The organism is Streptosporangium sp. NPDC002721, assembly GCF_042888905.1.
Classification (GTDB): domain Bacteria; phylum Actinomycetota; class Actinomycetes; order Streptosporangiales; family Streptosporangiaceae; genus Streptosporangium.
The window spans coordinates 229,838-343,197 of the sequence record NZ_JBIAQI010000009.1; the positions used below are offsets into that span (position 1 = coordinate 229,838).

Consider the following 113,360-nt stretch of genomic DNA (forward strand, 5'->3'; position numbering starts at 1 on the left):
CCCAGTGATACAGCACCGACTGGACCTGGGCGAGGGCGGGGTTGTCCCCGAAACTGACCGCCTCGCGATCGTCGCCCCAGGTGCCGGGGTCGACGAGGACGGCGACGAGCTGGAGCAGCGGGGCGACGATCAGTAGCGTGCCGGAGGCGATGCGCCGGAAGTCGGCGGAGTCCTTGAACATGGTTCTCCCTGCCTGTGGGGGGGCGTGGCGGTCTGTCGGCCAGGTCCGTCAGCCAGGAAGTTAGGGGTAGGACCCCGGTCGGGTCGTCCGCCGCCGGGTTGATCTGGGATCCCCCTACTGGGGTAAGAAGTTCTCACCACGGGCGATCAGGGATGTGGGATGCGCGCCTCGTGATGGTCCGACCGCCCTGCGTGAACAAACGACCGGAAAGACGCGTGATGTTGCACGAAAAGCTGAATTCGATCTACGACAGCGTTCTGCGCCGCAACCCGGGGGAGGTCGAGTTCCACCAGGCCGTACGCGAGGTGCTGGAGAGCATCGGGCCGGTCCTCGGCAAGCACCCCGAGTACGCCGAGTCCAAAATCATCGAGCGGATCTGCGAGCCGGAGCGGCAGATCATCTTCCGGGTGCCGTGGGAGGACGACCAGGGGGAGGTGCACATCAACCGTGGCTTCCGGGTCGAGTTCAACAGCGCCCTCGGCCCCTACAAGGGCGGGCTGCGCTTCCACCCCTCGGTCTACCTGGGCATCGTCAAGTTCCTCGGCTTCGAGCAGATCTTCAAGAACAGCCTGACCGGCCTGCCGATCGGCGGCGGCAAGGGAGGCTCGGACTTCGACCCCAAGGGCCGCTCCCAGCGCGAGGTCATGCGCTTCTGCCAGAGCTTCATGACCGAGCTCTACCGGCACATCGGCGAGTACACCGACGTCCCCGCCGGGGACACCGGCGTCGGCCAGCGCGAGGTCGGCTACCTGTTCGGCCAGTACAAGCGCATCACCAACCGGTACGAATCCGGGGTGATCACCGGCAAGGGGCTCAGCTACGGCGGCGCCCAGGTCCGCACCGAGGCGACCGGCTACGGCTGCGCGTTCTTCGTCGACGAGATGCTGAAGGCACGCGGCACCTCCTTCGAGGGCAAGCGCGTCGTCGTCTCCGGCTCGGGAAACGTCGCCGTCTACGCGATCGAGAAGATGCAGCAGCTCGGCGGCGTCGTGGTCGCCTGCTCCGACTCCTCGGGGTACGTCGTCGACGAGAAGGGCATCGACCTCGACCTGCTCAAGCAGATCAAGCAGGTCGAGCGCCTCCGGATGGACGTCTACGCCAAGCGCCGCGGCGGCGAGGTGTCCTTCGTACCGGGGCGGAGCATCTGGGAGGTGCCGTGTGAGGTGGCGATGCCGTCGGCCACCCAGAACGAGATCACCGGCAAGGACGCCGAGGCCCTGGTGCGCGGCGGATGCGTCGCGGTCGGCGAGGGCGCCAACATGCCGACCACGCCCGAGGGCATCCGGATCTTCCAGGAGGCGGGTGTCGCCTTCGGCCCCGGCAAGGCCGCCAACGCGGGCGGCGTGGCCACCAGCGCGCTGGAGATGCAGCAGAACGCCAGCCGCGACTCGTGGACCTTCGAGTTCTCCGAGCACCGCCTCCAGGAGATCATGAAGGACATCCACGGCCGCTGCCTGCAGAGCGCCGCCGAGTACGGCATGCCGGGCAACTACGTGGCCGGTGCCAACATCGACGGCTTCAAGCGCGTCGCCGACGCGATGCTCTCCCTCGGCCTGATCTGAGGCCGGTCTGATCTGAGGTCGGTTTGATCCGAGGCCGGTCTGATCTGAGGTCGGTTTGATCCGAGGCCGGTCTGATCTGAGGTCGGTTTGATCCGAGGTCGGTCTGATCTGGAACGCCCGCCGATGACCGCCAAAGGCGCCGGTCATCGGCACACCCCGTGGACGGCCGGACCTTTGGGCCCCTGTACCGCGTCAACCGGGGGAGAGCGTGCGGACGATCCGCTCTCCCGGCATCAGGAGTGACGCCCCCGGGACCTAGCACTCGCCCATCGCGGCACGCGTCTGGGACGGTGACATGGGCGGGACGGGCAGGGGGTGGGCCGCTTCGGCGCGCAGGCCGTCGAGGGTGAGGGCGAGGTGCCGTCGCCAGACGCCGGGAGCGACGCGGAACGTCGCGCGTACGGTCGCCGCGACCCCCCAGATGACGAACGCCATGTCGTCGAGCGCGACGTCGTCTCGCAGGTCGCCCGCCTCCTGGGCGCGTTCGATGATCCGGCGCATCAGCGCGTACCCCGTGCCGGTGTCGGACGTGGCGCCGCGTACGGCGAGGTCGTTGTAGCCGAGGTCGGCGGCCTGCAGCCCGCACACGCCGGTGATGAACGCGACGAACCCCTCCCAGGCGTCGTCCGCCGCGAGCGAGCTCGTGGCCAGGTCGGCGACCGTCGCCACCCGGTCCTCGAACACCGCCGCCACCAGCTCGGCGCGGGTCGGGAAGCGGTTGTACAGCGTCCCGATGCTCACCCCCGCCGTGCGGGCGATCTCTTCCAGCGGCACGTCGAGCCCCCGGTCGGCGAAGAGCCGCCTGGCCGCCAGGAGGAGACGCTCGCGGTTGTGGAGGGCGTCCTTGCGCATACGGGAATCCTCGCTTAAGTTGAGGCGCATCTCAACTTGAGGGAGGTCTCAACTTATGTCACGGACCATCGTGATCACCGGCGGCACGAACGGCATCGGCAAGGCCCTCGCCCGGCACCACGCCGAGCGGGGCGACCTGGTGATCGCCGTGGGCAGCGGTGAGGCGGGCGGCGAGCGCCTGCGCCGGGACGTGCCCTCGGCGCGCTTCGTCCGGGCCGACCTCAGCTCCGTCCGGCAGACCCGCGACCTGATCGAGCGGCTCCGCGACGACCACCCGGTGATCGACGCTCTGGTGCTCGGCGCCTTCAGGTACAACCGGGAAAGGGTCGAGACCGAGGAGGGGTTCGAGCACACCTTCGCCCTGTACGTGATCAACCGCTGGCTGATGGCCGAGGGGCTGCGCGAGCCGCTGGAGCGGGCGCCGGCGCCCGTGATCGTCGACCTGTGCGGCGTCGGGGGCATCCGCGCGGGACGGATCCGCTGGGACGACCCGCAACTGACCAGGGGCTATCGGCCCTTCAGGGCGACGATGCAGGGCGCCAGGGGCAGGGAACTGCTGGCCTCGACCTACGCCGCCGAACGGACGAGCTACGTTCTCTACAACCCGATGTTCGTGGCGACCGGACTGTTCGAACCCTTCCGGCAGCCGGTACGCGGTCTCGTGCGGGTGACGTCGGCGCTGTTCGCCCAGCCGGTGGCCAGGGCCGTGCCGCCGATCGCCGCGCTCATTGACAGCCCTCCGGCCGGACCGCTCACCGCCTGCCGGAGGGGCAGGCCCATCGCGTTCGCCGTCGACCGTGACCAGGCTTTGAGGTTCGAGAAGCTCGTCCGTGCGACGGTGGCGCCGTTCTCCGGATGACCGTCTCCGGCCCGTCGTTTCCGGCTGATCGGCGGTGCGTTCGGCCGGAGGAGGGGGGTCCCGGCAGGCCCCGCGCTCAGGGCCTGCCGGCCGGACGTGCGCTCAGCCCACGCCGGGGACGACGGGGGTCCTCTCCTTGAAGTCGTAGCCGTTCTTCACGGCGTTCTGCCGCAGGCTGTCGAAGGAGTTCTTGCTGGCCTGAAGGTCGGCCTCGGTGGCGGTGCCGTTCTTCAGCTTGCCTGTCAGGTTGCTGAAGCTGTCGGTGACCGCCTTGACGCCCTTGCACATCGTCGGGTTGGCCAGGGCGAAACGCCTGGCGACCTTCAGTTCGTGCAGGGTGAAAAGCCCGGCCACGGCGGCCTTCGCGAAAGTCCGCTTTCGCTTTTCCGCTCCGGCCTTGAATCCACCGCTCTGCAGCGGTTTGTAGATGTAGCGATAAAAGGCTCCCAATGCGAGACCCGCGTGCAGCGCGAAGCGGGTCTTGGCGAACCTCTTGGTGTTGGCGCCGACCGGGCACTCCTCCGCGGTGTACTCCTCCGCGTCCGTCGAGAGGTCGGCCCCGGGCGGTGCGCCCGCGGCGGGCGGAACGGCCGCGGGCGGCGCTGTCGTGGCCACGACGGCCTCGGGCCTCACCGTGGTCGGCCTGTCGCCGCCGCAGCCACCGATCAGTGTCACGGCCAGCAGTGCCGCTGCCGGGACGGCAACGGATCGGGCACTCCGTACAGGCATCTTCCCCCCTGGATGACGGTTACGGCGTCGCCTTTCGCCCCCTTTGTACCCTTTGTGATTGCTTCGACACTTTGTGTGAAGCGAGGGTCTTCGAGGTCCGTCCCGCCGGAGATGCGCGGGGGTGTTCGCCCGGACAGGTGTGACCGCCGAGGTGGCCCGCGTACCGCGCCTCGCGGGGCAGGGCCCTGATCGCAAGTAATCGCTTGTTTACTTCTGGTCGTTTTGGACGCGAAAAAACAAGGTGCAGATTCACTTTTTTCGACTAACCTCTCCAATGCCCTTATGTCGCTCTTAATGCGGACATTGCCCTCTTTGGCACTCCGTAGGCGGCGTATTTGGCATCCCCTCGTACGAAAGGCGACTGGTGCGGTACCGTCTTGCCCCCATTGCGGTGGCTGCTATGTTTTCCCTCCCGTTCATTTCCCTTTCCGCTCCCGTTCAGGCTCAGGTCAAGCCGTGCCACGGCCACGGCACGGACAGCGCGGTCCAGACTCCCGTCGTGATCGACCGTGCGGCGGCGTGTCCGGGCACCGGGCCCGCGCTCGCCATCCACTACCCGCACAGCGTCGACGGGACGCTCCTGTTCCAGGACAAGCCCCCGCTGGAGGAGGCGAGCGAGCACGACGACGTCAGGTTCGTCGTCGGCACCGGCGCTTCCCAGCCGTACATCACCTACGGCGGGCAGCGCTACAACCTCAACAACGTCCACTTCCACGGCCACGCCGAGCACAGGTTCGCCGGACAGCCCTTCGCCCCGCTCGAGGCCCACTTCGTCCACGAGCGGGCGACCGGGCCGAAGGGCTACGTGGTCTTCTCGGTCCTCGTCGACGCCAGGACCTTCCACGGCCTGTCCCAGCACGACCGCCTGATCAAGTCGCCCCCCGCTCTCGGCGAGTCCAGGAGCCTCCACGGCGTCGACCTCAGGGCCCTGCTGCCCGAGAGCCACGCCACCTACCGCTACACCGGCTCCCTCACGACGCCGGACGAGACCGGCACCTACTTCCAGCCGGTCAACTGGGTCGTCTTCAACCAGCACGCGAAGGCGCATCAGAACAACATCCAGTCCTACAGGTCCCTGTGGGGCCCGGAGGGCAACCACCGCGAACTCCAGGAGAACAACCCGGAGCCCAACTTCTACTCGTACCACTGACGGCACGCCGTTCCGGGTCCGCCCGGTTCCGCGGCCGTGAAACGACCACGCCGACCGAGGTGCGCCTCGGTCGGCGTCGTCGTTCGGGGGCATGTGCCGCCCGGGTCGCCGGCCCCCGGGGCCCCAATCTTTTACCCTCCGCACCCCATAAGGGATGCGTCAAAACGGGCATAAGTTGTGTATATTTTCCGTTACTCACTCTCATCCGAAGGAGGATTTATCGTGACGGCGTTCCCCCGCGTACTGTTCGACGAGGCACACAGCGAGTCCTGGACCATCCGGCGGGATGTGGCCGAGACGATGAATCCCGGCCACCCCGACGACAGCAGCTACGCCCGCGCGGCCGGGCTGCTGCGCGGGCTGGGGCACTCCGTGGACGCGCACGTCGAGGGCCCGCTCACCCCGGGGCTGCTGAGCGCGCGGGACGTGCTGGTGATCGCGCACCCCTCCGCTGATCGCTGGGAGCACACCACCGGGCTGGGCAGCCCGGTCCTGCCCGTCGAGGAGCTCGACGCGATCGAGGAGTACGTCCGCGACGGCGGCGGGCTGGTCGTGATGGCCGAGTACGAGCAGGACAAGTACGGCAGCAACCTCACCGAGCTGCTCGCGCGCTTCGGCGTGGGCGTCGAGCACACCCTCGTCCGGGACCCCGGGAGCGCCCACAACGGCGTGGCCTCCTGGGTCCTGGGCACTCCTCGGAACACTTCGACGAACGGGCAGGACCTGCTCGCCGGGGCCCGGCGCGCCTGCTTCTACCGGTCGGGAGTGCTCACCGCCCCCGACGACGCGACCGTCCTGTTCACCACCTCGCCCACCGCGACCCCCGCGAACCGCCCGCTGGCGGTGGCCGTACGGCACGGCGAGGGCCGCGTCGTGGTGGTCGCCGACTCCGACCTGTTCGGCGACGACTCGATCGGCGACTACGACCACGCCGCGCTCTGGGGCAACCTCGTCACCTGGGCCGCCCGCGTCCCGGCCCCGGCCGCCGCGGCCGTCGGGGAGTCCGAGGCCCGTGCCGCGTTCCAGGGGCTCAAGGAGGCCGTCGAGGCGCTCAAGCCGCTGCAGGTCAAGGACGGCTCGGTCCCGCAGGAGAGTGACAGGCCGAGGGCCGCCGAGCTGGTCTCCGTGATCGCCGGGCACGTCGAGCGGCTCGCGCCGCGCTTCCCGCACGACGCCGCCTACCTGGCCGCCGTCGTCGCCGACCTCCGCAAGTGGGCCGACCAGGGATTGGGCGTCCCCGACTTCCTCGACGCGCTCGACGCCTTCCACCCCGACACCCAGCGGGTGGACGGGCTGGAGCACCTGGTCGTCTTCCCGATGTACACCCAGAACGGCACCACCTTCCGCCACATCGAGGCCGTGTGGATCCGGACGATCTGGCCCGGGTGGCTGGCCGAGCTGGAGCGGAACGGCTACGACAACCCGATGTTCGTGCCGATCGCCTTCGAGGACTTCACCTCCGGCTACGACACCAACTCCGCGGTGCTCTTCCCCGAGACCGTCGCGGTCCGCGAGACCCCGGCCCGCTTCACCTGGGGCGGGATCTTCGCCGACCGGGAGGCCGCGAGGTTCCGCGCGGTGAGCGGGGCCGCCGCGGCCACGCTGAAGCTCGCGCTGCCGCCGGACGCGGCCAGGCTGATCGCGTCGCAGGAGCTGGCCCAGGACACCTTCGTGCTCTGGGACCTGATCCACGACCGCACCCACAGCCACGGCGACCTGCCGTTCGACCCCTTCATGATCAAGCAGCGCATGCCGTACTGGCTCTACTCCCTGGAGGAGCTCCGCTGCGACCTCACCGCGTTCGGGGAGGCCGTGAAGCTGGAGAAGGAGGGTGTGCCGCACGCCCGCTACGTGCAGCTGGCGATCCTGTTCGACCGGCTGTTCCGCTTCCCGATCACCGGTGACCGGGTCCGCAACTACGACGGGCTGGGTGGACAGCTGCTCTTCTCGTACCTCCACCGCAACGACGTCGTCCGGTGGACCGACAACCGGCTGAGCGTCGACTGGGAGCGGCTCGCCGGGGGCGTCGCGGACCTGCGGGGCGAGGTCGAGAAGCTCTACCGCGACGGTATCGACCGCTCCAAGCTCGCCCACTGGCTCGCCGCCCACCAGCTGGTCGCCGCCTACGTCGAGCCCAACCCGGCCTCGGTGTGGGCGCGCGGGGTCGGCGCCCTGCCCGTCGAGGGGTTCCCCAAGGCGGTGGTGGACGCGGTGCTGCCCGACGAGTTCCCCCTGAGCATGTTCTACGAGGCCCTGCGCCGTAAGCTCGGCGACGTCGTCGACTCCACGAAGGGCATCCGAGCATGATCATTCTTGTCACCGGCGCGGGCGGGCCCGCGGGCCGGGCCGTCGCCCGCAGGTTCACCGGCCAGGGCCACACGGTGATCGGTGTCGACAAGAGCGGCGCCGAGGGGTCCCTCGCGGTCGACCTGCTCGACGCCGCCGCCGTCGCGAGGCTCGCGGAGGACGTGCGGGCCGAGCACGGCAGGGTGGACGGGATCGTGCACCTGGTCGGCGGCTGGCGCGGGTCCAAGACCTTCGCCGAGACGTCGCTTGACGACTGGGCGCTCCTGCACGACCTGCTGGTCCGTACGCTCCAGCACGTCACGCTCGCCTTCGAGCCGCTGCTCAAGGCGAGCGAGCGCGGCCGGTTCGCCATCGTCTCCGCGAAGGCGGCCGAGCGTCCCACCCAGGGCAACGCGGCGTACGGCACCGCCAAGGCCGCCTCCGAGGCGTGGACCCTCGCCTTCGCCGACGCCCTGGAGGGCACCTCCGCCACCGCGAACATCCTGGTCGTCAAGGCGCTCGTGCACGAGGACATGCGCGCGGCGAGCCCCGAGCGGACGTTTCCCGGTTTCACCGACGTCGACGACCTCGCCGAGGCGATCGACGGCCTGTGGAGCACCGACGCCAACGGCACCCGGATCGACCTCACCGCCACACAGGACCTCACCGCCGCACAGGAGGGGAAGAACGCGTGACGGACGCCATCCGCAGGCACGACCCGCTGGTGAAGGGCTTCGCCAGCGACAACTACGCCGGGGTCCACCCGGAGATCCTCCAGGCGATCGCGCTCGCCAACGGGGGCCACCAGACCTCCTACGGCGACGACGTCTACACCGAGGCGCTGCAGGAGGTCTTCAGAAGGCACTTCGGCCCCACCGCGCGGGCGTGGCCGATGTTCAACGGCACCGGCGCCAACGTGGTCGCGCTGCGCTCGATGACCGCACACTGGGAGGCGGTGGTCTGCGCGGAGTCGGCGCACATCCACACCGACGAGGGCGGCGCCCCCGAGCGGTCGGCCGGGCTCAAGCTGCTGCCGGTCGCCACCCCGGACGGCAAGCTCACGCCCGAGCTGATCGACAGGCAGGCGTGGGGCTTCGGCGACGAGCACCGGGCCCAGCCCAAGGTGGTGTCGATCACCCAGACCACCGAGCTGGGCACGCTCTACACCCCGGAGGAGATCCGGGCGATCTGTGAGCACGCCCACGAGCTCGGCATGGTCGTCCACCTCGACGGCGCCCGCGCGACCAACGCCGCCGCCGCGCTGGACGTGCCGCTGCGCGCGTTCACCACCGACGCCGGCGTGGACGTGCTGTCCTTCGGCGGTACCAAGGCCGGTCTGATGTTCGGCGAGGCCGTCGTGGTGCTCAACCCCGACGCCGTGCGCGGCCTGCGCTACCTGCGCAAGAGCGCGATGCAGCTCGCCTCCAAGATGCGGTTCGTCTCGGTGCAGTTCGAGGCGCTGCTCGCGGGCGACCTGTGGCTGCGCAACGCCCGCAACGCCAACGCGATGGCCCGGCGGCTCGCCGACGCCGTGCGGGACGTGCCCGGGGTGGAGATCCCGCGCCCGGTGCAGGCGAACGCGGTCTTCGCGATCCTGCCCGGGGACGCCACCGAGCGCCTGCAGAAGCGCTTCCGCTTCTACACCTGGAACGAGGCCACCGGCGAGGTCCGCTGGATGACCGCGTTCGACACCACCGAGGCCGACGTGGACGCCTTTGCCGCCGCCGTGGCGCAGGAGCTACACTCACCGGCATGAGCAAGCGCAGTCCGGGTCTGTGGCGGGCCGCCGAGAGGCGGATCCGCTAGCCAGTCCCGACTGCGCACCAAACGGCCGCCGTTCACCGGCGGCCGTTCTCGCTTCTCCGGCGCGTTCCGGAGGCGTTGCCGGTACGACCGGCGGGCGGCGGTCCTCTTCCCACCAGGAGTGACCATGACAAAGCGCGCCTTCTCCGCGTTCAAACCGACCGGCCGCCTCACGCTGGGCAACCTCCTCGGCGCGATCATGCCCGCCGTGCGCCTCCAGGACGAGGCAGACTGCGTCTACGCCGTCGCGGACCTGCACGCCCTGACGATCAGGCACGACCCGGAGCTGTTGCGGGCCCGCACCCGCGAGGCCGCGACCCTGCTGCTCGCCTGCGGCCTGGACCGCTCTCTCGTCTACGTCCAGTCGCGGGTGCCCGCGCACACCGGGCTGGCCTACCTGCTGGAGAGCACGGCCCACTTCGGCGAGATGCGGCGCATGATCCAGTTCAGGGAGAAGTCGGCCCGGCAGGAGGAGGTGCGGCTCTCGCTGCTCACCTATCCCGCCCTGATGGCCGCCGACATCCTGCTGCACCGGGTGGACGTCGTGCCCGTGGGGGAGGACCAGCGCCAGCACGTGGAGCTGACCCGGGACCTGGCCCTGCGGTTCAACCGCCTGTACGGCGAGGTCTTCACCGTGCCCGAGGCCGTGCGCCCGCGGGTCGCCGCCCGGGTGATGGACCTGAGCGCGCCCACCTCCAAGATGGGCAAGTCGGACGGCTCGGCCGCCGGGACGATCTATCTGCTCGACCCGCCCGCCGACCTCCGGCGCAAGGTCATGCGCGCGGTGACCGACTCCGGCACCGAGGTCGCCCACGACCCGGCCGGCAAGCCCGGCGTCTCCAACCTGCTCGACGTGCTCGCGGCCTGCTCGGACCGGCCGGTGGAGTCGCTCTCGTACGGGTCGTACGGCGCGCTCAAGCGGGACGTGGCCGAGGCGGTGGTGGAGACGCTGCGGCCCGTCCAGGAGCGCTACGCCGAGTTGTCGGCCGACCAGGCCGAGCTGTCGCGGCTCCTGGAGGGCGGGGCGGCGCTGGCCGCCGAGCGCACCGCGGGACTGCTGGCCGAGGCGCGGGAGGCCATCGGCCTGCCGTGAGGCCCGCCGGGAATCGCCGCGGAGGGCCCGTCGTGAAGGGAGGGCCCGTCATGACGGAAAGGCTGTCGTGAAGGGAGGGCCCGTCGTGAAGGCGCGCCGGGCCCGGCCTCAGTTCTTGTGACCCGTCTCGTGCTCGTACGCGGTCAGCTGCTGTTCGAGGGCCTTCATCAGCTCGAAGACCTGGCTCGGGGGAATGCGGATCCGGCTGACGATCCGGGTCGGCACGCTCACGAAGTGCTGCCCGGAGGAGGGGTCGTTGGCCAGCTGGGGCGGCCTGGTGATCACCGCGAAATCCAGGACAAAACCATCCTGGGTGTGCCATACAGAGGCGAAGTTGGCGTATTGCCCCATTTCCACCTCGGCGGAGATGCTCACCTCCAGGCGGTTCTCCGGCTCGTCGTTCACCATTCTCTTTCCTCCGGCCAGGTTGGCTCCATGCTGCCCTGACCGGAAACCGGCCACACAGGGACGCGCCGACGCTATTAAAGGATTGAAGGCAGCCGCTGGGCGCCGCGCTGCCGCAACATGTCGGTCATCAACTCGATCTCGCCCGTCTGACCGTCGACGATGTGCTGTGCCATGGTGGCCACCTCTTCGCGGTCGGACAGTTTCAGCAGACCCCTGCCCATCTGCACGCCGCCCTCGTGATGGCGGATCATGAGCTGCAGGAAGAGGATCTCCTGGTCCTTGCCTGTGGCCTCGCGGAGCTTTTTGAGCTCGTCCTCACTTGCCATACCGGGCATCGCGGCGGGCGCGCCCGGTGTTACAGCGTGACCGCCGCCGCCGTGGCCGGACATCCACGCCATGACGGGGCGCCCGCTCGACTGGTTGAGGCCCCACTGCTGCAGCCAGCCGGTGAAGATGCCGCGCTGGGCCGTCTGCGTGACGATGATGTCGTAGGCCAGCCGCCGGAGCGCGTCGTCCTCGCTTCCGTCCCTGGCGATGAAGGACATCTCGACGGCCTGGGCGTGATGGACGGCCATGTCGCGGGCGAAGCCCGCCTCCGGCGAGGCGTCGGTCGGGGTGGCCGTCCTGCCCACCACCAGCAGCGACACGACCGCCGCGACCAGGCATCCGAGCAGCACGCCGACCGCCACGCCACGCCTGGGCCTCGCGCCGTCTTTACCGGGGGTCTCCATTACCCGTCCAGAGTACCCACTGTCGTGAATCGTCGCTGTATCAGACGTTCTCATCCCCTTATTCTCCACATACGCCGGTAGGGCATAGGGTGACCCGGAGTTGTTTGTGGCTGGAGGGTTGATGACCAAGGAAAAGGCGCAGGCGAGGCGTGAGCACCTCACCCGTATGCGTGAGGAGCAGAAGCGCAAGGAGCGCAGGGCCGCGTTCCTGATGTGGGGTGCCGGAGGTGCCGTCGTCGTTCTGCTCGTCGGGGTCGTCGCCTTCTACATGGTGAACGAGCGTGCAACGACGTCGCTGGACAACGTCGTCACCGCGAAGTACGCGGGCAGCCAGCACACCCAGGGCAAGGTGGCCTACAAGGAGAACCCGCCGATGGGCGGTGAGCACAGCCCGGCCTGGCAGAACTGCGGCATCTACGATCAGCCGATCAACAACGAGAACGCCGTCCACGCCATGGAGCACGGCGCCGTGTGGATCACCTACCGGCCGGACCTGCCCAAGGCCGAGGTGGACACGCTCAGGGAGCTGGCCTCCAAGGACTACATGCTCCTGAGCCCGTACCCGGGCCTGCCCTCCAAGGTCGTGGCCAGCTCCTGGAACAACCAGCTCAAGCTGGACAGCGCGAGCGACGGGCGCCTGCCCAGGTTCATCACCAAGTACAAGAACGGCCCGGACACCCCCGAGCTCGGCGCGTCCTGCAGCGGCGGCGTGGGCACCACCACCGCCGAGGCGCCCATCCCGGACGTCGCGCCCAGCCAGAACCCGTCGACGGCTCCCAGCGACGCCCCGGCCACCGACGCCCCCGCCACGGACGCCCCGGCCAGCCCGGCTCCCAGCGGCACCCCGGCTCCCTGATCCTCCCGAGCCTCCCGATCCGGCCGGTGCCCGGCGCCGGTGACGCCGTCCCGACGAGGCGTCCCGGCGGCTAGGCCCGCAGGACCCGTTCCAGGGGCACCGCCTCCAGCCCGTGAGCCTCGGCCACGGGCCGGTTGGTCAGGTGCCCCTCGTGCGTGTTCAGGCCCAGCGCCAGCGCCGGGTCGCTCCGCAGGGCCTCCCGCCAGCCCAGGTGGGCGATCGAGAGGGCGTAGGGGACGGTCACGTTGGTCAGCGCGTACGTCGAGGTGTGCGGCACCGCGCCCGGCATGTTGGCCACGCAGTAGAACACCGAGTCGTGCACCCGGTACGTCGGGTCGGCGTGGGTCGTGGGCCGGGAGTCCTCGAAGCAGCCGCCCTGGTCGATGGAGATGTCCACCAGGACCGACCCCGGCCTCATCCGCGAGACCAGCCGGTTGTCGACCAGCTTGGGAGCCCTCGCTCCCGGTATCAGCACCGCGCCGATGACCAGGTCGGCGTTCAGTACCGCCCGCTCGATCTCGTACGTGGTGGAGGCGATGGTCTTGCAGTGGCCCTTGTAGATCACGTCCGCCTGGCGGAGCCTGTCGATGTCGCGGTCCAGCAGCAGCACCTCCGCCTGCATGCCCAGCGCGATGACCGCGGCGTTCATGCCGGAGACCCCGGCGCCGATCACGACCACGCTGGCCGCGTGCACGCCCGACACCCCGCCCATCAGCACCCCGCGCCCGCCGCCCTGGCGCATCAGGTGGTACGCCCCCACCTGGGGGGCGAGCCGCCCGGCCACCTCAGACATGGGGGCGAGCAGGGGCAGGAAGCCGTTCGCGTTCTGCACGGTCTCGTAGGCGATGCCGGTGACCCCGGCGTCGAGCAGGGCGCGGGTGCACGCGGGGGAGGCGGCCAGATGCAGGTAGGTGAAGAGCACCTGGCCCTCGCGCATCCGGTGGTACTCCTCGGCGACCGGCTCCTTGACCTTCAGGACCAGCTCGCCCGCGGCCCACACGTCGTCGGCCGAGTCGAGGATGGTCGCACCGGCGCTCTGGAAGTCGGCGTCGGGAATGGAAGACCCCGTTCCGGCGTCTTTCTCGACGAAGACCTCATGGCCGTGCCGGACGAACTCGTGGGCCCCGCCGGGGGTCAGAGCCACGCGATACTCGTGGTTCTTGACCTCACGGGGAACGGAGATCTTCACGGCTCCTCCAAGGGTGGGCACGTGTCCTCTTCTTCACTGTGCGTTCCCCGAAAGGGAGCAGTCACGCGCGGGGCGGCAGGAATGGGGTCGGGGTTGATGACATTCCGTCAGCGGTCGTCGACGTTCGGTCTCCCGGGAGCCGTCGTGACGTGCGGGGTTACCGGCTCCCCGCGCCGATCGGTAGGCTCGCCGCGAACAGGCGCGAGGAATACGGGGATATGACGATGGGGATGCACGCGGGGCAGGGTGGGCCGCCCGTACCGCAGGGACCTCCAGCCGGGCCTGACGACCCCTCTGGGGAGCCGTGGTCCTCGTCCGGCTCGTACGACGCCTTCACCCCGCCGGGCCGCTCGGGCGCCTCGCCCGGCCGCCACGCCCGCGACGCGGGCCGGCCCGGCGACGCCTCCCTCGCGGGTTCCACCGGCTCCGGTGACCTCGACGAACCGGGTCGCGGCGACCGGGGTTCCGGCGGTCCCGGCCCCGGCCCTGGCGCCGATTCCGGTCCTGGCCCCGATCTCGGTCCAGGCCCCGGTGGCTCCACCTTCGACGCCTTCGGCGGTTCCGGCTCCGTTCCTCGTCCCGGTCCTGTTCCCGGTCCTGGAGGGTCCGGTTTCGATGCCTTCGGTGGTCGGGGGGCCGGGTCCGGCGGTTCTGATTTCGATGCTTTTGGCACTAAAAGTTCTAGCTTTGATGCTTTTGGCGCCGGTAATGCGAAGCCCGGCGATCCCGGTTTTGACGACCTGGGTCCCGGCGGTACGAGGTTCGGCGATCCGGCCTTCGGGGATGCCGCTTCCGGCGGGCGGGGCCCCGGCGATCCGGGCGGCCATGACCTGGGCGGCCATGACCTGGGGGGCCACGGTCCGGGGAGCCCGTTCTCCGAGGGGCCGGGCGGTCCCGAGGGCGACACCCTGGCCCTCCCGGAGGGGCAGGCGTCCACCGGCCGGGTGCCCGGCGAGCCGGGGGCGGGCATACCGGGGGCGCCAGGCGTGCCGGGAGCGGACGTGCCGGGAGCACCGATCGCACCAGCAGCACCGGGAGCACCGGGAGCGGGCGTGCCCGGCGCTCCCGGGACGGGCGAGCGACGGGCCGGAGAGGCGCCGGGGGAGCCCAGGGCGAGCCGGGTCACCACCGCGATCCTGGTGACCGTCCTGGTCATCGTCGTGTTGATCACCGGTGTGCTCGGCACCATCGCGGTGCTCATGACCCGCAACCCCGACATGCCGCTCGGCGCCACGCCGCCCAAGCGGCTGGCGGTCCCCCTCCACTTCGCCCCGGTGACCGAGGCGAAGCCCGGAGCCTGCACGGTTCCGGACACCTATCCCGACGACACCGGGCAGACCTGCTACTCGGTCGCCGCCGGGGTGAACGTGAACGCCGTACGGAAGATCGAGGCGATCCAGGAGAAGAGCGGCGCCTACTCGGTCAGGATCGCGTTCGCGCCCGCCTTCCGCGAGCAGATCAACGACCTGACCGCGGAAGTGGTCGACCAGGACGACCCGGTCAGGCAGCAGATCGCGATCGTCGTGGGAGACAAGGTGGTGGCGGCCCCCCGGGTCGCCCAGGCGATCACCGACGACAGCCTGAGCATCGCCGGAGCCTTCACCAAGGAGCAGGCGGACGCGATGGTCGTCAGGCTGCTCGGCTCCGGGGCCGTCGTCCCGCAGCCCACGAACGGCACGCAGCCGAGCTCGTCGGTCTTCACCCCGCCGGACCCGGCGAGCCAGCCCGCGAACCCCCCGGCGAGCCAGCCCGCGAGCCAGCCCGCCACCCCCCCGGCCAACCAGCCCGTGTCCCCTCCGGCCACCACCGGTGACCCCGCCGCCAACCCGGCCGCCTCGACCACCGCCGGAACCGGCGCGAACCGCCCGGCGGACACCACCGGGGACACCTCCGGGACCGCGTCCGGCGCGGGCACCGACCGCCGGTTCTCCAGCTGCAAGGCCGCGCAGGCGAACGGGAACGGCCCCTACACCCGGGGTGTCCACAAGGAGTACGAGTGGTACATCGACGGGGACGGCGACGGCGTCGCCTGCGAGCGGGAGGACGCCGGCTGACGCCGGGCGAGGCCGGGTCATCCGTCCAGGGCGATGCCCTCCAGGGCGATGTCATGGGGGCGGATGGGCACCCGGGGCAGCCGCAGGCCGGTCGCGGCCCGTACGGCGGCGGCCACCGCGGGGGTGGAGGAGAGCGTGGGAGGCTCGCCCGCGCCGCGCAGGCCGTAGGGGGCGTTCGGGTCGGGATTCTCCATGATCGACAACCGCATGGGCGGCATGTCGAGGATGGTGGGGATCAGGTAGTCGGTGAACGACGGGTTGAGCACCAGCCCGTCGCGAACCTGGATCTCCTCCATCAGCGCCAGCCCCAGCCCCTGCGCGCTGCCGCCGTGGATCTGCCCCTCCAGCGCCAGCGGGTTCATGATCCGTCCCACGTCCTGGACGGCCGCCAGCTCCACCACCTTGACCAGCCCCAGCTCCACGTCCACGTCCACCACGGCCCGGTGGACGCACAGGGCGAGCTGGGTGTGCGAGTCGCCCTGCCCGGTGACCGGGTCCATGGGGAAGGTGGGCCGGTGCCGGTACTCCCTCGTCTCCTCCACCGCCCCGGCCCGCTCCAGCGCCTCCACCAGCGACGACCCGTCGCTCGTCAGCTTCCCCAGCCGTTCCCGCACGGCCTCGCAGGCGGCCTTGACCGCGCCGCCGGTGACGTACGACTGGCGGGACGCCGACGAGGAACCGGCCGATCCGACCGACGTGTCCGCCTGGGCGACCGTCACCGCGTCGATCCCCAGCTCGGTCCTGGCGATCTGCTCCTGGATCATCAGCAGGCCCTGTCCCACCTCGGCCGCCGCCGTGTGCACCAGGACGTGCGGTTCGCCGCCGATCAGCTCCACCCGCACCCTGGCGGTCGAGTGGTCGTCGAAGCCCTCGGAGAAGCAGATGTTCTTGATGCCCACGCCGTACCCGACACCGCGCCGCACCCCCTCGCCGTGGGTGGTCTGCGAGACGCCGCCCGGCATGCCCAGCAGATCCGGAACGTCCCGGGCGTCCGGCGCGGCGGGCAGCGGCATCGCGGCGAGCTCCCTGAGCATCTCGGCCAGCGGCGCGGGCGAGTCGATCACCTGCCCGGTGGCCAGCACCGACCCCTGGGAGACCGCGTTGCGGATCCTGACCTCGACCGGGGAGATCCCGCACGCCTCGGCCAGCCTGTCCATCTGCGACTCGTACGCGTAACAGGCCTGGACCGCGCCGAAGCCGCGCATCGCGCCGCAGGGCGGGTTGTTGGTGTAGACGCCGTAGGCGTCGATCCACACGTTGTCCACCTCGTACGGCCCCACCCCCAGGGAGGCCGCGTTGCCGACCACGGCGAGTGAGGAGGAGCAGTAGGCGCCGCCGTCCAGCAGGATCTCCGCCCTGACGTAGAGCAGCCTGCCGTCGCGGGTGGCGCCGTGCTCGTAGCGCATCCGGGCCGGATGGCGGTGGACGTGGCCGTAGAAGGACTCCTCGCGGTTGTAGACGATCTTCACGGGGCGGCCGGTGCGGAGGGCCAGCATGCACGCGTGGACCTGCATGGACAGGTCCTCGCGGGCGCCGAACGCCCCGCCCACCCCGGCCAGCGAGAGCCGTACCCTCTCCTCGGGCAGCCCCAGGCACGGCGCGATCTGCTCCCGGTCGGCGTGCAGCCACTGCGTGGCGACGTACAGGTCCACCCCGCCGTCCTCGGCCGGTACGGCGAGCCCCGACTCCGGACCGAGGAAGGCCTGGTCCTGCATGCCGACCTCGTACTCGCCGGTGACGACCACGGGGGCCTCGAACGTGGAGCCGACCCGGACCGGCTGGTGGCGCAGCACGTTGCCGCTCTCGTGGACCGAGGGGCAGGAGGCGTCGAAGGCGGCCCGGCGCGCGTCGGTGACGGCCTCGCGGACCTCGTACTCCACGACAATGGCCGCGGCCGCCCGCCTGGCGCGCTCGGGGTGGTCGGCCGCGACCAGCGCGACCGGTTCGCCCTGGTAGCGGACCTGGTCAATGGCGAGCACCGGCTGGTCCCTGTGGTCCAGGCCGTAGAACTTCGCGCCCGGCACGTCCTCGTGGGTGAGGACCGCGTACACGCCGGGCATGGCCAGCGCGGGACCGATGTCGATCGAGCGGATCCACGCGGACGGGTGCGGGCTGCGGAGGGTGACCCCCCAGATCATGTCCGCCAGGTACAGGTCGGAGGAGTAGGCGAACTCGCCCGTCACCTTCAGCGTCCCGTCGGGACGCAGCACGCTCTCGCCGACGCCGCGCTGCCGCCGTGTTTCGATGCCGCTCATTCCAGCAGTACATCAGGCGGGTCCGGGGGAGGACATGGCAGGCACGACGGAACGCGGGGGGTGACCGTTGGCGACTCTTGCGGTTGTGTCCGGCACCGCCCGCCCGCCGGGTGTGCTCCCTCTAGAGGATCATCGCCTGGCTCGGGGGCAGGACGGGCTTCCCGCCGGAGGCCAGCACGAGCGCCTCCTCGATCGTCGCCTGCTCCTCCACCTCCTCGTTCCCCATCGTCCTGGCGGACGAGAGGGAACGTGCCAGGTAGTCCGAGGCGCGCCCCGGCTCACCGAGGAGCCGGTAGGAGCGGGCCAGGCCGAGCAGCAGGTACGGTTCGGCGACGCTCAGCCGCTCGCCGCGCGCGCAGTCGAGGGCGGCCTCGAAGGAGGCCCTGGCCGACACGGCGTCCCCCAGGCCGAGATGGGTGTCGCCGATCCTGTTGTGCACGGACGTCTCCTGGTACTGGTTGCCGTCCTCGCGGCACATGGTCAGTGCCTCGTCCAGCACCTCCAGCGCCCGCTCGAACCGGCGCAGGCCGCTGTACCCCGCACCGATCATGGTGAGCGCGTAGTACTCGCCCGACCTGTGCCCGATCGCGTTCGCGATCCTCCGCTGCTCCCGGGCGCAGTCGATGGCCTCCTCGTAGCGGTCGAGTTCGAGGTAGTTCATGGCGAGGTTGCCCAGAGCCCTCTGCTCGCCGTGCGCGTCGGGGAGCCGGCGGCACAGGTCCAGCTGGCACCGGAAGTGGTGCACGGCCTCCGCCGGGCGGTTGACCATGTTCAGCGCGAGACCCACGACGCAGTGCGCGTGCGCCTCGAGGGCGTGGTCGTCCAGCCGCCGGCCGATGGCGAGGAGCCGCGGGCCCGTCGCGAGGAGAGGGGCGCGAAGACCGGCGTGGTGCAGGTGCCAGAACAGCGCGAAGACCAGGGCGGCACCGAGCCGGGCGGTCCGCTCCCGGGCAGCGGCCATCGCCTGGAAGGCGGCGGGCAGGAGGTTGGCCTGTTCCCGGTCCAGCCAGGCGCGGGCCTCCTCGTACGAGGCCAGCGGGAGGGGCGCCGCGCTGAGGTCGACGTCCGTCCGCGCCGGGCGCGGGTAGCGGCCCAGCTCCATGGCCAGGCGGGCGGTCCCGACGTACGAGCTCAGCGCCCGGTCCAGCGCGGCGTCGCGGTCGGCCTCGGAGTCCTCCCGCGCGGCCTGTTCCTTGGCGAACAGCCGCACCAGGTCGTGCAGCCGGTATCTTCCCGGCTCGTCCATCTCCGCGAGGTGCGCGTCGACCAGCCGTTCCATCGCCTGCTCCGCCGTCTCCGCGGGGACGTCCAGCAGCGCGCCGACGACGTGCGCGGTGACGTCGTCCGTCTGCAGCACGCCGAGCGCGCGCAGCGCGCGGGCGGCCGTCCGGTCGGGGAGGTGGTCGCTGCCGGCGAGCATGTCGTAGCTCACCGCCAGGCTGGAGCGCACCGCGAGGTCGCCCGCCGCCAGCTCCCGTAATCGCCCGCGCTCGTCGGCCAGCCGGTCCACCAGATCGTTCACGGTCCAGCGCGGCCGGTTCGCCAGCCGGGCCCCCGCGATGCCGACGGCCAGCGGCAGCCCTCCGCAGAGATCGATCAGGCGCTTCGTCGCCCGGGTGTCCTGGGCCACCCGCTCGGCTCCGATCAGCTTGGCGAGCATCGCGGAGGACTCGGTCGGCCGCATCCCGGAGATCGGCACGCGGGCGCAGTCGTCGAGCAGGGTGAAGCTCTCCCGGCTGGTCGTCAGGATCGCGTTGCCCATCGGCACCGACAGCAGCGGACGGATCTGGGCCAGGTCGGCGGCGTCGTCCAGCACGACGAGCATCTCGCGGCCGTCGAGCTCGCCGCGCCACAGGGCGGCGGCCTCGTCGACGTCGGCGGGGATGGCCTGCGGGGGCGTGCCGAGGTCGCGCAGGAACCTGCCGAGCACCTCGGCCGGTTCGAGCCGCTTCATGCCCGGTGTCGCCCCGCGCAGGTTCACGTACAGCTGCCCGTCGGGAAAACGGTCGCGGACCATGTGCGCGATCCGGACGGCCAGGGTCGACTTGCCCGATCCGGGGGCTCCGGTGATCGCGACGACGTGGTGCGGCGGGCCGCCGTCCCAGGGGGAGAGCAGCCCCCTCAACCGCACCAGCTCGCCCGTGCGCCCGACGAAACCGGCGGGATCGCGCGGCAGCTGGCGGGCCATCTTCGTTCCCGGGATCGTACGGCGCCGCGAGCTCCCCGGGTTCGTGAGGTTTTCCACGTCCTCGGGGTCGCCGGGGGTCTCCGGGTTCGCTGAGCTCTCCGGGACCTCGGGGGTTCCCGGGGCCCGGGAGCTCTCCGGTGGCTCCGGTGTCTTTGGTGTCTTGGGGGGCTCGGAGCGCTCGGGGGAGGGAGCCGAGGGAAGGTCGAGCAGCGGGTCGGCGCGCAGGATCAGCTCGTGGCACCTGCGGAGGCTCTCGTGCGGCTGGATGCCGAACTCCTCCGCGAGCAGGCGCCGGGTCTCCTGATAGACCCCCAGGGCCTCCACCTGCCGGCCACAGCGGTAGAGCGCGATCATGTACAGCTCGCGGAGCCGCTCACGCAGCGGGTGTTCCGCGGTCAGGAGCACCAGCCGGGCGGCGGCCTCCTGGGGGCGCCCGAGCAGGAGCAGCAGGTCCGTGTGCAGCTCCAGCGCGGTCAGGCGCAGCTCGCTCAGCCTGTGCCGCTCGAACTCGGCGAACGGGCCGGGAACGCCGCTCAGGCAGGTGCCCCGCCACAACCCCACGGCCCTGTTCACAAGGCGCAGGGCCCTCTCGTACGCGTTCTCCGCGTACGCCTTCCGCGCCGTTTCGAGACACTGCTCGAACACCAGGGCGTCGACCTGCTCAGGCGTGAGCCGCAACGAATACCCGCCCGAGACGGAGACCAGCACCCTTGAGGACCCGTGCGAATCCCGGTCGGGGTCCAGGGTCCTGCGCAGCCCGGACACGTAGGTGTAGACGCTCTGTTCGGCCGTCTTGGGCGGGCGCTCCCCCCACACCCCGTCGATCAGCTTCTCCTTGGTGACGACCTGCCCGGCGTTGATCGCCAGGACGCAGAGGACGGCCTGCCGTCTGGGCTCCCCCAGATCGAACCTCCGCGATCCCCTCCGGCCGGTCACGGTTCCCAGAATGTCGATGCCGAGCCTTCCCGCCGGAAGGTTCTCCTCGGCGGGGGCGGTGGCGTGTGTCTCGTCCATCAGACCTCCACGCGGTCGGGCATGGCGCGGCGAAGCTGTGGATAAGACACTATCCGACGAGTTTGTGACGCAGGATTCCCCGCGGATCACCTACACGATTCCCGCTTTGGCGATGCGGACTCCCGTCTGGAGCCTGCTCTGCGTCCCGAGCCGTTCCATCGCGTTGGCCATGTGGCGGCGCACGGTGCGGGAGGTCAGTCCGAGCCGGCGGCCGATCATCTCGTCCGTGATGCCCTCCGCGGCCATTCTGAGAACGATCTTCTCCTGCTCCGTGAGCGAGACCGGCGCCTTCCACCCGCGGGGCCGCGACTCGGCGCGTGACCAGACGTGCTCGAACAGGTCTCCCAGCAACGAGACCAGCACGGGGGCGCGCACCACGGCCATCCGGGACGCGTGGCCCGTCATGGCGAGGTGACCGTCGATCACCAGGAATCTCTCGGAGATCAGCGGGTCGACCCTCAACTCCACGGATTCGGGAAAACCGGCCGTCTCGTACGGCGAGTCGACCACGATCCTCGTCCGCACCTCCGGCGGGACGACGGCAGAGCCGAAAATTCGAAGAAATGTGGTGTTTTTACGTGGTTCAGGAAGAACCATATCTATTGTCCGCTTGGCGGACGAGCAGAGGGTTTCGGCGTCGTGGCGGACCCGGGGCCGCTCTCCCGTGGAGGGAGGGCCTTGCAGGGAGTGGGTCACATGCCCGCTCGCGAACCGTACCGGACCTGAAACGTCCGTGTTCCCGGCGGGCGCCGTCGGCGATCCGCGCCGCGACGGGTCCCCCGGATGGTCCCCGCCGCGGAGAAGATGCTCTGCGCCGGAAGGGGGATCTTCTGCGCCGGAAAGGAGGAATCCTGCGCCGGGAGGTAGGTCTCCTGCGCCGAGAGGAGGGCGTTCCGCGCCGGGAAGAAGGTCTCCCGCCCGGGGGAGGGGTGGGAGGGCCGTGCGCGCGGGCGATCGGCCGTCACCGTTGCGTGCGCGCGAGGGGGAGTCGCCCATCGATGTCGGTCCCTCCGTCCTGTCGTCCGGGCCGGTGGCGGCGGGGAGACGCTCGGAAAGGGCCTTTTACCGGGCCGGGCCCGGAGAGACGAAGCCCCGTCACCGGTCTCCACCGGCGGCTTTCCGGAATTCTCACCGCCCACTGTCGCAGGCGGGCCTAGAGATCATCTAGAGATGCCCGCGGGGGTTCGGGGGCGGGGGCGTACGCCGGCGCGGGGGGCCGAAACCCGGGAAGAGGCGGGCGGCCGGGGGTGCGCGGGCTAGTCGCATTCGTGGTTTTCCCGAAGAGGGATCGCGTTTCCCGCCCCCCGCGGATGGGCCGCATTACCGGTTTTTCGCGGACCGGCGTGGCCGAATGCTTTCTTTGTGTCCACGACAAATCAGCCGCCCGCCTTCTGAGAATCCGGCTGACCGCTTTAGGACATTGACTTGATGACGGGTTATTTCAATATATTTTCAGAGTAATAACTGGTTCGGAAAGCGGAGGCGGCCGGTGAAACGGGGCCCGTACGCCGACCGGCCTGCGGACCGGTCGGCGATGGAGATCGGACGGAAGGGCATGACACCGACGAGAGAGGCCGGGTGACCGTCACCGGCGCCCCGATCCGGGCCGTGTGGCCCGTGAGCCGTGACCTGCGATGAAGTCGTACATATGTAACGCGGATCATACACGTGTGTTCTTCCGGCCGGGATCCCCCGTGAAGAACAACGATCTTCGCGGAAGGGTTCGGACCCCGGCTCAGCCGTGATCGGCGGCACCGGCCTTCAGGAGCGCGGACGCCCCGGTGTTCGGTGATTCCGTCTCGCTGGGGCGTGCATGGCGGACGCCTGCACGCTCACACCGGTGCGAGGGCACCGGTTCCGCCGGGTGGAGCGGCTCGCTGGCTGAAAGCTCTCCACGGGAGGCGGGGCTCGTTTCGTTCCTTGTCCTTGGGGCGGGCTGATCCTTCGCTCAGCCCGCGTGTCCCCAGCCCAGCTCGGCCAGGGCGTTGATCGTCTGCAAAGAATACTTACCGGTGTCCTTCGGGGGGGCAGACGAATCAACACTCTCGGTCGTAGCATTGCCAGTGACGGCAAAAGTGGCCGTAAATAGCAAGGCGAGGGCAGACAAGGCAAGACGTCGGCGCACGGGGAGACTCCTGTCGTAGGTTCTGCTGCTCAAATGATATCTTTCAAGGGGTAACGTGACTGGTCAAGACTTGGTGGGGCAGCGCATCAAAACCGTCCGCCGGCAACGTGGTCTTTCTCAGGCGCAGCTCGCTCATCCAGAACTGTCGGACAGTTACGTCTCTCTGATCGAGAGTGGCAAGCGTACTCCGACCCCCGCGGTGCTGGAGCTTCTCGCCGAAAAGCTCGACTGTTCCCTGACCTATCTGATCAACGGCGTCACGGCCGAGCAGATGCAGGAGATCGAGCTCGCACAGAGATACGCGCAGATGGCCCTCGACAACGGTGAGATCGTCGAGGCGCGCACCCGCTACGCCGAGCTCCTCGCCGACAGCGGCCTGGCGGGCCTGCCCCAGCTGCGGCGGGACGTCGAATACGGCCTGGCCCTCGCGACCGAGGCCTGTGGCGATCTGGACCAGGCGATCGTCCTGCTCAACGGGCTGCGCGAGAACGACACCGCGGCCACGGACCCCGAGCGGCACATCGCGGTCGCCGTCGCGCTCTCGCGCTGCTACCGCGAGAAGGGGGACCTGGCCCGGGCGATGCAGGTCCCCGAGCAGATCCTCACCGGCGCGGTCCGGCCCGTCTGGACCGAGGGCCTCATGAGGCTGGGCATGCAGCTCCTCGCCGCCTACATCGACCGTGGCGACCTGCTGAGAGCCCGCCAGTTCTCCGCGGAGCTGATCGCCGCCGCCGAGCTCCTCGCCAGCCCGCTGGCGCTCACCCTGGCCCACTGGGAAGCCGCGATCGTCGCCATCGAGAAGGGGCACGCCGACGAGGCGGTCACGCACGCCGAGCGCGCCCTGGCCATCCAGTCCGAGCACGGCGACCCGTGGCGGCTGGCCCGGCTGCGCAACGACTACGCCCAGGTCATGCTGATCGCCCGGCCCATGGAGGCCAGGACCTGGCGCGACGTCCTGCTGAAGGTGGAGAAGGAGCTGGCGGAGAGCTCCACCAGCTCGATCGACAAGATGCGCTGCGCGATGAACCTCGTCCGGGTGGAGCTGCTGCTCGCCAGGCCCGACCGGGCCGAGGAGCACATGCGCTTCGTCTGCGACCTGCTCGACGGCATGCCCAAGGCCCTGCAGGCGGAGGCCCGCCTGCTGCACGGCGAGACCCTCGCGGCGCTGGGCATGCAGGCGGACGCCTCGCGGGAGCTGCTCATCGGGGCCGAATGCCTGGAGCAGGCGCCGGAGACCCGCTTCACCGCCCACGCCTGGCTGACCGCGGCCCGGGTCCTGGAGCGGATCGACGAGCCCGACCGCAGCGTCGACGCCTACAAGCGGGCGATGGCCTGCGTCGGGCTGTAGATCGGGACGGCGAGGGCGACCCGCGCGAGACCGTAGATCGGACAGGGGGGTCGAGACCGCGTGGTCACGTCGGTAGCCTTGAGGTTGCCATGAAGACTTCCCCTGTCGCGGTCGCCCTCGCGCTTCTCGTCGCCCTCGTCCTCGGTACGGCATTCGCCTCGCCCGCCCTCGCGCATGACCGGCTCAAGAGCAGCAACCCGGCCAAGGGCGCGAAGGTAGAGACCCTGGAGGAGGTGAAGCTGACGTTCAGCGCCACGGTGCGCTTCCCGAAGGTCGTCGTCCACGCCGGTGACGAGTCCTTCCAGGACGGCAAGGCCGCCGTCGACGGCCCCGTGGTCACCCAGAAGGTCAAGGCGGGCCTTCCTCCGGGCAGTTACGTCATCGCCTACCGCGTGGTGTCCTCCGACGGTCACCCGATCGAGGGGGAGATCCCCTTCACCCTGCTCGGCTCCGCCGAGCCCTCCCCGTCGGAGACCTCGGCGTCGTCGGAATCCCCGGCGTCCCCGGACCCCGCCGCGAGCACGGCCACCGCGGAAAGCCCCGCCGCGAGCACGCCGGTCGCCACGCTCGGCCCGGCCGCCGCAGCCGGGGAGTCCGGCGAGGGCGGCTCCTCGGGGGGCGTGCCCGGCTGGATGTGGATCGTCGTCGGCGGCCTGACCGGCGTCGGCATCGGCCTGTTCTTCAGCATGCGCGGCAGGAAGCAGCCATGAGCAAGACCGCGCGGGCCGCGCAGGCGGCACAGGTCGAGGCGCCGGGGAACGGCCGGGTCGTGAGGCTCGCCCTGGCCGGCACCGGGGCGGCCGTCGTCGCCCTGGTGGTCGCCATGATCGCCAGCGGTGCTGCGAGCCCGCGCATCATCCCCGGTCTGCCCGACCAGGGCGCGTTCACCCGCTGGGGACTCCCGCTGGCCAAGCTGGCGATGGACGCCGCGGGCGTGATCACCGTCGGCACGCTCCTGGCCGCCGCGATCCTCCTCCCCAGCGACAAGGGCCTGCTCGGCAAGTCCGCCCTCGACTACGTCAAGGCCGCCTCCTGGACCGCCCTCGCCTGGGCCGGGGCCGCCGCGGCCACGATGGTGTTCAGCCTCTCGGAGGCGCTCGGGCTGCCGGTGGCCGAGGTGCTCGGCGGCGACGAGCTCACCAGCTTCGCCAGCCAGGTCTCCCAGGGCATCTCGCTGACCCTGGTCATCCTGTTCTCGGTCGCGATCGCGCTCTTCGCCCGGGGGGCGATCACCGCCGGCGCGGCCGGCGGCCTGCTGGTCCTCGCCCTGGCCACCATGCTCCCGCCCGCGCTGACCGGCCACTCCTCCTCCTCGCCCAACCACGACCTGGCGACCACCGGCGTCGCCGTCCACCTGGTCGTCCTCGCCCTGTGGGTGGGCGGCCTCGGCGTGCTCTGCGCGCACGCGCTGCGCCGCCGGCCGCACCTGGAGATCGCCGCCGCCCGCTTCTCGGCCCTGGCGCTGTGGTGCTTCGTCGGGGTGGGGCTGTCCGGCCTCTTCAGCGTCATGGCCAGGCTCAGCGCGCTCTCCGAGCTGTTCACCTCCGCCTACGGCCTGCTGCTGGTGGCCAAGACCGTCGCGTTCGCGCTGCTCGGCGCCGTCGGCTGGTGGCACCGCAGGCGGACCCTGCCGCTGCTCGCGGCGGGCGGGTCCGGGACGTTCGTCCGCTTCGCCGCCGGCGAGGTCGTCGTCATGTTCGCGGCCGTCGGGCTGGCCGTCGCGCTGTCGCGCACCGCGCCGCCCCCGGCGGTCCTGCCCGTCGACCGGGCCTTCGAGGTGCTCGGCTACACCATGCCGCCAGAGATCTCGCTGGCCAACCTGGTCTCGCTGTGGTGGTTCGACCTGTTCTCCGGCACGCTCGTCGCCCTGCTGGCCGGCCTCTACCTCGCGGGTGTCGTACGGCTCGCCCGGCGGGGCGACTCCTGGTCCAAGGGCCGCACGGCCGCCTGGTTCACCGGCGTGCTGATCCTGCTGATCGCCACCCAGAGCGGTGTCGCCCGCTACGCCAAGGTGCTGTTCAGCGCGCACATGGCCGAGCACATGACGCTGTCGATGATGGTGCCGATCTTCCTCGTCCTCGGCGCGCCCGTCACCCTGGCGCTGCGCGCCCTGCGGCCCGCCGCCCGCAGGGGCGACCGGGGCCCCAGGGAGTGGCTGACGACGATCCTGCACAGCAGGTTCGTCCGCGTCATCGCCCATCCGGGGATCGCCACCGCGATCTTCATCGTCTCCACCTACGCCCTGTACTTCACGCCGCTGTTCGCCGCCGCGATGGAGGAGCACCTCGGCCACATCGTGATGACGGTGCACTTCCTGCTCAGCGGGTGCCTGTTCTTCTGGGTGATCATCGGTGTCGATCCCGCCCCCTACCGGCTGCCGCACGTGGCCCGGCTCATCCTGCTGTTCGTGACCATGCCCTTCCACGCGTTCTTCGGCATCGCGCTGATGAGCATGACCACCGTGCTGGCCTCCGACTGGTACGACCAGCTCGGCCGCACCTGGGGCGCGTCCGGGGTCGAGGACCAGCAGACCGGCGGCGCCATCGCCTGGGGGTTCGGCGAGATCCCGACCCTCATCGTGCTCCTCGCGCTGGCCTTCCAGTGGTGGCGCCACGACGATCGCGGGGCCCGCCGAGCCGACCGCCGCGCCGACGCCGTCGCGGCCCGCGACGGGGGGAGCGGCGACGCCCAGCTCGACGCCTACAATGACTACCTGGCCAAACTCAACAGGCGAGACGGCGCGGAGTAGCCGGACAGCTACGCCCTTCTATCTTCGAGCCCCCTCACGGACACCTCCCGGTAGCCTGTATTTCAGGGGGCTCGTGCTCACCGCAGCGGGTGCAGCGCTTTTTCGACCGCGCGCCACGCCCAGTCACACATCCGGTCGGGGGGCCGGTGGCTGCAATGTGCATCAGGAAGGTTGAGCCTGTGTCCAAAGAAGTGCGCGTACGCGAGGGCCGGAGCCTGGCCCAGGCGCTTGAAGAGCATCTCACCGAATGGGCCGAGCGCACCGGGATCGCCGTCGAGATCTGGGCGCTGCCCGCCCAGGACGTCCCGTCCGTGGTCGCCAGAGCCGTGCTGGCCACGCTCGGGGAGGCGCTGTCCAACGTCGAGCGGCACAGCGGCGCCCGGGTCGTCTCCGTCGCCGTCACCTTCGGGAGGGGCGGCCTGCGCATGACGGTGAGTGACAACGGCATCGGCTTCTTCGGGGAGGCGGGGGGCCGGGGCGTCGCCGCCATGCGCGCCCACCTCGAACGGCTCGGTGGCACGCTGGGCGTCAACGGCGTCCCCGGCGAGGGGACCACCGTCACCGGAGCGGTGTCCTGCCAGGACTAGCCGGGATCAGCGGCCCGTCGGCAGGACGTCGCGGTCTTCCCAGGTCATGAGCGTGATCGCGGAGCGGGCCGGGGCTCAGGGAAGGGTCAGGATCTCGTGGCCGGTCTCGGTCACCAGGATGGTGTGCTCGAACTGGGCGGTCCGCATGCGGTCCTTGGTGACGGCGGTCCAGCCGTCGGACCAGATGTCGTAGTCGATGGTGCCGAGCGTCAGCATCGGCTCGATCGTGAACGTCATGCCCGGCTCCAGCGTGACCGCCAGTGACGGGTCGTCGTAGTGGGGGACGATCAGGCCCGAGTGGAACGTGGTGCCGATGCCGTGGCCGGTGAAGTCGCGGACCACGCCGTAGCCGAACCGCTTGGCGTAGGCCTCGATCACACGACCGGCCACGTTGAGCTGGCGGCCGGGGGCGATGGCCTTGATGGCCCGGTTGGTGGCCTCGCGGGTGCGCTCGACCAGCAGGCGCGACTCCTCGTCGACGTCGCCGACCAGGAAGGTCGCGTCGGTGTCGCCGTGCACGCCGCCGATGAAGGCGGTGATGTCGACGTTGACGATGTCGCCGTCGCGCAGCACGGTGTCGTCCGGGATGCCGTGGCAGATCACCTCGTTGATCGAGGTGCACAGCGACTTGGGGTATCCGCGGTAGCCGAGCGTGCTGGGATAGGCGCCGTGGTCGCAGAGGAACTCGTGGCCGATCCGGTCGAGCTCGTCGGTGGTGACGCCGGGGGCCACGTGCCTGCCGACCTCCTCGAGCGCCTGGGCCGCCAGCCTGCCCGCGACCCGCATCCGTTCGATGATCTCAGGGGTCTTGACGTCGGCCTCCCCGGTCTTCGGGGACTTCTTCCCGACGTACTCCGGCCGCTGGATGTGAGAGGGCACCTTGCGGATGGGAGAGATCCGCCCGGGCTGGAGCAGTGTGGTCATGGTCCCCCAGTCTAGTTGTGCTTCTCACTGGGCAGTATTGCCGCATGAGTGATCAATGGTGGTTCTGCCTGACGCACATGGCCGTCGAACCCGACGACGGATGCCCGAACAAGGACCGGATGGGCCCCTACCCGTCCCGGGAGGCCGCGTCGGCCGCGCTGAAGACCGCGGCCGACCGGAACGAGGAGTGGAGGAAGAACGACCGCGCCTGGGACGGGGACGACTGAGGTCACCTGCCGGTCACCGGCCGGCCGCGAGCCGGTGCCGACCGGTGCCGGTCGTCCACGACGGTGTACGCGTGGACGGGGAAGGTCGTTAGCCGTCCACGACGGTGTGCGTGCTGACCGGGAGGGTCGCTAGCCGTCCACGACGGCGTACGCGCGGACCGGGAAGGTGCCCAGGCCGGCCAGCAGCGGTGGCGCGGCGTGGAGGCGGAACCCGCTGCCGGGCAGCGCGGCCAGCCCCGTCATGTGCTCCACGATCGGGATGCCCGCCCCGAGCAGCAGCGTGTGCGCGGGCCGCTCGCCGCGGGGCGGGGTGTCGTCGATGTTGAGGCTGTCGATGCCGACGAGCGCGGGCCCCCGCTCCGCGAGCCAGCGGGCCGCCTCCGGTTCGAGGTAGGGGTGGCCGTGGAAGTACTTCTCGGTGCCGAAGTGCCGGTCCCAGCCGGTGTGCAGGAGCACGGCCCGGCCGCGCACGTCCAGCCCGGCGAACCGGTCGAGCCCCACCGAGGACGCCCCCTCGGCCCGTACGACCAGGCCGGGAAGGTCGGCGAGCGACTCCAGCGGCACCTCCGACAGGTCGGGTCCCTGCGGGTAGCGGTGGTAGGGAGTGTCGAGGTAGGTGCCGGTGTTGGCGACCAGCTCGACGCTGCCGATGTGGAACTCCGTGCCCGGGGCGTAGACCTCCCGCGAGGCCTCCCGGCTCAGGTGCACGCCCAGGCGGGGTCCGGGGACGCCGGGGTAGGTGGTCATCCCCTCGGTGATGCGGTGGCTCAGCTCGACCAGCCGGGTCACGGTGCGCTCACCTCCTTGCGCCTGGCGCGGGCCCCGGCCATCCTGGCGATCGCGACGAGGCCGATCACGCCCCAGACGACGTTGAGGATCGCCGAGGGCCAGGCCGCGAGGTAGGCCGTGTTGACCATCAGGGCGACCGCCCCGGTGAGGTTGATCACCTGGTAGGGCAGGCCGTCGCCGGACATTCTGGACATTGACACCATGGCGTACCCGTACAGCATGAGGGCGGCGCCGGCCCAGCCGAGCAGGTTGACGAAGAGGGACACCGGATCACGCGTCCGACGGGGAGAAGCTCATGCCCCCATGATTTCCACTCCTCTCACTGAAGGGCAAATAAAGTTTTCTTAATATCCACGTAAGCTGAGCTGCATGGATATCGATCCCCGGCGGCTTCGGGTGCTCCACGAGGTCGCCCGTCGCGGCGGTGTCATGCGCGCGGCGGAGGCGCTCCACCTGACGGCCTCGGCGGTCTCGCAGCAGCTCGCGCTCCTGGAGCGGGAGGTCGGGCTCTCCCTCATCGACAGGTCGCAGCGCCGGGTCGCCCTCACCCCCGCGGGCCGGGTCCTCGCCGGATACGCCGAGCGCGTCGAGGAGGAGCTGGGCGAGGCGAGGCGGGAGCTGATCCGCTTCACCGAGCGGCTGGCCGGGCCGGTGGCGATCGCCGCCTTCCCCACGGTCATCCGGCACCTGCTGGTGCCCGCGCTGGGCAGGCTGGCCGAGCGCCACCCCCAGATCACACCGCGAATCCAGGAGCTGTACGGGGCGCCCGCGCTGCGGGAGCTCCGTCTCGGCGGGGTCGACCTCGCCCTCACCGAGCAGGACGCCGACAAGAGCGACACGACCGTCGCGGCGCAGCAGTCCATCGCCTCCCACTCCCTCTACGTGGACGAGTACCGCATCGTGGCCCCGCCGGGCTGGGCGGAGGTCCCGCGGGAGGTCGCGGACCTGGCGGGGGTGCCCTGGATCGCCGGGCCGCCCGACCAGGCATGCGGCCACGCCCTGGAGCGGCTCGCCGCCCTGCACGGGTTCACCCCGCGCCGGGTGCACATGATCCAGGAGTTCCCGCCCACGCTCGCCCTGGTCGCGGCGGGGCACGGGGTGGCGATCGTGCCGTCGCTGGCCCTGCTCGACGTCCCGGAGGGAGAGGTCGTCGTCACCGGCATCACCAACGTGGGCGCCAGGAAGCTGGACGCGGTGACCCGCCTCAGCCGTACCCGCTCGGGTGAGCCCGACCCGGTGCAGGCCGTGGTCATCGCGGCGCTCAGGGAGGCGGCCGAGGAGCTGTCGGGACGGATCGGAGCGCGCTGGAACGCCTCATAGCCGCACCGGGCCGTCGGTTGCCCGGTCAGGTAGACGACCCGGCGTACCGGGTCGGTTGCCCGGTCAGGCCGGTGACCCGGTGAGATCCGGTCGGTGAGTGGCCGGTCGGTGGTTCGAGGGTCTGGTCGGCGAGTGGCGGGTGGGTGGCGGGCCGGTGGTTCGAGGGGCCGGTCGATGAGTGGCCGGCGAGGGAGGCGAGGGCCTAGTCGGTGACCTGGGGGCCGCTGATCCGGTCCAGGAGCCTGGCCAGGCGGTCACGCAGGCCGGGACGGCGGCCGATCTCGCCCGCGGCCATGCTCACCAGGTGCTGGGCCCCGTCGAAGGAGAACGGAGCCCGCTGCGGGACGGTCAGCGCGTCGTGGGCCAGACCCTTCAGGTCCGGGTCGCCGCCGTCCAGGGCCAGGATCGTGGTGCCGGTCCTGCGTGCGTCGCTCACCCGTTCCAGCAGCGCCTCGGGGGCGCGTTCCTCGGCCACCACGAACAGCGTCTCGCCCCGCCGGGCCCGCTCGATCCGCTCCAGCCCTACCCGCAGGTGCGCGGGCGCCCCGGGAGCCGGGGCCCAGCGGACCAGCGTCGGGGAGAGCTGGGGCATCCCGGAGAACCTGGCCTCGTCGCTCAGGTGCGCGGTCAGGTGCCAGGGCTCCTCGCGGGGCGTGCCGACCAGCAGCAGCCCGCCGGGGGAGCGCGTCGCGCGCAGGGCGAGGCCCAGCTCGCGGGTCCGTTCCACCCAGCCGGTCGAGGCCAGGACCTCGCGCAGCAGCGTCACCGATCCAGCGTCCATCGCACCATCGTGCCTCAGACACCCCGCGCCGATCAGGGAAACACGGCCCTGAGATGATCTGGACAGGCGATATGGTCGACGGAGTCCGGCCCTGAGCGACCGGGGACGATGAGGAGCGGCGAGTGAGCACTGACATTCCGGACGTGAGCAAGGTCTCGATCGGGATCCTGGGCGGGACCGGCGACCAGGGCAAGGGCCTGGCCCGGCGGTTCGCCCTCGCCGGGCACACCGTGCTGATCGGCTCGCGGAGCGCGGAACGGGCTCAGGCGGTGGCGGAGAGCGTCGGCGGATCGGTGCGCGGCGCCGACAACGCGACCGTGGCGGCCGAGGCCGACGTGGTGATCGTGGCCATCCCCTGGGACGGGCACCGCTCGACGCTGGAGTCCCTCCGTTCCGAGCTGGCCGGGAAGATCGTCGTCGACTGCGTCAACCCGCTCGGCTTCGACAAGCAGGGCGCCTACGCGCTGCCGGTCGAGGAGGGCAGCGCCGCCCAGCAGGCGGCCGCCGTCCTGCCCGACAGCCGGGTGGTCGCCGCCTTCCACCACGTCTCGGCCGTCCTGCTGCTGGATCCCGAGGTCGCGGAGATCACCCTGGACGTGCTCGTGGCGGGTGACGACCGCGAGGCCACCGACACCGTCCAGGCGCTGGCTGCCCGCATCCCCGGCGTGCGCGGCGTGTACGCGGGCCGCCTGCGCAACGCCCACCAGGTCGAGGCGCTGACCGCCAACCTCATCTCGATCAACCGCCGCTACAAGGCCCACGCGGGCCTGCGCGTCACCGACATCTAGCGTTCGGCGGGGCCCTCGGCCGCGTCGCCGCGCCGCCTCGCCGATGGTCTTTTGAGCGGATCCGGCCCTGGAAGCAGGCCAATCTTGCCGGATTGGATCTGACAAACAGCTCGTTAAACGGACATCCTTGTCGTATGACTGATTTTCGTCCGGAGACCCGCACCGTCCACCTGCCCCAACCGCCTCTGAACGGCAGCCACCCCATCACGGTGCCGCTCTACCAGACCTCCGGGTTCGTCTTCGACGACCCGGCCGTTTTCGCCGACGGGATGGGCCGCCCGGACGGGGCCTTCGTCTACGGGCGGCTGTCGAACCCGACGGTCCGCTCCCTGGAGGAGGCCGTCGCCGGCCTGGAGGGCGGCGTCGGCGCCGTGGCGACCGGCTCCGGGATGGGCGCCATCAACTCCGTACTGTTCGGGCTGCTGGAGCCCGGCGACCACCTGATCGCGCAGAAGCCGCTCTACGGCGGCACCGCCTCGACGATCAACGACCTGGCGGCGCGGTTCGGGATCTCGGTCTCCTACGTCCCCGAGGACGACCCGGCGGCGCTGCGCGCGGCCGTACGGCCGGAGACGAAGCTCGTCTACCTGGAGACCATCGCCAACCCGGTGACCCAGGTCGCCGACCTGCCGGGCATGTGCGCCGCGGCCCGCGAGGCCGGGCTGGTCTCGGTGGTCGACAACACCTTCGCCTCCCCGATCCTGTGCAGGCCGATCGAGCACGGCGCCGACATCGTGGTGCACTCCACGACCAAGTACCTGAGCGGGCACACCGACGTGCTCGGCGGGATCGCCGTCTTCGCCTCCGAGGAGCTGTACCGCAAGGTGTGGTCCTTCAGCACCAAGCTGGGCGCCACCGCGGACCCGTTCGCAGCCTGGCTCACCCTGCGCGGCATCCAGACCCTGCCGTTGCGGATGGAGCGTCACTGCTCCAACACCCGCGAGCTGGCCACCCGCCTGGACGCCCACCCCGCCGTCTCCGTCGTGCACTGGCCCGGACTGCCCTCGCACCCCTCGTACGACCTGGCGGCCAAGCTCCTGCCCGACTTCGGGGGGGTCTTCTCCTTCGACCTGGCCGGCGGGCGGGAGGCGGGGGAGCGGTTCATGAGCTCGGTGAAACTGGCCCTGCTGGCCCCGTCCCTCGGCGGTGTCGAGACGCTCATCCTGCACCCCGCGACCACCTCCCACCGCTCCCTGACGGCCGAGGAGCTCGCCCGGCACGGGATCGGTGAGGGAACCGTGCGGGTGGCGGTCGGCATCGAGCACGTCGAGGACCTGTGGGCCGACTTCGAGCAGGCGCTCGCCTGACGCCGTCGCGAGCGCGGCCCGGGGTTGTCTCCTACACTGCGGCGCGGGGCCGCCCGCGAGGCCGGACGGCCGCCTCCGGACGATTTCCGGATCGCCTCCGGATCACTTCCGGGTCGTTTACTGGGGAGGGAGCACGCGTGAGCGTGTCGATCGAGGACGTGGAGCGGGCCGCCGGGCGCATCGCAGGGCACGTCCTGCGCACACCGGTGGTCGAGGTGTCGCCGGGGCTGTTCCTGAAACTGGAGGGGCTGCAGCGCTCGGGGTCGTTCAAGGCGCGCGGGGGCTTCAACCGCGCCCTGGCCTCGGAGGCGATCCCCGAGGCCGGGCTGATCGCGGCGAGCGGGGGCAACCACGGCTTGGCGGTGGCGTACGTGGCGCGCGATCTCGGCGTCCGGGCGGAGATCTTCGTGCCGACGGTGGCCAGCCCGGTGAAGGTCGCCGGGCTGCGCGCGCTGGGCGCGCGGGTGACCCAGGTCGGAGCCGTCTACGCCGACGCGTACGAGGCCTCGGTCAAGCGCGCGGCCGAGACCGGTGCCCTGGACGTCCACGCCTACGACCAGGCCGAGGTGGTGGCGGGGCAGGGCACGCTCGGCCTGGAGGTCCTGGAGCAGACCGGGGGAGTCGACACGGTCGTCGTCGCGGTCGGCGGGGGCGGGCTCGTGGCCGGGATCACCGTCGCCCTCGGCGGCCGGGCCCGCGTGGTCGCCGTCGAGCCCGAGCTCATCCCGACCCTGCACCGGGCCCTGGAGGCGGGCGGACCGGTCGGCGTCGAGGTCTCGGGCGTGGGGGCCGACGCGCTGGGCGCCAGCCGGGCGGGCGAGCTCGCCTACGAGATCACGAGCGCGGCGGGGGTACGGAGCCTCCTGGTCCCCGACGAGGCCATCGTCGAGGCGCGGCGCGAGCTGTGGCGGGAGCACAGGATCGCCGCCGAGCACGCGGGCGCCGCGGCGTACGCGGCCCTGCTGTCCGGCGTGTACGTCCCGGCCCCCGGCGAGCGGGTGGCCGTCGTCGTGTGCGGCGCCAACACCGACCCCGCCACGCTCGCCTGACTTTTGATACAGGCCGCCCCGGTGCCGCCAGGTTCTCCTGGAGCGGCACCGGGGGGCCGGCCGGTTCAGCGGTAGCTGTGCTCGGCGGTGGGGAAGGCGCCGGTCGACACCTCGTCGGCGAAGCTGCGCACGGCCCTGTCCATCTCGTGGGCGAGGTCGAAGTACTTCTTGACGAACTTGGCGGGGCTGGCGGTCAGGCCCATCAGGTCCTGCCAGACGAGGACCTGCGCGTCGGTGCCGGGCCCGGCGCCGATGCCGATGGTGGGGATCGACAGGGACGCGGTGACCCGCTCGGCCAGGTCGGTGGGGACGCACTCCAGGACCACCGAGAACGCGCCGGCGTACTCCAGGTCCTTGGCGTCGGCCATCAGCTCGTCGCCCGACTGGCCGCGGCCCTGCACGCGGTAGCCGCCGAGCGCGTTGACCGACTGGGGGGTGAGGCCCAGGTGGGCCATCACCGGGATGCCGGCCGAGACCAGGGCCTCGACCTGGGGGAGCACCCGCCGCCCGCCCTCGAGCTTGACCGCGTGGGCCCCGGCCTCCTTCATGAAGCGGGCGGCCGTCTCCAGGGCCTGCTGGGGAGAGGACTGGTAGGAACCGAACGGCAGGTCGGCCACGACCATCGCGCGGGAGGAGCCGCGGACCACGGCCGCCGTCAGGGGCATGAGATCGTCCACCGACACGGGAAGCGTCGAGTCGTACCCGTACACGACCATGGCGGCCGAGTCGCCGACGAGCAGCACGGGGATGCCGGCCTCGTCGAAGACCCTGGCGGTCATCGCGTCGTACGCGGTGACCATCGGCCAGCGCTCGCCGCGCTCCTTGGCGGCGGCGACGTCGCGCACGGTGATCCTTCGTCCAGCCTGGCCGCCGTAGAGAGAGGTCGGCCGGTTGGTGACGGAAGAGGACATGGGACCTCCAGTGAAAGTCTCGAGGCGCCCCTGTGGCGTCCCCGGACGGTTTCGATGATTGCACGCGTACGACAGGTTCAACAGACCCGATCGGCGTGGTAATCCAATGGGTGGGTACGGGTGGTATGTCACGCATTCATCCCTTTAGTCCACCCGGCACGTGCCCTCGGTCCGGTGACGGAACGTGAGCGGCCGGTACGTCCGGGCGGTGGACGGCAGGCGGGGCCTCGGGCGGTAATCCGGTGGCGGGAGTGCTACGGGTGTACGGCACAATGCTCGCGGAGGTAAGTAATCACAATGGCTTTGGAACCTTACCGTCGCCTGCTCGCGATCCCGGGTGTGCGGTCGTTGCTGCTGGTGGGACTGGTCGCCCGCATCCCCTCGACCGCGATCGCCATCACGCTGACGATGCACGTCGTCGACCCCAGCGGCCTTAAGCTCGGCTTCGCCGCGGCCGGTCTGGTGACCATGGCGAGCACGGTGGGGATGGCGGTCGGCTCGCCGCTGGCCGGGAGGTTCGTCGACAGCCACGGCCTGCGCCCGGTGCTGGTGGTCACCACGCTCGCCCAGCTCGCCTTCTGGTCCACCGCGTGGGCGATGCCGTTCCCCGTGCTGCTCGCGGCCTCGGTGCCCGCGGGCCTGCTCAGCCTCCCGGTGTTCAGCGTGATCAGGCAGTGCCTCACGGCGCTGGTCCCGGTCGAGCAGCGCAGGATGGGCTTCTCCCTCGACTCCATGATCGTGGAACTGTCCTACATGGCCGGTCCCGCCCTGGCGGTCGCGGGGGTGACCCTCCTGGGCAGCGTGCCCACCATGGGCGTCGTCGCGGTCGGCCTGGTCGCCTCGGGGGTGGCCCTGATCGTGCTGAACCCGCCCGTCCGCTCGGACGAGGAGCTCCAGGAGCCGGTGGTGAAGGTCCCGCGGCGCCGGTGGCTCACCCCGGGCATGCTCGGGCTGCTCGGCACGGTCGTCGCCGCGACCTTCATCCTGGCCGCCACCGAGCTGTCCCTGGTCGCGACGATGACGCGGGACGGCGACACCGGGTGGGTCGGGCTGGCGATCGGCCTGTGGTGCGCCTACTCGCTGATCGGCGGTTTCGTGTACGGCATGCTGCCCCGTGGGGTGTCGCCGCTGATCCTGATCGGTGCCATGGGTGTGCTCACCATTCCCGTCGGGCTGGTCGGCGGCGACTGGCACTGGCTGGTCCTGGCCCTGCTGCCGGCCGGGGTGCTGTGCGCCCCCGCGCTCTCCTCCACGATCGAGACCGTGACCCGCTGGGTGCCCGCCGGGGCCCGTGGCGAGGCGATGGGCCTGCACGGCACGGCGCTGCTGATCGGCGCCGGTTCCGCGGCGCCCATCGCGGGTGTGATCATCGACGGCCCCGGCCCCGGCTGGGCCTTCGCCACCGCGGGCCTGGTCGGCGTGGTGATGGTGCTGGTCGCCCTGCCGTTCTGGCGGCGCACCGCGAGCGCGGTCGAGGAATCCGTGCCGGTGGCCGCCTGACCTCGGCCGTACCCGATCGGGGGCGTGTCCGGGGGAGAGGCATGTCGCGATAAATACGAAACGATACGGTTGCGTATCGCAATGATCAGCGCTACGGTGGTGTTTCGAAACACAAGCGTATCGAATACGGGGCCTTCGTGGAACAACAGCTCGGTCACCCCCGGCGGTGGCAGATCCTGGGAGTGCTGGTCTTCAGCCTCCTGGCGGTCGTGCTCGACAACACCATCCTCAACGTCGCACTGAAGACGATCGCCGACCCCGAGGTGGGCCTGGGGGCCACCCAGAGTCAGCTGGAATGGGCGATCAACTCCTACACGCTCGTGTTCGCGGGCCTGCTGTTCACCTTCGGGGTGATCGGCGACCGCACCGGGCGCAAGCGCATGCTCATGGTCGGCATGGTCCTCTTCGGCCTGGCCTCGCTGGCCAGCGCCTACGCCCAGGACCCCACGCAGCTGATCGTCGCCCGCGCGTTCATGGGCATCGGCGGCGCCGCGATCATGCCGGCCACGCTGGCGATCATCTCCAACGTCTTCCCCCCGCAGGAGCGCGGCAAGGCGATCGGCGTCTGGGCCGGCGGTGTGGGCCTGGCCGTCGCGATCGGCCCGATCACCGGCGGCCTGCTCATCGAGCACTTCTGGTGGGGCTCGGTCTTCCTGGTCAACCTGCCGATCGTGCTGGTCAGCATGGTGCTCATCCGCCTGGTCGTGCCCGAGTCGCGCGACCCCAAGCCCTCCAGGCTCGACCCGGTCGGCGTGGTCCTCTCCATCGTCGGCCTCGTCGCCGTCACCTACGGCATCATCCGGGGCGGGGAACTGGCCACGATCGCCAGCGCCGAGGTGCTCGTCCCGACCATTCTCGGCATCGTCGTGCTCGCCGCCTTCGTCTGGTACGAGCGCCGCATCGAGCACCCGGCCTTCGACGTCCGCTACTTCCGCGACCCGCGCTTCGCCACCGCGGTCGGCATGATCGGCATCGTGTTCTTCGCGATGATGGGCGCGATGTTCTTCCTGGTCTTCTACCTGCAGATCGTGCTGGGCTTCAGCGCGCTGCAGGCGGGCGCCCTGATGATCCCCTTCGCCGCCGCGCAGCTGATCTTCGCGCCGCTGAGCCAGCAGATGGCCGCCCGCTTCGGCGGCAAGCTGAGCGCCACCGTCAGCATGATCGTCGTGGCCGCCGCGCTGGCCTCCTACTCGCTGATGGACCACGACACCCCGATCGTCCTGCTGGAGATCGTGTTCTTCGTCCAGGGCGCGGCGATGGCCAACATCATGCCCCCGGCGACCACCGCGATCATGGAGGCGCTTCCCCGCGAGAAGGCCGGCGTCGGCTCGGCCATGAGCAACACCGTCCGCCAGGTGGCCGGCGCGCTCGGCGTCGCGCTTCTCGGCTCGCTGCTCTCGGCCACCTACCGCGACCAGATCGCCCCCACCCTGACCGGCCTGCCCGACCAGCTCAGGCACCTGGCGGGGGAGTCGCTGACCGGCACGCTGGGCGTGGCCCAGGGCCTCGGCGCCCGGGGCGCGGCGCTGATCGAACCGGCCAAGCTCGCCTTCGTCGAGGGCATGCACGTCACCGCCCTCGTCTCCGCGGTCATCGCGCTGGCCGGAGCCCTGATGGTGTTCAGGTGGCTGCCCGGCAAGCCCTCCAAGGCGCCCGCCCTGGAGGAGATCGCTCCGGACAAGGAACCGGCGGTAGTGTAGGAACGCCATGACGACCACCGACGAGACTCAGGCGGCCGGGGCCCAGAGCCCCCGCCCCGCGGGCCGCCCCCGCAGCGCCAGGGCGGAGAAGGCCATCATCGACGCGACCCTCGACCTGGTCGGGGAGGGCGTCGGTCTCTCCGAGCTGTCGATCGAGGCGATCGCGGCTCGCGCGGGGGTCGGCAAGACCACGATCTACCGGCGCTGGTCGAACAAGGAAGACCTGCTCGTCGACGCCCTGGCCACCCTCAAGACGCCGCTGCCCCCGGTCGAGGGCGTCTCGGTCCGCGAGGGTCTGATCGTCTACGCGCGGGTGTTCCTGCACGACGCGTGCGACGCGCGCAGGCGCTGCGTGATGAACATCGCGATGAACGAGGCCGAGAGGCACCCCCGCCTGGTGGAGCGCGTCCGCCAGGCGACCATCGAGCCGCGCAGGGCGGCGATCACCGCCCTGCTGCGGCGCGGCGTCGCCACCGGCGAGCTGCGGGCCGGCCTCGACGTCCCCATCGCGATGGCCAACCTGGTCGGCACCGTCATGTGGTACATCCGCACCGAGGGCGTCGCCGAGGACGCCGACTCCTCCGACCTGGCCGAGCGGATCGTCGACCACCTCCTGGCGGGCCTCGGCCCCTGAGCCTTCTCCCGTACGGCTGCCCGGGGGCCTCCCACGCGGGTGGCGTCACGGATCTCGTCGCGAAACCCCGGCACCGGACGCCGGGGTTTCGGCGTTTCGCGTACCTCCTCGTCGGATCCACCGCGGGAGGTGACGGTCCGGGGGTCAGGTGGTGGTCTCGCGCCAGCGGTTGGTGATGGGGAGGCGGCGGTCGCGGCCGAAGTTCTTGGGGGTGATCTTCGGGCCCGGGGGATACTGGCGCCGCTTGTACTCGGCCAGGTCGACCAGGCGGATCACCCGGGCGACCAGGGCCGGGTCGTGTCCGGCGGCGACGAGTTCGGCGGAGCCCATGTCCTTCTCGACGTAGTCGCCCAGCAGCCGGTCCAGGACGTCGTACTCGGGCAGGGAGTCGGTGTCGCGCTGGTCGGGGCGGAGCTCCGCGCTGGGCTCCTTCTCGATCGAGCGCTCCGGGATCGGCGGCACCGCGAAACCGTGCAGGAAGTCGCCCGACCGGCCCGCCTGGGCGTTGCGCCAGTGCGACAGGTCCCAGACCAGGGTCTTGAGCACGTCCTTGATGGGCGCGAAGCCGCCCGCGGAGTCGCCGTAGAGGGTGGAGTATCCGGTGGCCAGCTCGCTCTTGTTGCCGGTGGTGAGGACGAGGTGGCCGTGCTCGTTGGACAGGCCCATCAGGATCATGCCGCGCACCCGGGCCTGGAGGTTCTCCGCGGCCAGCCCGGAGAGCTCGATCTCCTTCTCGAAGCCGCTCACGATGTCGGCGATCGGCACGGTCGCGGCGTTGACCCCCTGCCGGTCGACCAGCTCCCGGGCGTCGCTCACCGAGTGGTCCGAGGAGTAGCGGGAGGGCATCAGCACCACGTGCACCCGGTCGGGGCCGACGGCGTCGGAGGCGATCGTGGCGGTGAGCGCCGAGTCGATGCCGCCGGACAGGCCGAGGACGACCGACCGGAAGCCGTTCTTGGCGACGTAGTCGCGGACCGCGAGGACCAGTGCCGAGTAGATCTCGGCGGTGTCGTCGAGCTGCTCGGCGATCGCGGGGACCTGTGGCTCGTACGGCTCGACGGGGCGGGCCGACAGCTCCAGCCGTTCCACCGTGATCACGGTGCCGTCCCCGGCGTCCACCTGGAAGGTGCCGAGCCCTCCGTACCTGGCCTCGGGCAGCTCCAGGTCGGTGATGAGCAGCTCCTCGGAGAAGCGCGCCGCGCGCGAGACCAGCTCGCCGGAGGCGGAGACGACCAGCGAGTCACCGTCGAACACCAGCTCGTCCTGGCCGCCGACCTGGTTGACATAGGCGAGGGCGCATCCGGCCTCGCGGGCGCGCCTGGCCACCAGCGCCAGGCGTACGTCGTCCTTCTCCTTCTCGTACGGGGAGGCGTTCGGCACCACCAGCAGCCCGGCCCCGGCCTCGGCCACCACCGCGACGGGGCCGCCCTCCTGCCAGAGGTCCTCGCAGACCGCGATCGCCACGTCGACGCCGTGCAGCCGGAAGATCGGCATGCGGTCACCGCGGACGAAGTAGCGGTACTCGTCGAAGACGCCGTAGTTCGGCAGGTGGTGTTTGGCGGTCCTGACGACCACCTGTCCCCGGTGCAGCAGCGCGGCCGCGTCGAGCGGGGCGCCCTTGGGCTGGCCGACGCGCGGGGCGAGCCTCGCGCGGTCCACGTAGCCGACCACCACGGGGATCTCGCCGAGCCCCGCCTCGTCCAGCCGTCGCGCGGCCTCCTCGATCGCGGCGATCGACGCCTCCACGAACGAGGCGCGCAGCACGAGGTCCTCGACGGGATACCCGGTCAGGAACATCTCGCTGAAGACGACCAGGTGCGCGCCGCGGCCGGCGGCGCGGCGGGTCCACTCGACGAGCCTGTCCGTGTTGGCCGCCAGGTCACCGACGGCGGGATTGGTCTGGGCCAGGGCGATGCGGAGTTGAGCCACACGGCCATCCTATTGGGGCGTGTTCCGAGCCCGCCGTTCAGGTGATCCCTCCCCGGCCCCCGGGCGGACGGGCGCGGACGCGGCCCTGAGGCGATCTCCGCCGCCGGGCGCTCCCGGCGGGGGTCTCGCCTCGCTCTCCGGTCTTTCGCCTCTTTCGCCGGTACGTCGAGTGCGCGTGTGGAGATGGGGCCGGGCTTTCCGGCCGGTGGCGCGGGCGGGCGTGAAGCCCCCCGTGGGACCGAGGTCGCGAGCGACCGTCCCGCGCGGGAGGCTTCACCTCTCCTTCGGTGTGCCCGTCCCGCTCCGTTCTCAGCGTGGCGGTGCCGCCTGATCACGGTCGCGGGACGTGGCGGTGCTCGCCGGTGCTCGCCGGTGACGTGTCCCTAGTTCGACGTCCAGCAGAAGCGGGCGAATCCGGAGTCGAAGCCGTCCAGCCAGCCCCTGTCGTAGTCGCTGGGCGGCCCGGCGAAGCTTCTCGCCCTCCTGCGGCAGTCCTGTGCGGCTGCCCGGTAGCCGTCCCGGTAGCCCTGCCAGTAGCCCCTCGGGTCCTCCGCCGAGGTGCTCGGGCTCGGGTCCACGGCCGCCTTCTTCGGAGTGCTCGTCGTCACGGTCTGCTCGGGGTCCGGCGTGGCCGAGGCGGACGAGAACGAGACCGATCCCAGGGCGAGGGCGGCGAGCAGTGCCGGGCCGAGCACGATCAGTTGTCGCTTGCCATCCATGCTTTCCTCCTTTGTCCGGGCCGCGAGCGAGACTCGCTCGACGGCCGTTATTAGGGGGAAAGATATAAGGTAATTCGTTCGGACTAAAGGACCGAACTGCTCATTTGCGTATTTTCGCGGTAAGTTAAGAAGGGTCTGATTTTACCTATTTTTTGTTCATTTCGGTAATTTTCGAGAAAATGTAGTTTCTCGCTGGGTGTAGGTATTCGTCGATGCGCGGAACGTAAAAGCCCGGCGAGATCCGGGTCTGATCGGCGGCCTGGCGGGAGGGTGTCCGGCCTGGGTGGGCCGCATGACCGGTGTTCCGGGGTCGCCGTGGAGGCCTTCATAGGCCGGTGAGAGTCTCCGGTTCTGGAAGGTTCTGGAAGGTTCTGGGGTTTTGTGGCTTTTGTCGGATGGTCCGTTCCGTACGTGAGGAACCACGCCGAATCGGCGGGAATTCGACAGGGGTCACCGGACCCTGCAAGGCGATTATTGGGCGAAATAAGCTTATATTTTGTGTCATTGGCCGACGGTGATTCCCGGCCGGCCGGAGAACTCCCGCCGGCCGGGGAACCCGTCAGCCGATGACCCCGACCAGCCCGAGGTTCCTCACCTTGGCGGGCTCGGTCACCCGCTGGATCTCCTTGCCCGCGCGGGAGAGGACCACGATCGTGTTGGCGGTCGTGCCCTTGACGCGGACCGCCAGGCGGCCGTCGCTCAGGTAGCGCGCGCCCAGCAGCCGTCCCCTGACCGGGACGGCGACCTTAGCGCCCGTCCTGGTGTCATAGATGGACGGGGTGAACGACAGGGGCCAGGAACCGTCGCCGCCCGGGGCGTTCGCGCCGACGGTGTTGACCACCACCCGGCGGCCGTCGGGCGACAGGCTCTCCACGTGGCCGGCGCGCTTGACGCCCGGGACGCGCTTGGAGGTCCGCGACCCGGTGTCCAGGAGGTGGACGCCGTTGGTGTCGCCCGTGTATCCGGCGAGGGTCCTGCCGTCGGCCGACCAGGTCAGGTGGCAGACGCCGAGGGTCCTCCCCGCGTCGGACCGGCCCCCGCCGTCGGCGCCGACCACGGCCACCGCCGCCGCGTCGGACGTGCCCTTCACCGGGTAGGCGATCCGCTTGCCGTCGGCGGTCCAGGCGGGGGTCAGGCAGGGGCCGCCGTAGGCGGCGTTCCTGGCGACCACCTTGTCCGGGCCGGACCCGGAGGCCGATGTGACGCGCAGCCGGTTCCTGTCGTCGATCCAGGCGACCCTCCGGCCGTCGGGCGCGACCGCGAACTGGCCCGCGAAGGCTCCGCCGCCGACCTTCAGGCCGCTGGTCCGGCCTCCCCGGTGGGTCTGCACCTCGATGCCGCCTCCCGCGTGGCGGAAGTAGACGGCGCCGGAGACCGGGGCCGTCCCGTACGCGACTCCGGTGCTCCCGGTGCTCCCGGTGGATCCGGCGAGTGCGGGAGTGGTGGTGGCGGCCGTCAGGGCGAGCGCGGCGCCGGCGGTCAGGGCCCAGTGCTTCAAGGGGGATCTCCTCGGGTGAATTCCGTACGGCTGGTTAGAGCCCCGAGGGGACGAAAAGGTTTACAGGCGGCCCGCTACGACCGGTGCGGCCGGGAGCGGCAGCACGGCCTCCACGACCGTCCCGCCCCCCGGGGCCGCCTCGATCACGCAGGTACCGCCCAGCTCGGCGGCCCGCTCGCGCATGGAGAGCAGCCCGATCCCCGAGCGCGGCCCCGAGGGCAGCCCGCCCCCGTCGTCCTGGACGCGTACCACCAGCGACTCCCCGCGCCGCAGCGAGATCACCGCGGAGCTGGCCCCCGCGTGCTTGCGGACGTTGGTGAGCCCCTCCTGCGCGATGCGGTACGCGGCCACCTCGGCCGCCGCGGGCAGGTCCGACAGGTCGCCCTCGGTCTCCACCGCGACCCGCGGCGTGCCCTCCTGGGCCAGCGCCCGCACGGCCCCCGCCAGGCCGAGCTCGTCGAGGGTGGGCGGGCGCAGGCCGTACACCAGTTCCCTGATCTCCTCGCTGACCGCGTCCATGCCGCCGCGCAGTTCGAGCAGGAGCCTGTCCGCCGAGGCGGGGGCGGTGCGCAGGCTGATCCTGGCCATGTTGATCGACATGGCCATGTCGGTCAGCGCGTGGCCGAGCCCGTCGTGCAGGTCCCTGCGCAGGCGGCGGCGCTCCTCCTCGCGGGCGGTGAGGATGCGCTCCCGGGAGCGCTGCAGGTCGGCGGTCATCCGCACGGCGTGCGCCACGTCGGCGACGTACGGGACGGCCGCCGCGATCAGGCGGCCGTTGTGCGCGGCGGCGAACCTGCGGGGGCCGGGGGAGCCCAGGAGCAGCCGCCCGACCGGCTCGCCGTGCCAGACCAGCGGCACCTGGCGCGGCGCCGGGCCCAGCAGGCCGACCTGGACCTGCCTGGAGCCGGGCTCGTAGACCTCGACGGCGACGCCGGTGACGCTCAGCCCGTCCTTGACCACCGAGGCGACGGCGGCGAGCGCGTTGGCCGGCTCGGTCTCGCGGACCTCCCTGGCCAGGCGCGCGGCGAGCGCCTGAGGGTCGCCCTGCGTGCCGTACATGAGCCGGTCGACCAGGCTCCTGAGCCGGTGCCGGAGCGGGTGGAAGATCACCCCGGCGAGCAGGGCCGCCACCAGGCCGCCGATCCGGTCGTACCCCGACAGGGCGAGCCCGGCGACCGCGCCGACCGCGTAGATGACGCTGACCGCGGCGATCAGCCCGGCGGCGACGAAGGCGCGGCTGACCACCGTGTCGATGCCGTAGAGCCGGTAGCGCAGCACCGAGAAGACGATGGCCACCGGGATCAGCCCGGTCCAGATCGTGCCGGCCAGCCACCAGCGCGGTCCGGCGAGCAGGAAGGCGACGTAGACGGCGAACGCGAAGACCGGCCAGGCGATCTGGCGGCGCAGCTCGGGGCCGGCCCGGCGGAAGCGCAGCACTATGGACACCAGTGCCAGGACCGCGAGGACCGAGACCAGGGAGGCGGTCACCTCGCGCGCCGCCATGTTGTAGGGGGCGAGGAAGTCCACCACGAGCGGGTTGGGGATGACCCGCGGCCAGGGGTAGATCGCCGGGTCGGGGTCCGGGCGGGTGAAATTCAGGAACAGGTTCGTCGAGAACACGACCACGCCGGCCGCGACCAGCGGCCGCCACCGCCGCGAGGGCAGCCGCCCGTCGGGGGAGTACAGCGGGAACAGGATCGCCAGCAGGAAGCCGCCGACCCCCTTCCCCGTGACCATGCTCAGGCGGAGGTACCCGGCGGACTCCATGTCGCCCGCCGCGGCGAAGGTGAACATCGCCGCCTCGGAGAACGCGTTGACCGCGCACATCAGGCCGCCCGCGCACATCAGCCACGCCGTGGCCGGACGCGCGCGGTGGGCCAGCAGGAAGGCGCCCACCACCGGGAACGTCAGTCCCGCCGCGAGGTCGGGCGTGGCCGGCTGCTCCGGCCGCCACTCGGGCGGCAGGTCGACGCGCAGCACGAGGCCGACCACGGTGAGCCCGACCGAGAGGACCGCCATCGTGACGGCGGCGAGCCGCAGCGGGGAGCGCAACAGCCCGCGGACGAGCGAGGTGGCGGGCCAGGCGGGGGCGTCCTCGGTGACGGTGACCGCGTCGACGACCCGCCTGGGCACGCCGCCGGTGCCGTCGAGCGTCCGGCTGCCTTCGCGTGGCCGCAGGGACATGGCTATCTGCCCACGTCGCCGGGATTGACCAGCCCGGACTCGTACGCGGTGACGACGAGCTGGGCACGGTCGAACAGCCCCAGGTGGTCGAGCAGCCTGACCACCGACTGCGAGACCGACCGCTCGGGGACCGCCAGGGTCGCCGCGATCTGCCGGTTGGTCAGCCCCCGGGCGACCAGCTTCATCAGGTCGAGCTCCGCGTCGCCGAGGCCGGCGAGGCCGGGCGGCGCCGACGGGTCGGTGCGCCCGGCGAAGGCCGCGATCAGGCGGGTGGTGACGGCCGGGTCGATCAGCGCGTCACCGGCCTGCGCGGCACGCATCGCGGTGATGAGCTGCTCGGGTGCCGACGTCTTGAGGACGAACCCGCTCACCCCGGCCCGCAGCGCCGCGTAGAGGTTGTCGTCGGTGCCGAACGTGGTCATCATGACGACCTTCGGCGGCGCCGCGTCGGCCAGGATCCTGCGCGCGGCGGTCAGCCCGTCCAGCCTGGGCATCTGGATGTCCATCAGCACCAGGTCGGGGGAGGTCTCCCTGACGACCGTGATCGCCTGCTCGCCGTTCTCGGCCTCCCCGACCAGCTCGAAGCCGGGTTCGCTGTCGAGCACCACGCGCAGGCCGGTGCGGACCAGCGCCTGGTCGTCCACCACCACGACCCGCAGCCCCGGCAGCGCCCGCTCCCGTTCCTGGGCGGGCGTCGCGCGCGCCGCCGCGGGCTCGGCGGCCCGGACCGGGGCCGCGGGCGGGTCGAGGTGCACGGCCTGGGCCAGCATGTCGGACTCCAGGCGCTGCAGGGTGGCGCCCAGGTCGAGGCCGAGCTCGTCGCGGAGCAGCACCCTGGCGCGCCGGAGCGCTCCCAGCGCGTCGCCCTGCCTGCCGTTGCGGTACAGGGCCAGCGCGAGCAGCCGCCAGGCCTCCTCGCGCAGCGGGTGGGCGGAGGCGTGCGCCTCCAGGTCGGCGACGAGGGCGCCGGAGTGTCCCAGCAGGAGCCCCGCGTCGGCGCGGCGCTCGACCGCGATCAGCCGCAGCTCCTCCAGCCTGCCCGCCTCGCTCACCGCCCACGGCAGGTCGGAGAACTCGGCCAGGGCCGGGCCGCGCCAGAGCGCGAGGGCGGCCTCCAGGCGGTCCCACAGCTCGGCGGGCTCGCCGCTCGTCTTGACCGCGTTCTCGAAGCTCCAGGCGTCCACCTGGACGGGCGAGGCGCGCAGGGCGTACCCGGGCGGGGCGGAGACCAGGACCTCGGCCTCCTCCCGCGGCGCGCGGCCGGGTTCCAGGGCGCGCCGCAGCCGCGACACGTATCCCTGGATGGTCGACAGGGCCTGGGTGGGGGGCTCGCCGGGCCACAGCTCGTCGATGAGCATGCTCACCGGGACGGCGCGGCCACCGGCCACGAGGAGCCGGGCCAGCACCGCCATCTGGCGTTGGCCGCCGAGGTCGAGGGGTGTCTCACCATGAAGGGCCTGGAACGGGCCTAGAGCACGAAATGTCAGCATTGCAGGCGCAAGGGTAGGGCTACCTGGACCAACGTCATAGGGCAATACTCACCATCGTTCGCGAGCTGTAAGGAATCATCGGTGGTCAGATCTCCACATTCAAGTTCACCGGGAGTATCGCCTCGACCACGGTGCCCCCCTCGGGGGGCGTCGTTATCACGCACGTCCCGCCCAGCTCGGCGGCCCGCTCGCGCATCGACGCCAGCCCGACCCCCGAGCGACGTCCGGGGGGAACACCGGTCCCATCGTCGCGCACCCGGATGCCCAGGTCGTCCTCGCCCCGCTCCAGCGATACCCGCACCGTCGAGGCCCCGGCGTGCTTGCGCGCGTTGGTCAGCGCCTCCTGCACGATCCGGTACGCGGCGACCTCGGTCGCGGCGGGCAGTCCCGGCAGCTCGCCCTTCACCTCCACGACGACGCCGGGGCCCGCCATCTCCGCCACGGCCCCGGCCAGGCCGAGGTCGTCCAGCGCGGGCGGTCGCAGGCCGTACACCAGGTGCCTGATGTCGCTGGTGACGCTGTCCATGCCGGAGCGCAGCTCGCCGAGCATGCGCTCGGCCGTCTCGGGGGAGACGCGCAGGGAGAGCCTGGCCGCGTTGATGGACATCGCCATCCCGCTGAGCGACTGGCCGAGACCGTCGTGCAGGTCGCGGCGCAGGCGGCGGCGCTCCTCCTCGCGGGTGGTGACGATCCGCTCCCGGGAGCGCCGCAGCGCGCCGACCAGCCGGACCGCGTGGGCGGCGTCGGCCACGTACGGCGTGAGGGCGGTGATGACCCGCTCGTTGTGCGCGGACGGCAGGCGCCGGGCCCCCGGCGGGCCGATGAGCAGGCGGCCGACGGGCTCGCCGTGCCAGACCAGCCGGATGTCGCGCGACACCTCGTCCAACGTCCCCACCGTCGTCTCCTCGGGCCAGCCGCCCGGGAAGCGCACGCCCGTACCGGTGACCGCCAGGCCGTCGCGCAGCACGTCCAGGGCCGCGGCCAGTCCCCCCGCGGGGTCGGTGCGCTGGAGCCTGCGCCCGAGTTCGGCGGCCAGCGCCACCGGGTCGCCCCTGCCGCCGTACAGGAGGTGGTCGGCGCCGCGCTGCAGCACCCGCCGCATCGGGTGGAAGAACGCCCCCGCGCAGAGCGCGGCGACCAGGCCGCCGATCCGGTCCACGTCCGACAGGAACAGGCTGGAGGCGGCGCCCACCGCCACGTACACCCCGCCGATCACGCCGACCAGGCCCGCGCCGACCAGCGTCCTGGTGATGAGCGTGTCGATCCCGTACAGGCGGTGCCGCAGCACCGAGAAGGTGATCGCGAGCGGGACCAGCGGGATCGTGAACGACGCCAGCCACCACACCGGGTTGCCGGCCACCCAGGGGACGATGACGGTGGCGATCGCCACCAGCGTCCAGACGATCTGCCCGCGCTCCTCGTGGCCGGCCCGCCGGAAGCGCGCGGCCAGCGAGGCGAAGGCCAGGATCATCATCGCGTTGGTGAGCATGTCCAGCGAGAACCGCAGGGGGTGGGGGGAGGAGTCCATGTACCGCCGCCCGGCGAGGGGCATCAGGTCCATGACGAACACGTCGGTCGCCAGGACCGCGACGGAGGCCCAGACCAGCGCCCGCCAGCGCGGGGAGGGCAGTCTCCCGTCCGGGTACAGCAGGGGCAGCAGCACGACGAGGAAGAGGATGGTCAGCTTCCAGCTCACCCCGGCGACCATCCAGATCGCCTCCGTGGGCACCGTCCACCCCCGCGCCGTGTCCAGGAGCGCGAGGTTCACCGTGAGGCTGTTCAGCGCGGCGCACAGCCCGCCCAGGCAGAGCAGCCAGCCGATGACCAGCCGGGGCCGCTGGAACACCAGCAGCGCCCCGAGGACGGGGAACGCGGCGCCGGCCACGTCCTCGGGCGCGAACGGCAGCGGCGTGTAGGAGGGCTGCGGGAGCTGCGCCGTGACCCAGATGTTGACGCACTCCATCGCCACGGACGCGGCGGCGACGAGCACCGCCGCGACCCGGCTCTGGACGGGCGTCACCCTCGGAATCCCCAGGTACAGCCCGCGCATGATGGTTTTGACCCTTCATTTTGTGCTTAAAAGGACCTTAACCTGCGCAGACCGCAATTTAATCAACGAGCGCTCAACGCCGGTTGGATCTCCGCGCGGCGCCTCGGAGCCCCCACCCGGGCCGTCCGCGCGGGCGGGGGCGGCCGGTCACGGTACGTCGTACCGGCTGGACTCCAGGAGCCATTCCAGCTGGGCCCTCGGCGCGGTGAGGAAGGCGCACGCGACCTTGCTGACGTCCCTGGCCTGGCCGGTCGAGAACCCGAACCGGTCGAACAGCGCCGGCAGCCGCCGCGCGGAGGTCCGCAGGTCCTCGGCGCGGGCGGCGATCCGGTCGTTCACCCAGGCGACGGCCGCGGTGTCGGAGAGCCCGAACGCGGTCGCGGCGACCGTCACGTAGTTGTGCACGTCGCCGTTGGCCCGTTCCTTGTGGTGCGAGGCGACGTCGTTGCACCAGGCGGTGACGTCGTTGCAGGCGTCCACCAGCGTCCGCCAGGTCGTGCTCTCGCGCAGCCCGGCGGGCACCTCGACCCCCAGGCAGGGCTCCACCAGGTCGAACAGGTAGGGGCCCGCGGTGCCTCGTCGCAGCCGCGGGTACTCCGCGGGGGAGGGCACGCGGCCCGCGCAGCGGTTCTCCGCCTCGACGCGGCAGGCCTGGCCCTGCGTCGCCAGCCCCGCCAGGAACCGGTGGCGCCACCGGGTGCTCATCCGCCCGGTGGTGGCCTTCCAGAGGTCGCCGAAGGCCAGCTCGACGGGTGAGGAGGCGTGGGCGGGCGCGCGCGCGACGAGGTCGAGCCGCGCGAAGGTGGCTTCGACGATCTCGGTCGCGCGTCCGGCGGGCTTCTCGTCCCACTCGTCGTCGAAGTGGAACAGCCAGGTCAGCCATTTGGCGAACAGCAGCGCGGACTCCACGCCGAACCCGCAGAAGGCACGGCCGGCCATCCGCTCGAATCCGGCGCCGGTGGGGGGTTCGAGCCCGACCTCGCGGGCCCAGACGGCCAGCTCGGCGCCGATCAGGTCGACCGAGGGGTGCATCGGGCAGGGCGCCGACATCACCGGCACGAGCTCGGTGAGGGGCAGCAGCAGCGCCGCGGCCACGCCCGAGGGCCGTGGCGGCTCCGGGTGCTCCGGGTGCTCCGGTGTTCCGGCGGACAGGGCGGGCAGGGCGGGCAGAGAGGGCGAAGGGGACAGGAAGAGTGACATTGAGTGTGGCAAGGGTTGTGGGTGGGGTCGGGAACGGGTGAGAGGATCTCCGAACGTTGGGGTGAGGGCCACTACAGCGGACCGAACAGCCAGTTGCCGGCCACGTCCGGATCGGAGCTCGTGTAGAACTGCCGGGTCGCCTCGACCAGCTCGCCCACGGACACGACGCCGTCGCCGTCGCCGTCGAGCCGCTCGAAGGTGGCCCGCACGTCCTCGCGCGGGGTGCCGAACGCGGCCATCATGGTCCAGAACTCGTCCGGCCCCACGGCCCCGTCGCCGTCGGTGTCGCACAATCCGGCCACCGCCTCGGCGGCGGGCGCGAACACCGCGTCGAAGCGGTCGCCCTCGATGAACGCGGAGGTCATGCCCGCCCGGAACTCCTCGGACGAGATGGCGCCGTCGCCGTCGGCGTCGATCTCCGCGGCCAGGGTCCGCCAGATCCCCTCGAAGCCCCGGGCGAGCCTGTGACCGGCCTGGGAGGTCGGCGACTCGCCGAAGCCGACGAGGATCCGGGCGCCGAGGCCGAGAAGGTCCTCGCGCTCGATCGATCCGCTGCCGTCGACGTCCATGTGCCCGAAGGCACGATCGAGCTTGTGATTGAGGAGCGTGGTGCTCATCGTTTACTCCAGCGTTACTTGATGAAATCGAAGCGTTACCCTAAGTGACGATAGCGGGGTGTTTCCAGGAGCGACTCCAGGTAAGCCCGGGGGATGGTCAAGAAAGCGCATGCCACCCGCGTCACCTCGCGGGAGGCGGCGAAGCCCAGGCCGTGCCGCTCCGTGAGCGCGGGGATCGCGCGGGCGGCCGTCCACAGCTCCTCCATGCGGGTGGCGACCCTGTCGATGGTCCACGCTTCCGCCTCCGGATTGGAGCGTTCCAAAAAAATGGTGCCCGCATGGCCGCGTCCGGTCACCGCGCTGTGTTCAGTCACCGCGCCGCGTCCGGCCGCCGCCTCCTCGCACCGGGCGGCCACGTCACCGCTCGCCTCGACGAGCGCCCGCCACTGCGGGCTCCGCCGCACCGGGACCGGCACCTCCACCCCCAGACAGGGCTCCACCAGGTCGAACAGGTAACGGCCGAAGGCGTCCCCGTAGGGCTCCGCGCGGTCGCCGGGCGAGGGTGTCGCGTGAGGTGCGGTGGTCCCGTGAGGTGCGGTGGTCGCGTGAGGTGCGGTGGTCGCGTGAGGTGCGGTGGTCGCGTGAGGTGCGGTGGTCCCGTGGGGGAGGAGCGCCTCGCGCTGGGCGGCCAGCCCGGCCGTGAACCGCTCGCGCCACGTGTCGCTCATCCCCGGCGCGCACGCCGCCCAGAGGCCGGAGAAGGCCCGCTCCAGCGGCGCCGGGCCCGGCTCGCCGCCCGCGGCCACGGCGAGGACCGGGGTGAGGGCCTCCGGGGCCTGGCGCAGGCGCGACATCCAGGTCAGCCAGCGGGCCAGCGCCGTGACCGCGCCGGTCTCGCAGCGGGCGAACGCCCACCCGGCCAGCCGGGCGGCGGCGGGATCTGGGTCCAGGCCGGCCGCGCGCGCCCAGTCGGCCGCCGCGGCCCCGACCAGGTGTACCGACGGGTGGACGGGGCAAGGCATCGACAGCGCCGCGAGGCGTTCGGCGAGCCTGACCGGCGGTCCGGAGGGTCCGGCCGGCGTCCGGGTGGGCTTGGCCGGTGATTCGGCGGGTCCGGCCGGTGTTCCGGTGGGCCTGGCCGGTGGTCCGGCGGGTGGCGGGACCGGGTGCGGTGGTCCGTGAACTTCGGTACGCGTCATCGTTTCCCCCCGGATCGAAACCTTCAGCGGCTCCGGTCGCACACTGTAGGAGGAGAAGGGGGCGGGCACGCGGAGGCGCGACGGTCCGGATGCCGCATCTCACCGTTCTTCCTCGTAACGTGTGCGAAACACTGAGAGGGCAAACTGGGAGACCACTAGGCGTGTTGCGGCACGCCGGCAATGAAGGAGAAGCCTTGGACCGCCAGCAGGAGTTCGTTCTCCGCACCCTTGAGGAGCGCGACATCCGGTTCATCCGGCTGTGGTTCACCGATGTGCTCGGGTTCCTCAAGTCGGTGGCCATCGCCCCGGCCGAACTCGAAGGGGCCTTCGCCGAGGGCATCGGCTTCGACGGCTCGGCCATCGAGGGCTTCGCCCGGGTCTACGAGTCGGACATGCTCGCCAAGCCCGACCCCTCGACCTTCCAGATCCTGCCCTGGCGCAGCGAGACGCCGGGCGCGGCCCGCATGTTCTGCGACATCCTCATGCCGGACGGCTCGCCCTCGCACGCCGACCCGCGCTGGGTGCTCAAGCGCACCCTGGCGAAGGCCTCCGAGATGGGCTTCAGCTTCTACACCCACCCGGAGATCGAGTTCTTCCTGCTGAAGAACCGGCCGGAGGGCAACGAGCGGCCCGAGCCGATCGACGGCGGCGGCTACTTCGACCACACGCCGCACAGCTCCGGGCACGACTTCCGGCGTAACGCGATCATGATGCTGGAGTCGATGGGCATCTCCGTCGAGTACAGCCACCACGAGGGCGGTCCCGGCCAGCAGGAGATCGACCTGCGCTACGCCGACGCGCTCACCACCGCCGACAACATCATGACCTTCCGCCTGGTCATGAAGGAGGTCGCGCTGGAGCAGGGCATCTGGGCGAGCTTCATGCCCAAGCCCTTCACCGAGCACCCCGGCTCCGGCATGCACACCCACATGTCGCTCTTCGAGGGCGACCGCAACGCCTTCTACGAGCCCGGCGCCGACTACCAGCTCTCCAAGATCGGCCGTTCCTTCATCGGCGGCCTGCTCACGCACGCCGCCGAGATCACCGCGATCTGCAACCAGTGGGTCAACTCCTACAAGCGGCTGTGGGGCGGCGCCGAGGCGATCGCCGGAGCGGGCGGCGAGGCCCCGAGCTACATCTCCTGGGGTCACAACAACCGCTCGGCCCTGGTCCGGGTGCCGATGTACAAGCCGCACAAGGGCGGCTCGACCCGCATCGAGTTCCGCTCGCTCGACTCCTCCTGCAACCCCTACCTCGCCTTCGCCGTGATCCTCGCGGCCGGTCTGAAGGGCATCGAGGAGGGGTACGAGATGCCCCCCGGCGCCGAGGACGACGTGTGGGCGCTGACCTCGGCCGAGCGCAGGGCACTGGGCATCCAGCCGCTGCCCCAGTCGCTGGACGAGGCCATCGCGGTCATGGAGCGCAGCGAGCTCGTCGCCGAGACCCTCGGCGAGCACGTCTTCGACTACTTCCTGCGCAACAAGCGCGCCGAGTGGAACGAGTACCGCAGGCAGGTCACCGAGTTCGAGCTGGGCCGCTACCTGCCGGTCCTCTAGCGGCTCTCCGGCGGCCTTGAGCCGAGCGGGTACGGCCGGTTACGAGCAGCTGCGGACAGGTGTGGACACGGCGGGCATCTGGGGCGCCCGCCGCGCCACGCCACCTGTGAGGGCACGCTCCCGGGCTGAGCCGGGCCGGGCCACGGGTGTGCGACGCCGCGCGGACGGGCGCCGGTCGCGCCGGGACGCGTGATCCCGGGCTCCGCGACCGGGTTCTGCGATCGGAGTCTGTGGCCGAGTCCCGCGACCGGGTTTCGTGGCCGAGTCCCGTGGCAGGGGTCTACGGGCGGGCTTTATGACCGGGCCTCGTGGCCGGTTCTGGAAAACCGGCCCTCGTGGCCGGGCCCGGCGGTCCGGGGCCCTGTGGTGAGGAGCCGCCCCGGAGCGGTAATCCTGGACCGCCCGCCGAACGTCATACCGGCGTTACCCGCGGCTAATGAGGTCGTCATCGATCCCGAGTTGGCTGTATGTACAAGCAGTCCGATAAAATCGGTCAGTCCGATTAACGTGATTTCTGAGGATTGATCGCCATAAAGGCGACAGGAGGTGCGGCATGACGACGACGTCCGAGCTGCAGACCGTGCTGACCGTTCCGGCGCGTTTCCGTGGCCCCGAGGGCTCCGCGAACGGCGGCTGGATCGCGGGTACGGTCTCGGAGGCGTTGTACGGCGCCCGGCACGACTCGGCCGTCGAGGTCACGCTGCACGCCCCCACGCCGCTGGACACCGAGCTGTCCCTGCGCCAGCTCGCCAACACCGCGACCCTCACCCACGGCGAGAAGCTCCTCGTCGAGGCCATCACGGTCGCCGAGGAGCTCGACGTCCCGGACTTCGTGCCCTTCAACGAGGCCGCGAAGGCCGAGGGCGGCTTCGCCGGTCTCACCGGGCACGCCTTCCCCGGCTGCTTCGCGTGCGGCCTGCGCGACCCCGGCGACGGCCTGCGGATCTTCCCCGGCCCGGTGCCCGGCACCGACCTGGTCGCCGCCGGCTGGCGGGTCCCGATGACCATCACCGACGCGGACGGCAGCGTCCCCGACGCGATCCTCTGGGCCGCCCTCGACTGCCCCACCGGCTGGGCGCACTTCGGGCCGGGCGAGTTCGCCCTGCTCGGCCGCCTGACCGTACGGGTCCACCGCCGGATCTACCCCGGCGGCACCTACTCCGTCGTCGCCCGCGCCACCGGCCGCGAGGGCCGCAAGCTCTTCGGCGAGAGCGCCGTCTACGAGATCGACGGCACCCTGGTCGCCGCGGCCAAGGCCACTTGGATCACCCCGGCCCAGCAGTCCAGCTGACCGCGCCCGGTCGGCCGGCCCGCGTCCACTTCGGCCGGCCCGTGCCCAGGCAACCTGACCCGTGCCCAGGCAACCTGACCCGTGCCCAGGCAACCTGACCCGTGCCCAGGCAGCCTGACCCGCGCCTGGGCAACCTGACCCGTGCCCGAGCGCTCTGACCCACGCCCGGCCCGGCCGAGCCGCCGTCCGTTCGCTCCTCGCCGGTCCCGCGACCGGCGTGCACGCCTGACAGCAGGTCGTACGACCCGCACGGCGGCACCCCGGCACCCGGGGCGCCGCCGGAGGTCAGCGGGAGAGGTGCCCGGCGACCAGCGAGGCGCAGCGGTCGTCGAAGAGGATCGTGTAGTGGTTGCAGTCGTCGACCACCTCGTCCTCCAGCGCGGGCAGCCGCCTCACCCACGCGGCGGCCAGCTCGTCGGGCAGGAAGCCGACCGGCTGGTTCAGCAGTCCCCGAGGGGCGCGCAGCAGCGACACCGGCGAGGTGATCGCGTTCAGCGCGGCGCCCACCGCCTCACCCTCGGTGAGCAGCCACCGGCCGTCCTCGCGGACCGGCTCGCGCCGCGCCCGCGAGCGCACCGCCCCCTCCGGTCCCCGCGCGTCGTAGCGGACGTACTCCTCCGCCTCCCCGGTCCACGCCTCGGCGAAGGCGGGGTGGGCCCTGAAGAAGTCCACGTACGCGCCGACGCTCGGGAAGGTCTGGTCCAGCCGGGCGAGGGCCGGGCCGAGCGTGGCCTCCAGGACCGCGTCGGGGTCGGCGCCGGGGGGCAGCGGCATCGGGAGCCCGCCGTCGACCAGCACCACCCTGGCGTAGTCGCGCCCCGCGGCGGCGAGGGCCGCGACGTAGGCGCCCATCGAGTGACCGGTGAGCACGACGCCGGACTCGGCGCCCACGGACCGGGCCACGAGGTTCACGTCCTCGGCGTGCCTTTCCAGGCCGTACGGGCCGGGGAGCCCGGCGCTGTGGCCGCGGCCCCGCAGGTCCATCGCGACCAGTGACCACTCGGCGGGGAGCCTGCGGGCGACGCCGGCCCACGCCATGAGCGAGGCGGTGATGCCGTGCACCGCCACGATCACGCGGGGCCCGGTCCCGAACCTGGCGACGCGCAGCGTGCCGCCGGGGACCTCGACATCACTCAGGACGGGGTTCATCGGTTCTCCTTGAACGGGGAGCGAACGGGGAGCTCCGCCTTCGGTCCGGGCGGGGCTGGGATCTTCGAATCAGGTGGTGACCGCCTTGTGCCTATATCGGACCATAATTGCCTTATGAGGATTACCGTCATCGAGCACGAGGCCGACGCGGGACTCGGATTCCTCACCGGATGGCTGTCCGGGGCCGGTGCCGCCTGCGAGGTCGTCCGGCCCTACCTGGGCGAGGCCGTGCCCGAGCGGGCCGCCGGGGGGCTGGTCGTCCTCGGCGGCGAGGCGGCGGCCTGGGAGGACGAGCGCTGCCCCTGGCTGCCCGCCACCCGCGACCTGATCCGCGTCTGTGTCGAGGAGGGCGTGCCGACCCTGGGGATCTGCCTGGGGGCGCAGCTCATGGCGCTCGCCTGCGGCGGTGCCGTCGGGCGCGGGAAGCACGGGCTGGAGGTCGGCGTGACCGAGGTCGTCCCGCTGCCCGCGGCCGGGGCCGATCCGCTGTTCGCCGGCCTCGGGCCTTCCCCCGCCGTGCAGTACCACCGTGACGCGATCACCGAACTCCCCCCGGGCGCGGTGCCGCTGGCCACCGGGAGCCCGTACCCCAACCAGGCCTACCGGCTGGGGGAGAACGCCTGGGCGGTGCAGTTCCACCCCGAGGCCACCCCGGAGATCTTCGTCGGCTGGACGGCGGGCTCGGCCGACACCCTGACCGGCCTGGGCCACTCCGTCGAGGAGCTCAACGCGCGGGTGAAGGAGAACGAGAACGGCCTGGTCGCCGCGTGGAAACCGCTCGCCGAGCGTTTCGCCGGGGTCGTCAGGGCCGTCCAAACCGCGTGACCGCGCGATTACGGTCCGAATCCGCTAACGACGCCGCACGGTTTCGGGATTAGCCTGTGCGGCGACGCTCCGAAACCGTGGGACGTGGGCCAGGGTGGGGATCCGGAGGCGGGTCCGCACCGATCCCACCCACCCGCCGGAGAGACCGAGGCCCACGCGACCGCGGGGAGCGTGCACCTTTGATCGCTCGGGGTAGGGATTGAGGAAGGGCACCCGTGCCTGTGATCGAGGACCATGGAGGGTCGGTGGAAACCGTGCCTCGGATGCAGACGACCGCCGGGCGCCTGGCGAGGCTCGGCTTCGCCGACGGCGCCAGGGCCGAGCGACTGCTCGACGAGCTGGGACCCGAGGCCGTCGGCGACATCGACCTGCTGACCTCGCTGGTCGCCGCGGCCGACCCCGACCTGGCGCTCACCTCGCTGAACCGGCTGGCCGAACAGGACCCCAGCGTCCTTGGAGCGCTCCGGGCCGACCCCGGCCTGCGCGAGCGGCTGGTCGGCGTCTTCGGCGTCAGCGCCGCGCTGGGCGACCACGTCGTCAGGCACCCGGACCACTGGCGCCTGCTCGCCGGGACACCGGTCACCGACCGCCCGAGCGAGGAGGAGCTCCGCGCGGAGCTGCTGCTCGCGGTCGGCGCCGAGCCCGACGACCCCGAGCCGAGGGCCGCCGACGCCTCCACCGCCACCCTGTCGGCGCTGCGCGCCGCCTACCGGGGCCGCCTGCTCCACCTCGCCGCGCGCGACGTCACCGGGACCGTCTCGCTGTCCGGGGTGACCGCCGAACTGTCCGACCTGGCCGGGGCCGCGCTGGAGGCGGGGCTCGCCGTCGCGAGGGCGGAGCACCCGGAGGCGGGGGCCGTACGGCTGGCCGTCATCGGCATGGGCAAGTGCGGGGCACGCGAGCTCAACTACATCAGCGACGTCGACGTGATCTTCGTGGCCGAGCCGCGCGAGGGACCCGACGGCTCGCCCGACGAGCACGCGGCCATCAAGCTCGCCACCCGGCTGGCCCAGGGCATGATGCGCGCCTGCTCGACCAGCACCCCCGAGGGCGCGCTGTGGGAGGTCGACGCGGCGCTGCGTCCCGAGGGCAAGGCCGGGCCGCTGGTCCGCACCCTCGCCAGCCACCTCGCCTACTACCGGCGCTGGGCCAAGACCTGGGAGTTCCAGGCCCTGCTGAAGGCCAGGCCGGTCGCGGGCGACGTCGAGCTCGGCCGGCAGTACGTCGCCGCGGTGAACGAGATGGTCTGGCAGGCCGCCACCCGCGACAAGTTCGTCGAGGACGTCCAGGCCATGCGCCGCCGGGTGGAGGCCCACGTCCGCGGCGGCGAGGCCGACCGCCAGCTGAAGCTCGGGCCCGGCGGGCTGCGCGACATCGAGTTCGCGGTGCAGCTGCTCCAGCTCGTCCACGGCCGCCTCGACCCGCTGCTGCGCCGCCGCGCCACGCTCCCGGCCCTCGGCGCCCTCTCGCGCGGCGGCTACGTGGGCAGGGACGACGCCAAGGCCCTCGCCGAGGCGTATACCTTCCTGCGCCAGGTCGAGCACCTGATCCAGCTGCACCGGCTCCGCCGCACGCACGTGGTGCCCGAGGGCAACGCCGACCTGCGCCGCCTGGGCCGGAGCCTGGGCATGACCGCCGACCCGGTGGGGGAGTTCACCACCCGGTGGCGGCGGCACGCCATGGAGGCCAGGCGCCTGCACGAGAAGCTGTTCTACCGGCCGCTGCTGCAGGCCGTGGCCCGGCTGCCCGAGTCGGAGGACCGGCTCTCCACGGCCGCGGCCAAGGCCCGCCTGGAGGCGCTCGGCTACGCCGACCCCGGCGGGGCGCTGCGCCACATCAGCGCGCTGACCTCGGGGGTCTCCCGCCGCGCCGCGATCCAGCGGACCCTGCTGCCGGTCATGCTCGGCTGGTTCGCCGACGCCCCCGACCCCGACGCCGGGCTGCTCGGCTTCCGCCAGGTCTCCGACAAGCTCGGCTCCACTCCCTGGTACCTGCGGCTGCTGCGCGACGAGACCGCCGTGGCCTCGCGCCTGGCCAGGATGCTGGGTACCAGCCGTTACGTGACGGGGCTGCTGATGAACGCCCCCGAGGCGGTCGCGATGCTCGGCTCGGACACGGAGCTGGCCCCCCGGCCCGTCGAGGCGGTGCTGTCCGAGGCGCGGCTCGTGGTCGCCCGCCACCCCGGTGACGCCGAGGGCGCGGTGGCCGCGGTCCGGGCGCTGCGCCGCAGGGAGCTGCTTCGCACGGCCGTCGCCGACCTCTCCGGGATCATCGGCATCGAGGAGGTCGGCCAGACGCTGTCCGGGCTCAACGACGTGACGATCCAGGCCGCGCTCGACGCCGCCGTCGACAAGGTCGAGATGGAGCGGCGCACCCCGCTGGGCACGAGGTTCGCGGTGATCGCGATGGGCCGCCTGGGCGGGTTCGAGTCCTCGTACGGCAGCGACGCCGACGTGATGTTCGTGCACTCGCCGCTGGAGGGCGTGCCGGAGCGTCAGTCCACCGAGGTGGCGTTCGAGGTGGCCAACGAGCTGCGCCGCCTGCTCGCCCTGCCCGCCCCCGACCCGCCGCTGCTCATCGACCCCGGCCTGCGCCCCGAGGGCAAGGCGGGGCCGCTGGTGCGCACCCTGGCCTCCTACGCCGCCTACTACGAGCGGTGGTCGTCGCCGTGGGAGTCGCAGGCGCTGCTGCGCGCCCGCTTCTCCGCCGGGGACGCCGAGCTCGGCGTCGGGCTGCTGCACCTGGCCGACCCGCTGCGCTACCCCGAGGGGGGCATCTCCGACGCGGCCGTGCTGGAGGTCCGCAGGCTCAAGGCCCGGATGGAGGCCGAACGCCTCCCGCGCGGCACCGACCCCGCGCTGCACACCAAGCTCGGCCCCGGCGGGCTGTCCGACGTGGAGTGGGTGGCCCAGCTCATCCAGCTCCGCCACGCGGGGGAGCGGCCGTCGCTGCGTACCACCCGCACCCTGGAGGCGCTGGGCGCGGCGGTCACGGAGGGCCTGCTGTCGGAGGCGGACGAGGCCGTGCTCGCCGAGGCGTGGCGGTTCGCCTCGCGCATCCGCGACGCCATCGTCGTGGTCAGGGGCCGCGCCTCCGACACGATCCCGGTGGACGTCCGCGAGCGTACGCTGATCGCCCGCGTCCTCGGCTACCCGCCCGACGGCACGGAGGACTTCGTGGACGACTACCGCCGAGCCACCCGCCGCGCCCGCCGGGTCGTGGAGCGCGTCTTCTACGAGGGCTGACCCGCCCGATTTTCCGATTTTCTGGGGATATGTGTGGTTCGCCGGGTTTGCTCCGGTTTTCCGGGGCGGCCCGTACGGCGCGGATCGTGAGGGCCGGTCCGCGCCGGAGGGGGCACGTGTCCGCCCGGTCACGAAAACCGACCTGTTTTCGGTGATCGCGTTGCGCCGCCGGGAGCGTACGTGTATCAACGGTCCCGGGTGATCCATTTGATTTCCGTTTACGTCGACCTGGCCATCGGCCTGATCCTCGCCTTCCTGCTCCTGTCTCTCCTGGTGAGCGGGATCAACGAGGCCTTCGTCCGGCTGCTCGGGATCCGCAGCAAGTTCCTGTGGGCCTACCTCAGGGACACCCTGGACAGCAGGGACACTCCGGGCGGCTCCGAGGACGGCAGGTCGTGGATCCCGTCGAAGGTGGCCGACGTCTTCGCGAAGCTGCCCTTCTCCAAGGACGATCCGCGCCCGATGCACAGTCCCGACCCCGCGCCCTCGGTGGTCGAGCCGATGCTGGTCGATCCCGCCGCGGTCCTGGCCTCCGAGGAGGCCAGGGAGAAGGTCGCGGAGGAGATCGCTCAGGGGATCGCCCCGGAGAGCGCGGAGGCTGCGGAGACCGTGGAGGGGGCAGGCTCCGGGGCCTCCCAGGGCTCTCCCGTTTCTCCCGCGTCTCTCGCGGACGGCGGGCCCGCCTCCGGGGAACCGGCGAGGAGGCCCGTGCCGCCGGTGGACATGACCGTGCGGCTGTACGAACGGCTCCAGGAGATCGACCACCCCAAGGGCGCGCGCACCAGCATCGCCAACATCCCGCCCGAGCGGTTCTCCGGCGCCGTGATGGAGTTGGTCGCCGCCGAGGAGGGCGGGATCGACGGCCTGCTCGCCAAGCTGGAGGCGATCAACAGCCCTCTCGCGGGCCACCTCAAGGGCGTCTGGGAGGGCGCCCAGCGGGACCTGCCGAGGTTCCGCAAGGGCGTCGAGGACTGGTTCAACGGGGAGATGCAGCGCCTGTCCACCCTCTACGCCCGCTACGTCAAGTGGGTGGTGTTCGCGCTGGGCGTGGTGCTGACCCTGGCGTTCAGCATGGACGCGCTGGAGTACGGCAAGACCCTGCTGCGTGACAACGCCTACCGCGCCGGGGTGAGCGCCATCGCGGGCGGCGGCGGGGACGGCTACGCCGCGCTGAGGGACAAGTGCGCCGGTGGCGAGGCCGGTCTCGCCGAGCCGTACCAGTGCGTGACCGAGTCCCTCAGCTCCCCGGCGCTGGTCAAGATCTTCGATCACGCGATCGTGAGCATCACGATCCCGCCCGACGGCTCCGCCGACCCGTCCTTCCACTGGAACGGCGGAGCCTGGTGGGACCGGCTCATCACTCCCGGGCACTGGCCCGGCTACCTGCTCACCATGGTCGCGCTGCTGTTCGGCGCCTCGTTCTGGTGGGACGTCCTGCGCCGCGTCACCGGCGTCCGGGGCGACCGCTCCAGCGCTTAGCCTCTAGCGGAGCTCCGCCAGGAGCAGGTCGACCTGGGGGAGCGGGTCCGGGCCGAACGGGCGGACCACGACCGTGCGGGCACCCGCCTCCCACAGCGACCTGACCTGGTCGGCCGCCTCCTCGGGGGAGCCCGTCGCCATCACGACCTCCTCCGGGGCGACCTTCAGGAACCCGGCGGAGCCCTCGGCCAGTGAGGCGACCACCGCGGGGTCGTCGCCGACGTAGAGGTTGACGAAGACCACCATCTCGTGATCGCCCTCGCCGGTCAGCTTCAGGGCGTCCCCGATCTGCCGGGGGCCGACCCCCTCGGGCAGGATCGTGCCCTGGGCCACCCGTCCCGACAGCTCCAGCGAGCGGGGCCGTACCACCCCGGCCAGCAGCGGCGGCACGACGGCGGGGGGATGCACCAGGCTCACCCCGTCGAGCCGTACGGCCCTGCCCTGGAGGGTGACCGTCTCGCCGCGCAGCAGCCCTCCCACCGCGACGATCGTCTCCTCCAGCAACGCCAGCGGCGAGGGCGCGAGGGCGCCGACCTGGCGCATCCAGTCCTGGACGCCGTGCCCGATCCCGGCCGCGAGCCTGCCCGGGTGCAGCCTGGCCAGGTTGCCCAGCTCCATGGCGAGCAGGGCGGGGTTGCGCAGCGGCGCCGGGGTGATCCCGATGCCCACCCGGAGGCGCTCGGTGACGGCGAGCGCGGTGGCCGCCGACGAGATGGCCCCGGTCCAGCCGAGATCCTCCACCACCCAGACGTCGTCCACCTCGGCCGCGTCCAGGTGGCGGCAGAAGGGGACGAGTGACTCGGGGGGAAGGTCACGATCGAACATGACGCCCAGGCGCATATCTCTCCTAGTGAACGGCGAGAGCCCCCGCTGTGCCGTTCTCGCGGCATCTCACGGGGCCCCCGCGTAGCGGAAGTATCCGGCGAGGTCGTCCAGGGCGGTGACGCGGTCGATCCGCACCTCGGTCCCGGTCCTCAGCGCGTTGATCATCTTGCCCCGGCCGACGTAGACGCCGACGTGGTGGGTGCTGACTTTACGCTTGCCGACCTTGCCGTAGAAAACGAGATCTCCCGGCTCGGCCACGGCGGCCGGGATCCTCTTGAGCCGCCTGACGTGGTCGTCGGTGTTGCCCGGTCCCAGCACGTCGCGCCCGTAGGCGAGGTGGTAGACCCAGCGGGCGAGGCCGGAGCAGTCGAGGCCGAGGGTCCTGGTGGCGGGGCAGGGCTTGATCGAGCCCCGGTAGCCCTGACAGGTGCCGAAGGAGGGGCCGGGGTCCTCGCCGTGGCCGCCGCCCCAGGAGTAGGGGATCTCCCCGCCCCACCAGCCGGGCTGGTGCCCCCCGGCCTCGATCGCGTACGCGATGGCGGTGATCCGGTTGAGAATGACGGGCCGGGTCGGCACCGAGGCGGAGGTGTTCAGGAGCAGGAACGTTCCCAGGAGCACGACCGCCGCGGCCCGCCCGCGGCGCCGGTGAGGGGCGGGACGTCCGGGGGGACCGTGACCGCCGGAGAACCCGGGGGGCCTGTGAGGTCCGGGAGACCGGGGGCGTTCGAGAGCCCCGGGGTGCCGCTCCCCGGTTCGGGAAGGCGCGAGATCCGCCTCTTCGTCCCGGAGCGCCTCCGCCACGTCACCTCGCCTGGTCGGTCCCTGTGATCCATGACCAGTCTGCCCAACAAGCCGGTGATGCGCGTTGCGTGAGGATTCGCCCTATGTCGTACCGGCCCGATGGCAGGAGGCGATCCGCGCCCATGACATGTAGCGATCCGTGTCCGCGACATGCGGCGACCCGCGTGCGGGGCACGCGGGTCGCGGTGGTGCCGGGTACGGCGCAAGGCGCGGTGGGAGGGCTGAGGACGCCGCCGCCCGCCCGTGCCCCGCGGCCGGTCGTCAGTTGTTGTCGTCCCCGTCGTCGTCCGTGCCGCCGTCGTCGTCCACGCCGGGGCCGGTCGTGTTGACGACGTCAGGGCCGTCGTCCCTGTCGTCGTCCCCGCCGCCCCCGCAACCGCCGACCAGACCGACGAGGGCCGCCATCGTCGCGGCGGCGAGCGCCGCCTTCCGCGTGGTCTGAGCAAGCATGTACAACCTCCAGGTGCCGTTCCGGCCGGACACGTGGGTGTCCGGCCTCACTCCTCTGTCCCGTACGGCGGTGATCTAACACCTGGAGGCGCTGTTCTTGATCGTGATGACCGTGGAACGCATGGCCTCGTCGCTCCGCCCGCGGCGCGACGCCGCCACCGGGGAGCGCGGCTAGTAACCGCGGCTCTCGGCCGCCCGGCGGATCTTCGCCCCGCCGTACTGGCCGCGCGGGATGCATCCGGAACACGGGCAGGGGAACCTGCCGTGGGCGTTGGGCATGTATCTCCAGCCGGTCACCTGGTTCACGCCGCGAACGCGGTGGATCTCCTTGGCCGTGATCTTCCGGGGAACGAAGACCTCGTAGCCCCGGGCGTCCTCGCATCCGGCGATCAGCGCCGCGGCCTCGGCGCTGGGAAGCTCCTCGTGATCATGCGAGAAGTAGCCCACGAGGACCGGTTCGTCATCGGGTATCCGGAAGTCGACGGCCACCATCACGCTGCGCCGGCCGTCGCGCCTCAGCTCGCGGGTCCACTGGTGGGTGAGCTGGTAGGAGGGGAGGACCGGCAGGCAGAACACCCCCGACAGGCCGTCGTGATCCCGGCTCCGCGCCTGGATGCCGGATCTCCGCACCGAACGAACCTGCCTGGCGTCCGTGAGATGCACGAACAAGGTCATGGACCACGCCTTCCGGGATGTGATGTCTCGCCTGACGGAAGCACCTCTCCCATGAAGATCAACGAGAGCGTGGGCAGCAGCGTAACCCGGCGGGCGAACATGACAAACAGCTTTTTCGCCGCGAAGCAGGGCCGCGCCTGTCACCGTGTCCCTCCGAGGGAGTCCACCTCGGGTGTGAAAGGGGCTCGCTCCTCCAAGAACGTGAAAGGCCGTCGAGCGTGCCCTCGCTGGGAGGGACGGCCGACGGCCTTTCACGTGACGTTCGTGCGCTTCCCGGTGACTGCGGGGTCGGGCGGGTACGTGGCCGGGGTCGGGTTGGAGGAAGGGGATCGGTTGGCCAGTGTGATCGTCGCGATCACCGATCTGGCCGGCCTGGGCGCGGCCCTATACGGTCTGAAACAGCCCCCTTGTCCCATGGCCCCGCATCGATCGAATCCACTCCTGAAGCTCCGGCCGTGACCGGTCCAGCAGTGCAGTCGACGGCAACGTGGGCATCACCACTCGCACCTTCTCCCCGACCCCATCAGCGCCGCCTGGGTCGACATGGTCCTCGTGCGGATCGCGGTCGTGCCTCGAGGTTCGCGACTCCGCAACGTACCGGTTCGGCGAGTGGGCGTCGGTCAGGGTACTGGCCAGGCGGCCATGGCCAGATCCGCGGTGTCGGTGAGTTCCGCCGCCGTGGCGCCGTCCCGTGCACGCTGGGACATGCCGTGCATGACGGCGGTGAAGTACGCGGCCAGCTTCCGGGGGTCGGCTGTCGCCGGTATTTCTCCCTCTCGCTGAGCGATCGTCAAGCGCTTCTCCAAGGTACCGACGTTGGCGTTGCGCAGGTCACGCATGTAAATGGCGACATCGACGTCAGCCGCGGCCGCGCTGCAAAGCAGGTTTCCGGCCGGTGTCTCGGGGTCGGTGTACATCGCCGCCGCATCGAGCAGGATGCGGCGGAAAGCATCGAAGGCCGTGGGCTCCCTCGCCATGGCCGCCCAGATGAACTCTCCGGCCGGGGAGCGGCCGTACACCTCGATGACTTCGTTGAACAGAGACCTCTTGTCCCCGAACGCCGCGTAGAGACTGCCGGGCCGGATGTTCATCTCCCGGGTCAGGTCGTTGATCGAGGTCGCCTCGTACCCGTTCTCCCAGAACAGGCGCGTGGCGGCGGCCAGCGCCGCCGCCCGGTCGAAGGTCGGCGGCCGGCCTCGCCGCGCTTCCGGTGTGTCCATGTCCCCATTCTAGAGCGATCGCTCAAAAGCGGCCCGGCGACTTTTTGGTCGATCGCTCAAGAAGGGTGTACCTTCTATCTTGAGCGATCATTCAACAAAGGAGCAGTCATGCCAGGAGCACTGCGGGACAAAGTCGCCCTCGTCACCGGCGGCAGTCATGGCATCGGCCGGGCGACCGTCGAACGGTTCGCCCGCGACGGGGCGATCGTCGGGCTCGGCTACGGCCACGACGAGCCGGCGGCCCGTGACACGGTGGAGCGCATCCGCAAGGACGGCGGGCGCGCCTTCGCCGTGCACACGGAGCTGGGCACTCACGGTGACGCGGCTCGCTTCTGGGACGCGTTCGACGAGGCCGGCAAGGAGTACGTGCCCGACGGGAAGCTCGACATCCTCGTCCACAACGCCGCCAAGGGCAGCTTCGCCCGGCTGGCCGATCTCTCCGAGGAGGAGTTCGACCAGGTGATCGCGGTGAATGTGAAGGCGCCGTTCTTCATCACGAAGCTCGCGTTGCCACGACTGCGCGACGGCGGCCGGATCATCAACATTTCCAGCCTCGCCGCCACCGTCGCCAGCCCGGAACTGCTTGCCTACGGCGTCAGCAAAGCGGCGCTGAACACGTTCACCCTTGATCTGGCGTTGGACCTCGGCCCGCGCGGGATCACCGTCAACTCGGTATCACCCGGCGTCATCATGACCAGGAACAGCCAATACCTGCGGGACAACGAGGAACTCGCGGCGCAACAGGTGGCCCGCGTCGCCCTCGGCCGGCTCGGCGAGTCGGAGGACGTGGCAAGCATCATCGCCTTCCTCGCCTCCAACGAGGGGCGCTGGGTGACCGGCCAGGTCATCGACGCTTCGGGCGGCACTGCGCTCTGAGCACGGCCGCCCGAGGTCAATCGGCGCTTAGCGCTCTGTCGACGTTCCATTGACGCGGGTGGTGAGGCGGCCGGCGCGTTGAGCGGCGCCCTGGCGGGTGGTGCCCAGTGCCCGGCCGATCTGGGCCCACGCCGTGCCCTCAGTTCGCAGCCCGGTGATCAGTGCGAATTCGGCGTGGTTGTGGCGGGAGAGCATCGCTTCCAACTCGGCCCGCGCCTGGGAGGCCAGGGTGAGGGCGGCGATCCGCACGCCCGGCCCGGCCTCGGGGTCGTCGGCCGCGGCCGGCAGCGTGGAGGCTGGTGCGGTCTGCAGATGCCGCTGCCAGGCGCGGACCTGCTCGACTGTGCCGAGCTTGAACCCGTCCGGCACTGATGGAGGCTCTGATGTATCCCGAGTTCACGCTGCGGACCTGCACGCACTTCATGCCGTCGGGGGAGGAGCGCATGCGAAAGGCCGTCGAGCGTGCCCTCGACGGAGGGACGACCGACGGCCTTTCGCGGGATGCCTGAGTGCCCTGGATGTGCCCTGACGGGTCAACCGTCAGGGTTTCCCCAGGTCAGAAGCTTGATAACTCAGACGTCGTAGTAGAGCTCGAACTCGTGGGGGTGCGGGCGCAGGCGGATCGGGTCGATCTCGTTCTCGCGCTTGTAGGCGATCCAGGTCTCGATCAGGTCCGGCGTGAACACGCCGCCCTCCAGCAGGTACTCGTGGTCGGCCTCCAGGGCCGCGAGCACGTCCGACAGCGAGCCCGGGACCTGCGGGATGTTGCGGGCCTCCTCGGGGGGAAGCTCGTAGAGGTCCTTGTCGACCGGCTCGACCGGCTCGATCTTGTTGCGGATGCCGTCGATGCCCGCCATGAGCTGGGCGGCGAAGGCGAAGTAGGGGTTGCAGGAGGGGTCGGGAACCCGGAACTCGATGCGCTTGGCCTTCGGGTTGGAGCCCGTGATCGGGATGCGGATGCACGCCGAGCGGTTGCGCTGGGAGTAGACCAGGTTGACCGGGGCCTCGTAGCCGGGCACCAGACGGTGGTAGGAGTTGACCGTCGGGTTGGTGAACGCCAGCAGCGACGGGGCGTGCTTGAGCAGGCCGCCGATGTAGTAGCGGGCGGTGTCGGACAGGCCCGCGTAGCCGACCTCGTCGTAGAAGAGCGGCTCGCCGTCCTTCCAGAGCGACTGGTGGCAGTGCATGCCGGAACCGTTGTCACCGAAGATCGGCTTGGGCATGAAGGTGACCGTGTGGCCGTGCTCCAGGGCCGTGCTCTTGACGATGTACTTGTACAGCATCAGGGTGTCGGCGGACTTGAGCAGCGTGTTGAACCGGAAGTCGATCTCGGCCTGGCCGGCCGTGCCCACCTCGTGGTGCTGCATCTCGACGTCGATCCCGGCGTCGATGAGCTTGCGGACCATCTCCGAGCGCAGGTCGGTGAAGTGGTCCATCGGCGGGACCGGGAAGTAGCCGCCCTTGAAGCGCGGCTTGTAGCCGAGGTTGCCGCCGTCCTGGGCCTTGCCGCTGTTCCAGGCGCCCTCGATCGAGTCGATGTGGTAGTAGCTCGAATGGGCGTTGGTCTCGAACCGGACGTCGTCGAAGATGTAGAACTCGGCCTCGGGGCCGAAGTAGACCGTGTCGGCGATGCCGGTGCCCTTGAGATACTCCTCCGCCTTGCGGGCGACGTTGCGCGGGTCGCGGCTGTAGGCCTCGCCCGTCAGCGGGTCGTGCACGAAGAAGTTGATGTTGAGCGTCTTGTGCTGCCGGAACGGGTCGAGCACGGCCGTGGACGGGTCGGGCAGCAGCAGCATGTCCGACTCGTGAATGGCCTGGAACCCGCGGATCGACGAGCCGTCGAACATGAGGCCGTCGGTGAAGACGCCGGCTCCGAAGTTCTCCGAGGGGAACGTGAAGTGGTGCGTCGTCCCCGGCAGGTCGGTGAACCTGACGTCAACGAACTGCACCCCTTCGTCCTTGATGAACTTCAGGACGTCGTCGGCGGAGTTGAACACGCGAACCTCCCATGGGACGGGCTAACAGACCGAAAGTAAGCCTGCGCCGTTACCGTCCCGTGTCTCGTTTGTTTCACCCGTGTTAAGCGAACGTCGCCTCCACGGTAGTCCTCAAGTCCGTTCTGAACAGGTATAGAAAGTTGTCTTTTGCCCGAGTTTCACCTCTTTCAACGTCATGTGGCGGCAGCATCCGATGGGAAAGAGGAGATCCTTGAGGCGGGCGAGGCCCCTCGGCGGGAGCGGTGGCCGGTCCGGGCGGATGCGAGGGCGGCGGCCCGGACGGCTACCGTTGGAGCATGAGCAGCAAGCAGCCACGCTGGACCCAGACCTGGCTCGGCGGCGTCAGGTCCGCCGGGGTCGATCTCGGCTACCCGGGGGAGCGGCTCGGGCTGCCCAGCGAGGGCAGCGGCTCGGTGGCCGGGTTCGGCCGCAGGATCGGCGCAATCATGATCGACTGGCTCATCTGCACCTGGGCGATCACCCAGGGACTCCTGCGGGTCGACCCCGCCGACATGCCCTGGGTGCCGGTCCTGATCCTCGCCGTCGAATACCTCCTGCTGGTGGGCACCATGGGGATGACCTTCGGGATGCGCCTGCTCGGCGTCCGGGTCGCCGCGCTCGGCGGCGGCGCCCCCGGCCTCGTCTCCGTGCTGGTACGGACCTTCCTGCTCTGCCTGGCCGTACCCGCCCTCGTCTGGGACCGCGACCAGCGCGGCCTGCACGACCGCGCGGCGAACACCGTGGTCGTACGCCTCTGAGCCGGCCCGCGCCCCGTTTCCCGCTCTCACCCCTTCCCGGGATCCGCCCGTCTCCGGGCTCGTGCCGGACTTCGCGGTTCTGGAGGTGAGGGAACGGTGAGGGAACCGGCGTCCGCGGCGATTCCTTTTCCGGCCGGTGGCCGTCATATCGGGGGCGCCCGCGCCGGGCGGGACGCCGTACGGGAGGTGTGAGGTCGTGACCATGGGCGGGGCGGGCCGGGAAGCGGTGGAGGACGGCGAGCTCCTGGCCGCGGCGCTGGCGGGTGACGAGCCCGCGTTCGGCGCGCTCGTGGAGGGATACCGGCGGGAGCTGCGGGTGCACTGCTACCGGATGCTCGGCTCGTTCGAGGAGTCGGAGGACATGGTGCAGGAGACGTTCCTGCGCGCCTGGCGCAAGCGGGAGAGCTTCCAGGGGCGCTCGACGTTCAGGGCCTGGCTGTACCGGATCGCGACCAACGCGTGCCTGGACCTCCTCGACCGCCACCCGCGCGGCCCGCGCCCGCGCGAGGCGCCGGTGCTGGCCACCCCCGGGGTGGCGTCGCCGTCGCCGGCCGAGGTCTTCTGGCTGCGTCCCTACCCGGACCGCCTCCTGGACCCGGCCGCGCCCGGCGGGGCCGAGCCGGACGCCGCCGTGGTCGCCAAGGAGACGATCGAGCTGGCGTTCATGGCCGCCATCCAGCACCTGCCTCCCCGGCAGCGGGTGGTGCTGATCCTGCGCGACGTGCTCGGCTGGCCGGCGCAGGAGGCGGCCGCGCTGCTGGAGGTGAGCGTCGTCTCGATCAAGAGCACCCTGCAGCGGGCACGGTCGACGATGCGGGAGAACCTGCCCGCGCGACGGCTGGAGTGGGCGCCCTCCTCGGACCCGACCGGTGAGGAACGCGCGGTGCTGCGGCGCTACATCGACGCCGTCGAGCAGGCCGACCCCGCCGTCCTGGCCGGGATACTGCGCGCGGACGCCTGGCAGTCGATGCCCCCGGCGCCGATGTGGATCCTGGGAGGTCCGGCGATCGTCGACGCGTGGCGCCCGGCCATGGTCGGTCCCGAGGCGTGGGGCGACTGGCGTGTCCTGCCCGCCCGCGCCAACCGGCAGCCCGCGGCGGCGGCGTACCTCAGGCGTCCCGGCGAGTCCGGGTACCACGCCTCGTGGTTCGGCGTCCTGCGGGTCGAGGACGGGCTGATCACCCAGATCACCACCTACGGCGCCGACGTCTTCCCGGCCTTCGACCTTCCCCGGACGCTGTGACGGGTCCCCTCCCCGGACCGATTCCTTTTCCGGCTCCCCGCCGTCGTACGGGTCACACGCCTTAACTACAAGGGGAAAGACCATGAACGATACGCAGAAGCGGGTCCAGGAGGCGGCCGACAGGCTCGTGGAGTCCGGCGCCGAGCGGGGCCTGCAGGTCGCCGCGTACCGGCACGGCGAGCTGGTGGTCGACGTCGTCGCGGGCGTCGCCGATCCGGCCACCGGGCGCCTCGTCACGCCGGACACGCCCTTCTGGAGCGCCTCGACCGGCAAGGGCGTCACCTCGACCGTGGCGCACGTGCTCGTGGAGCGGGGCGTCTTCGGCTACGACACGCCGATCGCCGAGCTGTGGCCGGAGTTCGGCGCCCACGGCAAGGAGCGCGCGACCGTGCGGCACGCCCTGACCCACTCGGCCGGCGTGCCCGGCGTACCGGTGGACACCACGCCGGAGGACCTGTGCGACTGGGAGGGGATGTGCGCGGCGATCGCCGGGGCCACGCCCTGGTGGGAGCCGGGCACCAGGAGCGGCTACCACCCCCAGTCGTTCGGCTACGTCGTCGGCGAGATCGTCCGCCGGGCCACCGGCGCGCCGATCTCCCGGATCCTGCGGGAGGAGGTCGCCGGGCCGCTGGGGGTGGCGGACGAGCTGTTCTTCGGCGTCCCCGAGTCCGAGCTGGGCGGACTGGCCCGCCTGGAGGACGCGCCGAGCGCCTTCGAGATGCCCGAGGGGATGTCGATGGAGACGATGTTCGCGGACGTCCCGTTCTTCAGGGTCGTGGACGGCTACACGGCGGCGCCGATGGCGGCGATGCCCGACGCCGCCTTCGGCAACCGCGCCGACGTGCTGACCTCGGACATCCCCGCGGGCGGCACCATGTCCGCCCGCGCCGTGGCCCGCATGTACGCCGCCCTGCTGGGCGAGGTGGACGGCGTCCGGCTCGTCTCCCCGGAACGGCTCCGCGAGATCACCGCGGTGGAGTTCGGCGGGACGGACGAGGTCACCGCCTCCCCGGCCACCAGGTCCCTCGGGTACGCCCTCGGCGCCACCGGGCCTCTCGACAGCCTCACCCTGTTCGGCATGGCGGGCAGCGGCGGGTCGGCCGCGTACGCCGACACGGCCACCGGGATCGCGGTCGCCGTGACCAAGAACCTCGTCGCCGGGGATTTCAGCACCTTCGAGACCCTCGGCGGGCTCGTCCTGAACGCCGGTGACGACCTCTAGGGCACGCCCGGTGTGAGCGGTTCGCCCCGCCGGTTCGCCCGGCGGGGTTCCGGGTCTATCGCGCGCAGGTGAAGATCGCGGTGCCGGGCAGGTGGCGGCCGCGCAGCGGGCTCCAGCCGCCCCACTCGCGGTCGTGGCCCTGCGGCCACTCGGGCTCGGCCAGCCCCCGCAGCACCAGCCCCGACGCGGTGATGAGCCCGACCCAGTCGGCCATCGTGCGGTGGTGCTCGACATAGGAGGGCCGCCCGTCCTCGCCGATCTCCACGTACGCGGAACGGTCGAAGTAGGAGCGGTCGGAGGTGAGCCCGGCGGGGCCCGGGTCGTCGGGGAAGGCCCAGCGGACCGGGTGGCTCACCGAGAAGACCAGCAGGCCCCCGGGACGCAGCACCCGGTGGACCTCGGACAGGACGGCCCCGGCGTCGGCCACGAACGGCAGCGCGCCGTAGGCCGAGCAGGCCAGGTCGAACGCCTGGTCGGCGAAGGGCAGCGCCTCCGCGTCCGCCTGGACCACCGGCAGCGCGGACCCGGTCTCCAGGTCGATCCGGCCGGAGTGCCGCAGCTGCCGGAAGGACAGGTCGAAGGCGGCCACCCTGGCGCCCTGCCCGGCCAGCCAGCGCCCGCACTGCCCGGCGCCGCAGCCGATCTCCAGCACGTCCCGGCCCGCGACGTCGCCCAGCAGGCGGGCGTCGGCCTCGTCCAGGCCCTCGGGGCCCCAGACGAACCCGGAGTCGCGCAGGAACTCGCCGTGCTCCGATTGGTACTCGTCGGCGGCGCCGTCCCACCAGCCGCGGTTGGCCCGGGAGGTGGCCGCGGCGTCCACCCGGTGGCGGCCTACCCCGGCGAGGCTCATCAGCGCATCTTCGGGCGCGGCATCTTCGCGCCGCGCGGCAGCGGGCCCTTGGGCATCGGCAGCGTCTGGGGGAGAGCCTTCAGCCGGTTGTTGATCTCGTACAGGGCGGGCTTCTTGAGGTTGCGGGGCAGCTTCATCAGGTGCCGCTGCAGCTTGGCCAGCGGGACCTGCCCGTCGCCGTCACCGGACTGGATGTCGTAGACGGGGACGTCCAGGGCGACCCGCTGGACGCGCTTCTTCTCGGCGACCAGCATCTTCTGCACGCGGCTGCCCGGCCCCTCGGAGACCAGGATGATGCCCGGGTAGCCGACCACGCGGTGCACGATGTCCTGGTCGCGGGTGACGGCGACGGCGGGGGTGACCTCCCAGTTGCCGCGCATGCCCTGCAGGATCGCGGCGGCGGCGCCGACCTGCCCGTGCAGCATGGAGTACTGGGCCCGCTGGGCGAGCTGGCCGAACACCACCAGCCCGACGGTGAGGGCCAGCATGATCCCGATGAAGAGGAGATACCAGAACCAGCCCGTGACCAGGCCGATCACCACGCACAGCGCGAGCGTGCCCAGCGCCGAGGCGTAGACGATCGGCATCCCCTTGGGGTTTGCCTCTTTGATGATCTTCGCGATCATGCGGAGCTGCTTGATGCGCCCCGGGCGCTCTGAGTCTTCGGGCTTCTTGGCCATGTTCTGAAGGATACAAATCCAGGGCTCAAGAAGTGAAAACGTGACCTGCCGCGCACCGGCTCCCGCACCGGCTCCCGTGCCGGCTCCCGCACCGGGGACGGCCGGAGGACCGTGATCGTACGCGTTCACCGGCCGCCGGGTCGTTGTGACGCGTCCGCGAACCGGTCGCTTCGAAGGTCCGACGAGGAGGGGCGTGGGCGGGAAACCGGAAGGACCCCGCCCGGGGGCGGGGTCCTTCCGGTTTCCACGGTTTTCCGCGACGGGCTCAGGCGTGCTGGCGAGCCTCGACCGCCTGCTTGTACAGGCGGCCCGCCCGGTAGGAGGAGCGGACCAGCGGCCCGGACAGGACCCCGGCGAAACCGATGGCCTCCGCCTCCTTCTGCAGCTCCACGAACTCCTCCGGCTTCACCCAGCGCTCGACGGGGTGGTGGCGCGGGGTGGGCCGCAGGTACTGGGTCACGGTGAGCAGGTCGCACCCGGCCTCGTGCAGGTCGCGCATGGCCTGGACGATCTCCTCGCGCTCCTCGCCCATGCCGAGGATGAGGTTGGACTTGGTCACCAGGCCGGCCTGGCGGGCCTTGGTGATCACTCCCAGGGACCGGTCGTAGCGGAACGCGGGCCGGATGCGCTTGAAGATCCGCGGCACGGTCTCGATGTTGTGCGCGAACACCTCGGGCCTGGAGGAGAAGACCTCCTCCAGCTGGGCCTGGTCGCCGTTGAAGTCGGGCACCAGCAGCTCGACGCCGCAGCCGGGCAGGAGGGCGTGGATCTGCCGCGCGGTCTCGGCGTACAGCCACGCGCCGCCGTCGGGCAGGTCGTCGCGGGCGACGCCGGTCACGGTCGCGTAGTTGAGCCCCATCTGCCGCACCGAGTCGGCCACGCGGCGCGGCTCGTCGGTGTCGTACTCCTTGGGCTTGCCGGTGTCGATCTGGCAGAAGTCACAGCGCCGGGTGCACTGGTCGCCGCCGATGAGGAAGGTGGCCTCGCGGTCCTCCCAGCACTCGGAGATGTTGGGACACCCGGCCTCCTGGCAGACGGTGTGCAGTCCCTCACGTTTGACCAGCGCCCGCAGCTCGGTGTGGTTCGGGCCGGCCCTGAACTTGGTCTTGATCCAGTCGGGCTTCTTCTCGATGGGGGTCTCGGCGTTGCGGACCTCGAGGCGGAGGAGCTTCCGCCCCTCGGGGGCGACGGTCATGCGAGCTCCTTCGTCGGTCGAGGGACCGAGGTGGTGCACATCGAGGTGCGGTAAATATCGTCACGCTCGCTCACCTCACCAGCTTATGTCCCGCCGCGGGTTGCGCCGGACCCGGGTCACGACGCGTGGAAGGGCACGCGGAACGGCGCATGGGAGGGCACGCGGAACGGCGCGCGGGGAGATGCGGGGGGCGGCGCATGGGAGGGCACGCGGAACGGCGCGCGGAGGAGGTGCGGGGGACGGCGCCGGAGGCGCTCCCGAGGGGACCGGCGCCGGGGACGCGCTCCGGCGGCCGGTCGCCGGGGTCAGCGCCGGAACAGGTCTTCCTCGGGCAGCTCGAAGGCCTGCGCGCCGAGCGCCTCCGCCAGGTGCTTCTCGGCGTACGGCAGGACCTCGTCGACCACGATCCGGCGGCCGGTCTCGGCCGAGAGCGAGGAGACCCCGGCGTCGCTGATGCCGCACGGGACGATCCGGTTGTACCAGCTCGGGTCGTTGGAGCAGTTGAGGGCGAAGCCGTGCATCGTGACGCCACCGGAGACCCGGATGCCGATCGCGCCGACCTTCCTGTCGGGCAGGCCGTGCGAGGGGTCACCGGCCACCCAGACGCCCCCGCGCCCCTCCACCCGGCCCGCCTGGACCCCGAAGTCGGCGCAGACGTGCACCAGGGTCTCCTCCAGGAGCCTCACGTAGGCGTTCACGTCGAGCGGGCCGCCGAGCCTGACGATCGGGTAGCCGACCAGCTGGCCGGGACCGTGCCAGGTGATGCGGCCGCCCCGGTCGACCTCGACGACGGGGGTGCCGTCGGAGGGCCTCTCGTGCGGCGCGGTGCGTTTGCCCGCCGTGTAGACCGGCGCGTGTTCGAGCATCAGGCAGGTGTCGGGAATCTCCTCGGCCACCCGGCGCGCGTGGATGCGCCGCTGAAGATCCCATGCCTGCTCGTAGGGGAAGTCAACGCCAAGACGGACGATTGCCAGGTCACTCACGCCTCAAGAGTAGTTGACCCGTTCGTGGTTAAGACGTCAGAAGCCGAGGCTCGATGCGGAACTCCTTGGCCCCGCCCGCCCCGTCGTGCTCGACCTTGTACGCGTAACCGTCGGGGTGCACGCTGACGGCCTGGATGAACTCGGTGCCCACGTAGTGCAGGGCGACGCCCTCGTCGGCGGCGTAGCCCTCGGGCAGCTCGCCCGAGGCCACCGCCTCGTGCAGCAGCTGACGGCGCTGCGGCTCGGAGTTGTAGTGGACGCCGCACGAGTAGGGCAGCATGCCCAGGCCCTCGGACCACACCCGCAGCGTCGGCCCGAAGGAGTCGGTGTTGCCGCCCACGTGCCAGCAGAGCGCCCCGGCGCTCTGGCCCGCGAGCACCACGCCCGCCCGCCACGCCTCCTCGAAGATCTCGTCGAGGCCGTGCAGCCGCCACAGGGCCGCCAGGTTGGCCACGCTGCCGCCGCTGACATAGATGATGTCCTGGCCGAGCATCCACTCGCGCGGGTCCTCGACGTTGGGCATCGGGAACACGGTCAGGTGACTGACCTCGACGTCCCACGCGCCGAAGGCGCCGTACATCTTCAGCAGCCAGTCGGAGTCGTCGCCGGTGGCGGTGGCGAGCAGGCCCAGGCGGGGCCGGTCCTGGCCGGTGAGGTCGAGGGCGTACCTGAGCAGCGGGCTCGCCTCCATGGTCCCCTGGCGCGTGGACACGCGGAACGAGCCGCCTCCGATCGCGAGGATGTGCGACTGCCCGGGGCTGCCCATGTCTGTCTCCCAAGTGATCTCATCGGCCGGAACGCCGAAAACAGGGATCTTAGAGTACGGCGGCCAGTGCCTCGTCGAGACGCGTATGCCGGAAAGCGTGACCGCTGTCGAGCAGGCGCCGCGGGAGCACCCGCTGGCCGGTCAGCACCCCCTCCTCGGCGAACTCCCCGAGGGCCGTACGCAGCACGAAGCCCGGCACGGGCAGCGGCATCGTGGGCCGGTTCAGGGCCGCTCCGAGCGCCTTGGTGAACTCGGCGTTGGTGACCGGCTCGGGCGCCGTCAGATTCACCGGCCCCGACATTTCAGGATTTTTCAGGATGTGCTGGACGGAGAGAACCCAGTCGTCGACGGAGATCCACGACCAGTACTGCCGTCCCGACCCCAGCGGGGCGCCCAGCCCGACCTTGAAGATCGGGAGGATCCGCGCCAGCATGCCGCCCCGCCCGCTCAGCACCAGGCCGGTACGGAGCCTCACCACCCGGATGCCCGCCTCCTCGGCGGGCGCCGTCTCCGCCTCCCAGGGCACCACGACCTCCCGCGCGAGGAACCCCTCACCCGCGGGCGCCGTCTCGTCCACCGCCACGTCACCGGTGTCGCCGTAGAAGCCGATCGCCGAGCCGGACAGCAGCACCGAGGGCTTCGCCGTCAGGCCGGCGAGCGCGGCCGCCAGGGTCCTGGTCCCCTCGACCCGGCTGTCGACCAGCTCGCGCTTGTGACCCTCACTCCAGCGCCGGTCGCCGATGCCCGCGCCGGCGAGATGGATCACCGCCTCCGAGCCCTCCAGCGCCGCCTGGTCCACGACCCCCTTGGCGGGGTTCCAGAAGGCCTCGTCGTCGCCTCGCGGCACTCGCCGGACCAGACGGACCACCCGGGCGCCGTCGTCCCGCAGAGCCCTGACCAGAGCCGATCCCAGCAGGCCCGAGGACCCGGTCATCGTGACCTTCATGTCGTCCAATGTAATCGACCTCCCCCCGGATCTTCGGAAAGCGGACGCCCGGCGGATTCGCGTCACCGGCGCGGGTTCCCCGGAGGCACCGCCGGCGCGGGGGAGAACGAGCCGGGCCGGCCCGCGACGTTCGCGGACCGGCCCGGTGGGAGAGAACGGACGGCTAGCCGTTCAGGCCCAGCTGGTTCTCGAAACGGCCCTCCTCGAGACGACGCTTGATCGTCGTCAGGAAGCGGGCGGCGTCGGCGCCGTCGACCAGGCGGTGGTCGTAGCTGAGCGCCAGGTACATCATCGAGCGGACCGCGATGACCTCGCCCTCGGGGGTGTCCAGGACCACCGGGCGCTTGACGACGGCACCGGTGCCCAGCATGCCGACCTGCGGCTGGTTGAGGATCGGCGTGTCGAACAGCGCGCCACGGCTGCCGGTGTTGGTCAGCGTGAACGTGCCGCCGGTGATCTCGTCCGGGCTCACCTTGTTGGTGCGGGTGCGCTCGGCGAGGTCGGCGATCTTACGGGACAGCCCGGCGATGTTGAGGTCGCCGGCGTCCTTGATCACCGGGACAAGCAGGCCGCGCTCGGTGTCCGTCGCGAAACCGAGGTGCTCGGTGTCGAAGTACGTGACCTCGTTGGTCTCGCTGTTGATCGTGGCGTTCAGCTTCGGGTGCTGCTTGAGCGCCTCGATCGTGGCGAGGGCGAAGAACGGCGTGAACGTGAGCTTGACGCCCTCGCGCCGCTGGAACTCGGCCTTCGCCTGGTCACGCAGCCGCGCGATCTTGGTGACGTCGACCTCGACCACGGAGGTGAGCTGGGCCGAGACCTGCAGCGACTCGACCATGCGCTTGGCGATGGTCTGGCGCAGCCGCGACATCTTCTCGGTGCGCCCGCGCAGCGTGGTGTCGACCACGACCGGCTCGGGGGCCTGCGGGGCGGACGCCTGGGCCGGGGCCTGGGCGGCGGCCTGCGGGGCCTGAGCCTGGGGCTGGGGCTGGGCCGCGGCACGCTCGCGCTGGTCGCGGGCGGCCTCCAGCACGTCCTGCTTGCGGATGCGCCCGCCGACACCGGTGCCGGTCAGCGAGTCGAGGTCCACGCCGTGCTCACCGGCGAGCTTGCGCACCAGCGGGGTGACGTACGGGCTGTCGCCCGACGGCTGCGCGGCGGGCTCGGACGCCGCGATCGGCGACGGCGGCGCGGACTGGGAGGACTGGACGGTCTGCGGGGCCTGCGCCTGAGGCTGGGCCTGCTGCTGCGGGGCGGGAGCCTGCTGCGCGGGGGCCTGCTGCTGAGGGGCCTGCGCCGGAGCCTGCGGGGCGGGCTGCGGGATCGAGGAGGCCGGCTGCGCCTGCTGCTGCGGGGCGGGCTCGGGCTCCGGCTCCGGCTCGGGGGCCTTCTCCTGGGCCGGGGCGGCGGCGCCCTCGGTGCCGTTCTCGTCGATGACGGCGAGCTCGGCGCCGACCTCGACGGTCTCGTCCTCGGCCACCACGATCTTCGTGAGGATGCCCGCCGCGGGGGAGGGGATCTCGGTGTCGACCTTGTCGGTGGAGACTTCGAGAAGCGGCTCGTCGGCCTCGACGCGCTCGCCCTCCTTCTTCAGCCAACGGGTGACGGTGCCCTCCGTGACGCTCTCACCGAGCTGGGGCATCTGTACGGACTTCGGCATGGGTTGTCTTCTCTCGCGTTCCGAGTGAGGGCTTGCGTTAGTTGTGGACGTGGAGCGGCTTGCCGGCCAGGGCCAGCATCGCCTCGCCGACGGCCTCGGACTGGGTGGGGTGGGCGTGGATCAGCTGCGCCACCTCGGAGGGCAGGGCCTCCCAGTTGTAGATCAGCTGTCCCTCGGTCACCAGCTCGCCGATGCGGCGGCCGACCATGTGCACGCCGAGCACCGGGCCGTCCTTCGCCGCGATAATCTTGACGGCGCCCTGCGTCTGCAGGATCTGGCTCTTGGGGTTGCCCGCGAGGTCGTAGGTCAGCTCGACGATCTCGTGGCCGCGCTCCCTGGCCTGGGCGGAGGTGATGCCCACCGAGGCGACCTCGGGGTCGGAGTAGGTGATCCTGGGCACGCCGTCGTAGTCGATCGGCACGGGGTTCAGGCCGGCGATGTGCTCGGCCACCAGGATGCCCTCGGCGAAGCCCGCGTGCGCGAGCTGCAGGGTCGGGATGAGGTCGCCGACCGCGTACACGCCCGGCACGCTGGTCTGGCAGAACTCGTTCACCGTGACGGTGCCGCGCTCGATCGCGACGCCCGCCTCCTCGAAGCCCATGCCCGCGGAGACCGCGCCGCGGCCGACCGCGACGAGCAGCAGCTCGGCGTCGAGGGTCTTGCCGTTGGCCAGGCTGACGACCACGCCGGTGTCGGTGGTCTTGACGCCCTCGAAGAAGACGCCCAGCTCCTGCTTGATGCCGCGGCGGCGGAAGGAGCGCTCCAGCAGTTTGGAGCTCGACTCCTCCTCCAGGGGCAGCAGGTGCGGCAGGGCCTCGACGATCGTCACCTCGGCGCCGAAGGAGCGCCAGACGCTGGCGAACTCCACGCCGATGACGCCGCCGCCCAGGACGACCACCGAGGTCGGCACCCGGTCGAGCTTGAGCGCGTGCTCGCTGGTGATGACCCGCTCGCCGTCGATCTCCAGCCCCGGAAGGGACCTGGGCGCGGAGCCGGTCGCCAGCACGATGTTGCGGCCCTCGTAGATCTCCGAGCCCACCGCGATCCGGTTCGGGCCCGCGAGACGGCCCTCACCCTCGATGATCGTGATGCCCTTGCTCTTGAGAAGGCCCTGCACGCCCTTCCAGGCGCGGGTGACGATCTTGTCCTTGAACGCGTGGACCGCGGGCACGTCGATGCCCTCGAAGCGGGCCTTGACGCCGTAGGTGGCGCTCTCCCGCGTCTCGTCGGCGACCTCCGCGGAGTGCAGAAGCGCCTTGGTGGGAATGCACCCGCGGTGCAGGCACGTACCGCCGATCTTGTCCCTCTCGATCAGCGCGACCGTCTTGCCCAGCTCGGCCGCCCGCAGAGCGCAGGCATACCCACCGCTACCGCCACCTAGGACGACGATGTCGTAGGGGCCGCTGCCATCAGCCACAGGAAAGCTCCTTGTCGGATCGGAATACCGTTTCCACGGTCGCGCCCCTCGCCGTGCCCTGGGCGGCCGCGCGGATCCTCGATCGCATCCACGCCGCCACCGGACCCGGTTCGGCGCCGTGCCGGTGCCCGCCCTCGGCCTGACCCCGGCAACCGCATCTTTTCATTTGTCTGGGTTGCTTGTGACCCGCTTGCGCGGCGGACGACGGTTACCGCGCGGGCTCGGCCGCGTGGCGCTCGGCCAGGCCCACGAGCGTCCGGGTGATCGCCCCGGTGCCGCCCTTCGGCGTGTAACCGTGGGGCTCGCCCTTGTTGAAGGCGGGACCGGCCATGTCGATGTGTGCCCAACGAACCCCGTCCGGCACGAATTCCCGCAGGAAGATGGCGGCCGTCAGCATCCCGCCGAAACGCTCGGGGTGCAGGTTGGCGATGTCGGCCACCGGGGAGTCGAGCCCCTTGCGGAGCTCGTCGGGCAGGGGCATGGGCCACGCGGCCTCGCCCTGCTCGCCCGCCGTCGCCACGATCTCCGCGCGGAGGTCGTCGTCGTTGCCCATGACGCCCGCCGTCCGCCAGCCCAGCGCGACGATCTGCGCGCCGGTGAGCGTGGCGACGTCGACGATCACGTCGGGGTTGTCCTGCCCGGCGCGGGCGATGCCGTCGATCAGGACCAGGCGGCCCTCGGCGTCGGTGTCGAGCACCTCGACGGTCTTGCCCGCGAAGCTGGTGAACACGTCTGAGGGGCGCTGCGCGGTGCCGCTCGGCATGTTCTCGGCCAGGCAGAGGTAGCCGACCGCGTTGACCTTCAGGCCCAGCCTGGCGATCGCCAGGAGCGCGCCGAAGACCGCGCCCGCGCCACCCATGTCCGACTTCATCCAGTCCATCGAGGCCGTCGGCTTGAGCGACAGGCCGCCGGAGTCGAAGGTGATGCCCTTGCCGACGTACGCGAGCTTCCTGGTGGCCTCGGGGTGGCTGTAGGAGAGGCGGACCAGCCGGGGCGGGTTGGCCGACCCCTGGCCGACGGCGACGATGCCGCCGTAGCCGCCCTCCCTGAGCGCCTTCTCGTCGAGGACCTCCACCGACAGGCCGGCCTCGCCGCCCACCTGCTCGGCGATCTCGGCGAAGCGGGCCGGCCACAGGTCCGACGGCGGGGTGTTGACCAGGTCGCGGACCAGCGAGACGGACTCGGCCAGGGTCGCGGCGCGGTCGATCGCGGCCTGGGCGCCCTCGGCGTCGGTCAGCACGGCCAGCTCCGCGACCGGGGAGCTCTGCTCTCCCACGGTGCGGTACCTGGTGAAGGAGTACGCGCCGAGAAGGCCGCCCAGGGCGGCGGCGCCGGCGTGCTCCGCGCTCGCGGCGGGCAGGGCCAGCGCCACCCGGCCGGTGCCGGCCAGGGCGCGGACCGCGGTGCCCGCGGCGCGGCGCAGGACCTCGGCGTCGTAGCCCTCGGCGGGAGTGTCACCGAGGCCGACGACGACCAGCAGGGGCGCGGTCAGCGCGCCGAAGGTGGGGATCTTGGAGATCTCGCCCGGCTTACCCTTGGCACCCACGCTCGCGAGCGTGGCGGCGAGCCTGCCGCCGAGCGCCTGGTCGAGGCCCTCGGCCCCGGGAGCGGGAAGCGGTCCGTCCGGTCCGGAGTGGACGCCGACGACCAGCGCGTCGGTTTCGAACGAGACAGCGTTGTCAGTTGGGGTAAGCCGCACAGTGGTCACGTAGGCCGATGCTAGTCGGGCTGGCGCGGTACGCATAAACGAGGGTTCGTCCTACGAATCGCCGACCCTTGATGGTGCTATTCGGGGTAGCACCATGCGGGGTCATGGTGCTAATGTCGCTAGCACTATGTTGCTTACCTTGGATCTGAACGATCCCCGGCCGCTGCACGAACAGGTCGCCGAGGCGATCAGACGTGCCGTCGCCGAGGGTTCGTACGCTCCGGGAGACCGGCTCCCGCCGGCCCGCGACCTGGCCGCCGCGCTGGGCATCAACGCCAACACGGTGCTGCGCGCCCTGCGGGACCTGCGCGACGAAGGGGTGCTGGAGTTCCGCCGGGGCCGGGGCGTGAGCGTCCTCAGCCGGCCCAACCCGCGCAGCGTCATCGAGGAGAAGCTGCGCGCCCTGCTCGACGAGGCGGTCCAGTACGGCTACCGCCACGACGACGTCATCGAGCTCATCAGGGAACTGTCATGACCGGGCGGGGAGCCCGGTCCTTGGAAGGGGTGACCGACATGGGGCTGCGAGCCCGATTCCTGTCCATCGCCGCCGGCTGGATCGCGCTGGTGACCGCCGCGCTGATCGCCGCGCCGCTGGCACTGCGCGACCGGCTGCCCGACCCGATCGCCACCCACTGGGGCGCGAACGGCGCCCCCGACAACTCGATGCCGTTCGTCATGGCGCTGCTGTTCCAGGCGGGCCTGTGGGCGCTGCTGGCGGGCGGTGCCTGGTCGGCCGCGCTCACCGGCGCCTCGCTGCTCAGGCGCAGGTCGAGCCGCATGGGGCTCGGCGCCCTGCTGGGCGGTGTCGGCCTGTTCTTCCTGGGGTTGCAGGTGGTCACGCTGGTGGCCAACCTCGACGCGCCCGACTGGGAGCGGGCCGCCGGGCTGGGGTGGAGCGCGCTGCTCGCGGTCGCGGGGCTGGTGCTGGGCGGCTGGCTCGGCGCCCTCGCCGCCCGGCCGGGGCCCGACGAGCGCCCCGATCCCTCCGCCGTCCCCACCCGGCGGCTCCCGCTCCGTCCGGGCCAGCGCGCGGTGTGGGTCTCCTCGGTGAGCAGCGGCCCGCTCGGCGCGCTCGGCGGCTCTCTCCTGGCCGTGGGCCTGGCGCTCGCCGTGCTCGCCCTGATCGGAGGCGAGGGCGCGTTGTGGATCCCGGCGACGATCATGCCTCTTGTGGGGCTGCTGGTGGTGGCCTTCAGCTCGGTGCGGGTGCAGGTCACCGAGGAGGGCGTCGTGCTCTTCTTCGGGCCGTTCCGCCTGCTCCGCAGGCACATCGCGATCGAGCGGGTGGAGCGCGCCTGGTCGGAGGAGCGCTTCCCGGCCGGCGTCGGAGGCTGGGGCGTCAGGGGGCTGCCGGGCGCCGCGACGGTCATGGTCCGCGGCGGGGAGTGCCTCGTGCTGGGTTACGTCTCCGGTGGCCGCCTGGCCGTCTCGATCGACGACGCGGAGAACGGGGCCGCCCTGCTGAACACCCTCGTGGCCCGAGCGTCCACCGGCCCGTCCGCCCGCTGACCCCTGCCCCACCGGTCCGTCCACTCCCTTCCCTCCTTCCTTCCCGTCTCCCGCGCGGTGTTCCGGCCCTTCTCCCGTTCCTCCCGCGCCCATGCCCCCGAAGGTGGTGTCATGCTCCGTCGATCTCCTGACCTGTGGTTGTTCCTGCTCGTCGCGTTTGGTCTGTCCTGGTTGTTCGCCCTCCCCCTCTGGCTGTCGGACACGCCGACCGGCACGTTCATGTTCACGGCGATCGGGCTGGCGATCATGTTCACACCGACGCTCGGAGTCCTCGCCGTCCGGCTGCGCGCCAGGCGGCTCGGGGACCCCGCCACCGGGCGTGAGTGGGCCGTGCGGACGGGCCTGTCGGCCGGGGGGAGCCGGGGCCGCGTGTTCGCGCTGGTCGCGCTGGCCTGGTTCGGCGTCCCCGCGCTGGTCGTCGTCGCGGTCGCGCTCAGCGCCGCCCTCGGCCTGCTCTCCGTCGACCTGCGGGAGTTCAGCCTGTTCCGCGAGAGCCTGGCGGCCACACCGGGCGGGCCGCCCCCGATGGAGGCCGGAGTTCTGCCGGCCGTGCAGGCCGTGTCGATGCTCCTGGTCGCCCCGCTGATCAACTCGGTCGCGGCCTTCGGCGAGGAGTGGGGGTGGCGAGGCTGGCTGCTGCCGCGCCTGATGCCGCTCGGCACCCGGTGGGCGCTCCTGGTGTCCGGGGTGATCTGGGGGCTCTGGCACTTCCCGCTGACCCTGCGCGGATACAACTACCCCGAGCTGGGGGCGTGGGCGGCACCGATGTTCGTCGTCTTCTGCGTGACCTTCGGGGCCCTGCTCGGCTGGCTCCGCCTTCGTTCGGGAAGCGTCTGGCCCGCGGTCGTCGGGCACGGATCGCTCAACGCCTCGGCGGGCCTGATGCTGCTCGTCGGCGACGCGGCCGACCCGCCGGTGTTCGCCGTCGCGGGGATCACGAGCCTGGTCGGCTCGGCGCTGCTGGCCGTGGTCTCCGCCCTGCTGTTCAAATACCGGCCGGTCGGGCAGCCGGTCCCGGTCGCCGTCACGTGAGGGGCGTGTGAGATTCCGGGGGGAAGGTTTCCTGGGCTTCTTGGACCTCTTGAGGTTCTCGGGGGCGGGGCCGGGGCCGGGAGAGGTCAGTTCACGAGGATCGTGCAGGCCAGCAGGGTCGTCGCGGTGGCGATCTCTACGAGGGCGCCGAGCACGTCGCCGGTGACGCCGCCGAGCCGCCGTACGGCCCTGCGCCGTACGGCCCAGGCCGCCAGCAGCCCCACGAGCATGGCCAGGGGGAGACCGACGGGGATGAGGAACGGCCCCAGGCCCGAGATGAGACCTCCACCGGGGGTGCCCACCCCAAGAAGGTCGCGGTCTTCGGAATGGGTCATGTCCACGTAGGTCACATAGCCCGATCCGCCGGAGGGCTCCGACGGGGAGCCGAAGGACCACAGGTCGAGGGAGCCGATGCCGTGGAGATAGACCAGCACCCCCGTTCCCGCGAGCACCAGCGCGGTCACGGCCAGCGCGACGCTGCGCCGTACGGTGCCCGCCACCATCGCGCCGAGGCCGTCGGGGCGTGCCGGGGGGATGCCCGCGCGGCAGGCCCAGGTGAGGGCCAACCGTCCGGCCGCGCAGGCAGCGACCAGGGTGAGCGCCCCCGCGCCCGCACCGGCACAGGTGACGGCCTCCTGCAGGGCCGCCACCTGGACCAGCAGGACGAGGATCAGCGTCACCACGCCGAAGGGGCCGATGTCCGAACGCTTCATGATCTCCAGCGCCCGGTCGGCTGGTTTCCCGCTGCCCAGCCCGTCGGCGAGGTCGGCCAGCCCGTCCAGGTGCAGCCCCCGGGTGAGCAGCGCCATGACCGCCACGGCCAGCACCGACGCCGGAAGCGGGGTCGTCCCCAGCCACAGGGAGATCGCCAGCACCAGCCCGCCGACGGCCCCGATCACAGCTCCCACCAGCGGGGCCACCGTCATCGCGATCCCTCCCGCCCGGCGGTCGATCACTCCGGGACGGACCGGGAACACGCTCAGCGTGCCGATCGCGAGACGCACCCCGTCGGCGAACGTGGACGGGCCGTCCTGGGACGGGGGGGAGGGCTCGGACATGACCGACGATCGTAGCCGCCGGCCTGTCCGGTGTCGTGACCGCGCACGTTCGCGGGATTCGGTGGTGCGAGCCTCGATGCCGTTCCGGAGATCCGGTGAGGGGCGCCGGTCACGGCACCGGGGCCGGTGACAACGTTCCCGGGTCATCGCGAAACGGCAGGGGGATGAGTCATGCCGAGCCGGGTGATCCGGTTCCCCGGCTCTCGCCGGGGAGGACCAGAAGGGGCCTGGGGCGGTCAGACGGGGAGGGGGAGGAGGCGGCCGGCGACGACGAGGGCGACCTCCTCCGACTCCAGGGCGAGGCGCTGGTTCAACCGGCCGAGGGCGTCCCGGAACACCCGGCCGCCGGCGGTACCGGGCACCACGCCGAGCCCGACCTCGTCGGAGACCGCCACCACCCGGACCCGGGTCTGCCTCCAGGCCGCCACCAGATCGTCACAACGGGCCGCGACAGCGTCCCTGCCGTCCCTGCCGTCCCTGCCGTCCCTGCCGTTCCCGTCCTCACGGGTGGAGCCGTCGTCGCCCGGCCAGGCGTCGCACTCGTCGAAGACGGCGGCCACCCAGGTACCGAGCCCGTCGATCAGCAGCGGGGTGTCGGCGGACCGCAGCAGCCCGGCCAGGTCGACGCTCTCGACGGTCCTCCAGTGGGCGGGCCTGCGGTCGCGGTGCGCCCGGACCCGGCGCAGCCACTCGGGGTCGCCGTCGCCGGAGGGGCCCGTCGCGACATAGAGCACCTCGGGTTCCGCCGCGAGTCGGAGTTCGGCCTCCGCCGACTTGCCCGACCGGCTCCCGCCGAGCAGGAGGGTCCTCCTGGGCGGGGGGACCCGGGCGGGCGGGGGCTCGCCGGTGTCGACGACCGTGCCGTCCGGTACGACGCGCACCCCCCACAGCGCGGCCCGCCGGGCGAGTTCCGCCTCCGTGGGGACCCGGTGGTCGGCGCCGACGGCCACCACGTGCGTCCGTTCACCGACCAGGCCCCGCCGGCGCAGGTCCCCGAGCCGTTCCGGCCGGTCCAGCACGTCCAGCAGCACCAGGTCCACCGCCTCTCCCGCACCGCCACCGGTGTCCTCCGCCGGTAGGCCCCGTCCGTCGCCTGAGGGTTCGCCGTCCGGCGGCTCGCCGTGTGAGGGAGAGATGGCGTGGAGGACGCGTCGGCCGCCGGGGGTGGTGACGGTGAGGCCGTCCGGACCGACCGAGGCGTGGTAGCCGGGCGGAAGCGAGCCGGACAGCGGCAGCCGCGCGAGACCGTCGGGCGCCACCGGGCCGTCGGGCGCCACTGGACCGCCGGGTGTCGCCGGGTTGTCGGATGCCGCCGGGACGTCGAGTACCACGGAGACGGGGCGGCGGCCCGGCGTGACACGGGCGCAGGAGGCGCACCCGCAGTCCGGGGCCGGCCACCCGCCCGTGCCCGCCGTACCGGAGATCAAGATTTTCACGCCCGGTCTCCTGTCGGGTCGAAGGGGGAAGTCAGGGAAGTCAGGGAAGTCGGAGAACCGGTCGAGAGGCCGCGCGCCTCCGTACCCGGGCGGGACCGGACGGCTCCGGCGGCCGTGCCCGGCATGTCTGGGGTGTCTGGGGTGTCCCGGGTGCTCGGGGTGCCAGGCATGTCCGGGGTGTCGGAAACGTCCCGGAGGCGGAACGCGACGTCATGATCTCGCCTTCATGCCCGGGAGTGTCCGGGAGAGGTAGTGTTCGCTGAGCCGCCGAGGGCACCGGCAGGACCCGCGAGAAGGAGCTATGGCATGACGTGGCGCTGGCGTTACGAAAACGCGAATGGTGGCGAGATGGTCGAGGGTGTTTCGCCGTCCGACACGTTCCCGAGCCAGGCGGATGCCGAGTCGTGGCTCGGTGAAAGCTGGCGTGAGCTGCTGGAGTCCGGGGTCGAGAAGGTCACCCTGCTCGAAGGCGAGCGCGTCGAGTACGAGGGGATGTCGCTGCGCCCGGAGTGAACCCGGACGGACCCGGAGTGAACCCGGACGGACGGAGAACCTCTCGGCCCTCTGCCCCCCGCACCCTCGGTGAGGATGAGGGGCCAGGGAACCGAAGGCCCGAGGGGTTCTCTCCAGCTCCGCGCACGAACGCGATGAAGCCCGGTCAACGCCCGTGGCGTTCACCGTGACCGGTCACCGCGCTACGGGCGCCGCTCGGGGCTCACGGTCTTGGCCGGGTCGCGCTCGACGATCGGGCCGAGGATGTCGTCGATCTTCTTCAGCACCTCGGACTCCAGCTTCACCCCGGAGGCCTTGACGTTGTCGCGGACCTGCTCGGGCCTGCTGGCCCCGACGATGGCCGAGGACACGTTGGGGTTCTGCAGCACCCAGGCCACCGCGAGCTGGGCCATGGACAGGCCGAGGTCGGCGGCGACCGGCTCCAGCTGCTGGACGCGGGTGAGCACGTCGTCCTTGAGTATCCGGGAGATGAAGTTGCCCCCGCTGGGGTCGGTGGCCCGGGAACCGGCGGGGGGCGGCTGCCCCGGCCGGTACTTACCGGTGAGCACGCCCTGGGCGATGGGAGAGAAGACGACCTGGCCGACGCCCTCCTTCTCGCTCAGCGGCACGACCTCGGCCTCGATGACCCGCCACAGCATGGAGTACTGGGGCTGGTTGGAGACCAGGCGGTCGAAGCCCATCTCGTCGGCGATCTTCAGTGCCCGGCCGATCTGCTCGGCGGTCCACTCGCTGACACCGACGTAGAGGACCTTGCCCTGGCGTACGAGATCGTCGAAGGTCTTGAGGGTCTCCTCGAGCGGCGTCTCGTTGTCGAAGCGGTGCGCCTGGTACAGGTCGACGTAGTCGGTCTGCAGGCGGCGCAGCGAGCCGTGCAGGGACTCGGTGATGTGCTTGCGCGACAGGCCCCGGTCGTTGGGGCCGGGGCCGGTCGGCCAGTAGACCTTGGTGAAGATCTCCAGGGACTCGCGGCGGACCCCCGCGAGGGCGCGGCCGAGAACCTCCTCCGCCTTGGTGCCCGCGTACACGTCGGCGGTGTCGAAGGTGGTGATCCCCTCGTCGAGTGCCGCTCGCACGCACTGCTTGGCGGCGTCCTCCTCTACCTGGGAGCCGTGTGTGATCCAGTTGCCGTAGCTGATCTCACTGACCATGAGACCGCTACGGCCAAGGTGGCGGAATTCCATGCTCCGAGGTTAGTAGGCATCATACTTCGCGGCGATTCGGGATAGCCTGCCGGGCGTGTTGCGGTTGATCACTTCTCGACGGGTACGACTCGCGCTCGCCACGGTGGCGCTGGTGGCAGCCGTCGTGGCGGTCGCCCGCCTGTGGCGGCGGGCGGAGGACCGCCGCACCGCCCTCCCGGTCGAGGGGTCGCGAAACGCCTTCTCGACCGAGGAGCCGGGGAAGACATCCCCGCCGCAGGGGCCGGGTTCCGAGGCCGGGCACGCGCCGCGATGGCCCTCCACGCCCATCCTCGGCACCCCCACGGACGAGGACCTCAGGAGGTACGCGGCCAGGCCCCCCTCCGCCGTCAGGTCCGCCGTCGAGCGGATGTTCGAGCGGGGGCCGCGGACGCCGCGAGAGCCGCTGGACAGGGCCACCCGGGGCCGCCTGGTCCGCTGGGGTGCCGTGGGGGTCGGACTGTGCCTGCTCGCCTTCGGCACGCAGGCCCTGGAGAGCGCGGTCTTCTCGAACGGGACGGAGACGGTCGAGGCGACCGATTCCCGGAGCGTGGACGAGGAGTGCGAGCCGGAACCGGACACCTTGCCGGAGCCGGGGTCGCGTTATCCGGCTTACACGGAAGGGACGCTCCGGGTCGTCCGATGTGTGGACGCGGAGGAGTTCCAGCACATCGAGCAGCTGTATTCCGACATGGATCGGTATCCCCAACCGACAGATCCCGTCCGGCCGTACGAGACTCCGGTCCCGCACGAGACCGCCGGGACTCCCATGGCGGTTCCCGACGCCGACTGCCACCCGCGGGCGCGGGCCCCGCGAGTGCGGGCGGTCGACCCGAGGGTGACCCGGGCGGTGAACCGCCAGTGGCGCCGCATCGAGAGATGGCTGAAGACCAACGCCCACGCGAGCCTGCGCACGCTGGACAGGCCCGCCAGGCCCCGTACGATCGCCGTCGCCGAGGCGCAGATGGGCCTGCGCCTCCCCGACGACCTGCGCGCCTCCCTGCTGCGGCACGACGGGGCCTCCTTCGTGGCCGGCACCTGGCCGTTCGGGTTCTTCGGTCACGGGAACCACGGGGTACGCGAGATCCGTGACACCTGGCGGTGGCTGTGCGAGGTGGACGGCGAGGTCAGGGGTGACGCCGGCGCGCGGGCGGAGTCGTGGGACGGGCGGATGATCCCGTTCGGCGGCAACGGGAGCGGTGACCACCTGGTGATCGACTCCGTGGTGCGCGACGTCGGGGCCACCGACCACGAGGGCACGATGAGTTTCGCGGCCGGCGGCACCCGGATCGGCTCGTACTACCGCCTGCTGCGGGCGACGGCGGACGCCATGGAGACCGGTGGCTCCGTCGGCCGTTGGAAACCGGAGGTCGTCGACGGCGAGCTGGACTGGAACGTCGTCGAGAGGTGACCGTCGCCCGGGGCGGCGCTCGCCCGGTCCGCGTCCGTCGTGAACGGGAGCGGACGCGAAGAACCCCGCCCCTCGTGGAAGGGAGCGGGGTTCCGGAACGTACTCGGGCGCGCGGTGTCTCTCCGGCGCCGCGGCGGCTTCGCCGCCTTCAGTTCTTCGGCGGGACCGGCCTGCCGCCGGGCAGCACGGCGGGCGGCGGGAAGCGCAGCTTGCGGATCTGCAGCGCGCGCATGGCGGCGTAGAAGCCGACGCCCCTGAGGTTCTCGTTGGGGAACTTCTCGGCGGTCAGCTTCTTCACCTTCCAGGACACCCAGATCGAGGTGAGGAGCACACCGACCATCATGAGCGGCCAGCCGACCGTGATCACCGCGACGTAGACGTAGCCGCGGATGTCCGCCGGGAAGGGGATCCAGGTGAGCAGCAGGATGAGGAGGGAGAACGGCAGGAAGTACTGGCTGGCGAGACGACGGGAGTCGACCCAGTCACGCGCGAACTTCCTGGCGGGCCCCTTGTCGCGGGCGGGGAAGTAACGCTCGTCGCCGCGCAGCATGCCCTCGCGTGCCTTGACCCGTTCGCTGGCCTGGCGTTCGCGGAGGTTCTTGTAGGCCTCTTTGCGGTTCTGGGGGGCGTTCACCGGCTGCCGGCGACGGCCTTCGGCGTCCCGTCGCTTGGGTGTGGGACGCCCCTTGCCCGCAGGCTTAGGATCGTTAGCGGAGACGGGGGAGTCGTCCGCGGTGGTCTGGGTACGTCGGAACACAACGTCAGCCTACCGGGACTGCAACTTAGTGACGCCCCCGCGCGTTATGCGTAGGGTGAACCCTATGGTGGCTCCGGTGCTTTTCGGGGGCTGGACTCACTTGGGGTGACCCGAAGCGCATTGAAGAAGGGGACGGCCGACGCGCATGAGCGTGATGAAGAGACTTTCGCTGATCTTCAGGTCCAAGGCGAACAACGCGTTGGACAAGATGGAAGATCCTCGCGAGACCCTGGACTACTCGTATCAGCGCCAGCTGGAGTTGTTGCAGAAGGTGCGCCGGGGTGTGGCGGACGTCGCCACCTCGCGCAAGCGCGTGGAGCTCCAGATAAACCAGATCGAGGCGCAGTCGCGCAAGCTCGAGGAGCAGGGCCGCAAGGCGCTCGGAGTCGGCCGCGAGGACCTCGCTCGCGAGGCGCTGACCCGCCGTGGCAGCCTGCAGACCCAGATCGCCGACCTCCGCGTGCAGCACGACAACCTGCAGGCCGAGGAGGAGAAGCTCACCACCGCCTCCCACCGTCTGCAGGCCAAGGTCGACTCCTTCCGTACGAGGAAGGAGACGATCAAGGCGACCTACACCGCCGCCGAGGCGCAGACGCGGATCAACGAGGCCTTCTCCGGCATCTCCGAGGAGATGGGCGACGTCGGCCTGGCGATCCAGCGGGCCGAGGACAAGACGGCCTCCATGCAGGCCCGCGCGGGCGCCATCGACGAGCTGCTGGCCAGCGGCGCGCTCGACGACTTCAGCGGGCAGCGCGGCGACGACATCCAGGCCGAGCTCGACCGGATGGGCGGCGGGCACGACGTGGAGCTGGAGATCGCGCGGATGAAGGCCGAGCTCGGCCAGGGCCCCGCGCCGCAGGGCGCGATCACGCCCGGCCCGGCGCAGCCCCAGCAGCAGCCCCAGCCCCAGCAGCCGCACCACGAGCACCCGCAGTCCAACCAGACGCAGCAGCTGCGCCAGCCGGGGGAGGGCCTGTGATCGTCCGCATCATGGGTGAGGGGCAGATCGACATCGCCCCCGCCGACCTCGACGTGCTGAACACGCTGGACGCCGAGCTGGAGGCCGCCATCGAGGCCGGCGAGGAGGAGGCCTTCCGGGTGCGGCTGCACGCCCTGCTCGACAAGGTCCGCCACGTCGGCAAGGCGCTGCCCGACGACAGCCTGGAGTCCTCGGAGCTGATTTTGCCTCCGGCCGACGCATCCATGGACGAAGTACGGGAGATGCTCGGCAATGAGGGGCTGATTCCCGGCTAGCTTGGACATATGGCACAAACCCGGTTCGCCCCGGACCGGGGCCTGACCAGGCGCATGGTGGTGACCATGTTCCTGCTCGGACTGCTCTACGTGGTCTTCGTGGCCGTGTTGATCACGCTGGGCGTCCGGGCCGTCGTGGTGCTGCTGATCGCCGGTGGCATCCTGCTCGTGCAGTACTTCATGTCCGATCGCATCGCGCTGTTCGCGATGCACGGACGTGTCGTCTCCCCGCAGGAGGCCCCGGAGTTGCACGGCATGATCGACAGATTGTGCGCGCTGGCCGACATGCCCAAGCCGCGGGTGGCGATCGCCGACTCGGACGTCCCGAACGCGTTCGCCACCGGCCGTAACCAGAAGAACTCCGTGGTCTGCGTGACCACGGGGTTGCTGCGCCGCGTCGACGGCGGCGAGCTGGAGGGCGTGCTCGCCCACGAGATGTCCCACGTGGCCCACCGTGACGTCGCGGTCATGACGATCGCGTCCTTCCTCGGCATCGTCGCCGGGCTGATGACCAGGGTCGCGCTCTACAGCGGCCTGGGCGGGCGCGGGCGCGACGACAGGGGCGGCCTGCCGATCGGCCTGATCATCCTGCTCGTCTCGGCCCTGGTGTACGCGGTCAGCTTCCTGCTCACCCGCGCCCTGTCGCGCTACCGCGAGCTGGCCGCCGACCGCGCGGGGGCCCTGCTCACCCAGCGTCCCTCCGCCCTGGCCAGCGCCCTCGTCAAGATCAGCGGTGAGATGGCCCGCATCCCGACGAAGGACCTGCGCGAGGCCGAGCCGTTCAACGCCTTCTTCTTCGCCCCGGCCCTGTCCGGCAAGGCGGGCCTGGCCGCGCTCTTCGCGACCCACCCGCCGCTGGAACGACGACTGGAGCAGCTCGGCAGGATCTCCGCCCAGCTCGGGCAGGGCGGGTGACCGGCCGGACCGGACGGAGCGGACGGGGCGGACGGGGCGGGTAAGGGAGCGGGAGGACGCGCCGGGCGGCGGAGAGGTTCGAGGGGGAGTGGTCCGATGCGCTGGTGGGACGCGCTGATGGGGCGGAGCGAACCGGCCAGGGCCGACCTGGACGCGCTGTTCGCGCTGCCCTCGGCCGCGGTGACCCTGCAGGCCGCCACCGATCTGGCGCCGACGGGGGTGGGGGCGGTCTGCTTCCGCTCGGCCGAGGGCGGGGCCTTCGCCGAGCTGGAGCGTGACGTCACCCAGCTGCTGGACGCCGGGGGCGGCCCCCCGGTGGAGGTGTCGAAGGACTCCTACGGCTACACGTGGCTGCTGGTGCGCCGTGCCTCCGATGCCCCCGACATGCTCGGTGACCTGGTGACGGACCTGCACGCGGTCAACTCCTCCCTCGAGGCGGCGGGTTTCGGCCCCTCCCTGCTCTGCTCGCTGATCTCCTTCGCCGCCCCCGACGGCCGCGCGCTCGCGCTGGTGTACCTCTACAAGCAGGGCACCTTCTACCCGTTCGCCCCGCTGCCCGCCGGAGGGACGGGCGGCCAGGCCGGTGGGCGGACCGGCGGCCAGATCGGCGGGCAGGCGGGCGGGCAGGCCGGTGGGCAGGCGCAGCGCCGGGACAACGCGCTGGAGCTGCAGGTACGCGGCGCGATCGGCGGCGAGCTGGAGATCGAGCCCGATCTCGGCCGCTGGTTCCCCCTCTGGGGCGCGCCCGGCCTCTGAGAGGCGGTTCGCTCCGGGATGCGCCCGGCTCCTCGAAGGTGCCCGTTCCGGGATGCGCCGGGCTCCTCGAAGGTGCCCGTTCCGGGATGTGCCCGCCTCCTGCGAGGGTGCCCGCGCCGGGATGCGCCCGGCTCCCGAGGGGTCACCCGCGAAGCCCGTCCCGCAAGGACTTTCCGCGCGATTCGCGAGATCGTCTGGAACGCGCCATTGTGGCTGTCCGGCTTGCGGTTTGATGTACGTCCTGTGACCCTTTGCCCTCACAATGGGACCGGAAATCCATACGGGAGAAGGGTGTGACCATGGCGGACCTCGCGTCCTTGCGGCCCGGGGATCCCGAGCACGTGCGGGAGTACAGGCTCACCGCGAGGCTCGGTGAGGGAGGCCAGGGAACGGTCTACCTGGGCGTTTCCCCCACGGGGGCCCGCGTCGCGGTCAAGTTGCTCCGCGCGGACCTCGCGCAGGACGAGGAGGCGATGGAGCGCTTCGTCCGCGAGGTCAGCACGACCCAGCGGGTCGCGCCCTTCTGCACCGCCGCGGTGATCGACACCGGGGTCGACCAGCATCGCCCGTACATCGTCAGCGAGTACATCGACGGCCCGACGCTCGACGCGGTCGTGGCGACCGAGGGGCCGCGCGAGGGGGCGAGCCTGCACCGCCTGGCGATCGGCACGGTCACCGCGCTCGTCGCCATCCACCAGGCGGGGATCGTGCACCGCGACTTCAAGCCTTCCAACGTGCTGCTGGCCCCCGACGGCCCCCGGGTGATCGACTTCGGCATCGCCAAGGCGCTCGACCGGACCTCCACGCTGACCGCGATGGCGATCGGCACCCCTTCGTACATGACCCCCGAGCAACTGGCCGGGGAGAACGCGGGCTCGCCCGCGGACATGTTCGCGTGGGGCTGCACGATGGTCTTCGCGGCCACCGGGCAGCCGCCGTTCGGCACGGACAGCCTCCCGGCGATCTTCAACCGGATCATGAACATGGAGCCGGACCTGGGGGCGATCACCGACCCGGCGCTGCGCGACCTGGTCGGGCAGTGCCTGTCCAAGGACGCCGCCCAGCGGCCCGCCGCGGGTGAGGCGCTGCTGCGGCTGCTCGGCCACGCGGGCGGCGCGACCGGTGCCGCGACGCCCACCGCGCCGCGCGGCATCCTCGCCGAGGGCTCGGCCGCCGCGGCGCAGCAGACCGGCCCGGGGCCGGGCGGGAACGACCTCGGGGACACCGTGTACGGGCAGCGACGCCCGGACGGCGACGAGCACGCCCAGTGGGACCACCGGCAGCATTCCGGGCCGCAGCCGCATCCCCAGCAGCCGTTCGCCCAGCAGGGCGGGCCCGGCGGGGGATACCCGGCACAGGGCCCGCAGAGCGGTCCCACAGGTCCCACAGGTCCCACAGGTCCCACAGGTCCTGCCGATTATGCCCAACCCCACCCCCAGCAGTCGGACCCGCGCGGCCAGGCCCCGCACTCCTGGCAGCCGGACCCCCGTGGTCACGTCCAGGCCCAGAACGCCGAGCACGCCCAGCAGTCGGACCCGCGCGGTCACGCCCAGCAGTCCTGGCCCCACGGTTCCCCGCAGCAGGGGCCGCCCTCCGCGCGGTCCTTTCCCGGCGGGTATCCCGGCCCCGACGGCTACGCGGGCGGCTACCCCCCGCAGGGCCCCGGCCACCGGCAACCGGGGCAGCAGCCGGGGTATCCGGGACATCCCGGCCACCCCGGGGCCCAGCCCTACGGCGGCCCCGCGACCTATCCCTCCTCCTCGCCGGAGGGCGTCCCGTACCGGAACCCCGGCGCACCGGCGTACCGGGGACAGGCGGCCCCCGCCCCGCGCGGGCGCCGGATGTGGCCGGCGGTCGTGGGAGGTGTGCTGGTCACCGCCCTCGTGGCCGGGGGCGTCGTGCTGGCGCTGCGCGGCACCGGCGCCGACACGCCGGGGACCACCCGGGCGGACACCACACCGGTCGTGCGCACCCCCGCTCCCACCGCGCCGACGGTGCCGGAGGCCGACGGCACGATCAAGCTGCCCGGCAGCTCGCTCACGCTCCACGAGAGCGACCAGGACCCGATCAAGCTGAGCTCCTACAGCCTCGACTGGGACAAGACCCTCTACGTCCGCGAGCAGGGCACCGACCGGTTCGTCAAGAACGGCAAGTACTTCCAGTACACGGTCAACGCCGAGGGCACCCAGGCGCTGGGCACCGACCGGATGTACGACGCGCAGAGCTACGCGATCGTGTCGATCATCGATCATCGATCCGGCGCGGCGAGTAGGATCAGGATCACCAAGGCACCGGTCTACCCGACGCTGCCACAGTGGTCGCCGGACGGCAGACGCGGCCTGGTGACCCTCTACGAGGCGGTCGGCGACAGCAGCAAGGAGTACGGCTTCGCGATCATCGACGTCGCCACGAAGAAGGCGAAGGTCGTCCGCGTGAAGGAGAAGGACGCGGGCAAGTGGAGCTATTTCTGGCGGGGCGACGGCCGGGCCGTCGGCACCTGGGCGCTCACCGGCAAGACCCAGCGCATCCGCTTCTACGACACGCAGGGCACCGTGCTGCAGACCCTGCTGGACGTGGGCACCCCGATCACGGTCGAGGGCGACGACATCTCCCCGTCCGGCTCGTCCCTGCTGACGTACTGCAAGGAGAGCAAGAAGGAGATCTGCGTCTGGTCCACCGGCTCCGACGCCCCGGCGAAGGTCCGGATCCCGTTCGAGACGGAGCGGCTCATCGGCTGGTACGACGACGAGCACATCGCGGGCTGGCGGCGCAAGGGCTCCGGCTACGAGGCGGTGGTGTTCGACTTCAAGGGGAAGGTGCAGCGGTTGCTGGCCACCAGCACCGACGCCAAGGAGTACGAAAAGCAGTTCATGCGCTTCACGCGAGAGGGTTGACATGAGGGAGTGGACCCACGCCGAGCACGCCGAGGCCGCCGCCACGGAGATCGCCCGGATGGCCGACGTCCTGAAGGGGCGTGACATGTCCGTCTCCGTACGGACCTGCCCCGGCTGGGACCTGGCGAGGCTCGTCACCCACACCGGGGGCGTGCACCGGTGGGTGGCCGCCATGGTGCGCGAGCTGGCCGAGCGACGTCACGACCGCGACGGCATGGACATGGGCCTGCCCGCCGACCCGGACGGCTACCCCGCCTGGCTCGGCGAGGGCGCCACCTTCCTGCCCGAGGCGCTGCTGTCGCAGGACCCGCAGGCGCCGATGTGGACCTGGAGCGCGGACAAGCGAGTGCGGTTCTGGTCGAGGCGGATGCTCCACGAGACCCTGGTGCACCGGGTGGACGCCGAGCTCGCGGTGGGCGTCCCGGTCGTGATCGACGAGCACGTGGCGGCCGACGGGGTCGAGGAGTTCCTCGACGTCCTGCCGCACGCGAGGTGGAACCCGGACGTGGCCGAGATCAGGGGCGGGGGCGAGACGATCTCCCTGCAGGCCGACACCGGGGCCGGGTGGGTGATCACCCTCGATCCCGACCGCTTCCATCACCGGCGTTCCCTGCAGCCGGGCACCGTGACCGTGCGCGCCGCCACGTCGGCCGACCTGCTCCAGGTCGTGTGGGGGAGGCGCAGCCCCGACGACTACGCCATCGAGGGCGACGGCGGGCTGCTGGGCTGGTGGCGAGGACTCACCCGGCTCTAGGGCCACGTCTCCACCGGCCCCGGCCCTCCCGCTGCGGTCAGGCCGGAATCCGGCACGGCCGGCGGCAAAACACCTTCTCGGGATTCGGCCAAGACACGACAGGGCCCGCGCAGCGCTCGACGCCGCGGCCGCGGCCCCGTGGTGCCATGACTTTATGATCAAGATGTCTCAGGCGGTCGCCTCGGCCGTGCTCGTCTCCACGGGACTGTTCTTCGCCGGTCTGTCCGGCGGCGCCGCGTTCGCGGACTCCACACCCTTCGCGGGCCCCACACCCATCGCGGGCTCCACGCCTCAGGCGGCGACCGAGGAGGGGAACCGCCCCCAGATCACGGTCGTGGGAGAGGGCAGCGTGTCCGCCACGCCCGACATCATGCGGCTGGACACCGGCGTCGAGGTGCGCCGGCCCACCGCCGGGGCGGCGTTCAGCGCGGCCCGCGACGCCGCCGCCGCCCTGACACGGGCACTGCTCGCGGCCGGGGTCGCGGCCAGGGACATGCGGACCGACGAGCTGACCCTCGCTCCCGAGTACCGGCAATATCCCACGGTCTCCGGCTACCGGGCCACGCAGGGCATCGAGGCCATAGTGCGCGACATCGACAACGCGGACGAGGTGGTGGAGGCGGCGGCCGCCGCCGGCGAGGCGGTCCGGCTGAACGGCATCTCCTTCGAGGTGTCCGACAACCGCGTGCCGCTCAGGCTGGCGCGCGACATCGCCTTCAGGGACGCCCAGGCCCGCGCCACGCAGTACGCCAGGCTCGCCGGCCGCGGGCTCGGCCGCGTCATGGAGATAAACGAGCAGACCGTCACCCCGCCGACGCCGATCGCCGGCTTCGCCGCGGCCGTCGACAGGGCGTCGATCAGCCCCGGCCGCCAGGACGTGTCGGTCAGCGTCAGGGTGGTCTACGGGCTCGTATAGGCCCCGCTCACGCGGTGCTCCCCCGACCCCGGGTACGCGACAGGTCCCCGGCACGCGACGGGCCCCGGCGGGTCACCACCCGCCGGGGCCCGTCCACGCCGGGATCAGCGCGCCGGGATCAGGGCGCCGGGATCAGGGCGCCGGGATCAGGGCGCCGGGATCAGGGCAGGGCCAGCATCCGGTCCAGGGCGACCCCGGCCCAGTGGGCGGTGTCGGCGTCCACGGTGATCTGGTTGACGACCTGACCAGCGGCGAGCGACTCCAGCGCCCACACCAGGTGCGGGAGGTCGATCCGGTTCATCGTCGAGCAGTAGCAGACCGTCCGGTCCAGGAACGTCACGTCCTTGTCGGGGAACATGGCGCCGAGCCGCTTGACCAGGTTCAGCTCGGTGCCCACCGCCCAGGAGGACCCGGCCGGAGCCTCGTCGATCTTCTTGATGATGTACTCGGTCGAACCGACGTGGTCGGCCTTGGTGACGACCTCGTGCCTGCACTCGGGGTGGACCAGCACGTTGACGCCGGGGATGCGGGCACGTACGTCGTCCACGCACTCGGCGCTGAAGCGGCCGTGCACCGAGCAGTGCCCCTTCCAGAGGATCATCTTGGCGTTCGCGAGCTGCTCGGCGGTGAGGCCGCCGTTCGGCCGGTGCGGGTTGTAGACGACGCAGTCGTCCAGTGACAGGCCCATCTCCAGCACCGCGGTGTTGCGGCCCAGGTGCTGGTCGGGGAGGAAGAGCACCTTCTCGCCGCGTGAGAAGGCCCACTCCAGGGCGCGCCTGGCGTTGGAGGAGGTGCACACGGCGCCGCCGTTGCGCCCGCAGAACGCCTTGATGTCGGCGCTGGAGTTCATGTAGGTGACGGGGACGGTGATCCCGGCGATCCCCGCGTCCTCCAGGGCCTCCCAGCACTCCTCCACCTGGTCGAAGGTGGCCATGTCGGCCATCGAGCACCCGGCCGCGAGGTCGGGCAGCACGACCTTCTGGGAGTCCGACGTGAGGATGTCGGCGGACTCGGCCATGAAGTGCACGCCGCAGAAGACGATGTACTCGGCGTCGGGGCGGGCGGCCGCCTCCTTCGCGAGCTTGAACGAGTCGCCGGTCACGTCGGCGAACTGGATGACCTCGTCGCGCTGGTAGTGGTGGCCCAGTACGAAGACCCGGTCGCCGAGCGCCGCCTTGGCCCTCCTGGCGCGCTCCACGAGCGCCGGGTCGGAAGCGGACGGCAGCTCGCCGGGACAGTCGACGCCGCGCTCGCTGTGCGGGTCGACACCTCTGCCGAGGACGAAGAGCGGAAGCCCGGTCTCGGTGGTCGTCATGGCCACACCCCCTTATCGTCGAAGTGACGACTAATGATGACACACAGGATTGGGGCTTTATTCCGGGGGAGGGGGTTTTGTCCAAGGACGGATGTGTCTGTCGTCTCAGGAATGTGTACAGGGGGACGGGTGTTGGTAGCGTCTGAGAAGGACGTCATAAACAGACAGCCGCTCCCGGGGAGCGGCTGACGCAGACGCGGGAGTCACCAACATGTCGGTTGAGAGCAGCGAGACCACGGCGCAGGGCCTGATCCTCAGTTCCGCGGCCGCGGCGAAGGTCAAGAGCCTGCTGGAGCAGCAGGGCGAGGAAGGTCTCCAGCTGCGCGTGGCCGTGCAGCCCGGCGGCTGTTCCGGCCTGCGCTACCAGCTCTTCTTCGACGACCGTTCGATGGACGGCGACGTCGTCTCCGACTTCGACGGCGTGAGCGTGGTCACCGACCGGATGAGCGCTCCCTACCTCGTGGGCGCCACCGTCGACTTCGTCGACACGATCGAGAAGCAGGGCTTCACGATCGACAACCCCAACGCCACCGGCTCGTGCGCCTGCGGCGACTCGTTCAACTAGGCGAACCAGGCGAACCGGCGGGTTCGGCCAGGCGGGCCGAACCCGCGGGAACACCCGGCCCCGCGGGGTGACATCGGTCACCCCGCGGGGCTTTCGCGCGCCCGATCGGGGTAGTCGTGGGGTACGAGCGGGGCGCGGGAAAGGTCGCGTATTCTTGCGTGGCTCAACTTCCCGCGTGGCCCAATCGCCCACGTTCCGAAGATGCAGACAACGAGGAGAAGAACCCCGTGCGCATCGCCGTCACCGGCTCAATCGCGACCGATCAACTGATGACCTTCCCGGGCCGCTTCAGCGACCAGCTCATCGCCGGTCAGCTCGACCGGGTTTCCCTGTCGTTCCTCGTGGACGACCTGCAGGTCCGCCGAGGCGGCTGCGCGGCCAACATCGCGTTCGGAATGGGCTGCCTGGGGCTCACGCCCGTCCTGGTCGGCGCGGTCGGCGCGGACTTCGCCGACTACCGCTCCTGGCTGGAGCGCCACGGTGTCGACTGCGACTCCATCCACGTCTCCGAGACGCACCACACCGCCCGCTTCCTGTGCACGACCGACGACGACCACAACCAGATCGCGTCGTTCTACACCGGCGCGATGGCCGAGGCCCGCCTCATCGAGCTCGGCCCGGTCGCCCAGCGGGTCGGCGGCCTCGACCTGGTGCTGATCAGCCCCAACGACCCCGAGGCGATGCTCAGGCACACCGCCGAGGCCCGCCAGCGCGCCATCCCGTTCGCGGCCGACCCCTCCCAGCAGCTCGCCCGCATGCCCGGGGAGCAGATCCGCGAGCTGGTCGACGGCGCCGCCTACCTCTTCGGCAACGACTACGAGAAGGGCATGATCGAGCAGAAGACCGGCTGGAGCGACGAGGAGATCCTCGACCGGGTCGGCGTCCGCGTCACCACGCTCGGTCCCAAGGGCGTCGTCATCGACCGCAAGGGCGAGCCGTCCCTGCACGTCCCCCCGGCGCCCGAGCTCGGCAAGGCCGACCCCACCGGCGTGGGCGACGCCTTCCGCTCCGGCTTCCTGTCCGCCCTGGCCTGGGGCCTGTCCCCGGAGCGCTGCGGCCAGGTCGGCAACCTCACCGCCACCCACGTCCTGGAGCAGGTCGGCGGCCAGGAGTACGAGCTCGGCCAGAAGGTCTTCCTGGAGCGCCTCGCCGGGGCCTACGGCGCCGACGCCGCCGCCGAGGTGGCCCCCTTCGTGAAGTGCCACCACGCCTGAGCCGTACTGGAAGCACGAAGCCTGAGCCGTACCGGAAGCAGGACGCCCCTCCTGGGCCGCGACGGCCTTGACGTCCTTCGGGGCAGGGGGCCGTACCCGCGGGAAGCCATCCCCTGAGCCGCCGGGTCCCGGCGGCTCAGGAGGCGTCACTCCGAGGTCAGCCGCTCGCGTAGACGCGGTGCACGAACTCGGCCAGCTTGTCGTCGGGCAGTTTCCTGGCCAGGTCGGCCTCGGTGATCATGCCGATGATGCGGCCGTCCTCGATCACCGGCAGCCGCCGGATCTGGTTCTGCTCCATCTTGGTCAGCGCCTCCTCGACGCCCGCGTCCGAGGACACCCAGACCAGGCCGGTCGCGAGGTCCCCCGCGGTCATCTTGGAGGGGTCCAGCCCCCGTGCCACGCACTTGACCACGATGTCGCGGTCGGTGATGATCCCCTTCAGCCGGTCGTCGCTGCCGCAGATGGGCAGCGCGCCCACGTCCATGTCCCGCATCATCTGCGACGCCCGGTCGAGTGTCTCGTGTGCCTCGACGCACCGGACCCCGGTGTGCATCAGATCTCTGGCCGTCTCACCGCTCATGCCGTCCCCCCGAACCGTTTGACGTGTTTCCGGGGGAGGTCATACCCAATTTCAGGACATGTCAGTAATTGCGGCGTACGTGGATGGCCCAGCCGCGCTCCGGGAGCTCGTGGCTGCCCACGTGGTGGTGCGACTTCAGGCGGCACCAGGCGGGGATGTCGGTGACGGCGGCCGGATCGTCGGCGAGGACGGCGACGATCCCGTTGCGGGGCACGTCGTTGATCTGCGCCGCCAGCATGATGATCGGGATCGGGCACTTCTTGCCCAGCGCGTCGATGGTCAGGGCGGGAGGCTGTGCCGATCCCGCCGGAGTGGCCTGGCTGGACGTCATCGCGTCTTCACTCCCGAAACTCCCGGAACTCCCCGAACGTTGATCAAAGCCTGACTCCCGCCTCCTCGCGTATCCTCCGCACCGCGTCCGGCAGGAAGGCGAGGAAACGGTCGACATCCGTCGCCGAGGTGCCCCGGGGGAGCGAAACGCGGACGTTTCCGTGCGTGAGCACGCCCATGGCCTCCAGAACATGCGACGGACGAAGCGTACTCGCCGTACAGGAGCTGCCGGACGATACCGAGAACCCGGCCTTGTCGAGTTCTGTCAGCAACGCCTCACCTTCCACATAAAGACACGAAAAGGTGACAATGTGCGGCGCCCGTGCGACCGGGTCGCCGATGACCTCGACGTCCGGGACCAGCCTGGGAACCTCGGTCCTGACGCGGTCCACGAGCGCCGAGAGCCTGGCCGACTCCACGGCCGACTCGGCCACCGTGGCGCGCAGCGCGGCGGCCGCCGCCACGATCGCGGGCACGTTCTCGAACCCGGGGACCCTGCGGCGCTCGCGGTCGTCCTCGGGCAGGGGGGTGCGCCACCGGGTGCCCTTGCGGACCACCAGCACGCCGACCCCGGCGGGGCCGCCCCACTTGTGCGCGCTGGCGGCCAGCACCGACCAGCCGGGGGGCAGCGGCATCCTGCCCGCCGTCTGGGCCGCGTCCACCAGCAGCGGCACGCCCGCCTCGGCGCACGCCGCCGCCGCCTCGGCGACGGGCTGGAGCGTGCCGACCTCGTGGTTGGCGCTCTGCAGGCAGGCCAGGGCCGTGCCCTCGGCGCGTACCGCCTCGCCGAAGACCTCCGGGTCGACCGCGCCGGTGATCCCGACGCCGACCGTCTCGACCGAGCCGCCGTCGCGCTCGTGGACGCCCGCCGCGTGCAGCACGCAGGAGTGCTCCACGGCCGAGGTGACCAGGCGGCGGCCGGCCCGGTGGCGTCCGCGCAGGGTGCCGAGCACGCCCAGGTGCACCGCCTGGGTGCCGGAGGAGGTGAAGGAGACCTCGTCGGCCCTGGCGCCCAGGGCCTCGGCCACCTCGGTCCTCGCCTGTTCCAGTAACATCCTTGCCCGGCGGGCGGAGCCGTACAGCCTCGCGGGGTCGGCCCAGCCGACGTCGAGGGCCGCGATGAGAGCCTCGCGCGCCTGGGGGTGCAGCGGCTCCGTGGAGGCCGCGTCGAAGTACGCCACCTCCCAATCGTCGCACCACGCGCGGTGCGGGCGGGGGCTGCGGGGGAGGGCGAGGGGTGTCCGCGCTAATGTGTCCCCCAGCGTGAAGCTGTGAACTACGAAATCTTGAATGTGAACAAACGACCGCCCAGGAGCGACTCCTGGGCTTCCTCTGTGGGGTAGGCGATCCGTGAGTCCGACCCGCCGTTCTGCACGGCGTCCGTTGGCCCGCCGCCGGGTGCCACGCGCTGCCGCTCTGGCGCTGCTGCTGGTTTCCCTGACGGCGTGCAGTGCCGAAGACTGGTCCCGAGCAGGCCTGCCCGAGGGCATCACCAAGCAGTCCGAGGCCGTCCAGAGTCTTTGGAACGGCTCGTGGATCGCCGCCCTCGCCACCGGTGTGGTCGTGTGGGGCCTGATCCTCTGGTCTGTTGCCTTCCACCGTAAGAAGAAGAACTCCAAGGAGGAGCTGCCGCCTCAGGTGCGGTACAACCTCCCGATCGAGATCCTCTACACGGTGGTGCCGATCATCATGGTCGGCGTCTTCTTCTTCTTCACCGCGCGGGACCAGAACTACATCACCAGCATGTCCCCCAAGCCCGACGTGACGGTCAAGGTCGAGGGCTTCCAGTGGAGCTGGCGCTTCACCACGGACTACAGCGGCAAGACCGCCCAGGTGGTCGGCGAGCCCGCGGCGGACTACATGCAGGGCCCGCAGCTGGTGCTGCCCGCGGGTAAGAAGATCAAGTTCCTGCTCAACTCGCCGGACGTCATCCACTCCTTCTGGGTCCCGGCCTTCCACTTCAAGCTCGACGTGATCCCCGGGGTGAACAACAGGTTCGAGGTGGAGACCTTGAACAAGCCCGGCGTCTACGCCGGCCGCTGCGCCGAGCTCTGCGGCGTCGACCACAGCCGGATGCTCTTCTCGGTGAAGCTCGTCACCCCCGCCGAGTTCGACCAGTACATCGCTAGTCAGGCGGGTGCCCAGTGACCGCGCACAACGAATCCCTGCCCCTTCCCCCGGTGCCGACCCGCAAGGGCTCGATCATCACGAAGTGGGCGTCCTCCACCGATCACAAGATCATCGGACATCTCTACCTGATCACCTCGTTCATCTTCTTCCTGATCGGCGGCGTCATGGCGCTGGTCATGAGGGCGGAGCTGGCGCAGCCGGGTCTTCAGTTCACCAGTAACGAGCAGTTCAACCAGCTGTTCACCATGCACGGCACCGTCATGCTGCTGATGTTCGCGACCCCGCTGTTCGCGGGCTTCGCCAACGAGCTCATGCCGCTGCAGATCGGCGCCCCCGACGTCGCCTTCCCGCGACTGAACATGGTCAGCTACTGGCTCTTCACCTTCGGCAGCACGATCGCGCTGGCCGGGTTCATCACCCCGGGCGGCGCGGCCAGCTTCGGCTGGTTCGCCTACGCCCCGCTGTCGGACGCCATCTACTCCCCGGGAGTCGGCGGCGACCTGTGGATCGTGGGCCTGACCATCAGCGGTCTGGGCACGATCCTCGGCTCGGTGAACTTCATCACCACGATCATCTGCATGCGCGCGCCGGGCATGACCATGTTCCGCCTGCCGATGTTCACCTGGAACGTCCTGCTCACCTCGATCCTGGTGCTGATGGCCTTCCCGGTGCTGGCCGCCGCGCTGCTGGCGCTGGAGTCCGACCGCAAGCTCGGCACGCACATCTTCGACTCCCAGACGGGCGGCGCGCTGCTCTGGCAGCACCTGTTCTGGTTCTTCGGCCATCCGGAGGTCTACATCATCGCGCTGCCGTTCTTCGGCATCGTGACCGAGGTGCTGCCGGTCTTCAGCCGCAAGCCGCTGTTCGGCTACATCGGCCTGGTCGGCGCGACGATCGCCATCGCGGGTCTGTCGATCACCGTGTGGGCGCACCACATGTTCCCCACGGGACAGGTGCTGCTGCCGTTCTTCTCCTTCATGACGTTCCTCATCGCGGTGCCCACCGGGGTGAAGTTCTTCAACTGGATCGGCACCATGTGGCGCGGCCACCTGTCGTTCGAGTCGCCGATGCTGTTCTCGATCGGCTTCCTGGTGACCTTCCTGTTCGGCGGCCTGACCGGCGTCATCCTGGCCTCCCCGCCGCTCGACTTCCAGGTCTCCGACTCCTACTTCGTGGTCGCCCACTTCCACTACGTGGTCTTCGGCACCGTGGTCTTCGCGATGTTCGCGGGCTTCTACTTCTGGTGGCCCAAGTTCACCGGCAAGATGCTGAACGACACGATGGGCAAGATCCACTTCTGGACGCTCTTCGTCGGGTTCCACACCACGTTCCTGGTCCAGCACTGGCTCGGCGCGCAGGGCTTCCCGCGCCGCTACGCCGACTACAGCCCGATCGACGGCTTCACCGACCTCAACATGGTCTCCTCGGTCGGCGCGTTCCTGCTGGGCGCCTCCACGCTGCCGTTCCTCTACAACGTGTGGAAGACGCACAAGACCGCGCCGCAGGTCACCGTGGACGACCCGTGGGGCTACGGCAACTCCCTCGAATGGGCGACCTCCTGCCCGCCGCCGAGGCACAACTTCACCTCGCTGCCCCGGATCCGGTCCGAGCGCCCCGCGTTCGACCTCAAGCACCCGCACATCCCGGCCGATCGTGAGCTGGAGGAGGTCCGATGAAGGTCCAGGGCTGGTTGTTCATCCTCTGCGGCGTCTTCTTCGCCGCCGTGGACGTCGTCTACTGGTACTGGTCCAAGGAGCCGGTCGGCACGACGGCGATGGCCATCTCGGTGGGCTTCGCGTTCATGATCGGCTACTACCTCATGTACACGGCCCGCCGCATCGGCGAGCAGCCGGAGGACGACAAGCAGGGCGAGATCAGCGAGGGCGCCGGGGAGCTCGGCTTCTTCAGCCCGCACAGCTGGTGGCCGCTCTTCGTCTGCCTGGCCGTCGCCCTCAGCGCGGTCGGCCTGGTCATCGGCTGGTGGCTCTTCCTGATCGGCGTGTTCGCGATCGTGATGAGCATGATCGGCTTCGTCTTCGAGTACTACCGGGGCAACTTCTCGCACTGACCCCGCGTTCCACCGCCACCTGAGCGGGCCACGGAGAAGCTTCCGTGGCCCGCTTTTTGGCGTTTATTTGAGGCTCAAGACGGATGTCTTATGTGGTGAACCGCTTACTCCGGGTAATAACTGAATCAGTGGTTCAGTCCGGACAGGGGAGTTCATGTGGGGCACGCGATCCGGGGTTCGAGCCAGGGAGCGGGACTGCTGACCCTCGCGCTGGTGACGGCATCCTGCTCGGGAAGCACCGCCGTAGAAGGTGGTCGGACGCCACAGGCGTCGCAGAACTCGCCCGCCGCGGTCGCCGCGGCCGTCGTCACCGTGAGCCCCCTCGACAAGGCCAGAGGCGTCCCCACGGACACGCCCATCCTGATCGCGGCGCAGGGCGGCACCCTGCGGCAGGTCGTCGTCAGGGCCGTGAAGGGCGCCAGGGGCACCCTGCCGGGCGTTCTCAGCGCCGACGGCACCCAGTGGCGCAGCCGGGGCACTGCGGCTCCGGGGGCCTCCTACGAGGTCTCCGTGACGGCCGTCAATCCGGCCGGCGCCGTCACCACCACGACCTCCTCCTTCTCCACGGTGCGCAAGCGCGAGACCTTCGCGATCGAGAACTTCATGCCGGGCAGGGACACGACCGGCCTGACCGTCGGCGTCGGCATGCCGGTGATGATCACCTTCGACCGCGACGTCTCCGACCGGGTCTCCATCGAGCGCAACCTCTTCGTCCGCACCTCCAGGCCGGTCCTGGGGGCCTGGCACTGGTTCGACAACCGGAACGTGCACTTCCGCCCGAAGAAGTTCTGGCCCGCCGGTACGAGGGTCCGGGTCGAGGCCCGCCTGGCGGGGGTGCGCGGCGGCAGCGGCCTGTACGGGGCGGCGAACAAGACCGTCAACTTCAAGATCGGCCGCTCGCAGATCACCAAGGGAAGCGTCCAGTCGCACCACCTCACGGTCCGGCGCAACGGCAAGGTCGTCCGCGAGATGCCCATGAGCGCCGGGCAGGGCGGCAACTGGAAGTACCACACGACCAGCGGCGTGCACCTGGCCATGTCGCGGGAGAACGTCACCGTCATGACCTCCCCGGGCATCGGGCCCGGTTCCCCCGGCTACTACCAGCTCACCGTCTACGACACCGTCCGCATCTCCAACAGCGGCGAGTACATCCACGCCGCCCCGTGGTCGGTCGGCTCCCAGGGCAACTCCAACGTCAGCCACGGCTGCGTCAACGTCAGCCCGAGCAACGCCAAGTGGTTCCTCGACAACACCCTGATCGGGGACCCGATCATCATCACCGGCTCGCCCCGCGTCCTGGAGCCCCTGAACGGGTGGGGTCACTGGCAGGAGAGCTGGAAGGAATGGCTCAAGTGGAGCAGCCTCAAGCACTTCGACACCGACGACGTCTGACCGCCGCCCCCTGAGGTCTCCTGGGCGCCCGTGGACGGGGGCCCGGCCCTGGAGTGCCCCGGCCCGTGAGAGGCCCGCAGGGACCTCCTGAGAGCTTCCCCGGGGGCCTTGTGGCAGCTCAGAGGCACTTCAGAGGCATTTGGCGGCACTGTCCCGCTCATCCGGCCCGTTCGACGGCACGCAAAGGCGGAGGGCCCGGACACCGTGTGGTGTCCGGGCCCTCCGTGTGGCGTCAGCCGTGGTGGATCAGCGTGGATCAGTGGGTCAGGGACTTGTCGTCCCCGGCCTGGCCGACCGCCGCGTGCTCCCCGTGACCCGCGCCGACGGCGTCGTGGTCCTCGCCGTGACCGTGGCCGTGGCCGTCGTCGAGCGGGATCTTCTCGCCGCCGTACGCCGCGCTCATCTTGGCCCGCAGCCTGCCGAGCGGGCCGCGCATCCCCTTGGACGGGACGTCGTCGCGGTTCTTCGGGTCGGTGCCGTCCGCGGAGATGACCGGGATCACTTCCTTGCCCCGCATGTGGGCCTCGATGGCCTCGTGCGGCGGGACGTGGACCTCGATGTACTCGCCGTGGGGCAGCCGCTTGATCACACCGGACTCCACGCCGTGGCTGATGATCGCCGCGTCGCTGCGCTGCAGGCCCAGGCAAGTCCGGTAGGTGATGATGTACGCCAGCACGGGGCCGGCGATCACCAGGAACCGGCCCGCGTAGGTCGTCCAGTTCAGCGAGATGTGGAAGAACGCGGAGATCTCGTCGTTGGCGCCCAGCAGCCACAGGACACCGTAGAACGTGACCGCCGACATGCCGATCGCGGTGCGGTGCGGGTTGTTGCGGGGACGCTCGGCGACGTGGTGCTCGCGGCGGTCGCCGGTGACCCACTGTTCGATGAACGGGTACAGCGCCAGGCCCGTCATGACGATGCCCATCGGCACCAGGGCCGGGATCAGCACGCTCATCGCGAGCGTGCCCCCCGCGCCGCCGAAGAGGTTGATCTCCCAGGCGGGCATGAGGCGCAGCGAGCCTTCGAGGAAGCCCATGTAGAAGTCGGGCTGCGAGCCCGCCGAGATGTCGGCCGGGGTGTAGGGGCCGAACAACCAGATCGGGTTGATCTGGGCGAAGGTCCCCAGCAGCGCGATGACCCCGAAGGTGAACATGAAGTACGCGCCGGCCTTGATCATGAAGGCCGGGTAGAACGGCGCGCCCACCACGTTCTCGTTGGTGCGGCCCTTGCCCGGCATCTGCGTGTGCTTCTGCACCCACATCAGGATCATGTGAGCCGTGATGAGCGCGAGCAGGATGCCCGGGATGAGCAGGATGTGCAGCGAGTAGAAGCGCGCGATGACGTCCTCGCCCGGATACTCGCCGCCGAAGAGGAAGAAGGTGATCCAGGTGCCGACCAGCGGCAGCGAGATCGCCACACCCTCGGTGATCCGCAGACCGGCGCCGGAGAGCAGGTCGTCGGGCAGGGAGTAACCGGTCAGGCCCTCGGCCAGCGCCAGCGTGAGCAGCAGCACGCCGATCAGCCAGTTGAGCTCGCGGGGCTTGCGGTAGGCGCCGGTGAAGAACACCCGGAGCGCGTGCACCATCATGCCGCCGATGAACAGCAGGGCCGCCCAGTGGTGCATCTGCCTCATCAGCAGGCCACCGCGCACGTCGAAGCTGATGCTCAGCGCCGACGCGTACGCCTCGGACATGACGACGCCCTGCAGCGGGCCGTACGAACCGGCGTACTCGACGTGGTTCATGCCGGGCTTGAAGAAGAACGTCAGGAACGTGCCGGTCAGCAGCAGGATGATGAACGAGTAGAGAGCGATCTCACCCAGCAGGAACGACCAGTGGTCGGGGAAGATCTTCCGCAGGTTCCGCTTGAGGAAGTTTCCCGCGCCGATGCGGTCGTCGACGAAGGCGCTCGCACCCTCGATGGGCTTGGGGACGGTTTCGATGCTCATGACTTCTGGGCTCCGTTCTCACGGACCTCGGCCTCGGCGTCGCCACGCTCCCAGAAGCTGGGACCGACGGGGACCGGGAAGTCCGCCGTTGCGACGAGGTACCCCTCATTGTCGACGGCGATCGGCAGCTGGGGCAGGGGCCTGGCGGCCGGGCCGAAGATGACCTTGGCGCCGTCGGCGGCGTCGAAGGTCGACTGGTGACACGGGCACAGGATGTGGTGGGTGGTCTGCTCGTACAGGGCCGCGGGGCAGCCGACGTGCGTGCAGATCTTGGAGTAGGCCACGATCCCGTCGTGTGTCCAGTTCAGGTTAGTCCCGGATTTGAGCTCCTCGGGACGGAACTTGATCAGGATCAGGGTGGCCTTGGCCAGCGCGTTCAGGTCGTGCTCGTACCCCTCGGGCACCACGGAGAGGATGCCGCCGGGGGAGTTGAAGTCGGCGGCCCTGATCGGCGAGCCGCTTCCCTCGACGATGAGCTTGCGCGGCTTGCCGTCCTTGGTCTTCTCGCCCCAGACGGTGTGCCGCAGCTTGGCCGGGAAGTTCGTGTGGCTCGGGCCGAGGTCGCGCAGCAGGACCAGCGGGGCCAGGCCGAGCGGGGCGGCGGCGGCCAGCAGGGTGCGGCGCAGCAGCGGGCGCTTGGCGATGCCGCTCTCGTTCGCCCCCTGCAGGAAGGTCTCGGCCACGTACGACCTGGTCTCGGGGTCGGAGGCCATCGCGTGGCGCTCCTGGACCAGGTTGTACTTGGGCATGACCAGGCGGACCCAGGTCGTCAGGCCCGCGGCCAGCCCGAGCAGGGCCAGCGTGAGCGTGCCGCCCAGCGCGAGGTTGGAGACCTGCGTCTTCTCGATGTCGCCGACCTGGAAGACGACGTACGACACCACGAAGCCGATGCCGCCCAGGAAGGCGACGAGGAAGCAGAGGGCGGCGTACCGCTCGCCCTTCCTCGCGGTCGCCTCGTCCTGCGGGACCACCCCGGGCACCTGGACGACGTCCGTCTTCGCCGGCTCGTCACGGCCGAGGAGGGAGGTGCTCGCCGCCGGGGAGGGGGTGCCGATCACGCGCTTGGGCGCGCGCTCCTCCGGCTGTTCGATGTCGTGATTGTTGTCAGTCATTTGGCCTGTCGCCTCTTCGCGGTGATCCAGATGGCGGCCAGGGAGAGGAGGCTGAGCCCGACGACCCAGGCCACCAGACCCTCCGTGACCGGGCCGATGCGGCCGAGACCGGCGCCGCCCGGGTTGGGCTCCTCACGCACGCCCACGATGTAGGCGATCATGTCCCGCTTCTGCTCGGGGGTGATCATGCTGTCGTTGAACACCGGCATCGCCTGCGGGCCGGTGATCATCGCCTCGTAGATCTGCCTCTCGGTGGCCGCGTGGAGCGGCGGCGCGTACTTGCCCTGGGTCAGGGCCCCGCCGGCGCCGACGAAGTTGTGGCACTGGATGCAGTTCGCGCGGAACAGCTCCCCGCCCTTGGACTTGTCGCCCTTGCTCGCGTCGACCTGCTCGGCGCTCGGGACGGTCGGGCCGCCGCCGAGGGACTGGATGTAGGCGCCCAGCTGCCGGAGGGTGTCGTCGTTGACCCAGGGGGCCAGGGGCTTGCGCGGTGCCTGCGCGCCGGGGTTGGCCAGGGGCATGCGGCCGCTGCCGACCTGGAAGTCCACGGAGGCCGCGCCGACGCCGATCAGGGTCGGACCCTGGGCGGTGCCCTCGGCGTTGAGGCCGTGGCAGCTGGAGCAGCTCTGCTCGAAGAGTTTCTTGCCCTCGGCCACGTCGTCGGCCCTGCCGGACGCGATGGCGGCGTCGGCCTGCCGGCTCGGGGAGACCGCGAGCGCGACGGTGTAGATCCCGCCGATCAGGCCCAGGGCCAGGAGCAGGACGGCGTATCTCGCGAGGGGATGCCGCCGCCCAGCGGTGATCCTATTCACAGAGATCCCCGATTCCTTAGTGAATGCCATAGATGGTTACGAAAAGACCGATCCAGACCACGTCCACGAAGTGCCAGTAGTAGGACACGACGATCGCGCTGGTCGCCTGCTCACGGGTGAAGCGCTTCGCGGCGTACGTGCGTCCCAGCATGAACAGGAACGCGATCAGTCCACCGGTCACGTGCAGGCCGTGGAAGCCCGTGGTCAGGTAGAACACGGAGTCGTACGCGGAGTGCGACAGCGTGTGCCCCTCGTGGACCAGCTCGCTGTACTCGTACAGCTGGCCGGCCACGAACACGGAGCCCATCAGGAAGCTGACGACGTACCAGAAGCGGAGCTTGGCGACCTGACCCTTCTCGGCCGCCCACACGCCCAGCTGGCAGGTCACACTGGACAGGACCAGGATGATCGTGTTGGCCAGGGCGAAGGGGATGTTCAGATGGGCCTCGGGCCAGGGAAGACCCTGGCCGATGCTCACCGACCGGATGGTGAAGTACATCGCGAACAGCGCCGCGAAGAACATGAGCTCGGAGGACAGCCAGACGATCGTCCCCACGCTGACCAGATCGGGTCTGCGGGACGAGTGCGCTGCCGTCGTCGTTGAAATTGCGGATGCTGTCGCCACGGGCAGCATTATTGCGGCTCTCCTGCTCGGGTCGCCGCACGACCCCCCGATAGCGGGTGCGCACGTCCCCTCAAAGTGGACGTATAGGGCAATTCGCCCGGCACTGGCTCCAGCCTGGGTCTCCGGACCGGGTGACCGGTAGCATCCCAGGTGACCATACATCGACGAGGGATAGTGAGCGCGACCGTGAGCACCGACGACAAGATGAGGGTCCTCGTCTACAGCGACGACGCGAGCACCCGCGAGAAGGTGCGGCAGGCGATCGGCCGCCGCCCCGCAGGCGACGTGCCCCTCGTG

102 protein-coding genes (2 of these 102 running past the window's edge) are annotated in these 113,360 nt (G+C 71.1%); 50 read left to right on the forward strand and 52 right to left on the reverse strand.

The window, feature by feature from the left end; all coding sequences use genetic code 11:
• A protein-coding gene (locus ACFYWM_RS14860; RefSeq protein WP_389914143.1) for a hypothetical protein crosses the window boundary here: on the reverse strand, positions 1-181 show its start. Its footprint begins 524 nt before the window's first position; the window shows 181 of its 705 coding nt (coding positions 1-181); it begins with the start codon at positions 179-181; its stop codon lies beyond the left edge, outside the window.
• Positions 182-399: 218 nt separating this feature from the next.
• Here ACFYWM_RS14860 and gdhA point away from each other — a divergent pair, with 218 nt between their 5' ends.
• A complete protein-coding gene (gene gdhA, locus ACFYWM_RS14865) occupies positions 400-1,743 on the forward strand; it encodes an NADP-specific glutamate dehydrogenase (RefSeq protein ID WP_389914146.1) in 1,344 nt (447 codons plus the stop codon).
• Positions 1,744-1,998: 255 nt separating this feature from the next.
• Here gdhA and ACFYWM_RS14870 read toward each other — a convergent pair whose 3' ends face one another.
• Positions 1,999-2,595 (reverse strand): TetR/AcrR family transcriptional regulator, encoded by a 597-nt coding sequence (locus ACFYWM_RS14870; RefSeq protein ID WP_389914149.1) that lies wholly within the window; start codon positions 2,593-2,595, stop codon positions 1,999-2,001.
• A 55-nt stretch (positions 2,596-2,650) separates the two neighbouring features.
• Between ACFYWM_RS14870 and ACFYWM_RS14875 the strand changes: the two genes are divergently transcribed.
• Positions 2,651-3,454 carry an SDR family NAD(P)-dependent oxidoreductase gene (locus tag ACFYWM_RS14875; RefSeq protein ID WP_389914152.1) on the forward strand — a complete coding sequence of 268 codons (804 nt, stop codon included), beginning with the start codon at positions 2,651-2,653 and terminating at the stop codon, positions 3,452-3,454.
• Positions 3,455-3,556: 102 nt separating this feature from the next.
• On the opposite strand, the gene ACFYWM_RS14880 is transcribed toward ACFYWM_RS14875, so the two are convergent.
• Positions 3,557-4,129 (reverse strand): hypothetical protein, encoded by a 573-nt coding sequence (locus tag ACFYWM_RS14880; protein WP_389914154.1) that lies wholly within the window; start codon positions 4,127-4,129, stop codon positions 3,557-3,559.
• Positions 4,130-4,682: 553 nt separating this feature from the next.
• On the opposite strand from ACFYWM_RS14880, the gene ACFYWM_RS14885 reads away from it, so the two are divergent.
• The 5 genes from ACFYWM_RS14885 (at position 4,683) to trpS (ending at position 10,515) form a co-directional block, all read left to right on the forward strand.
• Positions 4,683-5,333, forward strand: a complete 651-nt coding sequence (locus ACFYWM_RS14885) for a carbonic anhydrase family protein (protein WP_389914157.1) — start codon at positions 4,683-4,685, stop codon at positions 5,331-5,333.
• A gap of 222 nt (positions 5,334-5,555) precedes the next feature.
• A complete protein-coding gene (locus tag ACFYWM_RS14890; RefSeq protein ID WP_389914160.1) occupies positions 5,556-7,640 on the forward strand; it encodes a DUF6421 family protein in 2,085 nt (694 codons plus the stop codon).
• Positions 7,637-8,314 carry an SDR family NAD(P)-dependent oxidoreductase gene (locus tag ACFYWM_RS14895; RefSeq protein ID WP_389914163.1) on the forward strand — a complete coding sequence of 226 codons (678 nt, stop codon included), beginning with the start codon at positions 7,637-7,639 and terminating at the stop codon, positions 8,312-8,314. Before ACFYWM_RS14890 ends, ACFYWM_RS14895 begins: the two co-directional genes overlap by 4 nt.
• Entirely contained in the window at positions 8,311-9,375 is a 1,065-nt protein-coding gene (locus ACFYWM_RS14900; protein WP_389914165.1) for a threonine aldolase family protein, read from the forward strand. Before ACFYWM_RS14895 ends, ACFYWM_RS14900 begins: the two co-directional genes overlap by 4 nt.
• 174 nt (positions 9,376-9,549) lie before the next feature.
• The gene (gene trpS / locus ACFYWM_RS14905) at positions 9,550-10,515 is read left to right on the forward strand and encodes a tryptophan--tRNA ligase (RefSeq protein ID WP_389914168.1); all 966 of its coding nucleotides are present in this window, start codon (positions 9,550-9,552) and stop codon (positions 10,513-10,515) included.
• 108 nt (positions 10,516-10,623) lie between these two features.
• Here the strand turns inward: trpS and ACFYWM_RS14910 are convergent, their stop codons facing one another.
• A complete protein-coding gene (locus tag ACFYWM_RS14910; RefSeq protein ID WP_329092600.1) occupies positions 10,624-10,923 on the reverse strand; it encodes a DUF3467 domain-containing protein in 300 nt (99 codons plus the stop codon).
• A gap of 74 nt (positions 10,924-10,997) precedes the next feature.
• Positions 10,998-11,654: a DUF305 domain-containing protein gene (locus ACFYWM_RS14915; RefSeq protein WP_389914171.1), complete on the reverse strand. Its 657-nt coding sequence runs from the start codon at positions 11,652-11,654 to the stop codon at positions 10,998-11,000.
• Positions 11,655-11,775: 121 nt separating this feature from the next.
• On the opposite strand from ACFYWM_RS14915, the gene ACFYWM_RS14920 reads away from it, so the two are divergent.
• Positions 11,776-12,510 (forward strand): DUF3105 domain-containing protein, encoded by a 735-nt coding sequence (locus ACFYWM_RS14920; protein ID WP_389914174.1) that lies wholly within the window; start codon positions 11,776-11,778, stop codon positions 12,508-12,510.
• Positions 12,511-12,580: 70 nt separating this feature from the next.
• Here the strand turns inward: ACFYWM_RS14920 and ald are convergent, their stop codons facing one another.
• The gene (gene ald / locus ACFYWM_RS14925) at positions 12,581-13,699 is read right to left on the reverse strand and encodes an alanine dehydrogenase (protein WP_389914177.1); all 1,119 of its coding nucleotides are present in this window, start codon (positions 13,697-13,699) and stop codon (positions 12,581-12,583) included.
• Between the two features lie 1,052 nt (positions 13,700-14,751).
• Between ald and ACFYWM_RS14930 the strand changes: the two genes are divergently transcribed.
• Complete coding sequence (locus ACFYWM_RS14930; protein WP_389914180.1) at positions 14,752-15,753, forward strand: excalibur calcium-binding domain-containing protein; 1,002 nt, start codon at positions 14,752-14,754, stop codon at positions 15,751-15,753.
• A 17-nt stretch (positions 15,754-15,770) separates the two neighbouring features.
• Here the strand turns inward: ACFYWM_RS14930 and ACFYWM_RS14935 are convergent, their stop codons facing one another.
• The 3 genes from ACFYWM_RS14935 to ACFYWM_RS14945 all read right to left on the reverse strand — a co-directional run bounded on the left by ACFYWM_RS14935 (position 15,771) and on the right by ACFYWM_RS14945 (position 21,735).
• The gene (locus ACFYWM_RS14935; protein ID WP_389914183.1) at positions 15,771-18,008 is read right to left on the reverse strand and encodes a xanthine dehydrogenase family protein molybdopterin-binding subunit; all 2,238 of its coding nucleotides are present in this window, start codon (positions 18,006-18,008) and stop codon (positions 15,771-15,773) included.
• A gap of 121 nt (positions 18,009-18,129) precedes the next feature.
• Positions 18,130-21,210 carry a BTAD domain-containing putative transcriptional regulator gene (locus ACFYWM_RS14940; RefSeq protein WP_389914185.1) on the reverse strand — a complete coding sequence of 1,027 codons (3,081 nt, stop codon included), beginning with the start codon at positions 21,208-21,210 and terminating at the stop codon, positions 18,130-18,132.
• 90 nt (positions 21,211-21,300) lie between these two features.
• Positions 21,301-21,735, reverse strand: coding sequence for a LuxR C-terminal-related transcriptional regulator (locus tag ACFYWM_RS14945; RefSeq protein ID WP_389914188.1), 435 nt, complete (start codon positions 21,733-21,735; stop codon positions 21,301-21,303).
• 1,673 nt (positions 21,736-23,408) lie between these two features.
• On the opposite strand from ACFYWM_RS14945, the gene ACFYWM_RS14950 reads away from it, so the two are divergent.
• The 4 genes from ACFYWM_RS14950 (at position 23,409) to ACFYWM_RS14965 (ending at position 28,019) form a co-directional block, all read left to right on the forward strand.
• The gene (locus ACFYWM_RS14950) at positions 23,409-24,683 is read left to right on the forward strand and encodes a helix-turn-helix domain-containing protein (RefSeq protein WP_389914447.1); all 1,275 of its coding nucleotides are present in this window, start codon (positions 23,409-23,411) and stop codon (positions 24,681-24,683) included.
• Between the two features lie 89 nt (positions 24,684-24,772).
• Positions 24,773-25,393, forward strand: coding sequence for a copper resistance protein CopC (locus ACFYWM_RS14955; protein WP_389914191.1), 621 nt, complete (start codon positions 24,773-24,775; stop codon positions 25,391-25,393).
• Positions 25,390-27,432, forward strand: a complete 2,043-nt coding sequence (locus ACFYWM_RS14960) for a cytochrome c oxidase assembly protein (RefSeq protein WP_389914194.1) — start codon at positions 25,390-25,392, stop codon at positions 27,430-27,432. Before ACFYWM_RS14955 ends, ACFYWM_RS14960 begins: the two co-directional genes overlap by 4 nt.
• Positions 27,433-27,611: 179 nt before the next feature.
• Positions 27,612-28,019 (forward strand): sensor histidine kinase, encoded by a 408-nt coding sequence (locus tag ACFYWM_RS14965; protein ID WP_389914197.1) that lies wholly within the window; start codon positions 27,612-27,614, stop codon positions 28,017-28,019.
• A gap of 75 nt (positions 28,020-28,094) precedes the next feature.
• Here ACFYWM_RS14965 and map read toward each other — a convergent pair whose 3' ends face one another.
• Complete coding sequence (gene map / locus ACFYWM_RS14970) at positions 28,095-28,943, reverse strand: type I methionyl aminopeptidase (RefSeq protein WP_389914200.1); 849 nt, start codon at positions 28,941-28,943, stop codon at positions 28,095-28,097.
• A 44-nt stretch (positions 28,944-28,987) separates the two neighbouring features.
• On the opposite strand from map, the gene ACFYWM_RS14975 reads away from it, so the two are divergent.
• Positions 28,988-29,170, forward strand: coding sequence for a hypothetical protein (locus tag ACFYWM_RS14975; RefSeq protein ID WP_389914203.1), 183 nt, complete (start codon positions 28,988-28,990; stop codon positions 29,168-29,170).
• A 129-nt stretch (positions 29,171-29,299) separates the two neighbouring features.
• Here the strand turns inward: ACFYWM_RS14975 and ACFYWM_RS14980 are convergent, their stop codons facing one another.
• On the reverse strand, positions 29,300-29,959 hold the full coding sequence (locus ACFYWM_RS14980; RefSeq protein ID WP_389914205.1) for a cyclase family protein: 660 nt from the start codon (positions 29,957-29,959) through the stop codon (positions 29,300-29,302).
• Positions 29,956-30,225, reverse strand: coding sequence for a hypothetical protein (locus tag ACFYWM_RS14985; RefSeq protein WP_389914208.1), 270 nt, complete (start codon positions 30,223-30,225; stop codon positions 29,956-29,958). The genes ACFYWM_RS14980 and ACFYWM_RS14985 overlap by 4 nt, the downstream gene beginning before the upstream one ends.
• Before the next feature lie 103 nt (positions 30,226-30,328).
• On the opposite strand from ACFYWM_RS14985, the gene ACFYWM_RS14990 reads away from it, so the two are divergent.
• A complete protein-coding gene (locus ACFYWM_RS14990; RefSeq protein WP_389914211.1) occupies positions 30,329-31,279 on the forward strand; it encodes a LysR family transcriptional regulator in 951 nt (316 codons plus the stop codon).
• 202 nt (positions 31,280-31,481) lie between these two features.
• Here ACFYWM_RS14990 and ACFYWM_RS14995 read toward each other — a convergent pair whose 3' ends face one another.
• Positions 31,482-32,060, reverse strand: coding sequence for a hypothetical protein (locus ACFYWM_RS14995; protein WP_389914214.1), 579 nt, complete (start codon positions 32,058-32,060; stop codon positions 31,482-31,484).
• 122 nt (positions 32,061-32,182) lie between these two features.
• On the opposite strand from ACFYWM_RS14995, the gene npdG reads away from it, so the two are divergent.
• The 3 genes from npdG (at position 32,183) to ACFYWM_RS15010 (ending at position 35,204) form a co-directional block, all read left to right on the forward strand.
• Complete coding sequence (gene npdG, locus ACFYWM_RS15000) at positions 32,183-32,848, forward strand: NADPH-dependent F420 reductase (RefSeq protein ID WP_389914216.1); 666 nt, start codon at positions 32,183-32,185, stop codon at positions 32,846-32,848.
• 134 nt (positions 32,849-32,982) lie between these two features.
• Positions 32,983-34,155: a trans-sulfuration enzyme family protein gene (locus tag ACFYWM_RS15005; RefSeq protein WP_389914219.1), complete on the forward strand. Its 1,173-nt coding sequence runs from the start codon at positions 32,983-32,985 to the stop codon at positions 34,153-34,155.
• Positions 34,156-34,292: 137 nt separating this feature from the next.
• The gene (locus ACFYWM_RS15010; RefSeq protein ID WP_389914222.1) at positions 34,293-35,204 is read left to right on the forward strand and encodes a threonine/serine dehydratase; all 912 of its coding nucleotides are present in this window, start codon (positions 34,293-34,295) and stop codon (positions 35,202-35,204) included.
• A gap of 65 nt (positions 35,205-35,269) precedes the next feature.
• On the opposite strand, the gene panB is transcribed toward ACFYWM_RS15010, so the two are convergent.
• Positions 35,270-36,115 (reverse strand): 3-methyl-2-oxobutanoate hydroxymethyltransferase, encoded by an 846-nt coding sequence (gene panB, locus ACFYWM_RS15015; protein ID WP_350970736.1) that lies wholly within the window; start codon positions 36,113-36,115, stop codon positions 35,270-35,272.
• A gap of 297 nt (positions 36,116-36,412) precedes the next feature.
• Here panB and ACFYWM_RS15020 point away from each other — a divergent pair, with 297 nt between their 5' ends.
• The 3 genes from ACFYWM_RS15020 (at position 36,413) to ACFYWM_RS15030 (ending at position 39,949) form a co-directional block, all read left to right on the forward strand.
• Complete coding sequence (locus tag ACFYWM_RS15020) at positions 36,413-37,615, forward strand: MFS transporter (protein WP_389914225.1); 1,203 nt, start codon at positions 36,413-36,415, stop codon at positions 37,613-37,615.
• A gap of 137 nt (positions 37,616-37,752) precedes the next feature.
• A complete protein-coding gene (locus ACFYWM_RS15025; RefSeq protein ID WP_389914228.1) occupies positions 37,753-39,315 on the forward strand; it encodes an MFS transporter in 1,563 nt (520 codons plus the stop codon).
• Positions 39,316-39,322: 7 nt separating this feature from the next.
• Entirely contained in the window at positions 39,323-39,949 is a 627-nt protein-coding gene (locus ACFYWM_RS15030; RefSeq protein ID WP_389914230.1) for a TetR/AcrR family transcriptional regulator, read from the forward strand.
• A 144-nt stretch (positions 39,950-40,093) separates the two neighbouring features.
• On the opposite strand, the gene ACFYWM_RS15035 is transcribed toward ACFYWM_RS15030, so the two are convergent.
• The 9 genes from ACFYWM_RS15035 to ACFYWM_RS15075 all read right to left on the reverse strand — a co-directional run bounded on the left by ACFYWM_RS15035 (position 40,094) and on the right by ACFYWM_RS15075 (position 52,598).
• Positions 40,094-41,878 (reverse strand): NAD+ synthase, encoded by a 1,785-nt coding sequence (locus ACFYWM_RS15035; protein ID WP_389914233.1) that lies wholly within the window; start codon positions 41,876-41,878, stop codon positions 40,094-40,096.
• Between the two features lie 383 nt (positions 41,879-42,261).
• Positions 42,262-42,597: a hypothetical protein gene (locus tag ACFYWM_RS15040; protein WP_389914236.1), complete on the reverse strand. Its 336-nt coding sequence runs from the start codon at positions 42,595-42,597 to the stop codon at positions 42,262-42,264.
• A gap of 559 nt (positions 42,598-43,156) precedes the next feature.
• Entirely contained in the window at positions 43,157-44,095 is a 939-nt protein-coding gene (locus ACFYWM_RS15045; RefSeq protein WP_389914239.1) for a TolB family protein, read from the reverse strand.
• Positions 44,096-44,155: 60 nt separating this feature from the next.
• Positions 44,156-46,279 carry a histidine kinase gene (locus tag ACFYWM_RS15050; protein ID WP_389914242.1) on the reverse strand — a complete coding sequence of 708 codons (2,124 nt, stop codon included), beginning with the start codon at positions 46,277-46,279 and terminating at the stop codon, positions 44,156-44,158.
• Positions 46,280-46,281: 2 nt separating this feature from the next.
• On the reverse strand, positions 46,282-47,769 hold the full coding sequence (locus ACFYWM_RS15055; RefSeq protein WP_389914245.1) for a BTAD domain-containing putative transcriptional regulator: 1,488 nt from the start codon (positions 47,767-47,769) through the stop codon (positions 46,282-46,284).
• 85 nt (positions 47,770-47,854) lie between these two features.
• Complete coding sequence (locus ACFYWM_RS15060) at positions 47,855-49,789, reverse strand: sensor histidine kinase (RefSeq protein ID WP_389914248.1); 1,935 nt, start codon at positions 49,787-49,789, stop codon at positions 47,855-47,857.
• A gap of 177 nt (positions 49,790-49,966) precedes the next feature.
• The gene (locus tag ACFYWM_RS15065) at positions 49,967-51,019 is read right to left on the reverse strand and encodes a terpene synthase family protein (protein ID WP_389914251.1); all 1,053 of its coding nucleotides are present in this window, start codon (positions 51,017-51,019) and stop codon (positions 49,967-49,969) included.
• A 71-nt stretch (positions 51,020-51,090) separates the two neighbouring features.
• Positions 51,091-51,636 (reverse strand): EF-hand domain-containing protein, encoded by a 546-nt coding sequence (locus ACFYWM_RS15070; protein ID WP_389914253.1) that lies wholly within the window; start codon positions 51,634-51,636, stop codon positions 51,091-51,093.
• A gap of 35 nt (positions 51,637-51,671) precedes the next feature.
• Complete coding sequence (locus ACFYWM_RS15075; protein WP_389914256.1) at positions 51,672-52,598, reverse strand: terpene synthase family protein; 927 nt, start codon at positions 52,596-52,598, stop codon at positions 51,672-51,674.
• Between the two features lie 371 nt (positions 52,599-52,969).
• Between ACFYWM_RS15075 and ACFYWM_RS15080 the strand changes: the two genes are divergently transcribed.
• Positions 52,970-54,331 (forward strand): glutamine synthetase family protein, encoded by a 1,362-nt coding sequence (locus ACFYWM_RS15080; protein ID WP_389914259.1) that lies wholly within the window; start codon positions 52,970-52,972, stop codon positions 54,329-54,331.
• A gap of 553 nt (positions 54,332-54,884) precedes the next feature.
• Entirely contained in the window at positions 54,885-55,622 is a 738-nt protein-coding gene (locus ACFYWM_RS15085; protein ID WP_389914262.1) for a PaaI family thioesterase, read from the forward strand.
• A 285-nt stretch (positions 55,623-55,907) separates the two neighbouring features.
• Here the strand turns inward: ACFYWM_RS15085 and ACFYWM_RS15090 are convergent, their stop codons facing one another.
• On the reverse strand, positions 55,908-56,771 hold the full coding sequence (locus ACFYWM_RS15090) for an alpha/beta fold hydrolase (RefSeq protein WP_389914265.1): 864 nt from the start codon (positions 56,769-56,771) through the stop codon (positions 55,908-55,910).
• Between the two features lie 114 nt (positions 56,772-56,885).
• On the opposite strand from ACFYWM_RS15090, the gene ACFYWM_RS15095 reads away from it, so the two are divergent.
• From ACFYWM_RS15095 to ACFYWM_RS15105, 3 genes are all read left to right on the forward strand, one after another.
• Positions 56,886-57,596, forward strand: coding sequence for a type 1 glutamine amidotransferase (locus ACFYWM_RS15095; protein ID WP_389914267.1), 711 nt, complete (start codon positions 56,886-56,888; stop codon positions 57,594-57,596).
• 263 nt (positions 57,597-57,859) lie between these two features.
• Positions 57,860-60,841 (forward strand): bifunctional [glutamine synthetase] adenylyltransferase/[glutamine synthetase]-adenylyl-L-tyrosine phosphorylase, encoded by a 2,982-nt coding sequence (locus ACFYWM_RS15100; protein WP_389914450.1) that lies wholly within the window; start codon positions 57,860-57,862, stop codon positions 60,839-60,841.
• 207 nt (positions 60,842-61,048) lie between these two features.
• Positions 61,049-62,320 carry a hypothetical protein gene (locus tag ACFYWM_RS15105; RefSeq protein WP_389914270.1) on the forward strand — a complete coding sequence of 424 codons (1,272 nt, stop codon included), beginning with the start codon at positions 61,049-61,051 and terminating at the stop codon, positions 62,318-62,320.
• Between the two features lie 3 nt (positions 62,321-62,323).
• On the opposite strand, the gene ACFYWM_RS15110 is transcribed toward ACFYWM_RS15105, so the two are convergent.
• From ACFYWM_RS15110 to ACFYWM_RS15130, 5 genes are all read right to left on the reverse strand, one after another.
• Complete coding sequence (locus ACFYWM_RS15110) at positions 62,324-63,160, reverse strand: LLM class flavin-dependent oxidoreductase (protein WP_389914273.1); 837 nt, start codon at positions 63,158-63,160, stop codon at positions 62,324-62,326.
• A gap of 51 nt (positions 63,161-63,211) precedes the next feature.
• Positions 63,212-63,763, reverse strand: a complete 552-nt coding sequence (locus ACFYWM_RS15115; RefSeq protein WP_389914276.1) for a C40 family peptidase — start codon at positions 63,761-63,763, stop codon at positions 63,212-63,214.
• A gap of 444 nt (positions 63,764-64,207) precedes the next feature.
• Positions 64,208-64,396: a hypothetical protein gene (locus tag ACFYWM_RS15120; protein ID WP_389914279.1), complete on the reverse strand. Its 189-nt coding sequence runs from the start codon at positions 64,394-64,396 to the stop codon at positions 64,208-64,210.
• A 171-nt stretch (positions 64,397-64,567) separates the two neighbouring features.
• A complete protein-coding gene (locus ACFYWM_RS15125; RefSeq protein WP_389914282.1) occupies positions 64,568-65,071 on the reverse strand; it encodes a hypothetical protein in 504 nt (167 codons plus the stop codon).
• Between the two features lie 620 nt (positions 65,072-65,691).
• Complete coding sequence (locus ACFYWM_RS15130; RefSeq protein ID WP_389914285.1) at positions 65,692-66,291, reverse strand: TetR/AcrR family transcriptional regulator; 600 nt, start codon at positions 66,289-66,291, stop codon at positions 65,692-65,694.
• Positions 66,292-66,399: 108 nt separating this feature from the next.
• Here ACFYWM_RS15130 and ACFYWM_RS15135 point away from each other — a divergent pair, with 108 nt between their 5' ends.
• Positions 66,400-67,167 carry an SDR family NAD(P)-dependent oxidoreductase gene (locus ACFYWM_RS15135; RefSeq protein WP_389914288.1) on the forward strand — a complete coding sequence of 256 codons (768 nt, stop codon included), beginning with the start codon at positions 66,400-66,402 and terminating at the stop codon, positions 67,165-67,167.
• Between the two features lie 27 nt (positions 67,168-67,194).
• On the opposite strand, the gene ACFYWM_RS15140 is transcribed toward ACFYWM_RS15135, so the two are convergent.
• The gene (locus ACFYWM_RS15140) at positions 67,195-67,536 is read right to left on the reverse strand and encodes a hypothetical protein (protein ID WP_389914291.1); all 342 of its coding nucleotides are present in this window, start codon (positions 67,534-67,536) and stop codon (positions 67,195-67,197) included.
• Between the two features lie 14 nt (positions 67,537-67,550).
• On the opposite strand from ACFYWM_RS15140, the gene ACFYWM_RS15145 reads away from it, so the two are divergent.
• Positions 67,551-67,676 (forward strand): hypothetical protein, encoded by a 126-nt coding sequence (locus tag ACFYWM_RS15145; RefSeq protein ID WP_389914293.1) that lies wholly within the window; start codon positions 67,551-67,553, stop codon positions 67,674-67,676.
• A gap of 63 nt (positions 67,677-67,739) precedes the next feature.
• Here ACFYWM_RS15145 and glnA read toward each other — a convergent pair whose 3' ends face one another.
• A complete protein-coding gene (glnA, locus tag ACFYWM_RS15150) occupies positions 67,740-69,164 on the reverse strand; it encodes a type I glutamate--ammonia ligase (protein WP_362676736.1) in 1,425 nt (474 codons plus the stop codon).
• A 296-nt stretch (positions 69,165-69,460) separates the two neighbouring features.
• Between glnA and ACFYWM_RS15155 the strand changes: the two genes are divergently transcribed.
• The 3 genes from ACFYWM_RS15155 (at position 69,461) to ACFYWM_RS15165 (ending at position 72,387) form a co-directional block, all read left to right on the forward strand.
• Positions 69,461-69,922 carry an RDD family protein gene (locus ACFYWM_RS15155; RefSeq protein ID WP_389914298.1) on the forward strand — a complete coding sequence of 154 codons (462 nt, stop codon included), beginning with the start codon at positions 69,461-69,463 and terminating at the stop codon, positions 69,920-69,922.
• Between the two features lie 202 nt (positions 69,923-70,124).
• Positions 70,125-71,165: an RNA polymerase subunit sigma-70 gene (locus ACFYWM_RS15160; protein ID WP_389914453.1), complete on the forward strand. Its 1,041-nt coding sequence runs from the start codon at positions 70,125-70,127 to the stop codon at positions 71,163-71,165.
• A gap of 82 nt (positions 71,166-71,247) precedes the next feature.
• On the forward strand, positions 71,248-72,387 hold the full coding sequence (locus tag ACFYWM_RS15165; RefSeq protein ID WP_389914301.1) for a serine hydrolase domain-containing protein: 1,140 nt from the start codon (positions 71,248-71,250) through the stop codon (positions 72,385-72,387).
• 55 nt (positions 72,388-72,442) lie between these two features.
• On the opposite strand, the gene ACFYWM_RS15170 is transcribed toward ACFYWM_RS15165, so the two are convergent.
• The 9 genes from ACFYWM_RS15170 to ACFYWM_RS15210 form a co-directional block, all read right to left on the reverse strand.
• On the reverse strand, positions 72,443-73,237 hold the full coding sequence (locus ACFYWM_RS15170; protein ID WP_389914304.1) for a class I SAM-dependent methyltransferase: 795 nt from the start codon (positions 73,235-73,237) through the stop codon (positions 72,443-72,445).
• A complete protein-coding gene (locus ACFYWM_RS15175; RefSeq protein WP_350947439.1) occupies positions 73,237-73,917 on the reverse strand; it encodes a DUF4191 domain-containing protein in 681 nt (226 codons plus the stop codon). The genes ACFYWM_RS15170 and ACFYWM_RS15175 overlap by 1 nt, the downstream gene beginning before the upstream one ends.
• 265 nt (positions 73,918-74,182) lie before the next feature.
• Positions 74,183-75,112 carry a lipoyl synthase gene (gene lipA / locus ACFYWM_RS15180; RefSeq protein ID WP_350970770.1) on the reverse strand — a complete coding sequence of 310 codons (930 nt, stop codon included), beginning with the start codon at positions 75,110-75,112 and terminating at the stop codon, positions 74,183-74,185.
• A 305-nt stretch (positions 75,113-75,417) separates the two neighbouring features.
• A complete protein-coding gene (lipB, locus tag ACFYWM_RS15185) occupies positions 75,418-76,095 on the reverse strand; it encodes a lipoyl(octanoyl) transferase LipB (RefSeq protein ID WP_389914308.1) in 678 nt (225 codons plus the stop codon).
• A 28-nt stretch (positions 76,096-76,123) separates the two neighbouring features.
• Positions 76,124-76,861 carry a Type 1 glutamine amidotransferase-like domain-containing protein gene (locus tag ACFYWM_RS15190; protein ID WP_389914311.1) on the reverse strand — a complete coding sequence of 246 codons (738 nt, stop codon included), beginning with the start codon at positions 76,859-76,861 and terminating at the stop codon, positions 76,124-76,126.
• Between the two features lie 49 nt (positions 76,862-76,910).
• The gene (locus ACFYWM_RS15195) at positions 76,911-77,807 is read right to left on the reverse strand and encodes a TIGR01777 family oxidoreductase (protein ID WP_389914314.1); all 897 of its coding nucleotides are present in this window, start codon (positions 77,805-77,807) and stop codon (positions 76,911-76,913) included.
• A 163-nt stretch (positions 77,808-77,970) separates the two neighbouring features.
• The gene (gene sucB / locus ACFYWM_RS15200; RefSeq protein WP_389914317.1) at positions 77,971-79,464 is read right to left on the reverse strand and encodes a 2-oxoglutarate dehydrogenase, E2 component, dihydrolipoamide succinyltransferase; all 1,494 of its coding nucleotides are present in this window, start codon (positions 79,462-79,464) and stop codon (positions 77,971-77,973) included.
• 37 nt (positions 79,465-79,501) lie between these two features.
• Positions 79,502-80,881: a dihydrolipoyl dehydrogenase gene (gene lpdA / locus ACFYWM_RS15205; RefSeq protein WP_389914319.1), complete on the reverse strand. Its 1,380-nt coding sequence runs from the start codon at positions 80,879-80,881 to the stop codon at positions 79,502-79,504.
• Between the two features lie 208 nt (positions 80,882-81,089).
• Entirely contained in the window at positions 81,090-82,589 is a 1,500-nt protein-coding gene (locus tag ACFYWM_RS15210; protein ID WP_389914322.1) for a leucyl aminopeptidase, read from the reverse strand.
• 139 nt (positions 82,590-82,728) lie between these two features.
• Here ACFYWM_RS15210 and ACFYWM_RS15215 point away from each other — a divergent pair, with 139 nt between their 5' ends.
• From ACFYWM_RS15215 to ACFYWM_RS15225, 3 genes are all read left to right on the forward strand, one after another.
• Complete coding sequence (locus tag ACFYWM_RS15215; protein ID WP_329092738.1) at positions 82,729-83,064, forward strand: GntR family transcriptional regulator; 336 nt, start codon at positions 82,729-82,731, stop codon at positions 83,062-83,064.
• Between the two features lie 38 nt (positions 83,065-83,102).
• Positions 83,103-84,098, forward strand: a complete 996-nt coding sequence (locus tag ACFYWM_RS15220; RefSeq protein ID WP_389914326.1) for a DUF1648 domain-containing protein — start codon at positions 83,103-83,105, stop codon at positions 84,096-84,098.
• Between the two features lie 111 nt (positions 84,099-84,209).
• On the forward strand, positions 84,210-85,130 hold the full coding sequence (locus ACFYWM_RS15225; RefSeq protein WP_389914329.1) for a CPBP family intramembrane glutamic endopeptidase: 921 nt from the start codon (positions 84,210-84,212) through the stop codon (positions 85,128-85,130).
• 86 nt (positions 85,131-85,216) lie between these two features.
• Here the strand turns inward: ACFYWM_RS15225 and ACFYWM_RS15230 are convergent, their stop codons facing one another.
• On the reverse strand, positions 85,217-86,188 hold the full coding sequence (locus tag ACFYWM_RS15230) for an adenosylcobinamide-GDP ribazoletransferase (protein ID WP_389914332.1): 972 nt from the start codon (positions 86,186-86,188) through the stop codon (positions 85,217-85,219).
• 236 nt (positions 86,189-86,424) lie between these two features.
• Positions 86,425-87,624: a bifunctional adenosylcobinamide kinase/adenosylcobinamide-phosphate guanylyltransferase gene (locus ACFYWM_RS15235; protein WP_389914334.1), complete on the reverse strand. Its 1,200-nt coding sequence runs from the start codon at positions 87,622-87,624 to the stop codon at positions 86,425-86,427.
• Positions 87,625-87,930: 306 nt separating this feature from the next.
• On the opposite strand from ACFYWM_RS15235, the gene ACFYWM_RS15240 reads away from it, so the two are divergent.
• Positions 87,931-88,137: a hypothetical protein gene (locus ACFYWM_RS15240; RefSeq protein WP_362866487.1), complete on the forward strand. Its 207-nt coding sequence runs from the start codon at positions 87,931-87,933 to the stop codon at positions 88,135-88,137.
• A gap of 182 nt (positions 88,138-88,319) precedes the next feature.
• On the opposite strand, the gene ACFYWM_RS15245 is transcribed toward ACFYWM_RS15240, so the two are convergent.
• Positions 88,320-89,318, reverse strand: coding sequence for an aldo/keto reductase family protein (locus ACFYWM_RS15245; protein ID WP_389914338.1), 999 nt, complete (start codon positions 89,316-89,318; stop codon positions 88,320-88,322).
• A gap of 55 nt (positions 89,319-89,373) precedes the next feature.
• On the opposite strand from ACFYWM_RS15245, the gene ACFYWM_RS15250 reads away from it, so the two are divergent.
• Positions 89,374-90,726 carry an SMI1/KNR4 family protein gene (locus ACFYWM_RS15250; protein WP_389914340.1) on the forward strand — a complete coding sequence of 451 codons (1,353 nt, stop codon included), beginning with the start codon at positions 89,374-89,376 and terminating at the stop codon, positions 90,724-90,726.
• A gap of 148 nt (positions 90,727-90,874) precedes the next feature.
• On the opposite strand, the gene ACFYWM_RS15255 is transcribed toward ACFYWM_RS15250, so the two are convergent.
• The gene (locus ACFYWM_RS15255) at positions 90,875-91,483 is read right to left on the reverse strand and encodes a DUF3043 domain-containing protein (protein ID WP_389914343.1); all 609 of its coding nucleotides are present in this window, start codon (positions 91,481-91,483) and stop codon (positions 90,875-90,877) included.
• Positions 91,484-91,628: 145 nt separating this feature from the next.
• On the opposite strand from ACFYWM_RS15255, the gene ACFYWM_RS15260 reads away from it, so the two are divergent.
• The 7 genes from ACFYWM_RS15260 to ACFYWM_RS15290 all read left to right on the forward strand — a co-directional run bounded on the left by ACFYWM_RS15260 (position 91,629) and on the right by ACFYWM_RS15290 (position 98,972).
• Entirely contained in the window at positions 91,629-92,462 is an 834-nt protein-coding gene (locus ACFYWM_RS15260) for a PspA/IM30 family protein (RefSeq protein ID WP_389914346.1), read from the forward strand.
• On the forward strand, positions 92,459-92,737 hold the full coding sequence (locus ACFYWM_RS15265) for a hypothetical protein (protein WP_344746177.1): 279 nt from the start codon (positions 92,459-92,461) through the stop codon (positions 92,735-92,737). Before ACFYWM_RS15260 ends, ACFYWM_RS15265 begins: the two co-directional genes overlap by 4 nt.
• 9 nt (positions 92,738-92,746) lie before the next feature.
• Complete coding sequence (gene htpX, locus ACFYWM_RS15270) at positions 92,747-93,652, forward strand: zinc metalloprotease HtpX (RefSeq protein ID WP_389914349.1); 906 nt, start codon at positions 92,747-92,749, stop codon at positions 93,650-93,652.
• 96 nt (positions 93,653-93,748) lie between these two features.
• Positions 93,749-94,408, forward strand: a complete 660-nt coding sequence (locus tag ACFYWM_RS15275; RefSeq protein WP_389914352.1) for a hypothetical protein — start codon at positions 93,749-93,751, stop codon at positions 94,406-94,408.
• Positions 94,409-94,707: 299 nt separating this feature from the next.
• Positions 94,708-97,302 (forward strand): protein kinase, encoded by a 2,595-nt coding sequence (locus ACFYWM_RS15280; RefSeq protein WP_389914355.1) that lies wholly within the window; start codon positions 94,708-94,710, stop codon positions 97,300-97,302.
• A 1-nt stretch (position 97,303) separates the two neighbouring features.
• Positions 97,304-98,056, forward strand: coding sequence for a maleylpyruvate isomerase family mycothiol-dependent enzyme (locus ACFYWM_RS15285; RefSeq protein ID WP_389914358.1), 753 nt, complete (start codon positions 97,304-97,306; stop codon positions 98,054-98,056).
• A 154-nt stretch (positions 98,057-98,210) separates the two neighbouring features.
• Positions 98,211-98,972: an SIMPL domain-containing protein gene (locus ACFYWM_RS15290; protein ID WP_389914361.1), complete on the forward strand. Its 762-nt coding sequence runs from the start codon at positions 98,211-98,213 to the stop codon at positions 98,970-98,972.
• A 160-nt stretch (positions 98,973-99,132) separates the two neighbouring features.
• On the opposite strand, the gene nadA is transcribed toward ACFYWM_RS15290, so the two are convergent.
• Positions 99,133-100,287 carry a quinolinate synthase NadA gene (nadA, locus tag ACFYWM_RS15295; protein WP_389914364.1) on the reverse strand — a complete coding sequence of 385 codons (1,155 nt, stop codon included), beginning with the start codon at positions 100,285-100,287 and terminating at the stop codon, positions 99,133-99,135.
• Between the two features lie 211 nt (positions 100,288-100,498).
• On the opposite strand from nadA, the gene ACFYWM_RS15300 reads away from it, so the two are divergent.
• Both ACFYWM_RS15300 and ACFYWM_RS15305 read left to right on the forward strand, forming a co-directional pair.
• Complete coding sequence (locus ACFYWM_RS15300; protein WP_030910261.1) at positions 100,499-100,852, forward strand: iron-sulfur cluster assembly accessory protein; 354 nt, start codon at positions 100,499-100,501, stop codon at positions 100,850-100,852.
• Positions 100,853-101,079: 227 nt separating this feature from the next.
• A complete protein-coding gene (locus tag ACFYWM_RS15305) occupies positions 101,080-102,066 on the forward strand; it encodes a carbohydrate kinase family protein (RefSeq protein WP_389914367.1) in 987 nt (328 codons plus the stop codon).
• 157 nt (positions 102,067-102,223) lie between these two features.
• On the opposite strand, the gene ACFYWM_RS15310 is transcribed toward ACFYWM_RS15305, so the two are convergent.
• The 3 genes from ACFYWM_RS15310 to ACFYWM_RS15320 all read right to left on the reverse strand — a co-directional run bounded on the left by ACFYWM_RS15310 (position 102,224) and on the right by ACFYWM_RS15320 (position 104,157).
• Positions 102,224-102,646, reverse strand: coding sequence for a CBS domain-containing protein (locus ACFYWM_RS15310; protein WP_389914369.1), 423 nt, complete (start codon positions 102,644-102,646; stop codon positions 102,224-102,226).
• Between the two features lie 61 nt (positions 102,647-102,707).
• Positions 102,708-102,977 carry a sulfurtransferase TusA family protein gene (locus ACFYWM_RS15315; RefSeq protein WP_389914373.1) on the reverse strand — a complete coding sequence of 90 codons (270 nt, stop codon included), beginning with the start codon at positions 102,975-102,977 and terminating at the stop codon, positions 102,708-102,710.
• A 43-nt stretch (positions 102,978-103,020) separates the two neighbouring features.
• Positions 103,021-104,157, reverse strand: a complete 1,137-nt coding sequence (locus tag ACFYWM_RS15320; RefSeq protein ID WP_389914376.1) for a cysteine desulfurase family protein — start codon at positions 104,155-104,157, stop codon at positions 103,021-103,023.
• A 217-nt stretch (positions 104,158-104,374) separates the two neighbouring features.
• Between ACFYWM_RS15320 and coxB the strand changes: the two genes are divergently transcribed.
• The 4 genes from coxB to ACFYWM_RS15340 all read left to right on the forward strand — a co-directional run bounded on the left by coxB (position 104,375) and on the right by ACFYWM_RS15340 (position 108,566).
• The gene (gene coxB, locus ACFYWM_RS15325; RefSeq protein WP_389914379.1) at positions 104,375-105,124 is read left to right on the forward strand and encodes a cytochrome c oxidase subunit II; all 750 of its coding nucleotides are present in this window, start codon (positions 104,375-104,377) and stop codon (positions 105,122-105,124) included.
• Positions 105,121-106,782, forward strand: a complete 1,662-nt coding sequence (ctaD, locus tag ACFYWM_RS15330; protein ID WP_389914382.1) for a cytochrome c oxidase subunit I — start codon at positions 105,121-105,123, stop codon at positions 106,780-106,782. The genes coxB and ctaD overlap by 4 nt, the downstream gene beginning before the upstream one ends.
• Positions 106,779-107,174 carry a cytochrome c oxidase subunit 4 gene (locus ACFYWM_RS15335; RefSeq protein WP_344916564.1) on the forward strand — a complete coding sequence of 132 codons (396 nt, stop codon included), beginning with the start codon at positions 106,779-106,781 and terminating at the stop codon, positions 107,172-107,174. Before ctaD ends, ACFYWM_RS15335 begins: the two co-directional genes overlap by 4 nt.
• A gap of 156 nt (positions 107,175-107,330) precedes the next feature.
• Positions 107,331-108,566, forward strand: coding sequence for an Ig-like domain-containing protein (locus ACFYWM_RS15340; protein ID WP_389914385.1), 1,236 nt, complete (start codon positions 107,331-107,333; stop codon positions 108,564-108,566).
• Positions 108,567-108,822: 256 nt separating this feature from the next.
• Here ACFYWM_RS15340 and ACFYWM_RS15345 read toward each other — a convergent pair whose 3' ends face one another.
• From ACFYWM_RS15345 to ACFYWM_RS15360, 4 genes are read right to left on the reverse strand one after another with little or no spacing between them, the layout of a single operon-like run.
• Positions 108,823-110,514, reverse strand: coding sequence for a cytochrome bc complex cytochrome b subunit (locus ACFYWM_RS15345; RefSeq protein ID WP_389914388.1), 1,692 nt, complete (start codon positions 110,512-110,514; stop codon positions 108,823-108,825).
• Positions 110,511-111,626, reverse strand: a complete 1,116-nt coding sequence (locus ACFYWM_RS15350) for a Rieske 2Fe-2S domain-containing protein (RefSeq protein ID WP_389914391.1) — start codon at positions 111,624-111,626, stop codon at positions 110,511-110,513. The genes ACFYWM_RS15345 and ACFYWM_RS15350 overlap by 4 nt, the downstream gene beginning before the upstream one ends.
• Positions 111,623-112,438, reverse strand: a complete 816-nt coding sequence (locus ACFYWM_RS15355; protein WP_389914393.1) for a c-type cytochrome — start codon at positions 112,436-112,438, stop codon at positions 111,623-111,625. Before ACFYWM_RS15355 ends, ACFYWM_RS15350 begins: the two co-directional genes overlap by 4 nt.
• Positions 112,439-112,454: 16 nt before the next feature.
• On the reverse strand, positions 112,455-113,072 hold the full coding sequence (locus tag ACFYWM_RS15360) for a heme-copper oxidase subunit III (RefSeq protein WP_389914396.1): 618 nt from the start codon (positions 113,070-113,072) through the stop codon (positions 112,455-112,457).
• 195 nt (positions 113,073-113,267) lie between these two features.
• Here ACFYWM_RS15360 and ACFYWM_RS15365 point away from each other — a divergent pair, with 195 nt between their 5' ends.
• Positions 113,268-113,360 carry the beginning of a hypothetical protein gene (locus ACFYWM_RS15365; protein WP_344917239.1) on the forward strand. It continues 306 nt past the right edge of the window, so only the first 93 of its 399 coding nucleotides appear in the window; it begins with the start codon at positions 113,268-113,270; its stop codon lies off the right edge, out of view.

What these genes read in the sequence shown, in the direction of transcription:
- gdhA (WP_389914146.1), top strand. Translation starts at nt 400, where the DNA reads ATGTTGCACGAAAAGCTGAATTCGATCTACGACAGCGTTCTGCGCCGC.
- ACFYWM_RS14870 (WP_389914149.1), bottom strand. Translation starts at nt 2,595, where the DNA reads ATGCGCAAGGACGCCCTCCACAACCGCGAGCGTCTCCTCCTGGCGGCC.
- ACFYWM_RS14875 (WP_389914152.1), top strand. Translation starts at nt 2,651, where the DNA reads ATGTCACGGACCATCGTGATCACCGGCGGCACGAACGGCATCGGCAAG.
- ACFYWM_RS14895 (WP_389914163.1), top strand. Translation starts at nt 7,637, where the DNA reads ATGATCATTCTTGTCACCGGCGCGGGCGGGCCCGCGGGCCGGGCCGTC.
- trpS (WP_389914168.1), top strand. Translation starts at nt 9,550, where the DNA reads ATGACAAAGCGCGCCTTCTCCGCGTTCAAACCGACCGGCCGCCTCACG.
- ACFYWM_RS14910 (WP_329092600.1), bottom strand. Translation starts at nt 10,923, where the DNA reads ATGGTGAACGACGAGCCGGAGAACCGCCTGGAGGTGAGCATCTCCGCC.
- ACFYWM_RS14915 (WP_389914171.1), bottom strand. Translation starts at nt 11,654, where the DNA reads ATGGAGACCCCCGGTAAAGACGGCGCGAGGCCCAGGCGTGGCGTGGCG.
- ACFYWM_RS14920 (WP_389914174.1), top strand. Translation starts at nt 11,776, where the DNA reads ATGACCAAGGAAAAGGCGCAGGCGAGGCGTGAGCACCTCACCCGTATG.
- ACFYWM_RS14935 (WP_389914183.1), bottom strand. Translation starts at nt 18,008, where the DNA reads ATGAGCGGCATCGAAACACGGCGGCAGCGCGGCGTCGGCGAGAGCGTG.
- ACFYWM_RS14940 (WP_389914185.1), bottom strand. Translation starts at nt 21,210, where the DNA reads ATGGACGAGACACACGCCACCGCCCCCGCCGAGGAGAACCTTCCGGCG.
- ACFYWM_RS14955 (WP_389914191.1), top strand. Translation starts at nt 24,773, where the DNA reads ATGAAGACTTCCCCTGTCGCGGTCGCCCTCGCGCTTCTCGTCGCCCTC.
- ACFYWM_RS14960 (WP_389914194.1), top strand. Translation starts at nt 25,390, where the DNA reads ATGAGCAAGACCGCGCGGGCCGCGCAGGCGGCACAGGTCGAGGCGCCG.
- map (WP_389914200.1), bottom strand. Translation starts at nt 28,943, where the DNA reads ATGACCACACTGCTCCAGCCCGGGCGGATCTCTCCCATCCGCAAGGTG.
- ACFYWM_RS14975 (WP_389914203.1), top strand. Translation starts at nt 28,988, where the DNA reads ATGAGTGATCAATGGTGGTTCTGCCTGACGCACATGGCCGTCGAACCC.
- ACFYWM_RS14990 (WP_389914211.1), top strand. Translation starts at nt 30,329, where the DNA reads ATGGATATCGATCCCCGGCGGCTTCGGGTGCTCCACGAGGTCGCCCGT.
- ACFYWM_RS14995 (WP_389914214.1), bottom strand. Translation starts at nt 32,060, where the DNA reads ATGGACGCTGGATCGGTGACGCTGCTGCGCGAGGTCCTGGCCTCGACC.
- ACFYWM_RS15005 (WP_389914219.1), top strand. Translation starts at nt 32,983, where the DNA reads ATGACTGATTTTCGTCCGGAGACCCGCACCGTCCACCTGCCCCAACCG.
- panB (WP_350970736.1), bottom strand. Translation starts at nt 36,115, where the DNA reads ATGTCCTCTTCCGTCACCAACCGGCCGACCTCTCTCTACGGCGGCCAG.
- ACFYWM_RS15020 (WP_389914225.1), top strand. Translation starts at nt 36,413, where the DNA reads ATGGCTTTGGAACCTTACCGTCGCCTGCTCGCGATCCCGGGTGTGCGG.
- ACFYWM_RS15030 (WP_389914230.1), top strand. Translation starts at nt 39,323, where the DNA reads ATGACGACCACCGACGAGACTCAGGCGGCCGGGGCCCAGAGCCCCCGC.
- ACFYWM_RS15040 (WP_389914236.1), bottom strand. Translation starts at nt 42,597, where the DNA reads ATGGATGGCAAGCGACAACTGATCGTGCTCGGCCCGGCACTGCTCGCC.
- ACFYWM_RS15050 (WP_389914242.1), bottom strand. Translation starts at nt 46,279, where the DNA reads ATGTCCCTGCGGCCACGCGAAGGCAGCCGGACGCTCGACGGCACCGGC.
- ACFYWM_RS15055 (WP_389914245.1), bottom strand. Translation starts at nt 47,769, where the DNA reads ATGCTGACATTTCGTGCTCTAGGCCCGTTCCAGGCCCTTCATGGTGAG.
- ACFYWM_RS15065 (WP_389914251.1), bottom strand. Translation starts at nt 51,019, where the DNA reads ATGTCACTCTTCCTGTCCCCTTCGCCCTCTCTGCCCGCCCTGCCCGCC.
- ACFYWM_RS15070 (WP_389914253.1), bottom strand. Translation starts at nt 51,636, where the DNA reads ATGAGCACCACGCTCCTCAATCACAAGCTCGATCGTGCCTTCGGGCAC.
- ACFYWM_RS15075 (WP_389914256.1), bottom strand. Translation starts at nt 52,598, where the DNA reads ATGCCTTGCCCCGTCCACCCGTCGGTACACCTGGTCGGGGCCGCGGCG.
- ACFYWM_RS15085 (WP_389914262.1), top strand. Translation starts at nt 54,885, where the DNA reads ATGACGACGACGTCCGAGCTGCAGACCGTGCTGACCGTTCCGGCGCGT.
- ACFYWM_RS15090 (WP_389914265.1), bottom strand. Translation starts at nt 56,771, where the DNA reads ATGAACCCCGTCCTGAGTGATGTCGAGGTCCCCGGCGGCACGCTGCGC.
- ACFYWM_RS15095 (WP_389914267.1), top strand. Translation starts at nt 56,886, where the DNA reads ATGAGGATTACCGTCATCGAGCACGAGGCCGACGCGGGACTCGGATTC.
- ACFYWM_RS15100 (WP_389914450.1), top strand. Translation starts at nt 57,860, where the DNA reads ATGCAGACGACCGCCGGGCGCCTGGCGAGGCTCGGCTTCGCCGACGGC.
- ACFYWM_RS15110 (WP_389914273.1), bottom strand. Translation starts at nt 63,160, where the DNA reads ATGCGCCTGGGCGTCATGTTCGATCGTGACCTTCCCCCCGAGTCACTC.
- ACFYWM_RS15120 (WP_389914279.1), bottom strand. Translation starts at nt 64,396, where the DNA reads ATGCTTGCTCAGACCACGCGGAAGGCGGCGCTCGCCGCCGCGACGATG.
- ACFYWM_RS15125 (WP_389914282.1), bottom strand. Translation starts at nt 65,071, where the DNA reads ATGACCTTGTTCGTGCATCTCACGGACGCCAGGCAGGTTCGTTCGGTG.
- ACFYWM_RS15130 (WP_389914285.1), bottom strand. Translation starts at nt 66,291, where the DNA reads ATGGACACACCGGAAGCGCGGCGAGGCCGGCCGCCGACCTTCGACCGG.
- ACFYWM_RS15135 (WP_389914288.1), top strand. Translation starts at nt 66,400, where the DNA reads ATGCCAGGAGCACTGCGGGACAAAGTCGCCCTCGTCACCGGCGGCAGT.
- ACFYWM_RS15145 (WP_389914293.1), top strand. Translation starts at nt 67,551, where the DNA reads ATGTATCCCGAGTTCACGCTGCGGACCTGCACGCACTTCATGCCGTCG.
- ACFYWM_RS15155 (WP_389914298.1), top strand. Translation starts at nt 69,461, where the DNA reads ATGAGCAGCAAGCAGCCACGCTGGACCCAGACCTGGCTCGGCGGCGTC.
- ACFYWM_RS15160 (WP_389914453.1), top strand. Translation starts at nt 70,125, where the DNA reads ATGGGCGGGGCGGGCCGGGAAGCGGTGGAGGACGGCGAGCTCCTGGCC.
- ACFYWM_RS15165 (WP_389914301.1), top strand. Translation starts at nt 71,248, where the DNA reads ATGAACGATACGCAGAAGCGGGTCCAGGAGGCGGCCGACAGGCTCGTG.
- ACFYWM_RS15170 (WP_389914304.1), bottom strand. Translation starts at nt 73,237, where the DNA reads ATGAGCCTCGCCGGGGTAGGCCGCCACCGGGTGGACGCCGCGGCCACC.
- ACFYWM_RS15175 (WP_350947439.1), bottom strand. Translation starts at nt 73,917, where the DNA reads ATGGCCAAGAAGCCCGAAGACTCAGAGCGCCCGGGGCGCATCAAGCAG.
- lipA (WP_350970770.1), bottom strand. Translation starts at nt 75,112, where the DNA reads ATGACCGTCGCCCCCGAGGGGCGGAAGCTCCTCCGCCTCGAGGTCCGC.
- ACFYWM_RS15190 (WP_389914311.1), bottom strand. Translation starts at nt 76,861, where the DNA reads ATGGGCAGCCCCGGGCAGTCGCACATCCTCGCGATCGGAGGCGGCTCG.
- ACFYWM_RS15195 (WP_389914314.1), bottom strand. Translation starts at nt 77,807, where the DNA reads ATGAAGGTCACGATGACCGGGTCCTCGGGCCTGCTGGGATCGGCTCTG.
- sucB (WP_389914317.1), bottom strand. Translation starts at nt 79,464, where the DNA reads ATGCCGAAGTCCGTACAGATGCCCCAGCTCGGTGAGAGCGTCACGGAG.
- ACFYWM_RS15220 (WP_389914326.1), top strand. Translation starts at nt 83,103, where the DNA reads ATGGGGCTGCGAGCCCGATTCCTGTCCATCGCCGCCGGCTGGATCGCG.
- ACFYWM_RS15225 (WP_389914329.1), top strand. Translation starts at nt 84,210, where the DNA reads ATGCTCCGTCGATCTCCTGACCTGTGGTTGTTCCTGCTCGTCGCGTTT.
- ACFYWM_RS15230 (WP_389914332.1), bottom strand. Translation starts at nt 86,188, where the DNA reads ATGTCCGAGCCCTCCCCCCCGTCCCAGGACGGCCCGTCCACGTTCGCC.
- ACFYWM_RS15240 (WP_362866487.1), top strand. Translation starts at nt 87,931, where the DNA reads ATGACGTGGCGCTGGCGTTACGAAAACGCGAATGGTGGCGAGATGGTC.
- ACFYWM_RS15245 (WP_389914338.1), bottom strand. Translation starts at nt 89,318, where the DNA reads ATGGAATTCCGCCACCTTGGCCGTAGCGGTCTCATGGTCAGTGAGATC.
- ACFYWM_RS15260 (WP_389914346.1), top strand. Translation starts at nt 91,629, where the DNA reads ATGAGCGTGATGAAGAGACTTTCGCTGATCTTCAGGTCCAAGGCGAAC.
- htpX (WP_389914349.1), top strand. Translation starts at nt 92,747, where the DNA reads ATGGCACAAACCCGGTTCGCCCCGGACCGGGGCCTGACCAGGCGCATG.
- ACFYWM_RS15275 (WP_389914352.1), top strand. Translation starts at nt 93,749, where the DNA reads ATGCGCTGGTGGGACGCGCTGATGGGGCGGAGCGAACCGGCCAGGGCC.
- ACFYWM_RS15280 (WP_389914355.1), top strand. Translation starts at nt 94,708, where the DNA reads ATGGCGGACCTCGCGTCCTTGCGGCCCGGGGATCCCGAGCACGTGCGG.
- ACFYWM_RS15285 (WP_389914358.1), top strand. Translation starts at nt 97,304, where the DNA reads ATGAGGGAGTGGACCCACGCCGAGCACGCCGAGGCCGCCGCCACGGAG.
- ACFYWM_RS15290 (WP_389914361.1), top strand. Translation starts at nt 98,211, where the DNA reads ATGATCAAGATGTCTCAGGCGGTCGCCTCGGCCGTGCTCGTCTCCACG.
- nadA (WP_389914364.1), bottom strand. Translation starts at nt 100,287, where the DNA reads ATGACGACCACCGAGACCGGGCTTCCGCTCTTCGTCCTCGGCAGAGGT.
- ACFYWM_RS15300 (WP_030910261.1), top strand. Translation starts at nt 100,499, where the DNA reads ATGTCGGTTGAGAGCAGCGAGACCACGGCGCAGGGCCTGATCCTCAGT.
- ACFYWM_RS15310 (WP_389914369.1), bottom strand. Translation starts at nt 102,646, where the DNA reads ATGAGCGGTGAGACGGCCAGAGATCTGATGCACACCGGGGTCCGGTGC.
- ACFYWM_RS15315 (WP_389914373.1), bottom strand. Translation starts at nt 102,977, where the DNA reads ATGACGTCCAGCCAGGCCACTCCGGCGGGATCGGCACAGCCTCCCGCC.
- ACFYWM_RS15335 (WP_344916564.1), top strand. Translation starts at nt 106,779, where the DNA reads ATGAAGGTCCAGGGCTGGTTGTTCATCCTCTGCGGCGTCTTCTTCGCC.
- ACFYWM_RS15345 (WP_389914388.1), bottom strand. Translation starts at nt 110,514, where the DNA reads ATGAGCATCGAAACCGTCCCCAAGCCCATCGAGGGTGCGAGCGCCTTC.
- ACFYWM_RS15350 (WP_389914391.1), bottom strand. Translation starts at nt 111,626, where the DNA reads ATGACTGACAACAATCACGACATCGAACAGCCGGAGGAGCGCGCGCCC.
- ACFYWM_RS15360 (WP_389914396.1), bottom strand. Translation starts at nt 113,072, where the DNA reads ATGCTGCCCGTGGCGACAGCATCCGCAATTTCAACGACGACGGCAGCG.